Source organism: Streptococcus mitis subsp. hohhotensis (genome assembly GCF_000722775.1).
Classification (GTDB): domain Bacteria; phylum Bacillota; class Bacilli; order Lactobacillales; family Streptococcaceae; genus Streptococcus; species Streptococcus carlssonii.
This window is the reverse complement of the sequence record NZ_JPFZ01000008.1, coordinates 1-115,343: the sequence shown is the minus strand read 5'-3', so window position 1 is coordinate 115,343 and position 115,343 is coordinate 1. Positions and strand designations below refer to the sequence as shown.

General features: G+C 41.2%; 109 protein-coding genes, 11 tRNA genes, 3 rRNA genes and 5 pseudogenes (1 of these 128 running past the window's edge). 23 read left to right on the top strand and 105 right to left on the bottom strand.

Annotated elements, in window-relative coordinates; translation table 11 throughout:
- From grpE to SK608_RS02155, 10 genes and pseudogenes are all read right to left on the bottom strand, one after another.
- Positions 1–115 carry the start of a nucleotide exchange factor GrpE gene (gene grpE, locus SK608_RS02200; protein WP_000046038.1) on the bottom strand. It extends 410 nt beyond the left edge of the window, so the window shows 115 of its 525 coding nt (coding positions 1–115); the start codon lies at positions 113–115; its stop codon lies off the left edge, out of view.
- 26 nt (positions 116–141) lie between these two features.
- Positions 142–1,176, bottom strand: coding sequence for a heat-inducible transcriptional repressor HrcA (gene hrcA / locus SK608_RS02195; RefSeq protein ID WP_004261010.1), 1,035 nt, complete (start codon positions 1,174–1,176; stop codon positions 142–144).
- A gap of 160 nt (positions 1,177–1,336) precedes the next feature.
- A pseudogene (locus tag SK608_RS02190) lies at positions 1,337–1,848 on the bottom strand (DUF2812 domain-containing protein).
- A gap of 34 nt (positions 1,849–1,882) precedes the next feature.
- Positions 1,883–2,458, bottom strand: coding sequence for a DUF2812 domain-containing protein (locus tag SK608_RS02185; RefSeq protein WP_033676363.1), 576 nt, complete (start codon positions 2,456–2,458; stop codon positions 1,883–1,885).
- Positions 2,458–2,778, bottom strand: coding sequence for a PadR family transcriptional regulator (locus SK608_RS02180; protein WP_033676221.1), 321 nt, complete (start codon positions 2,776–2,778; stop codon positions 2,458–2,460). Before SK608_RS02180 ends, SK608_RS02185 begins: the two co-directional genes overlap by 1 nt.
- A 119-nt stretch (positions 2,779–2,897) precedes the next feature.
- On the bottom strand, positions 2,898–4,244 hold the full coding sequence (gene glnA / locus SK608_RS02175; RefSeq protein ID WP_033676218.1) for a type I glutamate--ammonia ligase: 1,347 nt from the start codon (positions 4,242–4,244) through the stop codon (positions 2,898–2,900).
- A gap of 36 nt (positions 4,245–4,280) precedes the next feature.
- Positions 4,281–4,637, bottom strand: a complete 357-nt coding sequence (gene glnR, locus SK608_RS02170; protein WP_000659548.1) for a transcriptional repressor GlnR — start codon at positions 4,635–4,637, stop codon at positions 4,281–4,283.
- A gap of 76 nt (positions 4,638–4,713) precedes the next feature.
- Entirely contained in the window at positions 4,714–5,241 is a 528-nt protein-coding gene (locus SK608_RS02165; RefSeq protein ID WP_000119915.1) for an FUSC family protein, read from the bottom strand.
- Between the two features lie 323 nt (positions 5,242–5,564).
- On the bottom strand, positions 5,565–6,764 hold the full coding sequence (locus SK608_RS02160; RefSeq protein ID WP_001096780.1) for a phosphoglycerate kinase: 1,200 nt from the start codon (positions 6,762–6,764) through the stop codon (positions 5,565–5,567).
- A gap of 333 nt (positions 6,765–7,097) precedes the next feature.
- Positions 7,098–7,832 carry a hypothetical protein gene (locus SK608_RS02155; RefSeq protein ID WP_033676215.1) on the bottom strand — a complete coding sequence of 245 codons (735 nt, stop codon included), beginning with the start codon at positions 7,830–7,832 and terminating at the stop codon, positions 7,098–7,100.
- Between the two features lie 259 nt (positions 7,833–8,091).
- On the opposite strand from SK608_RS02155, the pseudogene SK608_RS11615 reads away from it, so the two are divergent.
- A pseudogene (locus SK608_RS11615) lies at positions 8,092–8,286 on the top strand (IS630 family transposase); the annotation flags it as partial.
- A gap of 89 nt (positions 8,287–8,375) precedes the next feature.
- Positions 8,376–10,007: a Na/Pi cotransporter family protein gene (locus SK608_RS02150; RefSeq protein WP_033676213.1), complete on the top strand. Its 1,632-nt coding sequence runs from the start codon at positions 8,376–8,378 to the stop codon at positions 10,005–10,007.
- A gap of 95 nt (positions 10,008–10,102) precedes the next feature.
- Here SK608_RS02150 and SK608_RS02145 read toward each other — a convergent pair whose 3' ends face one another.
- A complete protein-coding gene (locus SK608_RS02145; RefSeq protein ID WP_033676210.1) occupies positions 10,103–10,399 on the bottom strand; it encodes a bacteriocin immunity family protein in 297 nt (98 codons plus the stop codon).
- Between the two features lie 21 nt (positions 10,400–10,420).
- Positions 10,421–11,485, bottom strand: a complete 1,065-nt coding sequence (gene pepA, locus SK608_RS02140; protein ID WP_033676208.1) for a glutamyl aminopeptidase — start codon at positions 11,483–11,485, stop codon at positions 10,421–10,423.
- Between the two features lie 284 nt (positions 11,486–11,769).
- On the opposite strand from pepA, the gene galE reads away from it, so the two are divergent.
- From galE to SK608_RS02115, 5 genes are all read left to right on the top strand, one after another.
- Positions 11,770–12,768 carry a UDP-glucose 4-epimerase GalE gene (gene galE, locus SK608_RS02135; protein WP_033676206.1) on the top strand — a complete coding sequence of 333 codons (999 nt, stop codon included), beginning with the start codon at positions 11,770–11,772 and terminating at the stop codon, positions 12,766–12,768.
- Positions 12,769–12,911: 143 nt separating this feature from the next.
- Positions 12,912–13,871 carry an ABC transporter permease gene (locus tag SK608_RS02130; RefSeq protein ID WP_033676204.1) on the top strand — a complete coding sequence of 320 codons (960 nt, stop codon included), beginning with the start codon at positions 12,912–12,914 and terminating at the stop codon, positions 13,869–13,871.
- A complete protein-coding gene (locus SK608_RS02125) occupies positions 13,861–14,817 on the top strand; it encodes an iron chelate uptake ABC transporter family permease subunit (protein ID WP_033676201.1) in 957 nt (318 codons plus the stop codon). Before SK608_RS02130 ends, SK608_RS02125 begins: the two co-directional genes overlap by 11 nt.
- Positions 14,814–15,566: an iron ABC transporter ATP-binding protein gene (locus SK608_RS02120; protein WP_033676199.1), complete on the top strand. Its 753-nt coding sequence runs from the start codon at positions 14,814–14,816 to the stop codon at positions 15,564–15,566. The genes SK608_RS02125 and SK608_RS02120 overlap by 4 nt, the downstream gene beginning before the upstream one ends.
- Positions 15,567–15,661: 95 nt before the next feature.
- A complete protein-coding gene (locus SK608_RS02115) occupies positions 15,662–16,627 on the top strand; it encodes a siderophore ABC transporter substrate-binding protein (protein WP_033676197.1) in 966 nt (321 codons plus the stop codon).
- A gap of 31 nt (positions 16,628–16,658) precedes the next feature.
- Here SK608_RS02115 and yidD read toward each other — a convergent pair whose 3' ends face one another.
- The 14 genes from yidD to SK608_RS02045 form a co-directional block, all read right to left on the bottom strand.
- Complete coding sequence (gene yidD, locus SK608_RS02110; RefSeq protein ID WP_033676195.1) at positions 16,659–16,901, bottom strand: membrane protein insertion efficiency factor YidD; 243 nt, start codon at positions 16,899–16,901, stop codon at positions 16,659–16,661.
- Positions 16,901–17,623, bottom strand: a complete 723-nt coding sequence (locus SK608_RS02105; RefSeq protein ID WP_033676193.1) for a pseudouridine synthase — start codon at positions 17,621–17,623, stop codon at positions 16,901–16,903. Before SK608_RS02105 ends, yidD begins: the two co-directional genes overlap by 1 nt.
- Positions 17,610–18,179: an SMC-Scp complex subunit ScpB gene (gene scpB, locus SK608_RS02100; RefSeq protein ID WP_000105302.1), complete on the bottom strand. Its 570-nt coding sequence runs from the start codon at positions 18,177–18,179 to the stop codon at positions 17,610–17,612. Before scpB ends, SK608_RS02105 begins: the two co-directional genes overlap by 14 nt.
- 18 nt (positions 18,180–18,197) lie before the next feature.
- Complete coding sequence (locus SK608_RS02095) at positions 18,198–18,926, bottom strand: segregation/condensation protein A (protein WP_033676190.1); 729 nt, start codon at positions 18,924–18,926, stop codon at positions 18,198–18,200.
- Positions 18,926–19,660, bottom strand: coding sequence for a site-specific tyrosine recombinase XerD (gene xerD, locus SK608_RS02090; protein WP_284697442.1), 735 nt, complete (start codon positions 19,658–19,660; stop codon positions 18,926–18,928). The genes SK608_RS02095 and xerD overlap by 1 nt, the downstream gene beginning before the upstream one ends.
- A complete protein-coding gene (gene cbpB, locus SK608_RS02085) occupies positions 19,657–20,118 on the bottom strand; it encodes a cyclic-di-AMP-binding protein CbpB (protein WP_004260968.1) in 462 nt (153 codons plus the stop codon). Before cbpB ends, xerD begins: the two co-directional genes overlap by 4 nt.
- A complete protein-coding gene (locus SK608_RS02080; RefSeq protein ID WP_033676182.1) occupies positions 20,115–20,636 on the bottom strand; it encodes a metallophosphoesterase in 522 nt (173 codons plus the stop codon). Before SK608_RS02080 ends, cbpB begins: the two co-directional genes overlap by 4 nt.
- Positions 20,612–21,583: a nucleoside-triphosphate diphosphatase gene (locus SK608_RS02075; protein ID WP_033676178.1), complete on the bottom strand. Its 972-nt coding sequence runs from the start codon at positions 21,581–21,583 to the stop codon at positions 20,612–20,614. The genes SK608_RS02080 and SK608_RS02075 overlap by 25 nt, the downstream gene beginning before the upstream one ends.
- Positions 21,580–22,374, bottom strand: coding sequence for a glutamate racemase (racE, locus tag SK608_RS02070; RefSeq protein WP_033676176.1), 795 nt, complete (start codon positions 22,372–22,374; stop codon positions 21,580–21,582). The genes SK608_RS02075 and racE overlap by 4 nt, the downstream gene beginning before the upstream one ends.
- Positions 22,375–22,574: 200 nt before the next feature.
- Entirely contained in the window at positions 22,575–22,823 is a 249-nt protein-coding gene (locus SK608_RS02065) for a YneF family protein (protein ID WP_000364990.1), read from the bottom strand.
- A 325-nt stretch (positions 22,824–23,148) separates the two neighbouring features.
- The gene (locus SK608_RS02060) at positions 23,149–23,952 is read right to left on the bottom strand and encodes an ABC transporter ATP-binding protein (protein ID WP_000157661.1); all 804 of its coding nucleotides are present in this window, start codon (positions 23,950–23,952) and stop codon (positions 23,149–23,151) included.
- A 12-nt stretch (positions 23,953–23,964) separates the two neighbouring features.
- Positions 23,965–24,858 carry an ABC transporter permease gene (locus tag SK608_RS02055; protein ID WP_000011438.1) on the bottom strand — a complete coding sequence of 298 codons (894 nt, stop codon included), beginning with the start codon at positions 24,856–24,858 and terminating at the stop codon, positions 23,965–23,967.
- 10 nt (positions 24,859–24,868) lie between these two features.
- The gene (locus SK608_RS02050; protein ID WP_033676174.1) at positions 24,869–25,846 is read right to left on the bottom strand and encodes an ABC transporter substrate-binding protein; all 978 of its coding nucleotides are present in this window, start codon (positions 25,844–25,846) and stop codon (positions 24,869–24,871) included.
- Between the two features lie 594 nt (positions 25,847–26,440).
- Positions 26,441–27,316: a LysR family transcriptional regulator gene (locus SK608_RS02045; RefSeq protein WP_033676172.1), complete on the bottom strand. Its 876-nt coding sequence runs from the start codon at positions 27,314–27,316 to the stop codon at positions 26,441–26,443.
- Positions 27,317–27,442: 126 nt separating this feature from the next.
- On the opposite strand from SK608_RS02045, the gene SK608_RS02040 reads away from it, so the two are divergent.
- Entirely contained in the window at positions 27,443–27,958 is a 516-nt protein-coding gene (locus SK608_RS02040) for a YbhB/YbcL family Raf kinase inhibitor-like protein (protein WP_023943433.1), read from the top strand.
- A gap of 292 nt (positions 27,959–28,250) precedes the next feature.
- On the opposite strand, the pseudogene SK608_RS11070 reads toward SK608_RS02040, so the two are convergent.
- Both SK608_RS11070 and SK608_RS02035 read right to left on the bottom strand, forming a co-directional pair.
- Positions 28,251–28,370, bottom strand: a pseudogene (locus SK608_RS11070) (IS630 family transposase); the annotation flags it as partial.
- A 202-nt stretch (positions 28,371–28,572) separates the two neighbouring features.
- The gene (locus tag SK608_RS02035; RefSeq protein ID WP_033676169.1) at positions 28,573–30,198 is read right to left on the bottom strand and encodes a malolactic enzyme; all 1,626 of its coding nucleotides are present in this window, start codon (positions 30,196–30,198) and stop codon (positions 28,573–28,575) included.
- A 273-nt stretch (positions 30,199–30,471) separates the two neighbouring features.
- On the opposite strand from SK608_RS02035, the gene SK608_RS02030 reads away from it, so the two are divergent.
- A complete protein-coding gene (locus SK608_RS02030; RefSeq protein WP_033676167.1) occupies positions 30,472–30,822 on the top strand; it encodes a helix-turn-helix domain-containing protein in 351 nt (116 codons plus the stop codon).
- Between the two features lie 127 nt (positions 30,823–30,949).
- Positions 30,950–31,828, top strand: coding sequence for a LysR family transcriptional regulator (locus SK608_RS02025; protein WP_033676165.1), 879 nt, complete (start codon positions 30,950–30,952; stop codon positions 31,826–31,828).
- Positions 31,829–32,242: 414 nt separating this feature from the next.
- Here SK608_RS02025 and SK608_RS02020 read toward each other — a convergent pair whose 3' ends face one another.
- The 5 genes from SK608_RS02020 to SK608_RS02000 all read right to left on the bottom strand — a co-directional run bounded on the left by SK608_RS02020 (position 32,243) and on the right by SK608_RS02000 (position 38,733).
- Complete coding sequence (locus SK608_RS02020; RefSeq protein ID WP_033676163.1) at positions 32,243–33,169, bottom strand: ATP-binding cassette domain-containing protein; 927 nt, start codon at positions 33,167–33,169, stop codon at positions 32,243–32,245.
- A gap of 10 nt (positions 33,170–33,179) precedes the next feature.
- Positions 33,180–34,247: an ABC transporter ATP-binding protein gene (locus SK608_RS02015; RefSeq protein WP_000159550.1), complete on the bottom strand. Its 1,068-nt coding sequence runs from the start codon at positions 34,245–34,247 to the stop codon at positions 33,180–33,182.
- Positions 34,248–34,255: 8 nt separating this feature from the next.
- Entirely contained in the window at positions 34,256–35,182 is a 927-nt protein-coding gene (gene oppC / locus SK608_RS02010; protein ID WP_000103703.1) for an oligopeptide ABC transporter permease OppC, read from the bottom strand.
- Positions 35,182–36,678 (bottom strand): ABC transporter permease, encoded by a 1,497-nt coding sequence (locus SK608_RS02005; protein ID WP_033676161.1) that lies wholly within the window; start codon positions 36,676–36,678, stop codon positions 35,182–35,184. Before SK608_RS02005 ends, oppC begins: the two co-directional genes overlap by 1 nt.
- 66 nt (positions 36,679–36,744) lie before the next feature.
- The gene (locus SK608_RS02000; protein ID WP_033676158.1) at positions 36,745–38,733 is read right to left on the bottom strand and encodes a peptide ABC transporter substrate-binding protein; all 1,989 of its coding nucleotides are present in this window, start codon (positions 38,731–38,733) and stop codon (positions 36,745–36,747) included.
- A gap of 161 nt (positions 38,734–38,894) precedes the next feature.
- On the opposite strand from SK608_RS02000, the gene SK608_RS01995 reads away from it, so the two are divergent.
- Positions 38,895–38,965, top strand: a tRNA-Cys gene (locus tag SK608_RS01995).
- A gap of 195 nt (positions 38,966–39,160) precedes the next feature.
- On the opposite strand, the gene SK608_RS01990 is transcribed toward SK608_RS01995, so the two are convergent.
- The 10 genes and pseudogenes from SK608_RS01990 to SK608_RS01935 all read right to left on the bottom strand — a co-directional run bounded on the left by SK608_RS01990 (position 39,161) and on the right by SK608_RS01935 (position 47,969).
- Positions 39,161–40,492 carry a hemolysin family protein gene (locus SK608_RS01990; RefSeq protein ID WP_033676156.1) on the bottom strand — a complete coding sequence of 444 codons (1,332 nt, stop codon included), beginning with the start codon at positions 40,490–40,492 and terminating at the stop codon, positions 39,161–39,163.
- Between the two features lie 154 nt (positions 40,493–40,646).
- Positions 40,647–41,471: a DNA-entry nuclease EndA gene (gene endA, locus SK608_RS01985; protein WP_033676154.1), complete on the bottom strand. Its 825-nt coding sequence runs from the start codon at positions 41,469–41,471 to the stop codon at positions 40,647–40,649.
- A gap of 38 nt (positions 41,472–41,509) precedes the next feature.
- A complete protein-coding gene (locus SK608_RS01980) occupies positions 41,510–41,698 on the bottom strand; it encodes a DNA-directed RNA polymerase subunit beta (protein WP_033676361.1) in 189 nt (62 codons plus the stop codon).
- Positions 41,691–42,974, bottom strand: a complete 1,284-nt coding sequence (gene murA, locus SK608_RS01975; RefSeq protein ID WP_033676151.1) for a UDP-N-acetylglucosamine 1-carboxyvinyltransferase — start codon at positions 42,972–42,974, stop codon at positions 41,691–41,693. Before murA ends, SK608_RS01980 begins: the two co-directional genes overlap by 8 nt.
- Positions 42,975–42,997: 23 nt before the next feature.
- Positions 42,998–43,228, bottom strand: coding sequence for a DUF1146 family protein (locus tag SK608_RS01970; RefSeq protein WP_000250399.1), 231 nt, complete (start codon positions 43,226–43,228; stop codon positions 42,998–43,000).
- Between the two features lie 57 nt (positions 43,229–43,285).
- A complete protein-coding gene (locus SK608_RS01965) occupies positions 43,286–44,794 on the bottom strand; it encodes a SepM family pheromone-processing serine protease (protein ID WP_082242389.1) in 1,509 nt (502 codons plus the stop codon).
- A complete protein-coding gene (gene rsmD / locus SK608_RS01955) occupies positions 44,784–45,323 on the bottom strand; it encodes a 16S rRNA (guanine(966)-N(2))-methyltransferase RsmD (RefSeq protein ID WP_033676149.1) in 540 nt (179 codons plus the stop codon). The genes SK608_RS01965 and rsmD overlap by 11 nt, the downstream gene beginning before the upstream one ends.
- Positions 45,324–45,387: 64 nt before the next feature.
- On the bottom strand, positions 45,388–46,380 hold the full coding sequence (gene asnA / locus SK608_RS01950) for an aspartate--ammonia ligase (protein WP_033676146.1): 993 nt from the start codon (positions 46,378–46,380) through the stop codon (positions 45,388–45,390).
- A gap of 111 nt (positions 46,381–46,491) precedes the next feature.
- Complete coding sequence (locus SK608_RS01940) at positions 46,492–47,175, bottom strand: Bax inhibitor-1/YccA family protein (RefSeq protein WP_033676142.1); 684 nt, start codon at positions 47,173–47,175, stop codon at positions 46,492–46,494.
- A gap of 54 nt (positions 47,176–47,229) precedes the next feature.
- Positions 47,230–47,969: pseudogene (locus SK608_RS01935) on the bottom strand (TrmH family RNA methyltransferase).
- Between the two features lie 33 nt (positions 47,970–48,002).
- Between SK608_RS01935 and SK608_RS01930 the strand changes: the two are divergent.
- Together SK608_RS01930 and yidC are read left to right on the top strand one after the other, a co-directional pair.
- The gene (locus SK608_RS01930) at positions 48,003–48,281 is read left to right on the top strand and encodes an acylphosphatase (RefSeq protein ID WP_001174612.1); all 279 of its coding nucleotides are present in this window, start codon (positions 48,003–48,005) and stop codon (positions 48,279–48,281) included.
- A 77-nt stretch (positions 48,282–48,358) separates the two neighbouring features.
- On the top strand, positions 48,359–49,285 hold the full coding sequence (yidC, locus tag SK608_RS01925) for a membrane protein insertase YidC (protein WP_033676139.1): 927 nt from the start codon (positions 48,359–48,361) through the stop codon (positions 49,283–49,285).
- Positions 49,286–49,461: 176 nt separating this feature from the next.
- On the opposite strand, the gene SK608_RS01920 is transcribed toward yidC, so the two are convergent.
- From SK608_RS01920 to SK608_RS01820, 21 genes are all read right to left on the bottom strand, one after another.
- Complete coding sequence (locus SK608_RS01920; protein ID WP_033676137.1) at positions 49,462–50,550, bottom strand: sensor histidine kinase; 1,089 nt, start codon at positions 50,548–50,550, stop codon at positions 49,462–49,464.
- Complete coding sequence (locus tag SK608_RS01915; protein WP_033676135.1) at positions 50,520–51,206, bottom strand: response regulator transcription factor; 687 nt, start codon at positions 51,204–51,206, stop codon at positions 50,520–50,522. Before SK608_RS01915 ends, SK608_RS01920 begins: the two co-directional genes overlap by 31 nt.
- 61 nt (positions 51,207–51,267) lie before the next feature.
- The gene (locus tag SK608_RS01910) at positions 51,268–51,987 is read right to left on the bottom strand and encodes an ABC transporter permease (RefSeq protein WP_033676134.1); all 720 of its coding nucleotides are present in this window, start codon (positions 51,985–51,987) and stop codon (positions 51,268–51,270) included.
- A gap of 1 nt (position 51,988) precedes the next feature.
- Entirely contained in the window at positions 51,989–52,774 is a 786-nt protein-coding gene (locus tag SK608_RS01905; RefSeq protein ID WP_033676132.1) for an ABC transporter permease, read from the bottom strand.
- Position 52,775: 1 nt separating this feature from the next.
- Positions 52,776–53,486, bottom strand: a complete 711-nt coding sequence (locus tag SK608_RS01900) for an ABC transporter ATP-binding protein (protein WP_033676130.1) — start codon at positions 53,484–53,486, stop codon at positions 52,776–52,778.
- A gap of 283 nt (positions 53,487–53,769) precedes the next feature.
- Positions 53,770–54,564, bottom strand: coding sequence for a pyruvate formate-lyase-activating protein (gene pflA, locus SK608_RS01895; protein WP_033676128.1), 795 nt, complete (start codon positions 54,562–54,564; stop codon positions 53,770–53,772).
- A gap of 125 nt (positions 54,565–54,689) precedes the next feature.
- Positions 54,690–55,940 carry a diaminopimelate decarboxylase gene (locus tag SK608_RS01890; protein ID WP_033676127.1) on the bottom strand — a complete coding sequence of 417 codons (1,251 nt, stop codon included), beginning with the start codon at positions 55,938–55,940 and terminating at the stop codon, positions 54,690–54,692.
- 66 nt (positions 55,941–56,006) lie between these two features.
- Positions 56,007–56,834: a pur operon repressor gene (gene purR, locus SK608_RS01885; protein WP_023943469.1), complete on the bottom strand. Its 828-nt coding sequence runs from the start codon at positions 56,832–56,834 to the stop codon at positions 56,007–56,009.
- Positions 56,835–57,100: 266 nt separating this feature from the next.
- On the bottom strand, positions 57,101–58,042 hold the full coding sequence (locus SK608_RS01880; RefSeq protein ID WP_033676125.1) for a 3'-5' exoribonuclease YhaM family protein: 942 nt from the start codon (positions 58,040–58,042) through the stop codon (positions 57,101–57,103).
- The gene (locus SK608_RS01875; protein WP_033676122.1) at positions 58,032–59,288 is read right to left on the bottom strand and encodes a DNA recombination protein RmuC; all 1,257 of its coding nucleotides are present in this window, start codon (positions 59,286–59,288) and stop codon (positions 58,032–58,034) included. The genes SK608_RS01880 and SK608_RS01875 overlap by 11 nt, the downstream gene beginning before the upstream one ends.
- A 1-nt stretch (position 59,289) precedes the next feature.
- Positions 59,290–59,952, bottom strand: a complete 663-nt coding sequence (locus SK608_RS01870) for a thiamine diphosphokinase (RefSeq protein ID WP_033676120.1) — start codon at positions 59,950–59,952, stop codon at positions 59,290–59,292.
- Positions 59,915–60,571 (bottom strand): ribulose-phosphate 3-epimerase, encoded by a 657-nt coding sequence (gene rpe, locus SK608_RS01865; RefSeq protein ID WP_023943474.1) that lies wholly within the window; start codon positions 60,569–60,571, stop codon positions 59,915–59,917. Before rpe ends, SK608_RS01870 begins: the two co-directional genes overlap by 38 nt.
- A gap of 10 nt (positions 60,572–60,581) precedes the next feature.
- Positions 60,582–61,460 (bottom strand): ribosome small subunit-dependent GTPase A, encoded by an 879-nt coding sequence (gene rsgA, locus SK608_RS01860; protein ID WP_033676117.1) that lies wholly within the window; start codon positions 61,458–61,460, stop codon positions 60,582–60,584.
- Position 61,461: 1 nt separating this feature from the next.
- The gene (rsmA, locus tag SK608_RS01855) at positions 61,462–62,334 is read right to left on the bottom strand and encodes a 16S rRNA (adenine(1518)-N(6)/adenine(1519)-N(6))-dimethyltransferase RsmA (RefSeq protein ID WP_001216839.1); all 873 of its coding nucleotides are present in this window, start codon (positions 62,332–62,334) and stop codon (positions 61,462–61,464) included.
- Between the two features lie 120 nt (positions 62,335–62,454).
- Positions 62,455–62,763, bottom strand: coding sequence for a hypothetical protein (locus SK608_RS01850; protein ID WP_000333264.1), 309 nt, complete (start codon positions 62,761–62,763; stop codon positions 62,455–62,457).
- A complete protein-coding gene (locus SK608_RS01845; protein WP_033676114.1) occupies positions 62,756–63,397 on the bottom strand; it encodes an ABC transporter ATP-binding protein in 642 nt (213 codons plus the stop codon). Before SK608_RS01845 ends, SK608_RS01850 begins: the two co-directional genes overlap by 8 nt.
- 1 nt (position 63,398) lies before the next feature.
- Positions 63,399–65,429 carry a bacteriocin-associated integral membrane family protein gene (locus SK608_RS01840; protein ID WP_033676112.1) on the bottom strand — a complete coding sequence of 677 codons (2,031 nt, stop codon included), beginning with the start codon at positions 65,427–65,429 and terminating at the stop codon, positions 63,399–63,401.
- A gap of 710 nt (positions 65,430–66,139) precedes the next feature.
- On the bottom strand, positions 66,140–66,619 hold the full coding sequence (locus SK608_RS01835; RefSeq protein WP_033676109.1) for a hypothetical protein: 480 nt from the start codon (positions 66,617–66,619) through the stop codon (positions 66,140–66,142).
- A gap of 319 nt (positions 66,620–66,938) precedes the next feature.
- Positions 66,939–67,838 carry a helix-turn-helix transcriptional regulator gene (locus tag SK608_RS01830; protein WP_033676106.1) on the bottom strand — a complete coding sequence of 300 codons (900 nt, stop codon included), beginning with the start codon at positions 67,836–67,838 and terminating at the stop codon, positions 66,939–66,941.
- A 71-nt stretch (positions 67,839–67,909) separates the two neighbouring features.
- Positions 67,910–68,470: a ribonuclease M5 gene (gene rnmV / locus SK608_RS01825; protein WP_033676104.1), complete on the bottom strand. Its 561-nt coding sequence runs from the start codon at positions 68,468–68,470 to the stop codon at positions 67,910–67,912.
- Complete coding sequence (locus tag SK608_RS01820) at positions 68,470–69,243, bottom strand: TatD family hydrolase (RefSeq protein WP_033676102.1); 774 nt, start codon at positions 69,241–69,243, stop codon at positions 68,470–68,472. Before SK608_RS01820 ends, rnmV begins: the two co-directional genes overlap by 1 nt.
- Before the next feature lie 157 nt (positions 69,244–69,400).
- On the opposite strand from SK608_RS01820, the gene SK608_RS01815 reads away from it, so the two are divergent.
- Complete coding sequence (locus SK608_RS01815; protein ID WP_033676100.1) at positions 69,401–71,245, top strand: APC family permease; 1,845 nt, start codon at positions 69,401–69,403, stop codon at positions 71,243–71,245.
- Positions 71,246–71,536: 291 nt separating this feature from the next.
- On the opposite strand, the gene SK608_RS01810 is transcribed toward SK608_RS01815, so the two are convergent.
- The 4 genes from SK608_RS01810 to SK608_RS01795 form a co-directional block, all read right to left on the bottom strand.
- Entirely contained in the window at positions 71,537–73,501 is a 1,965-nt protein-coding gene (locus tag SK608_RS01810; protein ID WP_033676098.1) for a peptide ABC transporter substrate-binding protein, read from the bottom strand.
- 138 nt (positions 73,502–73,639) lie between these two features.
- The gene (rpmH, locus tag SK608_RS01805) at positions 73,640–73,774 is read right to left on the bottom strand and encodes a 50S ribosomal protein L34 (protein WP_000831905.1); all 135 of its coding nucleotides are present in this window, start codon (positions 73,772–73,774) and stop codon (positions 73,640–73,642) included.
- Between the two features lie 144 nt (positions 73,775–73,918).
- A complete protein-coding gene (locus SK608_RS01800; protein WP_000666457.1) occupies positions 73,919–75,133 on the bottom strand; it encodes a pyridoxal phosphate-dependent aminotransferase in 1,215 nt (404 codons plus the stop codon).
- A gap of 155 nt (positions 75,134–75,288) precedes the next feature.
- Entirely contained in the window at positions 75,289–75,591 is a 303-nt protein-coding gene (locus SK608_RS01795; protein WP_023943486.1) for a hypothetical protein, read from the bottom strand.
- Positions 75,592–75,752: 161 nt separating this feature from the next.
- Between SK608_RS01795 and SK608_RS01790 the strand changes: the two genes are divergently transcribed.
- Positions 75,753–76,205 carry a universal stress protein gene (locus tag SK608_RS01790; RefSeq protein WP_000079148.1) on the top strand — a complete coding sequence of 151 codons (453 nt, stop codon included), beginning with the start codon at positions 75,753–75,755 and terminating at the stop codon, positions 76,203–76,205.
- Between the two features lie 45 nt (positions 76,206–76,250).
- On the opposite strand, the gene SK608_RS01785 is transcribed toward SK608_RS01790, so the two are convergent.
- Positions 76,251–77,639 carry a Cof-type HAD-IIB family hydrolase gene (locus SK608_RS01785; protein WP_023943488.1) on the bottom strand — a complete coding sequence of 463 codons (1,389 nt, stop codon included), beginning with the start codon at positions 77,637–77,639 and terminating at the stop codon, positions 76,251–76,253.
- Between the two features lie 65 nt (positions 77,640–77,704).
- Between SK608_RS01785 and SK608_RS01780 the strand changes: the two genes are divergently transcribed.
- Positions 77,705–78,667 carry an asparaginase gene (locus tag SK608_RS01780; protein ID WP_033676095.1) on the top strand — a complete coding sequence of 321 codons (963 nt, stop codon included), beginning with the start codon at positions 77,705–77,707 and terminating at the stop codon, positions 78,665–78,667.
- Between the two features lie 53 nt (positions 78,668–78,720).
- On the opposite strand, the gene ccpA is transcribed toward SK608_RS01780, so the two are convergent.
- Positions 78,721–79,731 carry a catabolite control protein A gene (gene ccpA / locus SK608_RS01775; protein ID WP_001090627.1) on the bottom strand — a complete coding sequence of 337 codons (1,011 nt, stop codon included), beginning with the start codon at positions 79,729–79,731 and terminating at the stop codon, positions 78,721–78,723.
- Positions 79,732–79,969: 238 nt separating this feature from the next.
- Between ccpA and SK608_RS01770 the strand changes: the two genes are divergently transcribed.
- Positions 79,970–80,287, top strand: a complete 318-nt coding sequence (locus SK608_RS01770) for a DUF960 domain-containing protein (protein WP_000886035.1) — start codon at positions 79,970–79,972, stop codon at positions 80,285–80,287.
- Between the two features lie 45 nt (positions 80,288–80,332).
- Here the strand turns inward: SK608_RS01770 and folK are convergent, their stop codons facing one another.
- The 6 genes from folK to SK608_RS01740 all read right to left on the bottom strand — a co-directional run bounded on the left by folK (position 80,333) and on the right by SK608_RS01740 (position 86,414).
- Positions 80,333–81,145 (bottom strand): 2-amino-4-hydroxy-6-hydroxymethyldihydropteridine diphosphokinase, encoded by an 813-nt coding sequence (gene folK / locus SK608_RS01765; protein WP_033676092.1) that lies wholly within the window; start codon positions 81,143–81,145, stop codon positions 80,333–80,335.
- 158 nt (positions 81,146–81,303) lie between these two features.
- Positions 81,304–81,858 carry a GTP cyclohydrolase I FolE gene (gene folE / locus SK608_RS01760; protein WP_000380917.1) on the bottom strand — a complete coding sequence of 185 codons (555 nt, stop codon included), beginning with the start codon at positions 81,856–81,858 and terminating at the stop codon, positions 81,304–81,306.
- Complete coding sequence (locus SK608_RS01755; RefSeq protein ID WP_033676091.1) at positions 81,839–83,161, bottom strand: bifunctional folylpolyglutamate synthase/dihydrofolate synthase; 1,323 nt, start codon at positions 83,159–83,161, stop codon at positions 81,839–81,841. Before SK608_RS01755 ends, folE begins: the two co-directional genes overlap by 20 nt.
- A 1-nt stretch (position 83,162) precedes the next feature.
- Positions 83,163–84,137, bottom strand: coding sequence for a dihydropteroate synthase (folP, locus tag SK608_RS01750; RefSeq protein WP_033676090.1), 975 nt, complete (start codon positions 84,135–84,137; stop codon positions 83,163–83,165).
- Between the two features lie 93 nt (positions 84,138–84,230).
- Positions 84,231–84,938 carry a CPBP family intramembrane glutamic endopeptidase gene (locus SK608_RS01745; RefSeq protein ID WP_033676088.1) on the bottom strand — a complete coding sequence of 236 codons (708 nt, stop codon included), beginning with the start codon at positions 84,936–84,938 and terminating at the stop codon, positions 84,231–84,233.
- Positions 84,939–84,995: 57 nt separating this feature from the next.
- Entirely contained in the window at positions 84,996–86,414 is a 1,419-nt protein-coding gene (locus SK608_RS01740) for an NCS2 family permease (protein WP_000359257.1), read from the bottom strand.
- 189 nt (positions 86,415–86,603) lie between these two features.
- Here SK608_RS01740 and SK608_RS01735 point away from each other — a divergent pair, with 189 nt between their 5' ends.
- From SK608_RS01735 to SK608_RS01715, 5 genes are all read left to right on the top strand, one after another.
- Complete coding sequence (locus SK608_RS01735; protein WP_033676085.1) at positions 86,604–87,416, top strand: Cof-type HAD-IIB family hydrolase; 813 nt, start codon at positions 86,604–86,606, stop codon at positions 87,414–87,416.
- A gap of 224 nt (positions 87,417–87,640) precedes the next feature.
- Positions 87,641–88,660 (top strand): alcohol dehydrogenase AdhP, encoded by a 1,020-nt coding sequence (gene adhP, locus SK608_RS01730; RefSeq protein ID WP_000649181.1) that lies wholly within the window; start codon positions 87,641–87,643, stop codon positions 88,658–88,660.
- 234 nt (positions 88,661–88,894) lie between these two features.
- Complete coding sequence (locus SK608_RS01725; RefSeq protein WP_000021970.1) at positions 88,895–89,884, top strand: PTS sugar transporter subunit IIB; 990 nt, start codon at positions 88,895–88,897, stop codon at positions 89,882–89,884.
- 25 nt (positions 89,885–89,909) lie between these two features.
- Positions 89,910–90,713 (top strand): PTS mannose/fructose/sorbose transporter subunit IIC, encoded by an 804-nt coding sequence (locus SK608_RS01720; protein WP_000022716.1) that lies wholly within the window; start codon positions 89,910–89,912, stop codon positions 90,711–90,713.
- A 23-nt stretch (positions 90,714–90,736) separates the two neighbouring features.
- On the top strand, positions 90,737–91,648 hold the full coding sequence (locus SK608_RS01715) for a PTS system mannose/fructose/sorbose family transporter subunit IID (protein ID WP_033676082.1): 912 nt from the start codon (positions 90,737–90,739) through the stop codon (positions 91,646–91,648).
- 55 nt (positions 91,649–91,703) lie between these two features.
- Here the strand turns inward: SK608_RS01715 and pepC are convergent, their stop codons facing one another.
- Both pepC and SK608_RS01700 read right to left on the bottom strand, forming a co-directional pair.
- Positions 91,704–93,038 carry an aminopeptidase C gene (gene pepC, locus SK608_RS01710; RefSeq protein WP_033676079.1) on the bottom strand — a complete coding sequence of 445 codons (1,335 nt, stop codon included), beginning with the start codon at positions 93,036–93,038 and terminating at the stop codon, positions 91,704–91,706.
- 111 nt (positions 93,039–93,149) lie between these two features.
- Positions 93,150–93,872, bottom strand: coding sequence for a pseudouridine synthase (locus tag SK608_RS01700; RefSeq protein ID WP_033676076.1), 723 nt, complete (start codon positions 93,870–93,872; stop codon positions 93,150–93,152).
- 14 nt (positions 93,873–93,886) lie between these two features.
- On the opposite strand from SK608_RS01700, the gene SK608_RS01695 reads away from it, so the two are divergent.
- Positions 93,887–94,939: an HNH endonuclease gene (locus SK608_RS01695; RefSeq protein ID WP_235202145.1), complete on the top strand. Its 1,053-nt coding sequence runs from the start codon at positions 93,887–93,889 to the stop codon at positions 94,937–94,939.
- A 53-nt stretch (positions 94,940–94,992) separates the two neighbouring features.
- Here the strand turns inward: SK608_RS01695 and SK608_RS01690 are convergent, their stop codons facing one another.
- The 27 genes and pseudogenes from SK608_RS01690 to SK608_RS01560 form a co-directional block, all read right to left on the bottom strand.
- Entirely contained in the window at positions 94,993–96,234 is a 1,242-nt protein-coding gene (locus tag SK608_RS01690; RefSeq protein WP_033676074.1) for an aminopeptidase, read from the bottom strand.
- Positions 96,235–96,255: 21 nt separating this feature from the next.
- Positions 96,256–96,408, bottom strand: coding sequence for a hypothetical protein (locus SK608_RS01685; RefSeq protein ID WP_033676072.1), 153 nt, complete (start codon positions 96,406–96,408; stop codon positions 96,256–96,258).
- Positions 96,409–96,428: 20 nt separating this feature from the next.
- Positions 96,429–96,707, bottom strand: a pseudogene (locus SK608_RS01680) (type II toxin-antitoxin system RelE/ParE family toxin).
- Positions 96,700–96,963 carry a type II toxin-antitoxin system RelB/DinJ family antitoxin gene (locus tag SK608_RS01675; RefSeq protein WP_000047859.1) on the bottom strand — a complete coding sequence of 88 codons (264 nt, stop codon included), beginning with the start codon at positions 96,961–96,963 and terminating at the stop codon, positions 96,700–96,702. Before SK608_RS01675 ends, SK608_RS01680 begins: the two are co-directional and overlap by 8 nt.
- A gap of 101 nt (positions 96,964–97,064) precedes the next feature.
- Positions 97,065–101,456, bottom strand: a complete 4,392-nt coding sequence (locus SK608_RS01670; RefSeq protein ID WP_033676068.1) for a PolC-type DNA polymerase III — start codon at positions 101,454–101,456, stop codon at positions 97,065–97,067.
- 103 nt (positions 101,457–101,559) lie between these two features.
- Positions 101,560–103,641, bottom strand: a complete 2,082-nt coding sequence (gene fusA, locus SK608_RS01665; protein WP_033676064.1) for an elongation factor G — start codon at positions 103,639–103,641, stop codon at positions 101,560–101,562.
- 394 nt (positions 103,642–104,035) lie between these two features.
- Positions 104,036–104,506 (bottom strand): 30S ribosomal protein S7, encoded by a 471-nt coding sequence (gene rpsG, locus SK608_RS01660; RefSeq protein ID WP_000087873.1) that lies wholly within the window; start codon positions 104,504–104,506, stop codon positions 104,036–104,038.
- Positions 104,507–104,525: 19 nt separating this feature from the next.
- On the bottom strand, positions 104,526–104,939 hold the full coding sequence (gene rpsL / locus SK608_RS01655) for a 30S ribosomal protein S12 (RefSeq protein WP_001142332.1): 414 nt from the start codon (positions 104,937–104,939) through the stop codon (positions 104,526–104,528).
- Between the two features lie 312 nt (positions 104,940–105,251).
- Positions 105,252–105,851, bottom strand: a complete 600-nt coding sequence (locus tag SK608_RS01650; RefSeq protein WP_033676061.1) for a response regulator transcription factor — start codon at positions 105,849–105,851, stop codon at positions 105,252–105,254.
- Positions 105,852–106,949: a sensor histidine kinase gene (locus SK608_RS01645; protein WP_033676058.1), complete on the bottom strand. Its 1,098-nt coding sequence runs from the start codon at positions 106,947–106,949 to the stop codon at positions 105,852–105,854. It lies immediately after the preceding gene.
- A complete protein-coding gene (locus SK608_RS01640; protein WP_033676055.1) occupies positions 106,949–107,686 on the bottom strand; it encodes an ABC transporter permease in 738 nt (245 codons plus the stop codon). Before SK608_RS01640 ends, SK608_RS01645 begins: the two co-directional genes overlap by 1 nt.
- 1 nt (position 107,687) lies before the next feature.
- Positions 107,688–108,572, bottom strand: a complete 885-nt coding sequence (locus tag SK608_RS01635; RefSeq protein WP_023943524.1) for an ABC transporter ATP-binding protein — start codon at positions 108,570–108,572, stop codon at positions 107,688–107,690.
- Entirely contained in the window at positions 108,559–108,753 is a 195-nt protein-coding gene (locus tag SK608_RS01630) for a hypothetical protein (RefSeq protein ID WP_000708868.1), read from the bottom strand. The genes SK608_RS01635 and SK608_RS01630 overlap by 14 nt, the downstream gene beginning before the upstream one ends.
- Positions 108,750–108,956 carry a hypothetical protein gene (locus SK608_RS01625; RefSeq protein ID WP_000390697.1) on the bottom strand — a complete coding sequence of 69 codons (207 nt, stop codon included), beginning with the start codon at positions 108,954–108,956 and terminating at the stop codon, positions 108,750–108,752. The genes SK608_RS01630 and SK608_RS01625 overlap by 4 nt, the downstream gene beginning before the upstream one ends.
- Positions 108,957–109,385: 429 nt before the next feature.
- Positions 109,386–109,459: transfer RNA gene (locus SK608_RS01620), tRNA-Pro, on the bottom strand.
- 15 nt (positions 109,460–109,474) lie between these two features.
- A tRNA-Arg gene (locus tag SK608_RS01615) sits at positions 109,475–109,548 on the bottom strand.
- An 11-nt stretch (positions 109,549–109,559) separates the two neighbouring features.
- Positions 109,560–109,645 (bottom strand) — tRNA-Leu (locus SK608_RS01610).
- A gap of 7 nt (positions 109,646–109,652) precedes the next feature.
- Positions 109,653–109,724: transfer RNA gene (locus SK608_RS01605), tRNA-Gly, on the bottom strand.
- Positions 109,725–109,746: 22 nt separating this feature from the next.
- Positions 109,747–109,819: transfer RNA gene (locus SK608_RS01600), tRNA-Thr, on the bottom strand.
- Between the two features lie 18 nt (positions 109,820–109,837).
- Positions 109,838–109,919: transfer RNA gene (locus tag SK608_RS01595), tRNA-Leu, on the bottom strand.
- Positions 109,920–109,924: 5 nt separating this feature from the next.
- A tRNA-Lys gene (locus SK608_RS01590) sits at positions 109,925–109,997 on the bottom strand.
- A gap of 24 nt (positions 109,998–110,021) precedes the next feature.
- Positions 110,022–110,094: transfer RNA gene (locus SK608_RS01585), tRNA-Asp, on the bottom strand.
- Positions 110,095–110,096: 2 nt separating this feature from the next.
- Positions 110,097–110,169 (bottom strand) — tRNA-Val (locus tag SK608_RS01580).
- A gap of 4 nt (positions 110,170–110,173) precedes the next feature.
- Positions 110,174–110,289: ribosomal RNA gene (gene rrf, locus SK608_RS01575) — 5S ribosomal RNA — on the bottom strand.
- 76 nt (positions 110,290–110,365) lie between these two features.
- Positions 110,366–113,267 (bottom strand): 23S ribosomal RNA (locus SK608_RS01570).
- A gap of 124 nt (positions 113,268–113,391) precedes the next feature.
- Positions 113,392–113,464, bottom strand: a tRNA-Ala gene (locus SK608_RS01565).
- A gap of 51 nt (positions 113,465–113,515) precedes the next feature.
- Positions 113,516–115,061: ribosomal RNA gene (locus SK608_RS01560) — 16S ribosomal RNA — on the bottom strand.
- Together the 16S, 23S and 5S rRNA genes with 10 tRNA genes alongside form the textbook arrangement of a ribosomal RNA operon.
- Between the last annotated feature and the right edge of the window lie 282 nt (positions 115,062–115,343).

Genomic DNA, 115,343 nt, shown 5'->3' with positions numbered 1-115,343 from the left:
CACGTTCATTTGCCAAGTCCAACTCTGACTTCTCAGGAGTTGTTTCTTCTACCGTTTCCACAACTTCCTCTTCTTGAACTTCTTCTACTTCTTCATTTTTTATATCTTGGGCCATTTTCGCCTCCTTTAATGATTTCAATCTTAATGTACTTCGTAATGATTACTGCTGAGGTAGCGGTAAAAATCTGTCAACTTCATGGTCAAAACACGGTTGACCACATTGACTTGGTTGATTAGCTGTTGGTAATCCAGATTGACTGGACCGATAATGGCTAGAATTCCAACTCCCCGATAAGGAATGAGGAACTTGCTACTAATCACCGCTAGGTCAGCTAGACAGGACTCTTGACTGTCTGCAACACGAACGTTTTGCATCTGATCTTCATGCAGCCCCTCACGAATTTCCAGGGCCACCTTTTGCGGTTGGTCAAAGAACTGATAGGCTGCTAGATTAGCAAAATTCAAGAGATTGACCTTGCCTGCCACCACAATGTTTTCGTTGAACATTTCCTTAAAAATGTGTTCAAAGAGATCAATCACATTGTCCGTAGTTGTGAAGTAACGCTGGATAATCTGCGGAATCTCCGTCCGAATCTTGTAGTGAATATCTAGAACGGTGTGGCCGAGGAAACGTTCCTGAATGATGCTCTTCAGTTTCAGCAAATCCTCCTGCAAGAAGTTCCTTGGAATCAGAAACTGACTGGTAACCGTTCGAGACTCGTCTAGGGTGAATACCGCTAAGGCTGTATGTTGCCCCAAAACAACGATATCAAAGGCTGTCAACCGTTGCCTGCTGGGCTCAACATCCAGCGCCACTACCGTACAGCCACTCAAGTCTGTCAGTAGATTGGCAGCCTCTTGCAGAATATCCTCTAGTTTGAAGAATTCCTGATCAAAGGCTTTGACAATCTCATATACCTCATTTTCAGCCAGTCGGTCAAAATCCAGTGAGTGTTTCACATAGTACTGAAAACCAGCAACACTCGGCATCCGACCACTTGAAGTATGAGCCTTCTCAAGTAACCCTTGCTTTTCTAAAGCCGCCATATCATTACGAATGGTAGCACTGCTAGAGTTAATAGACTCTTGCAAGGCTTTGGATCCGACAGGTTCGTGCGTTTTGGTAAAGATGTCAATAATCAGATTTAAAATATCCTGCTGACGCTCTGTAACCATCTCATCACTCCTCTCTGTCTGATCAATTAGCACTCAACACACTTAAGTGCTAACTCATGATTCTATTATACACCCTTAGAAGAGAATGTCAAGACAAAAACTCAAAAAATTAGCACTCTTTTACCAAGAGTGCTAAAAATCAGTCTAAAGACCTAGAGCTTTACCTTCCATCTACTCGGTATTTCTTTTTAGTCTGAAATAACCATAGATTAGATAAGAAATCAGAAAGGCATATAAAAGAAAAATAATGAAGAAAGACATAGAAAGATCTTCTCGAAACAAACTCATGCAAACAACAAGACCACCTGAGAAAGAAACTGTACAGGAACGAAGTCTATATCGCATAACTTCCCATCTGAGCCCCTTACTCATATAAACTTGATCCTCTGGAAGTAAATCAGAAGACGATTTACGAAGAATCGAACAAGAACCTGCTTCTATCAATTCCCAACCTCTATTTCTAAAATCTTGCAGTTCATGCTTATATTTTTTAAGAAATCTAGAATCATAGATACGGTAGATGACATCATCAGGTTGGCATTGGTCAAAATAGAACAAACCAAAACGACTCGTTCTATACCTCCAACCTTTCAAGTGCATCTCATGTAAATATTCTTCTTCCTTGTCCAAATCAACAATGGTGAAAATCCGAAATTCTACTCTGCTATTCATTGCCTTACCCCAAAATTAGAAAACATGCCGGGTGTTATTTATCAGATAATTCTTTCCACTTTTGAAACAATCTCCAAAAAATATAAGAAATCTGAATCGCATGGACTATCAATAAAACACCATCTATTATAACAATCAAAAACATTTCCCAACTGAAAGAACTACCTCCAGTGACAAACTTTGAGAAAACCGGTAGTAGAGCTAAAAAGAGAAGCAAAATAGGAAACATCCGCCTCGTTAAAATCCTTTTGACCATAGCTAACTTCCCGGACGCGTCGTTATAAATTTCAAACTCGGCTTCCGACTCAATTCCAGAATGAAGTTTTCTAAAGTAGGAAAAACCATTAAAGTCTGTAATATGCTCCCAGCCACAGTCTTTAAATAATTGTAAATAGGAGGCTCTATCGGATTTTTTCATGGGATAAAAGTCCAACTGATAAGACACCTGCTCCGGTTGGTACTTTTCAAAAGTATACTTAACCGCAACTACTAAGTTAGAGTAGGTTACTTCCTTGAGTTTCCAGCCCATAGCATGCATTTTTCTAAGATATAAAGCCTCTCTATCATAATCCGCAATGGTAGCAATTCTATAAACAACCTTCTTTTCCATCATCTTCCCTCCAGACTGTTTCTATAGAGCCGTTCAATACGTTTCAATTCAATATCTAAGACTTTTCGTCCCAAGTCTGTAATCTGATAAATTTTCCGTTTGTCCTCTTCTCGGACAAAGGAAATCAAACCATCCTTTTCCATCTTTGACAAGGTTCCATACATAGTCCCAGGACTAATCGAAACTTGCGAATCTGTCATCGCCTTGACCTTTTGCGTAATACTGTACCCATGACCTTCCTTTTGCAGACAGAACAAGATATAAAAACCCGTTTCCGTCATGGGAAGATAAACTCGACGAATCTTATCCGTTAATTCCATTTATAGCCACCTCCTATCCAGTTCGATATATCGCACTTCGTTATATAAAATATATCACACCTCGATATAAAATACAAGAAAAAAGACCACCCTCAGGCAATCTTTCTTCTATATTAGTATTAGTAAAGATCTAAATAATTATCAATTTCCCATTGTGAAACAAAGGTTGCATAACTTGCCCATTCGATTCGCTTGGCTTCAAGGAAACTAGTATAGATATGTTCTCCAAGAGCCGCTCTGACAACTTCATCTTCAGTCAAAGCCTTCAAAGCGTTGTGAAGGGTTGATGGAAGGTCTGTAATACCAGCTTCCTTACGCTCTTCTGCTGTCATGATGTAGATATTTTCTTCGATAGGAGCTGGTGCTTCGATTTTATTTTCAATACCATGCAAACCAACTTCCAAAAGAACAGCCATAGCGATGTAAGGGTTCGCCATTGGATCCACTGAACGCAACTCAAGACGAGTTCCCATACCACGTGAAGCAGGCACGCGCACAAGTGGCGAACGGTTACGACCAGCCCAAGCAATATAAACAGGCGCTTCATAACCTGGAACCAAACGTTTGTATGAGTTAACCGTTGGGTTCATGATAGCAGTATAGTTGTATGCATGTTTGATCAAACCACCAAGGAAATGGTAGGCAGTTTCTGACAACTGCATTCCTTTTGGATCATTTGGATCAAAGAAGGCATTGTTTCCTTCTGCATCAAACAAGGACATATTACAGTGCATACCTGATCCAGCAATACCAAATTTTGGTTTGGCCATAAAGGTTGCGTAAAGACCATGTTTGCGAGCAATGGTTTTAACAACAAGTTTGAAGATTTGAATCTTATCACAAGCACGGAGAACTTCATCGTACTTGAAGTCAATCTCATGCTGTCCAACCGCAACCTCGTGGTGACTGGCTTCTACTTCAAATCCCATTTTGGTCAAGACATTGACAATCTCACGGCGTGTATTGTCCGCAAGGTCAGTAGGCGCCAAATCAAAGTAGCCACCCTTGTCATTCACTTCAAGTGTTGGATCTCCATTTTCATCCAACTTAAATAGGAAGAATTCTGGCTCTGGCCCAAGGTTGAAGGACTTGAATCCTACTTCTTCCATGTGATGAAGAGCACGTTTCAAATTGCCACGAGGGTCACCTGCAAATGGTTCACCTTCTGTTGTATAGACATCACAGATCAAACCTGCAACACTTCCATTTTCATCTCCCCACGGGAAGACTGTCCATGTATCCAAGTCTGGGTACAAGTACATATCCGACTCATTGATACGTACAAAACCTTCGATAGAAGATCCATCAAACATAGCCTTGTTTGACAAGACCTTATCTAACTGTTCATCTGTAGCAGGAATTTCGACGTTTTTCATGGTTCCCAAAATATCTGAAAACATGAGACGAATAAAGGTAACATTTTTTTCCTTGACTTCACGACGAATATCTGCAGCTGTGATTGGCATGAGTTTTCTCCTTAATGTATGACTACTTGCGGTTGCCTAACCGCGACCAAAAGGTGACCGTACTGAAGCAAAGCGACCCTGTTGGAGGAGTTCATTGTGAAGTGCACGACGTACTTCAGTCTGACTAACCGCTTTCTTGGATTTCGCTTCACGTTCAGCATATTTTTTCTTAATGGCAGCGATATTATAACCTTCAGAGATATAATCTTTGATTTCAAGCAGACGATCCATGTCATTCAAGGAATACATGCGACGGTTCCCTTCGTTTCGATCAGGCTTAATCAACTCTTGATCTTCATAATAACGAATCTGACGCGCCGATAGATCGGTCAACTTCATAACACTGCCGATAGGAAAAACAGCCATATTTCGGCGAAATTCTTTTTCCTTCATTTACAATTTCCTTCTTTCTGTCTATTATAGTCTAAAAAAAGACAAACGTCAATTGATAATGTTATAAAATGTAACATTATTTTTCTTTTTTCTCTAAAAAGAGCCGAATACGATCAATATCGTAATTTACGAGAATTGCGACAAAAACTCCCATGAAAGTTTCTGATACACGCGCAAATACGTACAAAATTGTCTCTCCACTCGGAATCGATAGGGTAATGATTAACATGGCTGCTACACCACCAATAACCCCTGCTTTGTTATTCATGGCTACATTTGTCATAATGGTTAACATGGTGCATATTGGAACAACTACTAAGGTTACCCAAAAGGCTTCGTGGAAAAAGGTATTTAATAGGAAGAAGACCAGGGCATAGAGGCCACCGATACTATTTCCTAGAATACGCGAAGTCCCAAAATGGACACTCTTATCAAAACTCTCCCTCAGGCTAAAAACAGCTGTCAAAGCACCGATTTGAAGGCCTTTCCAACCAAAAAAGCCAAAAATCAAGAGAACTAGAAAAACAGCAATACCTGTTTTAAAGGTTCGCATACCAAGTTTGAACTGGGATTTATCGAATTTATATTTTTTAAAATAACTCATAATCTCAACTTTCTATTTCCATTTTATCATAAATCGGTGATTTTTATGAGTAATAGTTGAGAGGAAGCGTTTTTATTTTAAGCAAAAGAAAAGAGGAACTTTCATCCCTCTCTTCTTTGACTTGTTTATAAAATCTTATTTTTCTGTCAAGGCTGCAAGTCCTGGAAGAACTTTACCTTCAAGAAGTTCCATTGATGCTCCACCACCGCGTCACAAATACCTACACTAACACAAAAAGGTGACATAGCCACCTTTTTGTTAACGTTTCAGTTTTGTTCCTTTTTCTACAAAATCAGGATTTTGTAGAGACTAACGGGCTGAAATTATTTTTCTGTAAGTGCAGCCAAACCTGGCAATACTTTACCTTCGAGAAGTTCCATTGATGCTCCACCACCCGTACTAATCCATGAGAATTTGTCTGCGCGACCAAGGTTGATCGCTGCGGCAGCTGAGTCACCACCACCAATGATTGATTTAACTCCTGGTTGTTTCACGATAGCGTCCATCACACCAATTGTACCAGCTTGGAAGTCTGGGTTTTCAAATACACCCATAGGTCCGTTCCATACAACTGTTTTGGCACCAGTCAAAGCTTCGTCAAATTTAGCGATAGATTTTGGACCGATGTCAAGACCAAGGAAGCCTTCAGAAACTGCTTCACCTTCAGTGTCACGCACTTCAGTGTAACCAGCAAATGCGTTAGCTTCTTTTGAGTCAACTGGCAAGATCAATTTACCGTTTGCTTTTTCAAGAAGAGCTTTTGCAACATCCAATTTGTCTTCTTCTACAAGTGAGTTACCAATTTCGATACCTTGTGCTTTGTAGAATGTGTAAGTCATACCACCACCGATAAGGACTTTATCAGCTTTTTCAAGCAAGTTTTCGATAACACCGATCTTGTCTGAAACTTTTGAACCACCAAGGATCGCTACGAATGGACGTTCTGGAGTTTCAACTGCTTCTTGGATATAGGCAATTTCGTTTTCAAGAAGGAAACCAGCAACTGCTTTTTCAACGTTTGCTGAGATACCAACGTTAGATGCGTGTGCACGGTGAGCTGTACCGAATGCATCGTTTACGAAGATACCATCTCCAAGTGATGCCCAGTATTTACCAAGTTCAGGATCGTTTTTAGATTCTTTCTTGCCGTCAACATCTTCATAACGAGTGTTTTCAACCAAGAGAACTTGTCCATCTTCAAGAGCGTTGATTGCTGCTTCCAATTCAGCACCACGAGTGACACCTGGGATAAATTTAACTTCTTGTCCCAACTTAGCAGCCAAGTCAGCAGCTACAGGAGCAAGTGATTTACCAGCTTTGTCTGCTTCTTCTTTTACACGACCAAGGTGAGAGAAGAGGATAGCACGTCCACCTTGTTCAAGGATGTACTTGATAGTTGGAAGAGCTGCAGTGATACGGTTGTCGTTGGTAATCACGCCATCTTTTACAGGTACGTTGAAGTCAACACGAACGAGAACTTTTTTCCCTTTCAATTCAACGTCTTTAACAGTCAATTTTGCCATTAGATATGACTCCTTCTTTTTTTATACGTGTTAATTATATCACAAAATCAGCAAAAGAGATAGAAAAACCCTAAACTTTTCTTGTTCTTTTACCACTGTAAAAATTGACTCATCTACCTGTAGACTTTATCTTAGCAAACTCTATTTCCTTTCCTAAAAATAGTAGAACAAGGTAAAAACTATAATCCCATTTAGGATTGTATAATTCATTTAATCAAATTTAATAACTAGTTTTAAAAACATTGTTTTAGCCATACAAAAAACTAGCATCTAATTCATTTTCAGCCTACTTTCTTGAACTTTTAAAGAGTCGTTCCGTTCAAATTTTATTATCTAATCTTTCTTACTCTCCCACTTTTTTCTCTTCCATCTCTCACATCTCCACTTCATACTCTCCCACTTTTTACTATTACTCCTTAATTTAAAAAGATCAGTTCCTTTCAATTCTATCTTCTTGTTGGCAAGTATAAAATTTTCAATATCCTCTACTTGCTCATCGGTAATTTCTTTACACCTGAACCCACCCCCACCACGTGGTGAATGATTAAACATATCAAGGATACAATTTTTGTTTATTTCTATTAATTTTTTATTTTCAGTTTGTGGTTGGTAACTCTCCTTTGAAGCAACTATAGTATATCGTCTCTTTGGTCTACTACTTGCTTTAGGATGATCATTTTTTGCCCACTGATAATGATCTTCATAAGAAAATTGATCATATTTTACTGTTGAAAGCTTAACATCATTATAGTGTTCAAAAGGGTTATCCGCTACTTTTTCCACTTTATCACTGTTACTTTTTTCCCAATAGATTATCTCATCTACAATAAATACTAAGTCAACAAACCACTTATCATCTGATGGAGTTCCTTGTCTGGTAAACCAAAATAACGTATCTCCCTTTTTAAGTTGAGATGCTTTGATTTGATTGGTTTTACAAAATGTATTCAAAAATCTTTCGCTCCAAACATATGGATCTTGATTCCCTTTAAAATTATCACAGTATACACTAGTATCATCAATTTTTACTTCAATTCTATTTTGATGTAACATAATATAATTTGCCATAATATGCATTCTCCTATGTCATGTTCTATTTTAAAAGAAAAAAATCTCTGTGATTCGTAAATGAAATTATAAAAATGTTATTATATTTAAATAGCGTCCTAGATAGATTATATAATTTACATTATTAATCGTCAATAAATCTTGTGATAAAGTTTTATTAGAATTAATGAATTCAAAGTCTTTCATAACTTTTTCTAAAGCAAGAAAGATACTATTAATACTAGATTAAAATCAAAAAAAACATCTTATAATAGTAGTTATGAAACTTACAAATGAAGAAATACAAAAAATTGAAAAACTCATAAGAGATTCATCGTATACCAAATATCACAAACGTCTACAGATTATTTATTTCCGCTCAAAAGAAAAGAGTTATAAGAAAATCATGAATCTGCTAGATTGCACTAAAACAACTGTTTGGAGGAATTTTAAAAAATGCCAAATTTTCTTTCTAAAATTTCATCTAAACACTTGTTAGATTTACTTTTATCCTTTAAAATAGAATAGGAGAAATTCCGTTATTATTTTTCGGAGGAAAAAGAAATGTCCATTAATTGGCAGGAAATTTTATTTCACTTTTTAGGTGGTCTGGGACTATTCTTATATAGTATCAAGACCATGGGAGACGGTTTGCAACAAGCTGCTGGAGATCGCCTTCGTTTTTACATTGACAAGTACACTAGCAATCCATTTTTAGGTGTTCTAGTCGGAATTGTCGTTACTGCCCTGATTCAGTCAAGTACAGGTGTTACAGTTATCACGGTTGGACTGGTCAGTGCTAGTCTTCTCACTCTTAGACAGGCTATCGGAATTATCATGGGAGCCAACATCGGAACCACAGTTACTTCCTTTATCATCGGTTTCAAGCTTGGTGAGTATGCTTTACCCCTGATTTTCCTTGGAACCATGTTCCTCTTCTTTACCAAAAATAGAACAGCAAACAATATCGGGCGCATCCTGTTTGGTGTAGGGGGAATCTTCTACGCCCTCAACCTCATCAGTGCCGGTATGAGTCCTCTTAAAGATTTACCACAATTCAAGGAATATATGGTAACCTTGGGACAAAATCCTGTATTAGGAGTTTTTGCCGGTGCAGTGATTACCGTTCTCATCCAAGCTTCTTCTGCGACAATCGGGATTTTGCAAGGTCTCTATGCAGGTGGATTCCTTGACCTTAAAGGTTCGCTACCAGTTCTCTTCGGGGATAATATCGGGACAACCCTAACAGTTATCATCGCGGCAGCTGGAGCCAATGTCTCTGCGAAACGCGTTGCTGCAACCCACGTTACCTTTAACGTTTTAGGGACTATTCTTTGCTTAATCTTATTAGGTCCATTTACATCTATGATTGAGTACTTCCAGGCACTCCTTCACCTCTCACCTGAGATGACCATCGCCTTCTCGCACGGTGCCTTTAACGTAAGTAACACCATTGTACAATTTCCATTCATCGGAGCCTTGGCTTACTTTGTAACTAAGCTCATCCCTGGTGAAGATGAAGTTGTCAAGTACGAGCCACTTTATCTTGATGAGCATTTGATTAAACAAGCTCCATCAATCGCTCTCGGAAATGCCAAAAAAGAACTCCTTCACTTGGGAAATTATGCTTCTAAAGCCTTTGACCTTTCATACAACTACATCATTGACCTTAATGAAAAGGTTGCTGAAAAAGGTCACAAGACAGAAGAAGCCATCAATACCATTGATGAAAAATTGACTCGTTACCTTATTACCCTTTCAAGTGAAGCCCTTAGCCAGAAAGAAAGTGAAGTGCTGACCAACATCCTGGATTCATCCCGTGATTTGGAACGGATTGGGGACCATGCAGAAGCGCTAATCAATCTGACCGACTATCTTCAACGTAAAAATGTTGAGTTCTCTGAAGCTGCTTTGCAGGAATTAGCTGATATCTATCAAAAGACCACTGGCTTTATCAAGGATGCCCTTGACAGCGTGGAAAACAATGATATTGAAAAAGCTCAAAGTCTGATTGAACGCCATAAAGAAATCAACAATATGGAACGTGTTCTCAGAAAGACCCACATCAAGCGTCTCAACAAGGGCGAGTGTTCAACGCAAGCTGGGGTCAACTTTATCGATATTGTTTCCCACTACACTCGTGTATCAGACCATGCTATGAATTTAGCTGAAAAGGTCATTGCTGAACAAATCTAAGTACTAAGAAGCTATCCTGAATGGGATGGCTTTTTCTTCTCCTCATCAAGAATTGCTTTTCTACCATATAAAAAATACTTTGATCCACAATGGAATCAAAGCATTTTAAAGAGCTCCCCGTACATAAGTGCAGAAGCTGCGGTTCCTCTGTACTTGGCTTCTTCTCTTTTGATAAAGCGAGCCAAGTTGAGCAACTCAGGTGCCGGATGTCTGGGATTCTTGAGCAATTCACGATTGACCAGGCCTGAGAGACGAACTGCCAGCAATTGCTCATTTGTAGCAGGTAGTTTTTTAGCAGTCTCTAAGAGAGCAGCAACTAAATCTTCACTCAAATCATGTCGAGCATGATTGTAAAGATCTTTTATAAGGCTTTCTAGGTTTGGTTCTACCATCCCTACCACCTCCCTTATGGTTTAATAATGTTTAATCAAATCAACCGTTGAACGATCCAATTTTTTCACCAAGGCTTGCAAGAAAGCTTGCGCTTCTAAGAAGTCATCCATAGCGTAGAGGGTTTGATGAGAATGGATATAACGAGCGCAAACACCGATTGTTGTAGATGGGACACCACCATTTTTCAGATGAGCTGCGCCAGCGTCTGTTCCGCCTTTACCACAGTAATACTGGTACTTGATACCAGCTTCTTCAGCCGTTGTCAAAAGGAAATCCTTCATCCCTGGGAGAAGCAAGTGACCTGGGTCGTAGAAACGAATCAAGGTTCCATCTCCAATCTTGCCTTGACCACCGTAGACATCACCAGCAGGTGAGCAGTCAACTGCTAGGAAAACTTCTGGGTCAAACTTGGTTGTAGATGTATGAGCACCACGCAGACCAACTTCTTCTTGGACGTTAGAGCCAAGATAGAGTTCATTGCCGAGTTTTTGACCTGACAGAGCTTCCGCCAACTCGCTCACCATGAGAACACCGTAGCGATTGTCCCAAGCTTTTGAGATGATATTTTTTTCATTGGCTGTCAAGATTGCAGAACTATCTGGGACAATAGTGTCACCAGGACGGATGCCAAAACTTTCTGCCTCAGCCTTGTCCGCAAAACCACCATCAAAGACGATATCTGCAATGGCTGGCATGGTTGGTCCACCCTTTCCGCGAGTCAAATGTGGCGGAACAGAGCCTGAAATCACTGGAATTTCACGACCATCACGAGTAAAGAGTTTAAAGCGCTGGCTACTAACCACCATAGGATTCCAACCGCCAATCTCAACGACACGGAAGGTACCGTCTGGCTTGATTTCGCTGACCATAAAACCAACTTCATCCATGTGAGAAGCAACCAAGACGCGCGGTGCATCTGCAGCTTCTGAATGTTTAATTCCGAAAATACCACCCAAGCCATCTGTCACCACTTCATCCACGTGCGGTGTTAACTTTTCACGAAGATAAGCACGGACAGGTGCTTCATGACCTGAGATCGCAGCAAGTTCTATTACTTCTTTGATTTTTGAAAATAATGTTGTCATTTCAGTTCCTTCTTTCTTTCATCCATTTTACCACTTTTTATAGGAGAAGGATAGCGGGAAGGTGGATTTCTAAATTAGTATCTTAGTCTTACTGTATCTTAGAAAAAGATTGTATTTTCTTGCATGTGAGGTGAAATCTAAGAACTATTCCAAGACCAACCAAACTATTAATTCACAAACAAAAAACAATCCAATGCTATATTTTTCATGAAATTTCCAGAAAATGGTTGACTTTGCCTTCTTCTTTCTTTAAAATAGTACAAAACTAGGAAAAGGAAAAAATCATGACCAAAACAATTCTTGTCACAGGTGGGGCTGGCTACATTGGCTCCCATACCGTTAAAGCTCTTTTAAATTCTGGCTATCAGGTACATGTCCTCGATAATCTCTCTACAGGAAATCGAGCGGCTGTGGATAGTCGTGCTAGCTTTAAACAACTGGATGTTTATGATGCTAGCGCCTTAAAAACTTATTTGGAAGAAAATCAGATTGATGCTGTTCTTCATTGTGCAGGTGAAATTGTTGTGAGCGAAAGCATTGAAAACCCAAGCAAATACTTCACTGCCAATGTTGCTGGTATGAACCAAGTTCTCAAAGTCTTATCTGAAGTTGGCATTCAAAAAATCATGTTCTCTTCGACTGCTTCCCTCTATGGTAATAACTGTATTGACAAGCCAGCAACTGAAGATACCCTGCTCGACCCTGTCAACCCTTATGCAGAAACAAAACTGATGGGTGAACGAATGATTTACTGGATGGCCAATCGCTACGATTGGAAATATGTCATTTTCCGTTACTTTAATGTTGCTGGGGCTGAAATGGATGCTTCAAACGGTCTGCGCGTGAAAAATCCAACTCATATCATTCCAAATATCAACAAGACCGCATTGGGACAAAATGATAGCCTAAAAATATTTGGAGATGACTACGATACACGTGACGGTTCATGTATTCGAGATTACATTCATGTCTTGGACCTTGCACAGGCTCACGTGAAAGGGATGAATTATCTATTTCAAGAAAATAGTTCTTCTCAAATCTTTAATTTAGGAACTGAAAAAGGCTATACCGTCAAAGAAATCTTTAAAACTGCTGAAGAATTACTGGATCAAAAAATCCCACACGAAATTGTTGCTCGACGCGCTGGTGACCCAGCCAGCGTCCTAGCAGATGCATCAAAAGCTAAACAATATCTTGACTGGCAAGCTAGCTACTCCCTCGAAGATATTATTTTATCAGACTATCGTTGGCGTGTGAAAGAGGGGAAAAATATTTTGGAATAAGAAAACAGAGGAGAAAGTCCTAGTGCTCTCTCCTTGTTTTATTCATTAAATTGTCAGAAAATTTATTGACAGATTAAATAAATCGTGTTACAGTAATATCCGCAGGTATCTTTCGATACCAAATCTACATGAAAGGACAGGGCATGAAACTTTCTCATTATTTAATTGGCTTACTTCTACTCCTGGTCTTTCTCTCCATTAGCATTGGAACCAGTGATTTTTCATGGGGAAAACTCTTTGCTCTGGATCATGAAACTTGGCTTCTCTTTCAAGAGTCCCGTCTTCCAAGAACCATCAGTATTCTCCTGACGGCCTCTAGTATGAGTATGGCAGGACTTCTCATGCAGACTATCACTCAAAATCAGTTTGCTGCTCCGAGTACAGTTGGAACCACTGAAGCCGCCAAACTGGGAATGGTATTGAGTCTCTTTGTCTTTCCGTCGGCTAGTCTGACCCAAAAGATGCTCTTCGCTTTTGTTTCATCCATCGTATTCACCCTCTTCTTCCTAGCCTTTATGACCATTTTTACTGTAAAGGAAAGGTGGATGTTGCCTCTGATTGGGATCATCTATAGCGGGATTATCGGTTCTGTGACAGAAGTTATCGCCTACCGTTTCAATCTGGTTCAGAGTATGACTGCCTGGACCCAGGGCTCCTTCTCCATGATTCAGACCCATCAGTATGAATGGCTCTTCTTAGGCCTCATCATCCTGATAGCCGTTTGGAAATTATCCCAAACCTTTACCATCATGAATCTGGGCAAGGAAGCCAGTGAGAGTTTGGGGGTTTCCTACTCCCTACTTGAAAAACTGGCTCTCTTTCTGGTTGCGCTAACGACTAGTGTCACCATGATTACCGTGGGTGGCTTGCCTTTTCTCGGAGTTATCGTTCCCAATCTTGTTCGCAAGCGCTACGGAGATAATATGAGCCAAACCAAGCTCATCGTCGCACTGGTTGGAGCCAATCTAGTTCTGGCTTGCGATATCCTATCCCGAGTTCTAATTAGGCCCTATGAGCTGTCTGTCAGTCTCTTGCTAGGAATCATCGGCAGCCTCGTCTTTATCCTACTTCTCTGGAGAGGGGGACGAAAAGATGCAGTTTAAAAGTAAACATACTAAGCTCTTCTGGATTCTCATTATTCTTGCCATCGGAGCTTGTCTCCTCTACTTTTGGCCCATTACTCACCTGTCAGCCTTTGCTTGGAAGTTGCGTTCCCAAAAGGTTATCGTTTATCTCTTGGTAGCCATCGCGACAGGGATTTCGACCATTAGTTTTCAAACCCTAACGGAAAATCGCTTCCTGACGCCAAGTATTTTGGGAATCGAATCCTTCTACGTCCTACTACAAACTCTGCTACTGGTTTTTGAAAGCAAGTTTCTTCAACTTGGGAAGTCTCCTATCTTAGAATTCCTAATCTTGCTTCTGCTTCAATCCCTCTTCTTTCTCGCCTTACAAGGCTACTTGAAGACACTGATGAAACAAAATCTGGTCTTCATCCTGCTAATCTGTCTAGCCCTCGGAAGTCTCTTTCGAAATATCAGTACCTTCCTTCAGGTCTTGATGGATCCAAATGAATACGATAAATTGCAGAACAGTCTCTTTGCTTCCTTTCAGCATCTCAATACTTCCATCCTAGCCATCGGCTCTCTGATTATCCTTGCTTTGACCATCTTTTTCTTTCGGAAAGCAGTCATTCTGGATGTCTTGCACCTACAAAGAGAAACGGCTCAAATATTGGGACTCAATGTTGAAAAAGAACAGAAAGAGCTCCTCTGGGGTATCGTGCTTTTGACCTCAACGGCCACTGCCTTGGTAGGACCTATGGCCTTCTTCGGCTTTATGCTGGCTAATCTAACTTACCTGATTGTCAAAGATTATCGGCACAAGTTACTCTTTATCGTAGCCATTCTGGTTGGATTTATTAGCTTAACCTTGGGGCAAGCCTTGATTGAACGAGTCTTTACACTAGAAATTCGCATCAGCATGATCATCGAGAGCGTGGGTGGCTTCTTATTCTTTATTTTACTCTACAGGAGGGCGCGTCGGTGAAACTGAAAAACATTGACAAATCCATTCAAAAACAGGATATTTTGCAAGGCATTTCGCTTGAAGTCAGTCCTCAGAAACTGACAGCCTTCATTGGTCCAAATGGTGCTGGAAAATCGACTCTCCTCTCCATCATGAGCAGACTGACCAAGAAAGATCAGGGAATTCTCAGTATCAAAGGCCGTGAAATTGAGAGTTGGAATTCGCAAGAACTGGCTCAAGAACTGACTATCCTAAAGCAGAAAATCAATTACCAAGCCAAATTGACGGTGGAAGAACTGGTCAGTTTTGGACGTTTTCCCTACAGCCGAGGTCGACTGAGACCAGAAGATTGGGAAAAAATCCGAGAAACTCTGGACTATCTGGAACTAACCAACTTAAAAGACCGCTACATCGACAGCCTGTCTGGGGGACAACTCCAGCGAGTCTTTATCGCTATGGTACTGGCCCAGGATACAGACTTTATCTTGCTGGACGAACCACTCAACAATCTCGACATCAAACAAAGCGTTAGCATGATGCAGATTCTCAAGCGACTGGTGGAAGAACTCGGAAAGACCATTATCATCGTCCTCCACGATATCAACATGGCCAGTCAGTATGCAGATGAAATTGTCGCCTTCAAGGACGGTCAAGTCTTTAGCAAGGGAACAACCAATCAAATCATGCAGTCTGACCTGCTCAGTCAACTCTATGAGATTCCCATCACGCTAGCTGATATCAATGGCAAAAAGATCTGTATCTATAGCTAGTAACATAGAAGCTCAAGTTAGAGAACTTTCAGTCTCTTAGTCAATAAAACCTAGAGACTCCCTACATCGTTATCATATTTTAAAAAGGAGAAATCATGAAAACATCCCTTAAATTTTATCTCACTGCCCTAGCGGCCAGCTTCTTGCTCCTACTTGGTGCATGTAGTACAAACTCAAGCACTAGTAAGACGGAAACAAGCAGCTCTGCTCCAACAGAGGTAACCATTAAAAGTTCACTAGGTGTAGTCACACTTTCAAAAGTCCCTGAAAAGATTGTTACCTTTGACCTTGGTGCTGCGGATACTATTCGTGCTCTAGGACTTGAAAAAAATATCGTTGGAATGCCTACAAAAACTGTTCCGACTTATCTTAAAGACTTAGCTGGAAAAGTTAACAATGTTGGTTCTATGGTTGAGCCAGACCTAGAAGCCCTTGCTGCTCTTGAACCAGACCTAATTATCGCTTCACCACGTACCCAAAAATTCGTAGATAAGTTCAACGAAATCGCTCCGACTGTTCTCTTCCAAGCAGGCAAAGATGACTACTGGACTTCTACCAAGACTAATATCGAATCTTTAGCAAACGCCTTTGGTGAAACTGGTACACAGAAAGCCAAGGAAGAATTGGCCAAGCTAGACAAGAGCATCCAAGAAGTCGCTACTAAAAACGAAAGTTCTGACAAAAAAGCCCTTGCTATCCTCCTCAACGAAGGAAAAATGGCTGCCTTTGGTGCCCAATCTCGTTTCTCTTTCTTATACCAAACCTTGAAATTCAAGCCAACTGATACTCAATTTGAAGAGTCACGCCACGGACAAGAAGTCAGCTTTGAAAGTGTCAAAGAAATCAATCCTGACATCCTCTTTGTCATCAATCGTACCCTTGCCATCGGCGGGGACAACTCAAGCAACGATGGCGTCCTAGAAAATGCCCTTATCGCTGAAACACCTGCCGCTAAAAATGGTAAGATTATCCAACTAACACCAGACCTCTGGTATCTAAGCGGAGGTGGACTTGAATCAACCAAACTTATGATTGAAGACGCACAAAAAGCCTTGAAATAAGCAAGAAAACCCAACATCAGGTGATGCTGGGTTATTTTTCTTCTTGATTCCGTTTAAGGGAAAAGTGGTCTGGGACGGGGTCCTTACCTGTTTTCGCCCAGGGATGGCAACGTAAAATTCGAGCCAAGCCCATCAAAACACCCTTGAAGCCATGTTTTTCAATAGCCTGAATCATATAGTTTGAACAAGTCGGCTCAAAGCGACAAGAGGCTGGAAAGGCTGGTGAGATAAAACGTTGGTAAAAGCGCACAGGTGCTATTAAAATTCGTTTCATTATTTCTTGGTTACAGCCATGGTGTGTAGTTGGCTGATTTCTTTTTTATTAAGACGACGGGATTCTCCTGGACGGAGTCCTGTCAAGTCTAGATGTCCGAAACGAGTCCGAGACAACTTGTCCACTTGGAGACCGACAGCTTCAAACATCTTTTTAACCTGGTGGTTACGCCCTTCATGGATGGTCAACTGCACCACAGAGCGGTTTTTGACTGGATCCACTTTGAGAATCTCATAAACAGCTGGCTTGGTTTTCTTGCCATCAATATCAAGTCCACGGGTCAAGGGGCGGAGATTATCCTTATTGGCCACACCTTTAACACGCGCAACATAAACCTTGTCAATCTCATTACGAGGGTGAATCATTTCATCCGTAAAATCCCCATCATTGGTCAAAATCAAAACTCCTGATGTATCCCAGTCCAAACGACCTACAGGGTAGATGCGTTCCTTCACATTGGGCAAGAGGTCGACAACCGTCTTGCGGCCCTTGTCATCTGTCACACTGGAAATGACACCGCGTGGTTTGTTAAGTAGATAATAGACCTTTTCTTCGTTGTAGATAGGTTGGCCTTCAACTTCAACCTTGTCACCTGACTTGATGGTCGTTGCTAGTTCACGCACCACTTGGTCATTGACCGTCACCAAGCCTTGCTTGATCAGCTCTTCTGCTTTTCTCCTACTGGCCACACCTGCGTGGGCAATATACTTATTGATTCTCATCTTCTTCTATCCTTTCACCAAATAATTGGCTTTCTTGGGCTTGAATCTCAAGCTCATCAATCACTGGTAATTCTTCTAAATGGTTTATCCCCATGTAATCTAGGAAATAATCTGTAGTCACATAGAGGTTGGGGCGCCCCAACACTTCTTTTTTCCCGTCTTCCTTTATCAGGTCAAAGGCCTGCAACTTCGCCAAGGCCCCACTCGAGTTGACCCCACGGATGGCATCAATTTCTATCCGTGTGATAGGCTGCTTGTAGGCAATGATGGACAAGGTCTCAAGGGCAGCCCGGGATAAACTCTGGTTGATAGGCGCCTTAGAGTATTCCTTCAAAATCTCTGCAAATTGAGGCTTGGTCACCAATCTATAAGCACCACCTGTCTCGATCAGAGCCAAGCTGGAATCTGGGTCCTTTTCATACTTCTGGGCTAATTTTTCTAAACTCTGTTGGATGCCTGTCGGTGGCAGAGAGAGGAGTTCAGCTAACTGGCGGACTCTAATCCCATCTTCACCCGCTACAAACAAGAGCGCTTCTATTTTTGCTAAAGTACTCATCTTTCCTCTCTATCAAGTCTAGCTTTGGGCCACTTGACTTTCTTCTTTCTTTTCCATGAGATAGATATCTCCGAAACTCTCCTCTTGCACGAGGATCAGCTCCTGGGTTTTGATTAACTCTAGGGTTGCCAAAAAGAGGGTGATGACCTCTTGGATATTCTGGGTTTCCTTGAACAAATCCTGCAAGCGCAATTGATCTCGTCCAGTCAAGGACTCTTTCACGATAACCATCATATCCTCAATCTTATACTCATCCCGCAAGATAGTCGTGTGATTTTGTGCAAACTCCTCTTTTTTCTTGGCTAGGATATTTGAAAAAGCTAAAAAAAGGTCAATGGTCGTCTTGTCATGCACAAGCTCCGCATCTTCGTAAATCAACTCTGTCGGTACTTTGGAATAGTACTGGGCCCGTTCTTGGTGCTTGGCTTCCAAGCGCTCCCCCAAGAGCTTAAACCTGCGGTATTCTTCGATTTGAGAGAGAAGGTCCTGCTCCAGGTCATCCTCCAAGTCTATCACTTCTGCCACCTTTGGCAAGAGCTTACGGCTCTTGATCAGCATGAGCTGACTGGCCATGACCATGTACTCGCCCGTCACTTCCAGACGCATGGCCTGCAGGGTTGAGACATAGGCTAGATACTGTTCGATGACTTCCGTAATGGGCACATCGTAGATATCCATCTGGTACTTAGAAACCAGGTGCAAGAGCAAGTCCAGGGGCCCTTCAAAATCTTTTAATTTAATATCCATTATCTATATTTTTCTAAAGTCAGGACTGTTTTTAATCCCAATTTTTTTGCAATTTCGTACAAATCGACCTTCTTTTCAATTTGTCGTAGAATGAACTGTTCCCGCAAGGCTTGAGCGGATAAGGTTGAGAAACCTTTCTCCTTGACAAAGGACTCTAGCTGACGGAAGGCCCACTGACGGGAATAGGCTTTCCCTGCCCTTTCAAAGAGATAGGTCTGGCCCATCAAGGGTTCCAACTCTGAAAGCAAGGTTGTAGGAATGGTGACAATCCTCTGTTGGGAAGCCTTCTTGATTCGCAACACTTGAAAGTCCAGATTGATATCCGCAACCTTGAGAGCTAAAATCTCACTCGGCAAGAGTCCCGTTTCTAGGATTAAGAGCGCTAGCAAGCGACCCTCTGAATAGTCACTTTCTTGCCAAAAAGAGTCTAGGTCTAACAGTTCTGGCTTTTCGGTCTTCTTTTCAGCTTGTTTAGCTAATTCTAAGCGGTAAAAGCTGTCCACCTCTCCTTTTTGATAGAGAAAGTAGAGAAATTGGTTACAGGCCGAAATCTTTCGCTTCTGGGCGCTGATTTTTAGATTGGCTAGCTGGGCTTGGTAAATCTTGAGACTAGTCTCAGAAATCCGCTCGCCTACAATGTCTAAAAATTGCTCCAAATCATACTTATAGGACTGCTTGGAATTGGCAGACAGACCCTGCTTTTCTTCTATAAAGGCTGAAATCCTGTCTCTCATTTGCATCGAATCTCATATTCCTTACTAAAGTCATGCAAGAGGGCATTGACTGCCTTGAGGATAGACTTGCGCGTGATAATCCCTTGGAAAATCCCTGACGCATCCACAACCGGCAAGAAAGACTCATCTACCAGCTTGTGCAAGACCTCCGTAATAGTAAAATCAGGCGAGACGACCGCTACGTCCGTTCTCGTCATATGAACGATATCCGTATCTGCCATGATTTCTTGACTCAAGTCATGCTCCATCTGATAAGCCATAATATCTCTGAGCCCAATCGTCCCAACAAACTGTTTTTCATCTGTCACAACAGGAACACGGGTATAGGTCATCTGACTGAGCAAGAGGGTCGCGTGGTCTGCATTGTGGGTATCAATCAACACAGCCAGATTTTCAGCAGGGGTCAAAAAAGTTTCCTCCTGCCCCAACAAGAAAGTCTCAAACTCCTTGGCAATCATCGGCTAAACTCCTTGGACAAGCCCGGATACACTTCATGGTCTCGTGTCAAAAAGTCCACTTTGAAATAACTGTCATCAATCTCCACACGAGCATAGAGACATTCTCTGATGGTCCCACGTGGTTGACTGATAGAACCTGGATTTAGAAAAAGAGTCTTTCCTTCCATCCAAGCGCTTGGCACATGCAAGTGACCATAGAGGCAGATATCAGCCTCTTCCTCCTGAGCCCAGTAGTCCAACTTTTGAAAATTGAAATTGATGTCAAACAAGTGACCATGGGTTTGGATAATCTTGGTCGAACCAAGCTCAGTCACCAAACGTTCTGGGTAACCTGCATAGAAGTCCATATTCCCTTTAACAACACGGATGCCTTCCCAAAGGGGAGAATCAGGACGCAGTTCAGAATCGCCGTTATGAAAAACGGCATCAACTTTGCCTACATAGCGATTACGGATTTCTTCCACAATCAAGCTATCGCCATGGGAATCGCTCATTACAATGATGGTTTGCTTTGCCATGATGGAAATACCTCCAAAAGTTTCTTAACGGCTAAGGCGCGGTGAGATTGGCTATTTTTTTCTTCAAGGGTTAATTCAGCTGAGGACTTGCCTGTCTCTCCCACAAGGAAGAGAGGGTCATAGCCAAAGCCATTTTCACCCTTGGGTTCAAAGTTAATGTAGCCAGGCCATTCAGCTTCAACAACCAAACTTTCCTTGTTTGGACTGGCTACGACTAGGGTTGTATGGAATTGAGCCGAGCGGTCCTTGAGTTCAAAGACCATGGCCAATTCGTGCAAGAGCTTGGCATTGTTTTCACGGTCAGTAGCTCCCACACCTGCGAAACGAGCTGACCAGACACCTGGCAAGCCACCAAGGACATCAACTTTAAGTCCAGAATCATCTGCCAGAACCATCTTGCCTGTTAATTGAGAAATAGTTTCTGCCTTGAGACGGGCATTTTCTTCGAAGGTCATGCCTGTTTCTGCTACTTCAGGCAAGTCAGGATAGTCATTAAGATTTTCCACATCGTAGCCTAGCTTGTCAAAGATAGCTCGGAATTCCTTGGTCTTGCCTTCGTTTCGAGTCGCAATCAATAAGGTTTCTCTGACCTTGTTTGTCTCAAAGAAAGCTTCTACATCAACACCTTCTTTAGGCAATTCTACATGCAAGAGTTGCCCATTTTCAACCAAGAGCAAAGCCCCCTGACGTTGGATAACTTCCACATTTCGTCCAATTTCTTGGTTGAGGATATCTACCACAAAAGACAATAAACGGTAGAGAGAACCATAGCGTAAAACAGTAACAGAAACAGGAAAACCTCGATCCTCATCTCGAAATCTTTGGGCAAACTCCAATAGAGGAAAATCCAAGTCATCATCCGTCAACGTCCGGACGCCACCAAAAATACCATAGGACCCGACATACCAGTCCTGTTCATCCTTGTATTCATAAATTTTATTTGTCATAATTCTACATGCTCCACATGAATCTCTTTTTCCAGCCATTCTTCACCAATTTGTGCAAAACTTTGGCTGCTGGCTGTTGTGTAAAAACGGTGATGGAGTGGTCCGGCATCGCGACCACGATTGATTTCAAAATAATTAAGCAAGACTGAGATGTCCCGTACGCACTCTGCCCCACTATCAATGAGCTGAACCTTTGGCCCCATGACATTTTGGATGATAGGGCGAAGGAGTGGATAATGAGTACAGCCCAAAATCAGGCTATCCACCTTTCCAACCAAGGGACGCAGGGTTTCATAGACCACTTTCTTGGTAACACTGGTTGACAGGGCACCCGACTCCACCAAGGGAGCAAACTTGGGACAGGCCAAGCTCTCCACCTGTAAGTCCGGATCCAGATCGTTGATTTTCTGACGATAAATGTCAGATTGGACCGTCACGGGCGTTCCAATCACTCCGATTTTCCCACCTTGGCTGGACTTGATGGCTGCTGAAGCTCCTGGCAAAATAACACCTAGGACAGGAATATCTAGTTGAGCCTTGATTTCTTCCCAGACGACCGCAGTCGCAGTATTACAAGCAATGACAATCATTTTGACATCCTTGGTCAAAAGAAAGTTGACCAACTGCCAAGTATATTCACGAATTTGCTCAGCAGGACGGGGACCATAGGGCGCCCGCGCTGAATCTCCAATATAGACGATTTCTTCATGGGGAAGCTGGCGCATGAGCTCGCGCACAACGGTCAAGCCCCCGACACCCGAATCCAAAAAACCAATCGGTCGATTATCCATATAGTCTTCTTTCTAGTCTTTTTTCTGATTGATAGTTCATTATGGTTACCGTTCCTTATGAACTGAATGACAGCCTAATCAACAACTATCTCTCTTAATCATAATCAAATATCAATAGAATGCAAGGAAAAAGTCTCATCCCTAAACCCTTAGCCAACATAGTGAGAAGTCTGGAACTTTCATCCCAGACTTTTCCTTATTTATTTTTTCTTTTTATTGTTAGCAAGGGCTGCTTTTTGTTGGCGGATGATTTGGTGGTAAACTTGTTGTACCTTAGCTTCGCTTGGTTTTTGACCATTTGCACTCAAAAGAGTACGAACTGCTTCAGCATTCAAACGTGGGTTGTCAGCGAATTCTTTTTCAATTTGCTTACGAACCAAGTACATTCCTCCAAGAGCTCCTCCTAGAAAAGCTAGCACAATCAATACAATTGCTAAAAGTAAATCCATCATTTTTCTCCTGTTTCTTTTTGAGTCTCTTTCATTATACCACAAACTAGCCACCCTGACTAGTTTGTTTTACGCTTTCATAGATGGAATAGACAGCAAAAAGAACCCTGCTTTTCTGCGAAAGAGGGCTCCTTGCTGAATTTATACTCAATGAAAATCAAAGAGCAAACTAGGAAGCTAGCCGTAGGCTGCTCAAAACACTGTTTTGAGGTTGCAGATAGAGCTGACACGGTTTGAAGAGATCTTCGAAGAGTATTAATTTCATATTTCTGCCTATCCATTTGTACTAATAAAAGACTGAGACACTAGATCTCAGCCTTTTTCTTTATCCCAAAACCAATTCATCACTAACTAGACTTTGGCCACTATTTTTCTGGAAGAGATGCATGAGGTCTTCAACTGTCAGATGCTTTTTCTCTTCTCCCTTGACATCCACCACTATCTTGCCTTGATAGAGCATAATGAGACGATTTCCGTACTCAATCGCATGGTTCATATCGTGGGTAATCATCAAGGTCGTCAACTGATGGTGTTCCACAATCTTTTGCGTCAAGTCCATCACCATTTGACTAGTTTTCGGGTCAAGTGCCGCAGTATGTTCATCCAAAAGCAAAAGTTTAGGTTTCACCAGAGCTGCCATGACTAGGGTCAAGGCCTGTCTTTGTCCTCCTGAGAGGTATTGAGTATCCACTTTCAAGCGGTTTTCAAGACCAATATTCAACTCCTTCAAGGCCTCTTGAAACTGAATTCTATCCTTCTCCTTCACGCCCCAACCAAGCCCTCTCTTCTGACCGCGTCTCAAGGCAATAGCCATATTCTCCTCAATTGTCAAACGAGAAGCTGTTCCCATCTTAGGATCTTGAAAAACACGGGCGATATCCTTGGCTCTCTTTCTTACACTCAGATTTTTAATGGATTTCCCTGCCAGTAGAAGGTCCCCTTCATCCACAGATAAATTGCCAGCCAAGATATTCATCAAAGTGGATTTTCCTGCTCCATTTCCACCAATCACAGAGATAAAATCTCCCTCTTCAACCTCTAAGTCTAATCCTTTGAGGACATGGTTCTCATTGACCGTCCCTGCTTCAAATGTTTTGTGAATATTTTCAAGTGTTAACAAACTTGCCATAACTTTCTCCTCCTATTCATTTCTCAATTTTAGACCACGAATCTTTAATCTCTTTTGCAATTCTGGTGCAAATAAAACTAAAGCGAGCAAGATTGCATTAAAGAGACGAACCAGGTTTTGATCTAGATTTGGAATTTCATAGATATTTAAAATAATCAAACGATAAACAATAGCACCAATTCCGATAGATAACAAGCGGCCTCCAATGGTCAAGTCGTGAATCAAGACTTCCGCAATAATGACTGCACTCAAACCAACAACGATAGTTCCTGTCCCAGAAGTCACATCTGAAAATCCATCATTTTGGGCAAACAAGGAACCACATAAGGCAATCAAGCCGTTTGAAATCATGTAACCAACAATCTTCATGGTGTCTACATTGACCCCATTGGCCTCACTCATCGGAATATTGTCCCCAGTCGAACGCAAGACCAAGCCAATCTCTGTTTTCATCAAAAGAGTCAAGACCAAACAAACAAGTAAGAGACAGGCCAAACTGAATGAGAAAACAGCTTCTTCAGTTGTCAGCCCTAAGCTCGCCAATTGTTTAAAGACGGTTGCAGAATCTCCCAAGGAAAGATTAGGTACGCTGCCCATGATTTTAATATTGATTGAATAAAGCCCTGTCAAGGTCACAATCCCTGTCAAGAGAGCTGGAATTTTCATCTTGGTGTGAAGCATTCCTGATACCAGACCTGCTACCATACCTGCCAGCAAAGCAAGTAAAGTCGCAATCCAAGGATTTGTCCCTGCCTGTATCTGAGATACGACGACAGCCGCCCCCAGTGGAAAGGCCCCTTCAGCAGTCATATCCGCAATATCCAAAATACGGAAAGTCAAGTAAACCCCAATGGCCATAATCGACCACAACAAACCTTCTGATAAACTAGATAATACAAAACTCATCTTAAACCTCCTATTTCTTGCCCTCTAATTTACTAATATCAATTCCTAGTGCATCTGCCATTTCTTTATTGGTATGCAATTCCAGTTTTTCAGGCAACTCAACTGCTATATTTTCTGGCTTCTCACCTTTTAAAACACGAATCAGCATGCGAGCTGTCTGTCTTCCCAATTCTTCATAATTAGTTCCGTAGTTATACAAGCCACCCACAGCAATCATTTCTGTTGAACCACCGAATACTGGAACCTTGTGTTTAATAGAAACCTGCTTAACTGTTTCCATGGTTGACGAAATGATATTATCCGTTGGGACAAAAACCATATCCACCTCTGCCATCAAGCTTTCTGCAGCCGCCTTGACGTTGTTACTGTCCAAGATTGTTTTTTCAACAACGGTAAAGCCTTTTTCTTCCAGAAGGCGCTTAGCTTCATCCTTTTGGACAACTGAGTTTGGCTCGCTCTGAGTATAGAGGATTCCAATCGTTTTAGCCTTTGGTAGAACTTTCTTTATCAAATTGATTTGGGTTGAAATGGCATCTGATGACTGGTCACTTGTCCCAGTTACATTGCCCCCAGGATGCTCTCTTGACTCTACCAACTTGGCACTGACAGGGTCTGTTACCGCTGAAAAAATAACAGGTGTCGTTTGTGTTGTATTGGCCAAGCTCTGAGCAGAAGGCGTTGCGATAGCTAGAACGACATCACTAGATTCTGCTAGTTGCTGGGAAATCGTTTTTAGATTTCGTTGTTCTCCCTGTGCATTTTGCAAATCAATCTCTATATTTTTCCCTTCAATATAGCCTTGCTTGGCCAGTTCATCCACAAATCCTTCTCTAGTAGCATCTAAGGACTGGTGGGTAATAAACTGCGAAATACCGATACGAAACACATCTTTTTTCTTATCTGCCTTCAGCTGATGCAAACTGATCAGAGAGGTCAAGAGGATCCCCACTACCAAGAGGGGTGCTAGTAATTTTCGAACAACTTTCATAATGAAACTCCTTCTCAGAAAAGATAATACTCAATGAAAATCAAAGAGCAAACTAGGAAACTAGCCGCAGGCTGTACTTGAGTACGGCAAGGCGACGTTGACGTGGTTTGAATTTGATTTTCGAAGAGTATAAAACAAAAAACCGCCTAGATAATACCTAAACGGATGCTTGAAATAATCTAACAAGTTACAACTTAGCTAGTCCATTTAGATATTCATCTATATGGACCACAATCAAAAATCTTAGCCACATAGATACAAACAAATTGCTTGAACTGTTTGCATCCATGGTGACATGTCTACAAACACTATCTAAAGTAGCTAAAGTAAAAGTTTTGATTCATCGTTACAGCTTGTTTCTTATTCATTTCTTTTTCTGCTTTCTTTTTTGATGTTTCCTATCTTACCACCTTTTTCATCACCTGTCAAGAATATTTCAGAATTTTTTAAAATTTTTCGAAAATTCTTTCAAAGTTTTTCTATCCCTGTTTCAAACTCATAACCAAGTCAATCTAAACTCAGAAAGGAGGATGCGAAATTTCAATTTTATACATTAACACTAGTTTCTAGATACACAAGTCATCTTTTTAAGAGTCAAAAATTTACTTTATTTTGTTCAAAAACAATAAATTCCTTAAATTTATTTTTGAAAAGTTCAATCGCTTCCGAATTTTTTCTAGTCATTATGTAAGTAAAGGATAGTGGAATAGAAATTTCTTCTGGTATTCGAGTAGCAATATTAGGATTTAAAGTCATTTTAAGGTATAGAGGAAGATAAGATATTCCTTGTCCCATTTCAATCAATTTCTCAGTCACTGCTATATCCTTTATAGAAACAAATTGAGATTCCGGAACAATTTCAGAAATTTCTTGTTTTACTTTATTCCAATAAACAGGATGATTATCTGATAAAATCTTATATTTTTGAAATAACTCCACCTCAGTTAGTTGAGAATCATTTTTGGGATAAAAAAGAGCAATTTTACCCTCACAAATTTTTTCTGAATTAATCTTTGTAGTATAGGGTTCTTCCCTAGCTATCCCAATATCAAATTGATTATTTTCAATTTCTCGAGCGATATCATTTTGTAAAACTGTAATTGAAATACCTACAGATGGTTGTTCTTCAAAAAATTCTGGAAGAAATTTCGGTAACAGATAGGTAGCTATGTAAGGTGAAACTGCAATGTTTAAATGAGTTTCCAACTTTTTATTTTTTAATTGTATTTTTTTAATTCCATCTTCATACGTTGTAATTATTTTTTTTACTATAGGGATAAATTCTCGTCCTGTTGGAGTTAAAGTTAAATTTCTTCCAACTGTTTCAAATAAATTTACTTGTAAGTGTTTTTCGAGTTTTTTTATTTGCTGGTGAAGTGTTGGTTCCGTTAAAAATAATTCTTCGCTTGCTCTATGATAATTGAGGTGTTTAGATAATACTAAGAATGTATAATACCAATCTAAATTCATTATCTCCTCTCCTTCCTAAAATAATATTTAATGAATTATTAACTTTTTCCAAATTTTAAAAAGTTAGTATTTATTATATCATAGAATCAAGAATAATTTATTCGATTATATGAAAGGAGCAATATGATGAAAATTAATATACCTTTTAACCAGAACTTATTGCCTAAACGATTTGGAAAAGAAGCAGATTGTACCGACATTATTAAGGGGAATCCTATACGATCTTTCCCCTTTGAAATTAGCGAATTACCAGAAGGGACAAAATATATAGCTATTACTTTAATTGATTATGATGCGATTCCAGTTTGTTCATTCCCTTGGATTCACTGGCTTGCTACGGATATAGAAGTTAAAAATAATACAGTCATTATTCCTGAAAATTACAGTCTAGATTATAAAGATTCTATTACGCAAGGGAAAAATAGTTTCGCAAGTCCTCTATTGGAAACTGATTTTTCTGAAATTGATTCTATGTTTGTTGGACCAACTCCTCCTGATAAAGATCATCGATATACGCTAGAAGTGTTCGCTCTAGCTACTAAAACAGATTTGAAAAATGGATTCTACTATAATGAACTATTAGATGCTCTCTCTTCAATCTCATTGGAGAAAACTAGTACAGTTGTTATTGGTCAATTTTAAATAAAAAATATGGGATAAACGATTTTATAATACTTTGAAACAAATACAGACTATCAAATTTACTAATTTAACATAGTCTAATTTCTAATATTCTCTATACATACGTTTGAAGCTATACAAAAACTCAATTTTATACTCAATGAAAATCAAAGAGTATTAGGAGAAATTCATCAAATCTTTACATAATAAAAACGCATAATATCAAGCTAACCTACATCTGATATTATGCGTTTTGATCATTTTAAAATTTTTCGAAAATTCTTTCAGTACACTTTCAATTCTTTTAGGATAATTTCAAAGATTTGCCCATTAGACAAAATAGAACGATTTGAAGACTTTTATGGTATTTAGTTGTACTAGATTCTTTTAAAAGTGTTTTGATAACTTGTATTTCTTCTTTGGTTGATTTCATATCACTATTATATAATGCGTTTTGATTTTAGTATAGTATTAAACTGACTCTTGGCAGTCGGACAAAAAATCGACAGTTATTTTATACTTTTTAAAACCAATAGTCAATACGATAATCTCTTTACTTTTCGGTTATCAACTCTGTAGATTGCTAACATATCCAAAATAAGCCAAGTATCCCGAGGATAGGCAGCAGAAATGAATTATTTATACTCTGGATACCACTTAAAATCACGAACTGCTTTGGCCATATCTGTTTCCTTAGCGCGTGCAAGACCTTGCTCTTGTGCTTTTTTAGCGACTGCTTCTGCTACTTTAATAGAAACATCTGCTACATACTTGAATGGTGGCAAGACAGGAGCTCCTGGTTGGCCTGGATTGACAATACCACTCAATGAATGCGCCGCTGCTCCAATCATTTCATCAGTCAAAAGACTTGCTTCAGAAGCCAGCATACCTAGACCAAGACCTGGGTAAATCAGGGCATTATTTGCTTGACCAATCACATAGTCTACACCTTTATAAGAAACCGTATCAGCAGGAATTCCTGTTGCGACAAAAGCTTTGCCATCTGACCATTCAATCAAATCTTTGGCACTAGCTTCTGCCAATTTAGTTGGATTTGACAAAGGGAAGATCATTGGACGTTCTGTGTTTTCACACATAGCTTCTACTATTTCTTTAGTGAAGGTATTAGGCTGAGTTGAAGTTCCTACAAGAATGGTTGGCTTCACAGTCTTCACTACTTCAAGCAGGTCAGTCAACTTATCTGCATTACTAAAGTCAGCACGTTTCTTAGCAAATGGTTTTTGCTCTGGTGTCAAGTCATCCATGTCATCAAAGAGAAGACCTTGCTTATCAACCATAAAGAACCGTTTATAGGCTTCTTCTTCAGAAAGACCTTCACTTACCATTTCACGAAGAATACGAGAGGCAATTCCTGCACCCGCAGTACCACCACCATAGCAGAGATAAACTTGATCTGTTAATTTTTCACCACTAATATCCAGCGAACCGAAGATACCACCCAAGGTAACGATTCCTGTACCTTGAATATCATCATTAAAGGTCGGAATTTGTTTCCGGTATTTTTCAAGAATATTGGCAGCATTCAAGCGACCGAAGTCTTCCCAGTGAAGGTAGAGTTTAGGAAAGAGATGTTCTGCTGTTTGAACAAATTGGTCAATGAAGTCGTAGTAACGATCTCCGCGGACCCGTTCGTGACGATTTCCTAAGTAATTAGGATTGTTACGAAGTTCTTCACGGTTAGTCCCTGCATCAATAACTAAAGGAAGGACCATTGAAGGATCAATTCCAGCAGCACCCGTATAAACCATCAATTTCCCAACAGAAATATCGACACCATTTGTTCCCCAGTCGCCAATTCCAAGGATTCCTTCTGCATCTGTTACAACAATGAGACGAATCTCGCGACCCCCGGCAGCGTTTTTCAAAGTAGCTTCAATATTTTCAGGATGATTAATATCAAGATATCCCGCATATTGGGGATCTACAAAGAGGTCACTATAGCCTTCAATGGTATCTGCAATGGTTGGATCGTATACAATTGGATTGAATTCCTCCAAATGTTGAGAAAAGAGGTAATAGAAAAGAGTCCTGTTGATATTAAAAATTTCCATTAGGAAAAGACGTTTTTCCAAATCATTGGCTTTTGTTTGCATTTGTGCATAAGTTTGCGCCGCTTGTTCTTCAATCGTTTGAACATACGGTGGCAGTAAACCAATAAGGCCTAGTTCCTTTCGCTCCTCTAAGGTAAAGGCAGTACCTTTATTGAGGAAAGGATTGTTTAAAATATCATGTGCAGTCATAGTGCAACCTCCTTTTTATTTATATTATACCACATGAAACGAATTGTTCATGAAACGTTGTTGTTTAAACAATACAATTGTATACGCATATGTTATAAATTTCTGAACTCATCAAACTCTCGATGATCTCTCTTTACTAAAAGTTTCGAGTAAAATAAGCCAATCATACAAATTGACAATCCTAATTAAAATAAATATCATATAGGTATGTTATGTGATACTTTGTATTTTTTAAGGTGTTTTTTTGTCATATAAAACTTGTATTCTATTTATATGACAACTAAAAACTATTTACAACAATATATTTCCCAAAAAGTAAAATATTTTCGAACACAGAATAAAATGAGCCAGGAAGAACTTTCGGAACAAGCAGGACTCGGGCTTAAGTATATCAATCAACTTGAAAACCAAAATGTGAATCTGACCATTCACAGTCTTGAAAAAGTGATTGACGCCCTAGAAATGACCCCAGAGGAATTTTTCAATTTTGATAGCCTTGAATCAACCTCTGATAAGAGTGACAATCTTTCACTCAAAAGAATCAACATGAAGATTAAACAGTTCCCTATTGATAAACGAGAAAAGATGTTGGTCATTTTTGAGAGTATCTTAGATAATCTTTGAGATCCCTGACTCACTTACATTTTAACTGGTGAATACTCGTATAGTCAAATTGTAGGATACGGATAAAAATTATTTATCTGCTGTTTTCCACTTATTTTCCTTCTCCAACTAATGAAAGTGAGCCCATATGAATTTAAAAGATCTACAATATTTTTATGACCTCTGCCAGCTTCAATCCTATACAGAAGTAGCAAAACAACATAAAGTCAGCCAACCATCTATTTCTTATGCTATCAAGCGCTTAGAGGAATCCTTTAACTGCAAATTGATTTACCATGACCCCTCGCATCGTTCCTTCAAGCTAACTCCTCAAGGACAAATCCTTCTAAAGCATACAGAACTGATTTTACCTGAGGTCATTTCTACTCGCAAAGAAATTAATCGCTCCTTGGCACAATACTCTACTGTAGGATTCCCTCCTATTATCATTCAGTATCTCTTTGCTGCCTTAAATGAAAAAGATAAATTCGATTTTTTAAAAAAGATACGCCCTATCCGCGGTGGCTCCGTAGAGTTATTAAACCTTCTCCTTAAGGGAGACCTTAATGCAAGCCTACTCGGTTTGATTGAACCTCTCAATTATCCTTCAATAGAGACACACGAGTTATTTCATAAAGAACTGTATGTCGTTTTATCTAAGAACCATCCTTTTGCCACTGCTCCTTCCCTCGCTTTTGAAGAATTAGTAGACCAATCCTTTATACTCTTAGACGAACACTTTGTTCACCTGAAAGCTTTTGAAACGCTTAATCAAAAGCATCAAAACAAGGCAGAAATATTCTTTAAGACTGATGACATTGTCATTCTTAAAGAACTTTTAAAAAAAGGGATTAGCCTTAGTTTACTGGCTGATATCGCACTTTCTGATGAAGATGATGATTTAATAAAAATTCCTCTTATACCGAAGGACAAGATAACTTTTACAGTTTATTACGCTTACCTTAAATCGGCTACACCGTCATCAGAAATAGAAGCTTTATTTAAACTCCTTAAATCATATGAATAGAAAAAACTCTAACTATCAATGAACTGATAGCTAGAGTTTTTTACATTGTAGATATTAGACTCAATGAAAATCAAAAAGCAAACTAGGAAGCTAGCCGCAGGTTGCTCAAAACACTGTTTTGAGGTGGCAGATAGAGCTGACGTGGTTTGAAGAGATTTTCGAAGAGTATTAGACTATAGTAGATTGAAGCTAGAGTAATACGTCGCGACTTCTAAAACTTTTCTAGAAATTAATTTGACTTTCCTAATCTAGTTGTTCAGATTTTATTTCATCTCACTATAATTCAATGATTTTCTAAGAATTCTATTTCTTTCGAAAATTCTTTCAGGAAGCTTTCAAAGCTTTTCAAATCAGTCCAACAAAAAAAGGTTTATAATTTCCACATCAATTTTTATGGAAATTATAAAACCATTATTAGTTTAATCCTTGTTGGTAACGTACCAGTTCTGCTTGGTTAGCCCAAACATAGTGACCTGGACGGATTTCTACCATGGATGGCTTATCAGTCTCATAGTCGTGTTGACTCGGGTCGTATACCTTCAAGACCTTCTTACGTTCCAAGATTGGATCTGGGATTGGTACCGCTGAAAGCAAGGCTTGAGTATATGGGTGAATTGGATTGTTAAACAGTTCTTCTGTTTCTGCAACCTCTACAATAACACCCTTGTAAATAACTGCGATACGATCTGAAATAAAGCGCACAACCGACAAGTCATGGGCGATAAAGAGATAGGTCAAACCAAGTTCTTTTTGGAATTTTTTGAGCAAGTTCAAGACTTGGGCACGAACAGAAACGTCCAAGGCTGAAATGGGCTCATCCGCAATAACAAAGTCTGGTTGCATGACCAAGGCACGGGCAATACCGATACGTTGACGTTGACCACCTGAAAACTCATGAGGATAACGAGTCAAATGCTCAGCAAGAAGCCCCACTTCACGGATAATATTTTTAACTTTCTCTTTACGTTCTTCTTCATCTTTGAACAGATGATGATTGTAAAGACCTTCAGAAATAATATAATCAACAGTCGCACGTTCATTCAAACTTGCCGCAGGGTCTTGGAAAATCATCTGGATTCGACGAATCAATTCCGCAGCTTGTTCACGCGATTTCTTACCATTAATCTTTTGACCATCAAAAATAATATCACCATTACTTGTGTCATTTAGACCAATGATAGCACGACCAATAGTTGTTTTCCCACTACCTGACTCACCTACAAGTGAGAACGTTTCTCCCTTATTGATAAAGAAGTTAGCATTTTTAACCGCGACAAACTTCTTACTTCCTTCACCGAAGGAAATTTCTAAATCTTTGATTTCTACTAATTTTTCAGACATTTCCTTCCTCCTAGTCAGCTAGATGGGCAAATCCCATTTTTTCACGGATCTTATCATGGAGATTTGCAATCACAGCTGGTTTTTCTACTTTTGGAGCATCCTCATGAAGTAGCCAAGTTTTAGCCCAATGTGTCTCTGATACTGAGAATTGAGGAGCTTTTTGTTCAAAGTCAATCTGCATTGCATAGTCAGAACGCAAGGCAAAAGCATCCCCTTTCAGGTCAGTATAAAGTGACGGAGGTGTTCCTGGGATTGAGTAAAGATCCCCTTTATCATCAGCAAGCTGAGGCAAGCTAGACAAGAGACTCCATGTATATGGATGGCGAGGGTCATAGAAGACTTCCTCAACAGTTCCATACTCAACAATTTCTCCAGCATACATAACCGCTACCTTATCCGCAATACTTGCTACCACACCAAGGTCGTGAGTGATAAAGATTGTTGTAAAATGGTACTCGTTTTGTAAAGATTTTAACAAATCAATAATCTGAGCTTGAATAGTTACATCCAAGGCAGTCGTTGGCTCATCACAGATCAAGACATCAGGTCGGCAGGCAAGGGCAATAGCAATAACGATACGTTGACGCATTCCTCCAGAATATTGGAATGGGTATTCATCAAAACGTCTATCTGCGTCTGGAATCCCAACCTTATTCATGTAGTCAATCGCCAATTCTTTCGCTTCTTTAGCTGTTTTTCCTTGGTGTTTTACAATAACTTCTGTAATCTGACTACCAATTGTTTTAATTGGGTCCAAACTAGTCATTGGGTCCTGGAAGATAGTCGCAATCTTAGCACCACGAATTTGTTCCCAATCCTTGTGAGAAGACAAGGCTGTCAAATCCTGACCACGGTAGTCAATACTTCCTTGGGCAATGCGACCATTTTCTTCAAGCATACCTGTGAAAGTCTTTGTCAAAACAGATTTCCCTGATCCTGACTCACCTACCAAGGCTAATACTTCTCCTTCAACTAGTTCAAGGGAAACGCCGCGAATGGCTGTCAATACTTTGTCACGAACGTCAAATTCCACGACAATATCGCGAGCAGTCAAAATTACATTTTTTTCTTTTGTCATTTCTACTCCTATCTATGTGTACGTGGATCACTAGCATCCGCTAAGTTTTGACCAACTACGAAAAGGGACAAGGATACCAAGACAAGAGTTGTCAATGGAATCCAGAACAAGTAAGCATTAGTTGTTACGTTTTGTGAATAATCTGAAATCAAACGACCCAAACTTGGCACTGTAATTGGTAATCCAAGACCGAAGAATGACAAGAAGGCTTCGTATGAGATAAAGCTTGGAAGCATTTGAGTCATGGTTGTCACAATAACAGATACCAATTGTGGCATGATGTTTTTGGCAACAATCTTCAAGGTTGGTGTTCCCAAAGTACGTGACGCCAAGTTGTATTCCAAATCACGGTAACGCAAGATTTGCACACGGATCATGAAGGCAATTCCAATCCATGTTGTCACACTCATAGCAAAAATCAGATTCCAGAATCCAGCTCCGATTGAGTAAGTCAAGACAATGACAATCAAAAGAGATGGAATGTTTGAGATGACGTTATAAACTTCCATCATCACACGGTCAACTGATTTTGAAATCCCCCAAATACCACCGACAAAAACACCGATAACCAAGTTAATCACTGTCGCAATCACAGAAATGAGGATGGAGTTACGAGCTCCGAACCAGACACCGTCAAAGAGAGATTTACCGTTACTATCTGTACCGAACCAATGCTCAGCATTTGGCTTGATATAACGAGCACTAAAGTCGTTTACTTTGCTGACATCATTAAAATCAAACTTAGAAAACATTGGGTAGATGAAACTCATCAAAATGATAGCTACCAAGATTCCCAACATGACTACAGTTGATTTCTTCTTCATAAATTGTCTAAACACTGATTTCCAGTAAGAATATGCTGGCGCATCAATAGTTTCAGAGGCAAAATCGTCACGTTTTACAAACTGAAATTTTTCTTTATCGATTGTAGACATTATTTGCCTCCTTTCTCAGTCAATTTAATACGTGGGTCAATAATCGTCATCCAAATATCTCCCAAAAGAAGTGAGAAGATAGAAATACATGTAAAGATGAAGACAAGACCAACGACCATAGAGTTATTAGATGCTTTTACAGAGTCAATCAACATTTTACCCATACCTGGGAAGGCGAAGACTGTTTCAGTAAGGGTTGCACCACCGATAACCCCGATAACGGCACCAGGAATTCCTGAAACCAGCGGAACCATGGCATTTTTAAAGATGTGTTTGTTTGAAATTTCTTTTTCAGACAAACCTTTTGCACGAGCAAAACGAACAAAGTCCTGTGATTGCAAGTCAATCATGTAACGACGAATCCAAATAGCTGTACCAGGAGCACCCAATAAACCAAGGATAACTGCTGGTAAAACGTAAGAACGCCAATCTCCCGCACCCAAGATAGGGAATGAATCTGGCAAGCCGATTGAAGAACCAGCTAAACGGATGATATAAACCAAGGCAATTGTTGGAAGAGCCATCAAGAAGGTCAAAGCCCCTGTTGAAAAACTATCAATCCAAGTATTCTTGAAGCGAGCCATAGCTGAACCAAGTGGCACGGCAATCGCATAAGAAATCACCAAACCGATCAATCCAACAACAGCAGAGCTGGCAATCATTGAAGGATATTGGTAGTTACTTTCAGTAGCCGTATACGGATCATCTTTCCCATAGTTAGCTACTTCACGTGAATCAGCCTGACTAGGTGATTTGTAGGTTCTTGAGTAAATATTTACAGAAGAAGTTTTCTTACCTGTTGGGAATTGAACTTGAGATGTTTTTGTTTGCCCTTGTCCTTGAGTAATAACCTGTAAAACAGGGCTATTAGCATAGGTTGGATAAGAGTCACCTAAATTAATGTTCACAAAGTTTTGATGCACAAATGGGAACTGACTGTTGAAGTACAAGAGATATTTATGTTTAGTTCCTGAACCAACCAAGGACCATCCGATCGCTGGATCGTTTTCGAAACGAAGATAACGCTTCAAGTCTGGATTTTCAGGGTCTTGAATTTTATTTGTATGATCAATGTCAATCAAGTTAGCATAGAAGTGAAAAACACGTTCAAAAATTGGGATTTCACGAGTAGCGTAGAATTGGCCACTTTCAGTAAATTCTCCCAAGGTCCAACCATGACCAATTTGTTTGATGTATTTTTCATAGATAGCCTTGTTGGTATCATTGGCTTCAACTGTTACAGAAGCATCCATCTGGCTAGCTTTTTCTTGCAACTCTTTGGTATCGTAGTACTCGATATAGCCCATACGCTCATAAACAGTATTCTCATAGTTATCACGTTTATCAGCAGTTGTCGCAATCTTGTTATAGTTGGTATCCTGTTTGAAAATCAATTTTCGAGGAACCATTGTATAGATAATCGTGTAGGTCAAGGTTGTTACTAAGAAGATAGAAACCAAGGACCGCAAAACACGCATAAAAATATATTTTTTCATATCATTTCCTTTAAAAATCCCAAAAGAACCTTCTCCTCATGGAGAGAAAGTTCTATTGAAAATTATTTACTTCACATGACTTGCCAATTCTTTTTGAGCTTTCTCGTTTGACTCAGTCTTTTCTTTCAACCATTTTTCACGAGCTTTTTCATACTCTTCTTTGGTGATTGCTTTTTCACCAACTTCAGTGTACTTCAAGTATCCTGAATTTTCTCCTTTAAGGCCGGCTACTGAATATGAAGAGCTAAATGGTAGAACTTTTGAAACATATGAAACGGCTGTTTCTTTTGGAGAAGCCATTACTGGAATTGTCAAAGCATTGTCAGTCAACCAAGCTTGTGCTACTGCGTATTTTTCATAACGTTTTTGAACGTCTTGGTTTTCGCTGTTTGCGTCATCAAGTAATTTTCCATAGTCAGCTAAACCAAGTTTGCTTACTACTGATGCATCTGTGTTTTGGTCAATACCAAGGTAAAGACGAGTGCTTCCTCCCTTAAGGACGAATTGATCCAAGAAAGTAGAAGGATCTTGATAGTCAGGGTTCCATCCTAGCAAGGTATGGATATCCCAGTCTTGTTCTTTAGCTGTTGGAGCGCTAAATGAAATTGGTAAAGCTTCTGCTTGAGTCATTTGTTGTAAATCTACAACAACATTATCTGAACCCAATACTTTTTCAATTGATTGTTTCAATGATTGAACACGGTTTACAACCGCTGTTGATTCTTGGATAACCAAGGCATCCAAGTGGATTGGGAATTCAACACCTTCAGCTTGTAGACTTGATTTTGCTTTAGCAAAGACTTCTTTAGCTTTTTCTTCATTGTAAAGGCCATTTTGAGAATCTGCTAGAGACACGTTTGACCAAGTAGAAGAATTTGTCTTAGCCAAGCTATCTTGTACCAATTCACCAAATGTTTTCTTACCAACTTGAAGATTATATGGTGCAAATGTATTACGGATGGCTACTGCAGCTCCATCAGTACCATTTGTTTGAGCTGAATAAGAATTGCGATCGACAGCAAAGTTCAAGGCTTGACGGAATTCCTTGTTTAGCAATGCTTTCTGAGTAGATGTCTTTTGGGCATCACTTGTTTTGGCAGTGTGGTTATAAGTTGTACGGCCATAGTTCAAGCTGACAGTTGCAACACCCGCACCTGGTTCATTAAAGTAAATGTTATCTTTAAAGTCAGCTGCATATTTTTCATATGTAGAACTTGTAGGGAAGATACGAGCCTTGCTATATTGACCATCAGCAAAACCTTTAGCAATCACATCTTGGTCCTTACCATCCCAGAAAGTGAACTTAACGTTCTCAATTTTTACATTTTCTTTGTCCCAATAAGCGTCATTTTTAGCCATCTCGATAGATGATTTAGGAGTTACAGCCTTCAAGACAAATGGACCGTTATAAAGAATAGAGTTAGCATCGGTTGGGGCACCAAAACCTTCCCCTTTTGAAGTTAAGAATTCTTCATTAACCGGCATCAAAACACCACTAGTTGTCTTGTCATTCCAGAAAGTTTCTGGCTGGTTCAAGGTATATTCTAATGTTTGATCATCAAGCGCTTTTACTCCAACGGTTGAAAAATCGCTTGTTTCACCCTTGATATAGGCTTCTAATCCTTTAATAGAAGAGCTAACGATTGAAAGTCCTTTTGATTTTCCATCTACAGCATGTTTCAAACCAGTAACGAAGTCTTTAGCAGTGACAGGAGCGTACTCTTCTCCCTCTGCAGTTACCCATTTAGCATCCTTACGGATTTTATAAGTATAAGTCAAACCATCTTTTGAAACTGTCCATGATTCAGCAATAGAAGGAACCAGATTACCATATTTATCGTTAGCCAACAAACCATCTACAGCATTTGTTGTGACGAAAGATGTTGAATCGATATTGCTGACGATATAATCCAAGGTTTCTGGATCTGTTTGATAAACATATTGGTAATCTTTTGCTAGTTTAGCATTATTTGAACTAGTGTTTGAACACGCAGCTAGAACTCCTGACGCTAATAAGGTAGCTCCCGCTACAGCAAGCACTTGACTTTTTTTCATTTATTTACTCCTCTTATAAATAAAGTATAGGTTATCATCAATTATATCATAGATTTCAAGAAAAGTAAACGAATTTTCAGAATATTTAGGCTTATTGACACAAAAAATCTGAAAAAGCTATTGACTGAAAACCATTTTCAAGGTATAATAATAAACGTTAAGGCGGTATAGCCAAGTGGTAAGGCACGGCTCTGCAAAAGCTTGATCGTCGGTTCAAATCCGTCTACCGCCTTTCAATACCGAATTTATCGGATTTTATCAAGACAGAAAGCCCAATTTAAAGGGCTTTTTTCTTTTTCCTCGAATAAATACGTATAACTTTAAAAAACTTTTGGGGCAAGGTTGGGGCTGAGTTTTTCGAGGATACTATTCCCTTTTAAAACAACTGAAAAAAGCTTTGTCACTCATGATGACAAAAGCCTCTAATTTACTCTGTTTCTTCTTCTATTTCGACTTCTGTAATCTGGACTTTTACCTTGGTAACACGTCCATTTTTCACTTTATCATTGGTTAAGATAAGCTGTTTGTTTTGGCTGACTAATTCATAACTGAGTTTCTCAGTCGTTGGAATGGTCCCAACTCCTGTCAAATAATAACCAGCGATGGTATCAACGTCATCACTTTCCAGCTCAACATCAAAGTAGCTATTAAAATCATTGAGATTCATGGTACCTTGAACGATATAAGTATCTTCTCCGATTTGATGAACTTCGATTTCAGCCTTATCTGTTTCGTCATCGATTTCGCCAACGATTTCCTCTAAGAGGTCTTCTAGGGTCACCAAACCAGCCATCCCACCGTATTCATCTAGCAAGATTGCCATTTGTCTTTGGGTATTGCGCAATTCTTTTAACAAGTCATCCACAAAAATAGTTTCAGGAACAAAAAGTGGATCTTGTAAGATTTTCTTCCAAACAATATTGTCAAAACCCTCCACAAAGCCCGCCTTAAGGAGACTCTTGGTGTGAATGATGCCAATCACGTTATCCTTGTCTCCATCATAGACAGGGATACGAGAATAATTTTGTTTTAAAATACTTTGGATGATGGTTTGACTATCATCCTGAATATCGACCATAAAGGCATCCGTTCGAGGAACCATGACTTCTCTGGCCATCAGTTCATCTAGTGAAAAAATCCCTTGTAACATCTCAATTTCGTCAGCATCTAGTGTTTCTTCACTATTTGTCAGCATGTACTCAATTTCATCACGGGTCATTTTTTCATCAGCATCGTCAAAGGTCATCGGAGTCAAGCGACTCAAGAGATTGGTAGATGCAGATAAGAGCCAAACAAAGGGACTAACTAGTTTTCCCAGTCCAATAATAACTGGCGCTGTACGAATCGCCAAGGCATCCTTTAGATTAAGAGCGATTCTCTTAGGATACAATTCCCCAAAAACGATGGAAATATAAGTCAAAAATGCTAAAGACAGAAAACTTGCAACGGCATAAGCTGTTTCACCATTTCCAAGCCAAGATGCAATTTCTCGTCCCAGAGTGTCTGCCAAACTCGCCCCTGATAAGATCGTAATCAGGGTAATCCCTACTTGAATGGTTGATAAAAAGTGATTAGGATTTTCTAGTACCTTCAGCAGACGGATATAGCGTCTATCTCCTTCTTCTGCCTTTTGTTCAACCCGCGCACGGTTAAGTGAAACCATGGCCATTTCTGTGGCTGAGAAAAAGGCATTTAACACCGTCAAGATAAACAATAAAACTAATTGTAGCAACAAATTCTGACTACTTGGGTCTTCCATAGTTCTTCTCCTAAAATAGTATCTTATCCTTTATTATATCACAAAATATAGTCCAGTACATATTATTTTTTCTCAGTATCTATTCTAGTTCTACTTAAATTGTCCAAAAAATAACCCCTACATCCACAAGTGACATAGGAGTTTATCTTATCTTTTACTGAGTTACAGTTACTTCTCCAGTTCGGTAATCCAGTTGAAGTCCTTTTTGAACATTGGGAACTAGAACATTAAATTCCAATTCTCCGTCTGAAGACTTGGCTTCAATCTGTGAAGCTGAAGGAACTAAATCCTCGTTTGAAGCATAATAAAGAGTTACACGGTAACGGACACGCTTGTTTTTATCCAAGGCCTTACGCACCATGCTTTCATAGTAGTTTTGACCAGTCGAATCCTCGGCTTGAGCCTGATTTGCCCATGCTGTTTGAACAGCAATGTTTTTAGGATTGCTTGTCGAGGCATCAAAACCATCCAAACCACCGATTAAGGCATAGCCTAACAAGTGACCTCTATCGACCGCATGGGTATAAGTACCCTTTAGATTCTTAACCTGATGCCAGCCTGGAGGAGTCCATGAAGTCGAACCATTCCCAGTTTCTTCACGATTCTTGTACTGACGAGTAGCCTTAGACAAGAGGGCATTTGCTACGGTTGGCACTGTTTCCTTGCCCACTGTCTTTGTTTTATTATCAGCGTAGGGCTTACTTGAAACCTTGGCATCTAGATTTGTTTTATTGCCATTGACGATAAAAGCACCTGAGCCATTCCACTCCAGACTCCCTTTTATTTGGCTTTTGACTGCATCTGTTAAGACACTTTCTGCCAATTCTTGACTAGGAGCTTCAGACGCTTGTTTTTTCTGACTAAGCTTGGTTTTGGGACTATTAGCTGTCGGCTGCATCTGCTTGATATAATAGCTTCCCGCAGATAAAAGCAATAACACTAGCAGTCCGATTAGTGTCTGTCTTGTTTTTTTGTTCATATTTCTCCTTATCTTTATAAAAAGGCTGGTCTCCCAGCCTAATTTCCTGTAAATTTATGAATCAATTCCTGCCATTTTGCTGGAGACAGGATAGCCCATGGATCTTGACCCTTGCCCAAGATTCCATAACCTACCATTAAGCCGATTCCTAGGGCTAGGAGGCCTAAAATCAGTACCAGAATGACTAAAAGTAAACGCTTGACTACGTAGCTTGATTTCTTATTCATCTTCATCACTTGCCTCAATCCGCTGAATCTTAGCACCTAGCTGTGCCAACTTCTCATGGAAACGGTAGTAACCTCTATCCAAGTGAACCAATTTACCGACCACAGTTTCTCCTTGTGCTACCAAACCTGTCAAAATCAAGGCTGCGCTGGCACGAAGGTCAGTTGAAAGAACTTCTGCTCCCTGCAGAGGCTGTCCACCAACAATACGTGCCGTATCACGGATAATCTCAGAGTGCAAGCCCATGCGGCGCATTTCTTCTAAATGTTGGAAACGATTTTCGAAAACTGTCTCCACCATAGTTGATTCCCCTTTTGCAACGGTCATCAAGGCTGTAAATTGAGCCTGCATATCTGTTGGAAATCCTGGATGAGGCAAGGTTTTCACATGGACAGCTTTTAGATTTTCTAGTTGAGAGCGAACTCGAATTCCTTCAGTCTCCTCTGTCACTTCCACTCCCATTTCAAGCAATTTGGCAATCAAGGGACGGTTATGCTCCCAAACAGCATCTTTAATCAAGACATCACCACCAGTCATGGCAGCAGCCACCATAAAGGTTCCAGCTTCGATACGGTCTTGGACCACATTGTGATTCGTACCGTGAAGTTTCTCAACACCAGTAATGGTAATGGTCTCTGTACCAGCCCCTTTGACCTTGGCTCCCATTTCATTTAGGAGAATGGCTAGGTCCACAATCTCAGGCTCACGCGCAGCATTTTCAATCACTGTCACCCCATCAGCCAGAGTCGCTGCCATCATCAAGTTCTGCGTTGCACCAACACTTGGGAAGTCCATATAGATATGGGCCCCATGTAAGCGATCAGCCTTGGCTTCGATATACCCAGCTGTCTGACTAATCTTAGCCCCCATAGCTTCTAGACCCTTCAAATGAAGATCAATAGGACGGCTACCAATCGTACAACCACCTGGCATGGATACCTTAGCATGACCTACACGGGCTAGGATTGGCCCCAAGACAACGATAGATGCACGCATCTTGCTGACATACTTGTAAGGAGCTTCCTCTGTGATATCGCCAGTCGCATCCACCTCGACAAGATGAGCTTCCTCATCAAAATCCACCTTGGCATTTAAACCGCGAACCACCTGATTCATAGTGAAAACATCTGACAAGATAGGAACATTCTGCAAGACGGTCTTCCCTTCACTTGCTAGAATAGTCGCTGCCAACAAGGGCAAGACTGCATTCTTTGCTCCTTCAATCGTAACACTTCCTACCAGACGATTATCGCCACCTTGAACCACAATTTTTTCCATACTTACTTCCTTTACATTTGATTTTATAATAATCCTCTAAGCGCTTCTTGCCACAACTGATATAGGCTGATAAAGAAAGAACTCATGATGTAACCCATGACAATACTGAAAAAGGCTACTAGTAAACGAACTTTTCCTGTATTCTCAGCTGTCACTTTTAAAACCTTTTCCCATCTAACAAGATTCTTTAAAAGGTAAAAACTCACATAAATAAAGAGCATGTGACTGCTTAGAGTGAATAATAATTGAACCATTTGACTATTATACCATCTTCTCTGTTTGTGCGCTAGTTTGGAAACTTCCCTTAAAAACTAGGGATTGTTTTTCAAGTAATCAATTGCATCTTGTAGGGTTTTAACAGGCACGATTTTCATATCTGTCTTGATTGTTTTAGCTGCTTCTAGGGCTGTTTGGTAGTTGTTTTTAGCATCAGGATGTGCTTTCTTTTCTTCTTCGCTAACAGGGTTATCAGGAGCAAAGAAAATAGCAGCACCTTCTCTAGCCGAAGCTACAACTTTTTTATCAATACCTCCAATATCCCCCACATTACCATCACGGTCAATGGTTCCTGTACCGGCAACAATGCGGCCATTACGAAGGCCTGGGTCAGCTATTTGGGTATAGATGGCCAGACTAAACATGAGACCTGCACTTGGACCACCGATACCAGCTGTTGAAAAGCGAATTGGGACATCACTGGTTACTTCTGTACGGTCAATCAAGCCGATTCCAATTCCATTTTTGCCATTTTCCAAGGTGATAATCTTACCTTCTGCAGACTTGGTTTGCCCATCCTCTTCATAGGTGACCTTGACGGAGTCCCCTAATTTTTGAGAATTGACATAATCAATCAAATCTTTGGAACTGTCGAAGGTCTGATCATTGACTGCTGTGACCGTATCAGAGATGTTGAGAATCCCTTTAAAGGTCGAATTATCTGTCACAGTCAAAACATAAACCCCAAGATATTTTAGTTCAATATCCTTACCTGCCGTTTTTAGCCCTTGATATTTTGCCATATTTTGCGATGTTTGCATGTAGAATTGATTGATCCGCATAAATTCAACATCAGAAGAGCCACCTGTAGTCTCTTGGGCACTACGAATATCTGTAAAAGGCGTCAACCAAGCATAAATCATATGGGCTAAAGTAGCGTGCTGGACACCAACCGTAACGAATTGATAGGCACCAGCTTCCTTATCTTCTGTGTCATTGACTTTAAGGACTTGGCGAATATCTTCCGAACCACCTGGAACTTCTATATAGTAGGGCAAGGGCACTACAAATGCCAAGAAGGTCACAATCAAGGCCGCAATGACATATAAGGGCCATCTAATCTTTTTTTCATTTCTTATTTCCTCCAAAATACTCTCAGGAACATAGCAGGCAACATCCTGACCAAACTTCAATAGCTCTCTAATACCGGATGAACTGAGATAGAGATGTTCAGGTCGGCTATGTAAATAAATGGTCTCTATATCAGGAGACAGCTGATGGTTGTAGTAATCAAAACTGGCTTCATATTGCAAATCCGCTGCATTCCTCAAACCACGCACTAGACAAGTAGCCCCCAGTCTTTTTGCGACATCAACCACCAATTCATCATGAGAAGACACGACTGCAACATTTTCCAAATGTTTCAAAGCCGTTTCTAGCCCTCGTTTACGATTTTCGATAGGGAGAAATCCTTGTTTGTGGGGATTAAAAAAAATACCGACATAGAGCTTATCAAAGAGTCTGCTTGCCCGTTCAATAATATCCAGATGCCCATTTGTCATCGGATCAAATGAGCCTGTGAATAAGCCAATCTTATCTGACATAGACTGTCACCTTACTAATTCCATAAATCTTTTCCTTCCAGATACCCAGGCAGGCAATTTCTTCTGGAAGTTCAACGGCCTTATCCGTCTCACACACGACCATGACATCTTCAGAAAAAAGCGATCTCTCAGCCATTTTTTCAATATCTGCTACAATTTGTTCCTTGGCATAAGGAGGGTCTAAGAAGATGAGATCAAATTCCCCAGATACCTGTTCCAATGCTCTTTCTGCATCCATCTTGAGGAGTTGAAATTTTCCAACTTCCTTGGTCATCCGAATATTTTCAGCCACGATAGCCTGAGCCTTACGGTCTCGTTCCACCAAAACAGCGCTGGACATGCCACGAGAGACTGCCTCGATAGATAAACCACCACTACCTGCATAAAGGTCCAAGACTCGTCCCCCTTCAAAGTAGGGACCAATCATGTTAAAAATAGCTCCCCTAACCTTATCTGAAGTAGGTCTTGTCGTCTTGCCTTCTAGTGTCTTGAGGGGACGTCCCCCATAGATTCCTGATACGATTTTCATACCGTTTATTATACCAAATTATGGGCGAAAAGAGAAAGAAAACCGAACCTTGCGGTTCGATTCTCTATAAAATATTTTCGTAAGTATCGCGGACTTCTTGAGGCCAAACACTTGTTTGCACTTCTCCGATATGTTTCTTGCGAAGTAAGAACATGGCCATCCGAGATTGTCCAATTCCTCCACCGATTGTCAATGGGAATAGGCCATTCAACAAAGCCTTGTGCCATTCCAATTCCAAGCGTTCCTCATCACCGGTGATTTCTACCTGACGGCGAAGAGTTTCTTCATCTACACGAATCCCCATAGAAGACAACTCAAAGGCTCCACCCAGAGACTCATTCCAAACAAGAATATCGCCATTCAGACCCTTGTAGCCATTCTCAGACTCGCTTGTCCAGTCATCATAGTCTGGTGCACGTCCATCGTGCGGTTTACCGTCTGGTAATTCCCCACCGATACCAATCAAAAAGACGGCTCCAAATTCTTTACAAATAGCATTTTCACGTTCTTTCGGTGTCAAGTCTGGGTAGCGTTCTACCAACTCTTCTGTATGGATGAAAGTGATTTGTTTTGGCAAGATGGATTCGATATCATAGCGGGCTTCAACAGCTAGCTCCGTAAGGCGAATGGCCTTGTAAATTTTCTCAACTGTTTCTTTTAAATAAGCGATGTTACGCTTACCATTTGGAATGACTTTTTCCCAATCCCACTGGTCAACATAAACAGAATGAGTCGCATCCAGCGAATCTTCGTCTGGACGAAGGGCCTTCATGTGGACGAAAAGACCTTCACCCTCACCGAAACCAAAACGAGCCAAGGTATGGCGTTTCCATTTAGCAAGTGAATGTACCACTTCATAAGTAGCATCAGGGATTTGGAGAACCTTAACCGATACGGCGTTCTCCACACCTGATAAGTTGTCCTGCATCCCGTCGCCGACCCTGCTCAAGATAGGACCTTGAACTTCGACAACTTCTAACTTATCTTTCAAATACTGGGTAAAAGTGTTTTTGACAAAGGAAATCTCTTCTTGTTGATGGATAAAACTTTTCTTCATAAACTACTCCTCAAAAAATTAATTAAAAGCATTATACACCTATTTTCAAGAAAAGGAAAGAGAAATTTTAAAAAAATCAGTGTCACTCAAAACACTGATTTCATAGACCTTCTAGTCATTACGACCAAAAATACGTAGAATACTTAGGAAGAGATTGATAAAATCAAGATAGATACTGAGAGCCATTGACACAACCCAACCTGTCGCTACACGGCCTTGTGATTGTTCATAAGCGAGACGAATCCTTTGGTTGTCCCAAGCAATCAACCCTGAGAAAACCAAAACCATGGCTACGCTAATCATATAATCAAAGAAACCGCTAGCCAAGAAAATATTAACTACCATGGCAATCAGCAAACCGATGAGAGCTGCCATCATAGCCCGACCAAGACCACTCAAATCTTTTTTAGTGAACATACCAACTGCCGCCATGACAAAGAAGAGAAGGGCGCTCGACACAAAGGCGGATAAAACTGTACCCGGAGTATAGAAGGCCACCACAAAACTAAGGGTAAAGCCGTTTAATACTGAGTAAAGTAAAAATACTGGAAGAGCCGCTGGACTATTCTTTGAAGCCATACTGCTGGCAACGAAAACCAAGGCCAACTCCGCAAAAGTAGCAATGGTCAACCAGAGACGCCCCTGCATCAAAAAGTAAACCAACTGAGACTGAAAGACCGTCAACATAAGGCCTGATACCAAAGCGGATAGTGCAATCCCCAGACCAACAAAGGCATAAACCTTAGCGTAAAATTGATTGAGACCTGCGCGGTCATGAATAATAGTGTGATTCATCTTTTCTCCTTTTCTATGAACATCTTTCCTTGATTATAACAAAGAAAGTTAAAATTAGCTTAAATGGAAAATCAAGATACCTGCTGCAACGGCAACATTCAGACTCTCTGCCTGCCCCTTCATGCTAATATGGACTAACTGGTCTGCACTTTCAGCCATGAGGGGACTAATTCCTTGACCCTCATTTCCCATAACTAGTACAAAATTTTCTATAGAAGGCAGTTCTCTGTAATCAACAGAATCTTTAGATAGGGTTGTTGCCAGCACTGAGATACCTGCCTCTTTGGTTCCCTTAAGAAGCGCTTGACTCGACATCCGGTAAATAGGCAGATGAAAATGACTGCCTTGCATCGAACGTAAGGTCTTGAGACTGTAGATATCTGCCGACTTATCTGAAACAATCACTCCAGTAAAACCTGCTGCATCCGCAGTCCGAATGATAGTTCCCACATTACCAGGATCTTGCACATCTTCCAAAAACAAGAACTTGCCCTGACTAAAGTCAGCTTGCCCTACTTCTTCTTTTTGAACTACCGCAACAATGCCTTGTGGAGTCTGAGAATCCGCCAAATCTAGCAAAATATCCTCTGACACCCAGACAGTTTGCGGAAACGAGGCTAACTGATCTCGGTAATTTTCTAGAGCAAAGATTTTTTCAATCGTCACTCCAGCTTGAACAGCTTCTTCAAACAAGTGCCAGCCTTCAATCAAGTAGGCTGTCTTTCGGTATTTTTTTGGTGTAATTTCTTGGCATTTTTTACCACAGAATTGGCTTTTGAGGTTATAATAGTCATAGAAATATTATAACACAATCAAAGGGGTTTGGTATGCAAAAGGTTAGAATGATTGCCCAAGGTAGGGTGCAAGGAGTCGGCTTTCGTTGGGGTGTTTACAGCTTGGCACTTGAAATTGGTGGCATCACAGGTCGGGTATGGAATAATGACGATGGCACAGTGGAAATATTAGCCCAAGCAGACTCATCTGCTATCATGGCAAAATTTATCCAAGAAATCCGAAAAGGACCCACACCTTTTTCAAAAGTCAGTTACTTAGATGTCAAACTGAGTAACTTTCCTCCCTACCCTGACTTTAAAATCGCAAATTAGGTCTCTAGAACTATTGTATATTTTGTAAAAAAACAGTAGAATAGAAAGGTATAATTTTTAAAGAAGGAATAAAAACAGTGAAATCTATTAAACGTTTTGCACTCTCGGCTATGGGAGTGGCTATGTTGCTTGTCTTGACTGGCTGTGTTAGCGTCGATAAAGCCACAGGAAAGCCAATAGGATTTATTTGGAATACGATCGGAGCGCCTATGGCTGAAGCTATCAAGTACTTCGCTACTGATAAAGGTCTAGGCTTCGGTGTCGCTATCATCATCGTAACCATTATCGTGCGCTTGATTATCTTGCCACTTGGTATCTACCAATCATGGAAGGCAACGCTTCACTCTGAAAAGATGAATGCCCTCAAGCACGTCCTTGAGCCACACCAAACACGTCTCAAGGAAGCAACAACTCAAGAAGAAAAACTCGAAGCCCAACAAGCTCTCTTTGCCGCTCAAAAAGAACACGGCATCAGCATGTTTGGTGGTGTAGGATGTTTCCCTATCCTCCTTCAAATGCCTTTCTTCTCTGCAATTTACTTTGCTGCCCAACATACTGAAGGTGTTGCTCAAGCAAGCTACCTAGGCATTCCTCTAGGCTCTCCAAGTATGATTTTGGTTGCCTGCGCAGGTGTCCTTTACTATCTTCAATCGCTCCTTTCACTTCACGGAGTAGAAGATGAAACGCAAAGAGAACAAATCAAGAAAATGGCTTACGTGAGCCCAATCACGATTGTTGTCTTCTCCCTCATTTCACCAGCCAGTGTCACACTTTACTGGGTTGTCGGTGGTTTCATGATGATTCTCCAACAGTTTATCGTCAACTATATCGTTCGTCCAAAACTTCGCAAAAAAGTCCGTGAAGAACTGGCGAAGAACCCACCAAAAGCAAGTGCTTTCTCTAAACCAAGTGGACGAAAAGACGTTACCCCTGAACAACCAACTGTTATCACAAGCAAGAAAAAACACAAAAATCGCAACGCTGGAAAACAACGTTCGAGATAAAGCTACGTAAATTATCCAATAATTAAAAAACGAATGAATGATAAATAGTTTTCATCAACTAGATATCATCATTCGTTTTTATTATCTACCGTTACATCTTATACTAGTCAAAAAAGTTAAATAGTTTAAAGGCTCACATATAAAAACTATTCAATCATAAATTAACAAGTAAATCACTATGATTTAATACACTTCACAGTTATTAAAACTTCTGCTCCCGCGTCTCTATTTCTAAGCTCAACTCGGCCTTTGTGTAGTTTTGCAACTCTACATACAAAACTAAGTCCAATACCATAATGTTGCTCTTTATACGATCTAGCTTTATCCATACGATAAAAGAGCTTCCCAAAATGAGTTAAAACTTCCTCTGGAAATTCCGAACCATTATTCCATATACCTATTTTCAATTCCTTCCCCTCTTGCTCTACCCTAATGTTAATTTTAGGATTCTGTTTATCGGCGTATTCCAGAGCATTTGTTAAAATATTTTGTATTGCACGAATCAGAAGAGATGGATTTATATAATAGTTTTCAGTTCCGTTCACATTTTGTTCAAAAGAAAACTTCATCTGATTTTTTATCAAAAAAGAGACTTCTTTCTCTAATTCATTTATAAAATCTGAAGAGGAATACTCCGTCCAACCTGTCTCATCATCATAATAGGTTTTAGAATAGTGAATCAATTGATTGAAATAATCTAGTAACTGTTGACTAGCTCTTTCTATATCTGCTAAGCATTCTTGAGATTGGTCGTTTTCAGTTATCGCCTGCAAGAATTCTACATTTCCCCTAATAATGGTTAAGGGTGTCTTTAAATCATGAGAAGCTGCTGAAACCTGAAACATCAAATCTTCTTTCTGCTGTTTCTCATCAACTATTAATTGTCGAATTCTATCTTGCATCACAATAATCCGATTTCCTGTCTCACGAAATTCTTTAACCGTTAAACTTTCTGTACATTCCCTCTTCACCCACATACTATTTTCATAAATCAAAGTCATTTCATAACTCAGTTTTTTCAACAATTTTCCAATGTGATAACTTATTAGAATAATCAATAAAACACAAATATATATCCATGATGACACATTGAAAAAAATTGATAGAACACCACTATTGTTTAAAGGTTTCCCGTCTTCATTTATTTGTATAGATACTGAAGCTAAGGGAATAAGATAGGCCATTAGTAAGCCAAGACTAAACTGCCAAATAATTCTCCAATAGGTTTCTCGAATTAATTGTCTAAAACTTTTGATTCTACCCATTGATATCCTCCACCGTATAAGGTTTTAATTGGATTTAATTGATAAGGTTTCAGCTTTTGACGAATTTGATAAATGTACTCTGAAACCGAACGTAAAAGCGCTTCTGAACTTTGTGGATATAGATAATTATAAATTTCCTCAATAGAATATATTTTACTTGGGTTGCTTGCCAAAAGATTCACTATGTCAAATTCCCTCCTTGTCAGAGCAATCTTATCATCGTTTACAAATAGTTCCTTACTATCCGTATATAGTATAAGCTTCCCAATCTTTATTTGATGAACATTTCCTTTAGTCCGTTCTTCACGACGCAAGTGCATTTTAACACGTGCTAAAAGTTCTTGCATACTAAAGGGCTTCATAATATAATCATCAGCACCTGCATTGATTCCAGCTACTAAGTCTTCATCCATATCCTTGGCAGTTATAAAACAGATAGGAACAGTTATCTGCTCGCGAATCATCTGACAGATTTCTAAACCACTAACAGGCATCATAATATCTAATAAAATCAAGTCAAATCCTGTAAAATCACAAAGATCAATCTCTTCTACCTTATTTCGTATGACTACTTCATATTTTTCATATTCTAGTACTTTTTTTATTAGGCGAAGAATAGCAAGATCATCATCTACCACCAAAATTTTATAAGCCATAACTCGCCCTCCTAACTATATTATAGCACTAACCGAGAAAAAGACAGGACATCCCCTGTCTTTAGCCTACATTTTTTCCTATAAGTATCAATGTAGCAAATACAAAAACAATTAATAACCAAACTATTTGTATCCCTAAGCCTTGCCACACTGGATAATAAAGAGACAATGGATAGGTATAAAAACAATTCATACTAGTTAGTAATGGTAAATTTCTAAAAAAAGAACTGAATTGTAGTAACATTTGTCCCAACCCCAATAAAAGGGATAAACTGATTCCCAGAATTAAGATAAAAGACTGGGAAATAAATACAAAAATACCATTTAAAAGAGAGAAGGTTAGAATAGAAATACAAGCTGGAAATAGAATTGTTAGAACATGTTTAATATTACTCAAAAGATTGATATTGTAGTATCCTTGCGCGATTAGTATGCATAATGATATTACAGCAACCAATAATACAATTTCCATACATAATACAATAGCTAGTTTACAGATTATAAATTTCAAACGATTTGGACATGTAAGAAAACTGGTACGAAGGCTAGAACCTGTAAATTCTTGACCTATAAATAGAACCGCTAGACTAACGAAACCTGCCTGTCCTAAATAGAGACTTTGCAGTAGCTGTTCCAAAACAAACTGTAGAGTCAACTGGTCTGGCTTACTATTTAAAAAAACAACCATCGCCGGAACACACAGTAATAGAGCACCTATAATCAACCAGTGCCAAGGATTCATAGTAAACTTGAGATACTCACTTTTAAGTTGCTCTTTCAACTTATTCACCTCCTCCAATATCTGACTTAAGTAAGCGGTAAATTGCTAAAGCCAAGAATGAGAAGTTCCAACAAAGTAAAAATAAAATATGTTGTAAACTATTATGTTCTAAAATTTGAGGAGATGTAGCAATCAATCCTTGCCCCAATGCAACTGGAAGAAATTTTGCAACCGATATATAGTTTGCTAAGAATGTTCCTAAATTGTAGACTTGGGGAAGCAAAAATAATAGAGGAACAATGGCTGTTTTAAATGTCAAAGCCATAATATAGGCTAGAAGTCCCAACAAAGTCCAAGCTATACTGGCTAAAAATATATAGAACCAAACTGTTCCATTTAGTGAAAAAAGCAATAAGCCATCTTGTCCTAAAACATAATGTGTCATGTTAATCGTAAGGAATATTGATAGAAAGGAAATGAAAAAAGAAAATACAAGCCAAACTAATGTTTTTGAAACTAGGAAAGTACCTCGATTTGTAATAGAGAGGAGGCTTGTACGAATAGCAGAGCATGTATACTCCTCGGCTCCGTAAATTGAGCCTAGGATAATCATAATAAAAACACCAAATAAAGTGACATCAAAACCTAAAAATTCAATAGGAGGTATAGCTTCTGCTAATTCTGGATTTGTCTCTGTTGTAGCATGAATACCAACTGAAACAATTTGAGAAGCACCAATATTTGCTAAAAACGTTTGAAATACCAGTATCAAGAATAGTACAACATGAGTAGCTCTCCTATAAAGCAATTTCAATATTTCAGAATGAAGAGAGTAAATAAGTGCCATGTCACTTTCCTCCCTCTGTCAAACTAAAGAAAACTTCTTCTAGTGAAGAAAGATTTTTCATCACTTCTTGTAAAGTGCCTTTTATAAGAACTTTTCCTTTATTTATGATAACTACGTCATCTGTTACTGCTTCCACTTCCGATAATATATGAGATGATAGCAAGACTGTCTTTCCTTCTTGAGCTTGTTTTTTTATAAACTCTCTAAACCACCGAATTCCTCTTGGATCCAACCCATTAGTCGGTTCATCCAATATCAGATATTGAGGATTTCCTAATAGAGCTGTTGCAATTCCCAAGCGTTGTCCTTCTCCTAATGATAATTTCCCAATTTTAGATTTTTTCTTATGGCTAATATCCACCATATCCAAGACTTGCTCAATTCGCTGACTGGATATCCCATTACTAGCAGCAACAATTTTCAAATGTTGATAAACAGTCCGATCATCAGGAGCACCTACACTGTCAAATGAAGCTCCTACAGTCTTTAGAGGAAATTTTAATTCCTTATAAGTTTGATCTCCAATTTTGGTAAGACCAGATGTTGCTTTGTCTAATCCTAATAAAATACGTAAGGTTGAACTTTTTCCAGCTCCATTTGGACCCAGAAAAGCAGTCACTCTACCTGCTTTTGCTTCAAAAGAAATATCTTTTAAAATTTGAATTTGTCCATATGACTTACATAAATTTTTAAGGGCAATACTTTGTTCCATGATGTTCTCCCTATTCTATTTAATATTTCTAAAAGTAACTATATCTTACACATTCATTTTCGGATTTTTTTCAGAATTTAGAGAGTAAAAAAGATTTAATACTCAATGAAAATCAAAGAGCAAACTAGGAAGCTAGCCGCAGGTTGTTCAAAGCACTGCTTTGAGGTTGCAGATAAAGCTGACGTGGTTTGAAAAGATTTTCGAAGAGTATAAAATTTTGTTTCATTTAATTATCTAGATTTGTGTAAACTTAAAAGCCCGATGTTTCCATCAGGCTTCTTTTTTATCCATGTACACGTTTCATATAGTCTTGGTAACTTTCGGTATCCATGAGTTTTTTAGCATTCTTGACGCGGTCTGCTGTTGGCGGTTTAACCCCTTCGAGTGAATAAGGAATTCCCAATTCACGCCATTTGAACTCACCCATGGTGTGATAAGGTAGAATTTCAAACTTATCAACATTTTTGAGGGTCTTGACGAACTTACCAAGTTCAATCAAGTCATCATCTCTATCTGTCAATCCTGGAACTAGCACGTGGCGAATCCAGACAGGTTTTCCAATATCTGATAGATACTGGGCACAAGACAAGATATTTTTATTGGTTTGGCTAGTGACAATCTTATGCTGTTCTTCGTTGATTTCCTTGATATCCAAGAGGACCAAGTCAGTGACAGCCATGAGTTTGTCAAACTTCTCAAGGTAACGTGGTTTATTACGGAAAGGAAGGGCACAGGTGTCCAAGGTACAGTGGATTCCTTGTTCCTTGGCCTTGGTAAAGAGGGCAATCAGGAAATCAATCTGCAAGAGGGCTTCTCCTCCACTGACTGTAATACCGCCCTTATTTCCCCAGAAACCACGGTAGCGCAAGGCCTCTGTCAAGACATCATCTACCGTCCGTTCACGTGACTTATTGGACTCCATAGCCCAAGTGTCTGGGTTGTGGCAATACTGGCAACGCATGTGACAGCCCTGCAAAAAGACAATAAAGCGAATACCAGGGCCATCTACCGCCCCAAAACTTTCTGTCGAATGCACCATTCCTGTCACTTGTCCATAATCAATTGTTTCTTCAGACATATCGTTACCTTCCTTGAAAACGTTTTATAGTTTTATTATATCACGACTTGAAGGAAAAACAAGATTTTTGCCTATTTTTTAGAAAGCAATCTGTTTTTCAATTTCATTTTCAATGAATTATCATTTTATTCTTCAAAATCAAAGCCATACAAGGTTGCAAAGTAGTCCTCAGGGCGCTCTTCACGGCGGATTTGGCGGGCTTTACCTTCTTCGGTATAGAGGATTTCCGCAGAACGAAGTTTGGCGTTGTACTGGTAGCCCATTGAAAAACCGTGAGCACCTGTATCATGAATTACCAGCAAATCACCGATTTCTGTATGAGGCAGTTCGCGATTCACTGCAAATTTATCATTGTTTTCACAGAGTGAACCAACCACATCTACCACTTCAGCTGGTCCATCTGGATGGGTCACGTTAGTAATATGATGGTAAGCTCCGTACATAGCTGGACGCATGAGGTTGACTGCTGATGCATCCACACCTAGATAGGTACGGTAGGTTTTCTTCTTATGGGTAACTCTTGTGACCAAAGCACCGTGAGGTGCCAACATAAAGCGACCCAACTCAGTAAAAATCTTAACCTGCCCAAGACCTGCTGGCGTAAGGACCTCTTCATACACCTTACGAACTCCCTCACCAATCAAGGCAATATCATTTGACTCCTGGTCTGGACGATAGTTGACACCAATACCGCCAGAAAGATTGATAAAGTCTAGCGAAATGCCCAACTTTTCCTTGATTTCAACAGCCAATTCAAAAAGCTGACGAGCCAACTCTGGATAATAGAGATGGGTCACGGTATTGGACGCTAGGAAGGAGTGAATCCCAAAAGTCTTAGCTCCTTTTTCCTTCAAGATAGCAAAAGCTTCAAAGAGCTGGTCTTTGGTCATGCCAAACTTGGCTTCTCCAGGATTGTCCATAATATCTGTTCCTAGCTCAAAAACACCTCCAGGATTGTAACGACATGAGATGATTTCTGGAATGCCTGCTGCTCGCTCCAGATGTTCAATATCTTCATAGGCATCCAAGTTAATGGTCGCACCTAATTCATGGGCATAGGCATATTCCTTATCTGGCGTGTTGTTTGAAGAGAACATGATCTCAGAACCAGGGAAATTCAGTTTATGACTCATCAAAAGTTCTACATAACTAGAGCAGTCCACACCGCAACCTTCCTCTTGGAGAATTTTTAAAATAGCTGGTGTTGGAGTAGCCTTAACTGCAAAATATTCCTTAAATCCCTTGTTCCACGAAAAGGCTTGGTTGACGGCTCTTGCCTTCTCACGAATTCCCTTCTCATCATACAAGTGAAAGGGAGTTGGGAACTCAGCAGCAATCTTTTCTAAGTCTTCTTTATTGATAAATGGTGTTTTCATAAGCTTCCTTCTATTCTATTTGCAAAGAAAGGCTGGGACAATCGTTCCAACCTTTAGTTCTATCTCTTATTTATCTTCGTCAAAGATATTGCCAACCTCAACATCGATGGCTTGGTTCTTGACATCAATATTGGTTACCTTCAAGAGTGACTTGTAGTCAAACTGCTTTTCACGTTCTTCTTGAGCATTGTCCGCAAAGACCGCTACACCTGCCAATTCTGAATCAAACTCACGCAAGAGACTGATCATCCCATTGACCGTTCCACCACCTTTCAAGAAGTCATCCACAATCAAGACACGGCTGCCTGCCTTAAGACTACGTTTTGAAAGGAACATTTTCTCAATGCGGTCACCACTTGAACCTGATACATAGTTGACGCTGACAGTTGAACCTTCGGTAATTTTCAGGTCACGGCGCACAATAACAAAAGGAACATTGAGGACATTGGCAACTGCATTTGCAAGTGGAACACCCTTAGTCGCTACGGTCATAACCGCATCAATTTTTTGGTCCATAAAGCTCTTGGCAATAATGCGACCAATATTTTTCAAGATAGCTGGTGTGCTAAGCAAATCAGACAGGTAGATATAACCACCTGGCAAGATACGGTCACTTTCTGACAACTTGGCACGCAAGTCTTCAACCATTTCCTTAGCATCCTGACTCGAAATAGACGGTGTAAAGATCACACCTCCGCCAGCCCCAGTTACAGTCTGAATGTGACCAATTTCGATTTCCTCAAAGGCGCGTTTGATAATCACGATATCTTCTGAGATGGATGATTTAGCAGATTCATACTTTTCAGCAAAAGTATTGAGACTAGTTAGTTTATAAGGATTATTAATCAAATAGTTGGAAATGACAACCATCCGATCACTTCTTCTTAATTTCATTTCTATTTCCTATTCCATTTTTATTCAAAAAATCAAAAAGCAAACTAGAAAGCTGGTCGCTGGCGATTCAAAACACTGTTTTGAGATTGTCGATAGAACTGACAAGGTCTGTAATATAACTACATATATACATACGACAAGGCGATGCTACCCTAGTTTGAAGAGATTTTCGAAGAGTATTAATTTTTATCTTTTACTTATTATACCATATTCACATAAAAAAACGAACATTCTTGTCCTAAAAAATGCTCATTTTTCTTAAATTATTAATCTAAATCTGGTTTATAGAAGGAACGATTGTCCATAGCGAAGATTTTATTGGTCATCTCTCCTTTCTCCACCAAAGCAAGAGCTGTTGACATCATCATCATGCTAGCATCCAGATTGTCAATCATATGGATAATCTCTGCTTCCATAATGCGTGGACGGACTGGACTTCCATACTCAAGTAAGCCGTGGTGACTAAGGATGACGTGACGAAGCAGAACGACTTCTTCCTTGGTATCATCGATGCCGAGTTCCATCACTGTCTTGGTAATTTCGCTATCAATCAGAGCGATATGTCCAAGAAGATTACCTCGCACTGTGTACTCGGTCTGATCTGGTCCCGTCAACTCGATGACCTTAGCCAAGTCATGCAACATAATCCCAGCATAGAGCAGACTCTTATTGAGCTGAGGATAGACCTCGCTAATAGCATCAGCCAAACGCACCATGGTCGCCGTATGATAAGCCAAGCCTGTTTCAAAGGCATGGTGGTTGGTCTTAGCAGCTGGATAAGAGTAGAATTCCTTGTCGTACTTGGTGTAGAGATTTCGGACAATTCGCTGCCAAACAGGATTTTCAATTTTAAAAATCATTTGCGACATGTAATCACGGATTTCCTTAACATCAACTGGTGACTTGACCTTGAAATCAGCTGGGTCATTGGGTTCACCAGGTTGAGGCAGGCGGAGAGTAATTTGGTTAACCTGAGGGGTGTTGTTATAAACTTCTCGGCGCCCTTTCATGTGGACAACCTTACCTGCGGTAAAGGCCTCAATGTTATGAGGTTGGGCATCCCAGAGCTTCCCATCAATCTCGCCACTATCATCTTGGAAGGTAAAGGCTAGGTAGTTTTTCCCAGCTCGAGTTTGCCTCAGGTCAGCTGATTTGATTAGGTAAAATCCTTCAAACAGCTCATCTTTTTTCATGTGACTAATCTTCATATTCTTCCTCATTTTCTTGGAAATGGAGTAGATCAAGCGTAGGCTCACCTTCTGATAACTCAATGTGACGGAGCGTCCGCTCGATAGCTGTGGTGCGACGATTTAATAATTCATCAATATTGCCAGTGGCATGTTGGAGATGTTTTTGTGCCTTAACCAAAATTCCTCCGAACTTGCCAAACTCAGTCTTGACGCTGGCAAGCGTTTTGCTAATATGGTCAGCACTCTTTTGGATATTGAGAGTTTTGAAACCAACTGATAGGGAATTGAGGAGAGCTGACAGGGTACTTGGACCTGCGACAATAATCTGCTCCTCCCGTCTCAAATCATCAAAGAAGACAGGATTGCGGACAATTTCTGAGTAGAGACCTTCTGTCGGAACAAATAAAACTCCAAAATTGGTCGTCCGAGGCGGTGCTATGTACTTGTTCCTAATATCCTTAGCAAAACGCTTGACACTTGCTAGGAGTGACTTACGACAGCGTTCGATTTCGTCCTTGTCACCTGCTTCATAGGCTTCTTCTAAGCGGTAATAATCTGCCAGTGGAAACTTGGAGTCAATTGGTAGGTAGACGTATTCCTGGTCTCTTTGTCCGGGCAACTTGATGGCATACTCCACTCGTTCACTGGAGTTTTCAACCGTTGCAAATTCTCGTTCATACTGGGCAGGGGTCATGATATCCTCGATGATTTGCCCCAGTTGCAATTCTCCCAGAATCCCTCGCGTTTTGGTTCCTGAGAGAACCTTGTTGAGAGCTCCGACATCGCGGGCAACAGTCTGCATTTCTCCAAGGCCACGATTGACCGACTCCAGTTGTTTGGAAACTGTCTCAAAGGAAGCCTGCAAGCGCGTCTGCAAGGTCTTTTCCAACTTTTCCTCGACCGTTTGGCGCATTTGCTCCAAACGTTGCTCATTGGATTCCTGCAGGGCTTGGAGACGTTGGTCGGTCTTGTCTCTGGTTTGGAGGAGATTCTCAGTCATTTCTTGACGAACTTGCGTCAGACCTTGGTGCAACTCGATTCGCACTTCCTGCAAACGGTCACTGACAGCCACTTCCAAATCTTTTTGATCTAGCTGGCTGGCTTGCCTGGCTTGTTCAAAACGATAATCCAACTGGTCTGACAAGTGATCTGCCTGATCCTCCAAGCTCTTACTGAGATGTTTTTCCTGCTTATCCTGTCTTTGCCAAATCAGAAAGAGGCCAGCTAGGTTGGCAATCAATAATAGAACAAGTAAACTTTCCATTCTACCTCCTGTCCTTACTATGTAGCACGACCACATAGCCATCTGGGCAAGTCACCGACACTTCCCTATCTATATATTCGTTAGAAGCGTACACTTTTTTAAAGAAAAAATTTTCCTCTGTCAACTCATACTTGGCTCCGAGAATGGTCAGCTGACTATCCCGAACTGGCATAAAAGCTAGATAGTCATAGTCTAAACGAGGTTCTAGCTGACTGGTTCCTTCTGGACAATAGGCAATCAAATTTTGCCCATCCTCAATCGCTATCTGGCGCATATAGGGTGCTAATTTGGGATTACTAGGTAAAAAGACATTGGCCAGCATGTGGTCAATACGACCACCAAGAGCACCGAAAATAGTGACTTGAGCATGAGGATTTTGTTTAAAGATGGTTAAGAGAGCCAATTCCAAATCTGTATCATCTTTTTCTGGTCGGGCTTGGACAAAATGCTGGGCACGTTTTTGAATCACCTGTCGCTCTTCTGCAGTTACAGAATCAAAATCTCCAACTGCTAGAGCAAGAGGAAGGTTTTCCTCCAAGACCCAGAGCGAGCCCCGATCCACACCAACAAAGCAATCGAAGTCTGTCTGGTAGTGACCGCGGTCTCCACCAGCAAAAACGGCAACCCTAGTCCAGTTGTTTTCTGAGAGTTTGTACTCGCTCATTGACATCTCCCTTAAAGACATAGGAACCTGCTACAAAAACGGTCGCACCAGCTTCTTTGGCTTGGGCAATAGTTTGGGCATCAATCCCGCCATCCACTTCGATTTCAAAGTTCAAGCCTTTTTCATCACGAAGGGCAACCAACTCTCGGACCTTATCCATGGTTTCTGGCAGAAAGGCTTGTCCACCGAAGCCAGGGTTAACTGTCATAACTAAAACTTGGTCAACTAGGTGAAGCACGTGCTTAATAGCTTCAACAGGCGTACCAGGATTGATGACAACTGAAGGCTTGACACCGAGTGAACGAATTTTTTGGAGGGCACCATGAATATGAGGCGTTGCTTCCACATGGATGCTGATGATATCCGCACCTGCACGCGCAAAGTCCTCTAAATGATGCTCTGGATTAGCTACCATCAAGTGGCAGTCAAAGACCATCTTACTATGAGGTCGAAGAGCTTCGACCACACCTGCACCAAAACTGATTTGTGGTACAAAGTGACCATCCATGATATCGATATGGGCATATTCTGCACCAGTTGCTTCTAGGCGTTTGATTTCACGTTCAAAGTTGGCATAATCTGCTGCCAGAATTGACGGAGCAATCTTGTATTGAGACATAGGTTTCTCCTTATTTTGGAATTTTTTTGCTGACTTTTTTATAGGTTTCTCTGCGATTTTCAATCTCACTGAGGAATTGCAGGTAGTTGTCAAAACGGAAGGTGGCAATAATTCCTTCTTCTACTGCTGGCTTGACAGCACAGGACGGTTCATGGGTATGGGTACAAGTACGGAATTTACAATCTCGGCTAACACTAGCAATCTCTGGAAAGGCCTGATTGAGGTCTTCAGCCGTTGATACTTCATAATCCAGTGATGAAAAGCCTGGTGTGTCTGCGATTTTACCCCCATTGAGGTTGTAAAAACTAACAGCTCGAGTGGTGTGACGCCCACGACCCAGACTGTCTGAAATTTCTCCTGTTTCAAGATTGAGGTCTGGTGCGATTTTATTGAGAAGAGTTGATTTCCCAACACCTGTCTGCCCCATAAAGACTGTAACCTTGCCTGTTAACAAGGGCAAAAGTTCTTCTTTACTGGTCACAAAGTTGTAGCCGATATCACCATAAGTCTGTTTATAAAAATCCAGTTCTCCTCTATCTTCCAACAAATCCATTTTAGAAGTATAAACGATGGGATGGATGTCCTTGTGCTCCAAAAGAACCAAGAAGCGATCCAGCAAATTGCTGTTGAAATCAGGTTCTTTGACAGACATGATCACCACAGCTTGGTCAATATTGACAATGGGCGGACGGACCAGACTGTTTTTCCGTTCGTGAATCTTGAGAATATAGCCTTCTGAATTTTCCTCCGCAGAAAAGTCAACCAAATCCCCAACGTAAGGGGTATGGCCTTTTTTACGGAAATTTCCACGCGCTCGTGTCTGATAAACCTGGCCCTCACTCTCTACATAGTAGAACCCAGCCAAGGCTTTAATGATTTGTCCCTGCATCTTAGAGTCCTTGCCCTTTAAGTGCATCTGCTAGGCTGGCAAACTCTTCCAAGCTGAGAGCTTCCCCACGCACACTTGGTGACAAGCCTGCTTGGTCCAAAGCCTTGGTCAGCTTGTCCTTGACTTCCTCAGTCTTGCCAAAGTAACCTGTCAAGTTATTCCACAAGGTCTTGCGGCGATGAGTGAAACTAGCCTTGGAAACCTTAAAGAAGAAGTTCTCGTCTTCCACTGCTACGGCTGGTTCTGGACGACGCACCATTTTCAAAATAGCAGAGTCCACATTTGGCGCTGGCACAAAGACCGTACGAGGCACGATGAAGGCAACCTTGGCAGTCATGTAATACTGCACAGCGATTGACAAACTACCATAAGCCTTGGTATTGGGTTGAGCGGAAATGCGGTCAGCTACCTCTTTTTGCATCATAACCACAAATTCACTAAAAGGAATGCCGCTCTCAATCAAGTGCATGAGAATAGGCGTCGTGATGTAGTAAGGCAAGTTGGCTACTACCTTGATTGGCAGGTCAGGATTTTTAAAATTCTGGATATGTTGCGCCAAATCGACCTTGAGAATATCCTCGTTGACTACGGTCACATTGTCAAAATCACGCAGAGTATCTGCCAAAATTGGCACCAAACGGTGGTCGATCTCAAAGGCCATAACTTCTGCTGCACGCTCAGCCAAAAATTCCGTCAAGGCACCAATCCCTGGGCCAATTTCAATGACATTAACCTGGTCATCAATCTCAGCTGTATCCACGATTTTTTGTAGGATATTGGTATCCGTCAAGAAATTTTGCCCAAAGGACTTTTTAAAGGTAAAACCGTGACGCTCCAGCACTGCCTTGGTCACGCTATAATCTGCAATTCTCATCTATTCTCTTTTCTATTATCTGTTACTACTATTGTAACACATTCCCCTTGTATTTTGGGGGTGAAAATCATACCAAAAAACTATCTTTCCTCATGAAGAAAGATAGTCTTGGAAATGGACTTATCGGTTCTCTCGAAACATCCGTTCGAAAAAATCAGCTTCTTGATAACTTCGATTTTCGGGTAGGGTCAAATCTACATCCTCCTCCACATCATCCACTGTCAGTTCAACCGTTTGAGGTAAATTTTTCAAACGATAATGCTTTTGCCTTTGACCTTCAATACTAGCAAAATCAAGCAAATAGCCATTCACTCGGATTTGAACTAAAAGAAGATGATTGGTCATATTTTCCATGATGAGGATATCTTCTAAACCACCTCTGGCACTAGGATAATCAGATACCCTGCGAATACGGATTTTTTCACACATGAGCAAGCTCCCTCATATCAATGATTTCATCGGCCTTATTCCAGACTAGGGGATTATGGGTCGCAATGATGATAATTCGATTTTCATCTTTCAAGCCCACCAAGAGATTCATAACCTCCTCTGAATTTTCAGGATCAAGAGCTGCTGTTGGTTCATCTGCCAAAATCAAGGGTGGATTTTTCAAAATAGTCTTCGCAAGGGCAACTCGTTGAGCCTCTCCCCCAGATAAAGTATAAATTTTTTGTTCTAGATCCAAATACCCTAGATTAACCTTTTCTAAAGCCTCCACTTGCCTTTCCAAACGTTCTACTTTTGAAATCTTTTGACCAACAAAGCCCAAATCCAAATTCTCTTTGATTGATTGGTTTTCTAAAAGGCCAAAATTTTGAAAGAGATAGCCCATCTGGTCTCGAAAATACTCACGAGTGGAAATGGTTTTTAAATCTTTCCCCTGATAGAGAACCCTTCCTCCATCTATCTTTTCTAGCTTTCCTAAGATATTCAGCAGAGTCGTCTTTCCGCTTCCACTCTTTCCGATTAAGGCATAGACCTTGCCCTTCTCCAGCTTGAGATTTAAACCAGAGAAAATCGCGCGGTCATTAAACTTCTTTTCCAATCCTTGAATATCAATCATCTTATTTTCCTTTCAATACTGCCATGCTACCAGCTTCTTCCTTTTTATCCTGCCTTACTAAAATCAACAGAGCGTTAAGCGTAAACAAAGCTACAACTAGAGCGCTAATCAAGCTATCTCCTGTCAAAACACTAGATAGGATTAGCCCAAGTAAGAGAACTCCTCCTTGCGCCAGTAAATACTTGCCATGAAGCTCATAGATTGTCATACCAGAAAGACGTTTAATCATGATCTCCCGTCTGAACTGCTCAAAATAGAGAAGATTCATGGAATCAAATAACAAGATAGCCGTAGACAGGGTCAAAATCGTCCCAATAAGGAGAGAGTAGAACTCCATCCGTTTGTCATTTAGTACCTTGGCAAAAAACAGCTGGCTTTTTACCAAATAAGAGACCTTGTGATACAGACCTTGCCCTTTTAGAGCTGTGATACTATCTCCATATCGATCTAGTTTCAAGGCACTATTAGCCGTAGTTCCCCATAACATCCCTGCAACAGGTCTTGTTCCAGTCGCTTGCGGCGTTAAAACTACAATAATCGGATCTTTTAGGTACTGGCGTGTCGTCTTGTACCCATCGTTATAGAGGAAGCGTTCCTGTCCTGTTTCTGTAAAAGCTAGCCTTAGCTGTGGGAGGTAGTGTTTCTGACTCGTCACTTCTACACTTTCAGATGAAAAGTTTTGCAGGTAATCTGTAAACAATCCTTGATAGTAGGCAGACTGCTCTCGCAAGCTCTCAGGCAAGATCAGCCCAAACTCTCCCTCAGACAAGTTTTGCATCTTGTACATAAACTCTGAAGAAATGGTAATCTTTTCTTCTATCAGATAGCGCGGTGAGACATAGATAACATTCCCTGAAGGTGTGTAGTCATTGAAACGATTGCCATCTAGGTCCACTTCTGCTCCATCTGAAAAATTGTCAACATTGCTCATGATATAAAAAGAGTCTGTATTGGCTAACCGTTCTTCAGTAAATGTCTGCCACTCACGATTATCCTTACGCATTCCTTCTTCATCGGCAAATGCACTAGACCAACCAAAGGATAGACGGTAACGGTCTGAGGACTGGCTCCATTTATCACTTGCCTTCTCCATCTCCTGCATTTCACGGTAGTGGGGTAGGAGAGCAGTCGCACTCGATCCGACCACCAGTACGGCTAAGAGTTGCCCCACCATCATCAATGTCAGCATCCGTTTGAGAGGGAGTTTTCCTTTCAAGAGATCTACCAGACTATTTTCCTGTAAACCAAGTAGATACACGACACTTAGTAAGGTAGAAATCCCTGCCAAGGTCAATCCATAAAGTAGAAGAGCAATGATGACCAGTTGCACCGTTGCCATAAATAAGGCACCTTGATACCAGAGAATCCCCAATCCCAAAAGACTGGATACTAGCACCGAGAAGATAAGCTGTCTCACATCTTCTAACACTGGTCTGAGAACCACCCCAAACAAGCTCTCACCAGCGATTAAACGAATCCCTGCCTGACGAAGGGACTTGATCCGATAAATCAGGGTCAGACTCATAAAGGTCAGCAGAAAAATGGCTAGACTCAGTAGCCCCATTGGGGTAGCAGCCAAGAGGACGACCATCGAAAATGCCTCTGTTCTATTCGAGACAACACCATTATAACCAAGTTCTTGCAGGGCGGTCTGTAAGCTCACTCCATCCAAACTCCCTGACACAATCAAGTAAGATCCTAATAAATCACTCGTTTCTGCACTCTCCTTGGAGGAAATGGTCAAACCTTCTGGAAGTTCTCCCTGGCCATAAGTGGCATAGGTAAAGCGTGTTTCTCCAGCTTCATTTGGTTCAACAATCCGTCGGGCGATGAGACTATTTTGCTCTACCGCCAAGTGACTCAAAGCCTCTGTCACCTCTTCGCGACTAGCTACTGGCTGGTCTAGCCCAGTACCCATTACGTCAACAGAGGGATAGTTTCCAAATAAAATCTCTTCTCGATGATCAACGGAATTTATCACCATATAAAGCGATACCAATACCATTGAAATCAAAATAAATAAGCGTTTCATCATTTCCTCCAAAAAGTTACTTGGTCACTTAGTGAGAAGATGACCACAATCACTGCGATGTTAAGAAGTTTATTAAGTTCTTTCTACTAGCAACATCTTCAAATATATTATATCCGTTTTTTCAAGAACTATCAAGGACGTCAACGCCCTTAAAATCTAACTATTTCATATTATTTTTGCCTTATATCTAAAAAATAGTTCTAAAGACGAACTTTAGAACTATTTTGATGCAAGAACAAAGACATTTTTGTCATTGTTTCACTATATTTATAAATATTCTTACCCTATTATAAAACGAAGGACACATAAAAAGGTGCCTATTTGATGTACTCTGATTGCAAAATACCACAAAGTAAATTTAACATAATCTCCAATCATTCGTATAAACAATTGTGTGAAACTAATCCGAGAAAAATCAATCACTAGTTGTCAGAGACTTTTTTAGGATTATTGTTTATTACTCGCAAATGGTAAACACGGATTATTCCTACTACTATGAGAACAACTAAATAAGACTGAGTACAGAATTATTTCTTTAAATTATTCGTTTCTTTCTTTATAAAACGGATATGTAACTATTATACCCAAAGTACTAATTATAATTTTAAAGATTGCACCTAAAATATTTAAAGTTGATAAATCAAGTATTCCGTGTATTAGGTATAGTAAACAGAAAAAGAATGGAAGGTATTTTTTTAATTTTTCATAAACTATAGTGCTATCAAGGTCAAAGCTTTAGCTACTGTCCAAGCCATCCAATCTGGCATACCTGCACGCTTACAGGCCTGGTAGATTCCATCTTCAATCCAACCAGTAAAGTGTTCTAGTGTACTCAATATAGAATTCAATCCTATATATTGATTTATCCATCTTTTAACATTCGAAGGGAGTTTACTATAACCTTTTCGAATAGCTGTAACTGAAAAAGACCACTTTCCTCTGTCCATTTTAGCAGCTTGGATATCCTCTTGCGAAACAGTATCTTTATCAAATTCTAATATACGTCCGTTATCTACGTAGATATGTTTTCCTTCACTATTAGTTGCCGTAGAACGTTTTGAAACTTGAGTTGCTTTATCCGAAACTGAATATGTAGAAGCAAAAACAGTTGCAGATGGGAGAGCAACAGTACTTAATGTTAAAAAGCAACTTAAAACAACTACTGTTTTTGTTATAATTTTGTTTTTCATTTTGTTTCCTCCTCTTATTTTGTCGCAAGATTATTGAGTTACTTGCTCCTCTTTCCATTATCAACGTTGATACTATTATATTACCAAATGATATTCTAAAATTATTTGTTTTTCTCTAAATTGTCAAAATAGCACCCTGAAATGAACTTTTATAGTCATTATACTCCATCTTTATCACACTATCAATGACATCAATGTCCTTAAAATACAACCATTTCGTGTCATTTTTAGCTTATATATAAAAAAATAGTCCTAAAGACGAACTTTAGAACTGTTTCCATGCTAAAACAAGGACATTCTTGTCACTACTTCACTATGTTTATAAATATTTTTTTACATCCTCTTGCCATTCCTCTGTCAATTTCTTTACTAGAAATTCATCTCCAATTAGCTGCGCAAATGTTTTAGAAGACTGATAAAATGATTCAGCTAAACTAAAATCTCTTTCTTCTCTTAATGCTTGCTTCCACAAAAACATAAATACAAGAGGTTTCTTTTGATAATCTTGAGTTTTATCCATAATTTCTTGTAAACACGATAGATAATCATTAAAGCAATCAGTTACTCCTACCTTTTCAAGACAACACATTCCTGAAATAAGAGTATCTCTAATTATAAAGAAGTTTTCTAATTGAGTTACCTTCTTCTGTTCTAAAAGAAAGAACATTAGCTTTTCGATTTGATTCACAAATTTGGCAAGATCTTTTCTAATGAGTATTTGATAAAAAAACAAACGAATCAACAACATATCATTTATTGAATAAGCTTCTTTTTCTATAATCTGAGGCATATGTTCCTCAAGTATTAACTCTGCATATTCAGGCCTTCTAGTTCTAGAAGTATCCAAACACGCCTGCAATACTTCACATGCTAATTGTTCCTCTTTAGGAAGATTATCAAAGTATGTTTTATAAATCTCTTCCAAACACGCTTCTTTCTTATCGTACTCCTCTTCTTTACCATAGATTGGTTCACGTAAAATCTGGTATTTCAATTCTAAATAAGCAGGAGGAAGAGCTGAAAAATCCGGCATAAGGCTATAAACTGGAACTCCTAACCGGCGAGCAATATAGTCTAACTTGGGCAAACTCGGTTGCGAAGCTCCACTTTCAATTCGCGACAGTTGACGAACTGTCAGTTCTTGCTCATCTCCACAAAAATCTGGACGACTAATTCCTTTTTCTATCCGAATCTCTTTAATTTTTTGACCAATTAACATCAGACGCCTCCTCTTCTACCTGTTTCGAAAAATACTGTGAAACTTAAAAAATTGTAACGGCTACATCTTTCCTACTCATAAGATTTCATAGATTCTTCCACTTCTGCCAAGGTGACCCCAAACAACTCTAGGCGTTTGAGGAGTTGCTTGCCGTTGGAATAGCCGATTCGGAGAGCCTCTCCCAGATATTCTCGGCGCTTACGGCTGTCTGCCCCTGCTAGAAAACCAAGGCGAATCAAGTCGCTACGACTGATGTCAAACTGACTCTCATGTTCAAATTGTTCTGTCACCTGAGCCAGCGCTATTTTCAAATCTTCATAGCTGGCATGCTCAATTCCCAGAGAACGTCCCTTGGTTTTGGACTTAGGAACAGCTTCATCTCGTTTGAGGAAGGCATGCTGAACTGTCGGAATAGCCGTCATAATCATGCGCCGAATCCGCTCCCCATTAAAATCTGGGTCTGTAAAGACAATGACTCCATGACGTTGGTGCAGGCGTTGAATCCGCTCTAGATCCTGATCATTGATGGCAGAACCTCGGGTCTCATAGGTTTCTACATCGAAGTAACGTTTGAGATTGGCCGTATCATCGCGACCTTCAACCACGATGACTTGAGAAATTTTTTCTTTCATTACTTGCTGTCCAATCCAAAAATACGCTCTGCATTTGCAGTCGTTGCTGCCGCTAGCTCTTCTGTCGTCATACCACGCAAGTCAGCGATAAAGTCCACTACATAGCGAGTGTAGGCTGTTTTATTTTCACGACCACGCTTGGGTACAGGTGCTAAGTAAGGCGCATCTGTTTCCACCAACATCTTGTCCACAGGTAACTTTTTAGCCGCTTCTTGGATATCAGTTGCCTTCTTGAAAGTCACCACTCCTGAGAAGGAAATGGTCATGCCAAGCGCGACAAACTTCTCTGCCCATTCAAGAGTTCCTGAGAAAGAATGCATAATGCCACCCCGAGGACCAACTCCCTCGCTCTTGATAATCTCATAAGTATCTTCCAGCGCATCACGGGTATGGACAACAAAAGGTAAATTCAAGTCCTTAGATAGCTGGATCTGACGACGAAAAACCTGCTCCTGCACCTCTTTCGGCGCTGTCATCCAATGGTAGTCCAAGCCAATCTCCCCCAAGGCAACCACCTTGGGATGCTTGAGCTTATCAAGCAAGTAGGTTTCAATCTCCTCCGTGTAAGTCCCTGCTTCTGTAGGATGCCAACCGATAGTCGCATAGAGTTGGTCGTACTCATCTACCAACTCCAAGGCACGCTCAATCGTCGGTTTATCAAAACCAACAATATTCATCTGTGTCACACCCATCTCAGCAGCCAAGGCAATTTCTTCTGCCTCACGACCTGCAAATTCTTCTACATTTAAGTGTGTATGTGTATCAAAAATCATCTCTTCTAACCTCGTTTTCTATCTTCTATTATAGCAAAAAAACTGACCTCTCTCCTCATCTGTAAAAAATATTCTAAAATCCATCGTCGTCTCTTGACGCTATTTTTCCAAAGCAGTATAATAGCACTTATTGAAATTTTCAGAAAAGGAAAATACCATGTTTACAAAATTAAAACAGACCTTTATAGGCCGTCCTCTTAAGTCCTTAACAGAAGGCGAGGGAGGTCTGCTAGGAAAAATGCAGGCCTTAGCCATGTTATCAAGCGACGCTCTATCTTCCATTGCCTATGGGCCTGAGCAAGTAGTCCTCGTCTTGGCTAGTCTCTCTCCTCTTGCTATATGGTGGAGCCTTCCTATCGGACTTTTTGTCCTCCTACTTCTGGCCAGCCTGACCGTTTCCTACCGTCAAATCATCCATGCCTATCCTCAAGGAGGAGGGGCCTATATGGTTACTCGAGAAAATCTATCGCCCGAGCTAGGGCTGATTGCTGGAGGCAGTCTGCTGGTTGACTACATGCTGACTGTGGCGGTATCGGTGTCATCTGGAGCTGACGCTATCACAGCAGCCCTCCCTGCCCTCCACCCTTACAACCTCCATATCTCCATTTTTCTAGTTTGCTTGCTCATGCTCTTGAACTTACGGGGGTTGAAAGAATCTGCCAGTTCACTGATGATTCCTGTCTATCTCTTTATCATCAGTACTGTCTTTCTCTTGCTCTATGGAATTTTTCAACTAGTGACAGGTTCTCTCAGCTATCAGGCAACTTCTCCTATCGGACATGCTGTACCGAGTCTGTCTATCGTTCTCATTCTAAGAGCCTTTACCAGTGGTTCTGCCTCTCTGACAGGAGTTGAAGCTATTTCAAACGCCGTTCCCTTTTTCAAGGCTCCGAAAGAAAAGAATGCTGCTCAGACCTTGACCATTATGTCACTGATTTTAGGTTTCCTTTTTGCTGGTATCACCTTCCTAAACTACTGGATGGGGATTATGCCTCAACACGGAGAAACTATTCTTTCACAGATGGCTCGAGGCATCCTTGGCAATTCCTTCTTAGGTCACCTTGGCTATTATATCTTCCAATTCTCCACAGCCTTGATTTTAGCCGTAGCTGCAAATACTGGCTTTTCAGCCTTTCCTATGCTGGCTTATAATATGGCTAAAAACAAATACATGCCCCATCTCTTTATGGAAAAAGGAGACCGCCTAGGCTACTCTAATGGAATTTTAACTCTGGCTTTTGGTGCTATGATTCTTCTTCTCATTTTTAATGGCAATACCGAACGTTTGATTCCCCTTTATACTATCGGGGTCTTCGTTCCCTTTGCCCTTTCTCAGACTGGGATGATTCGCCATTGGAAAAAAGAAAAAGGGGCAAATTTCTTAAAACCTGCCCTTGCCAATATCCTTGGGGCAATCATCTGCTACGCTATAGTGCTAATCCTGCTCTTTTTCCGTCTCAGTGATATCTGGCCTTTCTTCCCGATTATTCTCGTACTCACCCTACTCTTCTTGGCGATTCACAGTCATTACCAAAAAGTAGCCCAACAACTGCGTCTCTATGAAGGCATCGAAAAACGTACCTACGATGGAAATCTAGTTCTCGTCCTAGTAGGGAATGTCACCCGCGTCAGCGTTGGAGCCATTAACTATGCCCAAAGTATCGGAGATGAAGTCCTAGCCATGCACATTTCTACTAAGGAAACAGCAGAGAAAGACCAAGAAATTCTCCAAGAATTTGCCGATTACTTCCCAACTATTACTCTGAAGAACATCAAGACCAGCTACCGCGACATCATCACGCCTACTGTCAAGTATGTCAAACAAATTTCCGAGGAAGCTCAGAAAAAGAACTATACAGTCACTGTCCTCGTCCCCCAGTTTATCCCTAATAAACCTTGGCAAAATATTCTACACAATCAAATGAGCCTCAAACTCAAATATGCCCTCCGTTGGCACCAAGATGTCGTTGTCGCTAGCTACTCTTACCACTTAAAAGAATAAAGAAAAGGCCCTACCAGAACCAAGAAGTTCTGGTAAGGCCTTTTTCTGAAACCAGTCACTATGCTTATACTCAATGAAAATCAAAGAGCAAACTAAGAAGCTAGCCGCAGGCTGCTCAAAGCACTGCTTTGAGGTTGGGTTGTAGATGAAACTGACGAAGTCAGCTCAAAACACTGTTTTGAGGTTGCAGATAGAACTGACGAAGTCAGTAACATACCTACCGTAAGGCAACGCTGACGTGGTTTGAAGAGATTTTCGAAGAGTATTAACTGAAAAGCATGACTAGGAATATCATTGAATATGGTTAGCTAAATCTTCCTGAGCTTTTTTATTTGACTCAGCTTTTTCTTTCAGCCATTTTTCATAGAGTTCTTGGTACTGTTTAGCAGTTACTGCCTCTTTTTGCAATTCAACATATTTGTAGTTATCAGCATTTCCTTTATTCCCAACGAATGAGAATGGGCCTGTAAACGGTACAGTCTTACGGAAGATTGGGTTGGCTCCACCACTTTGAACTGGTAGGAAGAGGGCACTATCTGTCAACCAAGCTTGGGCTTCAGCATATTTTTCATAGCGAGCTTGAGTATCTGTGATTTCCGCATCTGCCTGATCCAAGAGTTTCTTATAGTCAGCAAGACCAATCTTGTCCTTGACTTCCTTGTCTTTTCCTTCAGACAAGCCCATGTTTTTCAACTGAGAACCTGTCTCTGGATCAAGGATGGCTAGGTAAGTCTTCGGATCTGAGTAATCTCCACCCCATCCTGAGATGTCGATATCGTAGTCTTTTTGTTCTGCTGTATCTGCAAAGAATGTAGCTTGATCCTTCTCGTCTGGAGAAAGTTGGATAACATCAATGACTACATTCTCCTTACCAAGAGTTTCTTCCACTGTTTGTTTGAAAGATCCAGCCTGTTGCACATCTAATTTAGCAGTCTGGTCAACTGGCATATCCAAATGAATTGGGAAGGTTACTCCTTGAGCTTGCAGACTTTCTTTGGCCTTCGCAAACTTCTCTTTGGCCTTTTCAGGATTCAAGAAGGCTTGCTTACCATCGTTTAGGTTGATATTTGCCCAATCTTTACCATAGTTGACAATTTTCTCATTGACAATGTCACCAAAGTTCTTATCGCCAACTTGGACAAAGTTACTTGGTGTAACTGTGTTACGCAAGATACGGTCTGCTCCATCTTCACCATTTGTCTGTGCTGCATAAGCATGACGGTCAAAGGCAAAGTTGATAGCCTGACGGAAATCTTTATTCTGCATAGCTGCGCGTGAATCTGTCTTTTCCTTATCAGACTGTTTCATAGTTTGCTTGTAGCTTTGACGATTCACGTTGAAAAGATAATAGAAAGTAACTGAGTTTTGTGGTGTGTAGGTAATCTTGTCCTCATTGCCCTTCTTGAGTTCAGCAAAGACTGAACTTGTTGGGAAGATACGACCATCAGTATAGTTACCATCCAAGAAACCTCTAGCAATGCTGTCTTGGTCAGAACCGTCAAAGAAAGAGAGTTTCACTTTCTCGATTTTAACATTATCCTTATCCCAGTAATTAGGGTTTTTATCAAACTCAATCAAAGATTTTGATGAGAAAGATTTAAACAAATACGGACCATTTGACAAGATACTTGATGGTGTTACGCTTCCAAAGTCATCTCCCTTAGACTTCAAGAAGGCTTCATTTACAGGATTAAGGATACTTGCTGTTGTTTTAGAGTTCCAATAAGTCTCAGGTTGGTTGAGGGTGTATTGGAGTGTGTAATCATCCACTGCCTTAACACCAACAGTTCCAAAATCAGATGATTGTCCTTCAACATAGACTGCTAGACCCTTGATAGAGTCTTGTACCAAGTACAAATTTTCAGCCTTTTTATCAGCCGCATACTTGAGTCCTGTCACAAAGTCATGAGCCGTTACATCCGCATACTCTTCTCCTTCAGAAGTGTACCATTTAGCTCCCTGACGGATCTTATAAGTGTAAGTCAAGCCATCTTTTGACACTGTCCATGACTCAGCCATAGATGGGATGAGATTGCCATACTGGTCATTTTCCAACAAACCATCAATCAAATTGGTTGTGATACTAGATGTAGAGTCTCGTGTAGAGGTAATGTAATCCAAGGTATCAGGGTTGCTGACAAAGATATAAGAGTATGTCTTGTCTGCATTGCTTGATTGGGATGACCCGCATGCCGCTAGAGCTAGACCTGCTGTCAAAGCCATAGCTCCAAAAAGCATAACTTTTGATTTCTTCATGATTATTCTCCATTTTTTACAGTATGTGAAATATTATACACCATTTGAGCAAAAATATAAAGCCTTTTTGAACTTTTTTACAAAAATAAAAATCAGTAGACTCGAGTTCCTACTGATTTTTGTTATGGTTCGTTTGGATTATGCAGCCAAAACTTTGCGTCCTTTACGACGACGAGCTGCCAATACGCGACGACCGTTTTTAGTTGACATACGGTTACGGAATCCGTGTTTGCGCGCACGACGAAGTTTACTTGGTTGATAAGTACGTTTCACGATGAATACCTCCTCATAGATTTTGTATTCGTTTAGCCGGCTATAAAGTGATCAGTTACTAAACATACTTTACTATTCTATCTGATTCTTTCACTTTTGTCAATAGCTCAAGGCAAATGTTTCCAGCTTTTTCAAATGTAAGCCCTATCTACGATACTGTTTCAAGAATCGAGTCATCTTTTCTTGGATTTGGGCCAGTTCATCGACACGAGGAAGGTAAACAATACGGAAGTGGTCTGGTTCCTGCCAGTTGAAGCCTCGACCATGAACCAAGAGAACCTTTTCCTGCTTCAAGAAATTAAGGACAAACTGCTCATCATCATCGATACGGTACATATTGCGGTCGATTTTAGGGAAGATATAGAGTCCAGCCTTGGGTTTAACCGCAGACAAACCTGGGATATCTTGAATAGCATTGTAGATGAAGTTTCTTTGCTCGTAGATTCGTCCACCAGGAAGGAGCAATTCATCAACTGATTGGTGGCCACCCAAGGAAGTTTGTACGACTTGTTGGGCCAAAACGTTAGAGCAAAGGCGCATATTGGATAGCATATTGAGCCCTTCGATATAGCCTTTAACATGAGTCTTAGGTCCAGACAAGACCATCCAACCCACACGGAAACCAGCGATACGATGGGATTTTGACAGACCATTCATGCTGACACAGAAGACATCTGGTGCCAAGCTCGCCACAGGCGTATGCACATGTCCATCCATTACCATGCGGTCATAGATTTCATCCGCAAAGATAATCAAATCGTTTTGACGGGCAATCTCAATAATCTCCAACAAGAGTTCCTTAGGATAAAGGGCTCCAGTTGGGTTGTTTGGATTGATAAGGACGATTGCCTTGGTATTGGAAGTGATTTTTGACTTGATATCGTCAATATCTGGGTACCATTCTGCAGCTTCATCACAGATATAGTGAACAGCATTTCCTCCAGCTAGGCTGACAGCTGCTGTCCAGAGAGGATAGTCTGGCATAGGCACCAAGACTTCATCCCCGTTGTCCAAAAGCCCCTGCATGGACATGACAATCAGCTCACTGACACCATTTCCAAGGTAAATATCATCAATATCTACGTTTGGGAATTTTTTCAATTGGCAATACTGCATGATGGCCTTACGGGCTGAGAAAATCCCTTTGGAGTCAGAATAACCTTCACTATCACGCGCATTCATAATCAAGTCATGAATGACCTCGTCTGGCGCTGTAAAGCCAAATTCTGCTGGATTTCCTGTATTCAGACGTAAAATCTTTTCTCCGTTTGCTCGCATCCGCATGGCTTCTTCCAAAACAGGACCACGGATATCATAAGCAACATGCTCTAACTTACTAGACTTGTTATATTCTTTCATCTTGTTTCCTCAATTCATCAGGATAGTAACATTATACCACTAGAAAGAAAATGCGACAAGTTTACTGAAATGTGTTACTAAAATCCTACAGAAGAAAAGCCTCGCTAAAAGCGAGGTCAAACAGGGAAGATAGCAGGTATTTTGCGAAAGTCACATCACATACCAAAAGATAAACCTAGAAAAAGCAAGCCTAAAAAGGAGTCATAGAGAAGATTGAACATGAGGAAAAGTCCCCATATCATCAAGTAATCCCAACGCCCACTTCGTTTAGCGACTAGGAATAATACCAAATGGTAGAGTAGATGAAAGACTAAAAAAACAACAAAACCTGGATAGAGAAGCGGTACCAGACTCTCTAATTGCCAGAGCATGATAACTTCTAGCAAGATTGAAACTAGGATGGTTCCATAATAAAGGAAATTTAAATTTTTTGTTTCTTGAAAAGAGTGCTTCATCATTCTCCCTCCCTTCACTTCTTCCCTGCTATCCTTTCTTTTATTTTATCATATATTTATATAGATTTTAAGTGCTAACATTCTTTTAAAAAATACTTTTTTTGCTTTACTTCTATAGTGAAAAGGTTTACAATTATAGTAAGAAAATTTCAGGAGGTTTCATTATGGCACAACGTTACCAAAATATTATGGTCGCAATCGATGGTTCTAAAGAAGCGGACTTGGCTTTTGTCAAGGGAGTTCATTCTGCTCTACGAAACGACGCTAAACTCACCATCGCACATGTCATTGACACACGCGCTCTCCAAAGCGTATCCACCTTTGATGCTGAAGTTTACGAAGAACTCCAAGTCGACGCTGAAAGTCTGATGAAAGAGTACGAAAAACGTGCTAAAGATGCTGGTGTGGCAGATGTTCATATCGTCATTGAAATGGGAAATCCAAAAACCCTACTGGCACGTACTATTCCCGATGCTGAAGAAGTGGACCTCATCCTCGTTGGCGCAACTGGTCTCAACGCCTTTGAACGCCTCTTGGTTGGCTCTTCATCTGAATACATTCTCCGCCATGCTAAGGTCGATTTGCTGGTTGTGAGAGAACAAGAAAAAACCTTATAATCACAAAGAAAAGGAGCTCAGCGCTCCTTTTTATTTACTTTTTGTTTACTGTTTATTTCTCTCTTTATGGCGTTCATAAGCCTTGAGCTGACGCTGCAGTTCCTTTTTAATAGCAGGTTCTGGAGCATATTTTTCTTCCCAATCATCTGGTTTTAAGATTTTATGGGTCACTGGATCAAAATGAGCCTTGCCATCTGGAAAAATTTTCCCCATATTGGCCTGATGGACAATATCAAAAATACGTTCTGGATCCACCCCCATCAAGACAAAACTACCGTAGGTGAAGTAAAGCGTATCAATCAAGGCATCCACCTGACCTATCAAATCTTGCTGGGCAGGTGTCTTCTTGGCTACTTTATCTGCTGCCTTATCAAGAGCTTGATGAAGTTGCGATACAGCTTGACCAAAGTCCTCTTCAGAAGGACTGGCAGCTCTAACAAACTCCACCAATTCTTCTATTTTAAAGCCAGCCCTGTGAGTTGCACCTTCTAAATCCCAAGCTCGAGGTTCTTCTTGGGTCCGTTCATCCATCATGTGGTGGAAGGTTTTGACCTTATTGAAATGATAATCACGGCTGACAAAGACTTTTTCTGAAGACAAAACACCAAAATGTTCCAAGGCCTTATGGATTCCGTCTTGCTGATTGCTGGTTGTAATGTGCTTTGCAACTTCCTTGACACTGCTACTACCATTTCCCATAGCGACAGACATACCGACACCCGCCAGCATTTCAAGGTCGTTATCTGAGTCACCAAAGGCCATCACTTGATTAAGGTCAAAGCCATATTCTTTCCCGACTCGACGAATGCCTTCTAATTTAGAATTTCCTTGATTGATGACATCTGCTGCAAAAGGATTGCTACGTGTTAATTTCAAGTCTTCAAAATCAGCCGCCGCCTTCTCAGATTCTTCTGGCGTCATCAGCATCAAAACTTGATAGATAGGCTGATTCATCAGGTGAAGCAGGTCTTCTTCCTTTTGGGGAACCACCTTGCTGATCATGCGATTAAAGGAATGACTCACCGTCCGAGTTAAAACAGAGGGAACGAAGCGACTGATTCGTTGGGAAAAAGAACCCAGACCAAAGGACATGATTTTAGAACCCAACATGGCATCCTTGGTCCCTAGGGCAATCTCCTTGCCCTCTTTTTTAGCATAGCTAATTAGATGGCGCAAATGTAACTTGGAAATAGGGCTCGTGAACAAGACTCTTTCTTTATTAAAGATATACTGGCCATTATAGGTTACCGCAAAATCCAAATCCAAATCGTCCATCAATTCCTTAACAAAAAAAGGTCCTCGACCTGTCGCTACGCCGACAAGTACCCCTTGTTCTTTGACAATCTTAATCGCGTCCTTAGTGGATTTCAAAACACTCTTGCGATCGTTAACCAAGGTTCCATCGATATCAAAAAAAACAGCTTTGACTTCCATCCTATCCCAATCTCCCCTTTTGTGATACAATGATTATACCACATTTCAGAAAGAGTGAGTAAATCATGCCTAAGAAAATCCTTGTTTTACATACTGGTGGGACTATTTCCATGCAAGCCGATGCTTCTGGCGCTGTTGTGACGAGTTCAGATAATCCCATGAACCATGTGTCCAACCCACTTGAAGGAATCCAAGTCCACTCCCTAGACTTTTTTAACCTACCAAGCCCCCATATCAAACCCAAGCATATGCTGGCTCTCTACCAGAAAATTAAAGAGGAAGCAGATAACTACGATGGGGTGGTGATCACACACGGGACCGATACTTTAGAGGAAACAGCCTATTTCCTTGACACCATGGAAGTTCCCCATATGCCTATCGTTCTAACAGGAGCCATGCGCAGCTCCAATGAACTCGGTAGTGACGGTGTTTATAATTATCTGAGTGCTTTGCGGGTAGCTAGCGATGACAAGGCTGCTGACAAAGGGGTTTTGGTTGTTATGAACGATGAAATCCATGCTGCCAAGTATGTTACCAAAACGCATACGACCAACGTCGGCACCTTCCAGACCCCAACACATGGGCCACTTGGTCTGATTACGAAGCGGGAAATCCTCTACTTCAAAACAGCTGAACCTCGTGTTCGCTTTGACCTTAATCACATACAAGGCTTAGTCCCTATCATCTCTGCTTATGCTGGTATGACAGATGAGCTGATTGATATGCTGGATTTGGAACAATTGGACGGTTTGATTATCCAAGCCTTCGGAGCTGGTAATATTCCCAAAGAAACGGCTCAAAAATTAGAAAGCCTTCTACAAAAAGGAATCCCAGTCGCCCTGGTTTCACGATGCTTTAACGGTATCGCTGAGCCTGTTTATGCCTACCAAGGTGGGGGCGTGCAGTTGCAAAAGGCCGGTGTTTTCTTTGTCAAAGAACTCAACGCCCAAAAAGCCCGTTTGAAACTCCTCATTGCCCTCAATGCCGGACTAACAGGACAGGCTTTGAAAGACTATATGGAAGGCTAAGTCTCTTCTCCAGAAAGCAAAATCAGGAAATCTTCACGATTCCCTGATTTTTTCTATTTACGTTTTCGTGTTGAACGACGTTCTGTCAAACCATGAGGTAAGAGAACTTCACGTTCTTCCAACTCTTCCTTGTGCATAATCTTAGTCAACATACGCATACTAATAGCACCAAGGTCATAAAGAGGTTGGGCAATAGTTGTCAAGTTTGGACGGGTAAAGCGTGAGATTTGTGAATCATCACTAGTAATGATTTCAAATTCTTCTGGTACTGACACACCCTTATCAGCAAGACCGTTCAAGACACCTGCTGCCAATTCATCACCTGTTACAACTGCTGCAGTTGCGTTTGATGAAATCAAGCGTTCTGCCAAGGCATAACCGTCTTCATAAGTGTATTTGGATTCAAATACCAATCCTTCGCTATAAGAAATACCTGCTTTTTTCAAGGCTTCCTTGTAGCCAACCAAACGAACCTTACCATTGATATCATCCACTAGTGGACCGCTAACGAAAGCAATGCGCTCATTTTCTTTAGCAAGGTAGGTTACTGCATCAATCGTTGCTTGTTTGTAGTCAATATTGACACTTGGAAGCTGATGTTCTACATCCACAGTTCCTGCAAGAACAACTGGTGTTCGAGAACGAGAAAACTCTGAACGAATTTTTTCAGTCAAGTGGTAGCCCATAAAGATGATACCATCCACTTGCTTAGAAAACAGGGTATTGACCACTGAAACTTCCTTGTCATCATCCTCATCACTATTAGCAAGGACGATATTGTACTTGTACATTTCAGCGATATCGTCAATCCCTTTAGCAAGCGTTGAGAAATAGCCATTGGTAATATTGGGGATCACGACACCGACAGTGGTTGTCTTTTTACTTGCAAGACCACGCGCCACTGCATTTGGACGGTAATCCAAACGGTCAATCACCTCAAGCACTTTTTTACGGGTGTTCTCTTTTACATTCTTATTGCCATTGACTACACGGCTAACTGTCGCCATTGAAACTCCTGCTTCACGGGCGACATCATAAATCGTTACTGTATCGTCTGTATTCATTCCATTTCCTTTCTATATCATACCTCACGAGACTCCAAAAAAAGAGACGGTATGAAAATTTCGTTTTCATGATTCCACTTATTCCATTCTATCACTATTTGTAAACACTTTCAAGTATTTTTTGAAGATTGTTTGAAAAAAATTTCATAGGAAGCTATGTTTATGAAGAAAAAATCACCTTTTCTTGATTTTTAATCCTATTTGCTGTATGATAAGGGAAAAGAAAAGGGGCAGAAATATGGCTTTTACCAATACCCATATGCGGTCAGCTAGTTTTGGCATTGTTACCAGCTTGCCTGATGATGTTATTGACTCTTTTTGGTATATCATCGACCACTTCTTAAAAAATGTCTTTGAATTGGAGGAGGAACTCGAGTTTCAATTGCTCAATAACCAAGGAAAAATTACCTTCCACTTCTCAAGTCAACACCTCCCTACAGCCATTGATTTTGATTTTAACCATCCCTTTGACCCTCTTTATCCCCCGAGAGTTCTGGTTTTAGATATGGATGGTAGAGAGACTATCCTCCTCCCAGAAGAAAATGACCTATTTTAAAAACTCTAGCCTTCAGTTACAAACGACTGAAAACTAGAGTTTTTTCTATTTTTTCAAAGCATTATACAAGTTTCGGATCGGTTGCTTTAATGTCGGATGGATAAAATGAGGCGCAATTTCCTGTAAGGACTCAAGGACAAAAAGGCGTTCCGCTATGTAGGGATGAGGCAAGATGAGGTCGTCTGTGTAAAGAATCTGATCCTCCACAAAGAGCAAGTCCAAATCAATCAAACGAGGCCCCCAATGTACTTCTCTCACCCGTCCCATCTCTGACTCAATGGCTAACAAGGTCTCTAATAGAACTGGGGCGGGCAACCAGGTTTCTACTTCAACCACTTGATTAGCAAAGCTATCCTGCTCCACACCACCCCAAGGCTCCGTCGCCAAGACACTGGACTCTTTGAGAATATGGATACCTCGATTTCGCATTTTCTCAATGGCTTGTTTCAAGTTTGCTTGTTTATCTCCCATATTGCTTCCTAGGGCGATAAAGGCTCGTTGCTTGCGGCGATGAATGGTTACCGAGCAAGTATCTAGCGGCAAATGCACTGGCGCCCAAGGTTTTTTCAGTCCCAACTTAATTTCTTGGACAAGAGGATAAGTTTCAAAGGTACGTTCTACCAGTTTGTAGGCTACCGTTTCAATCAAGTCCTCAGTTGTTTCCTGAAACCAAGTCGTCCACTGCTGACACAGTTCTCCATAATGGACAGAGGCTGTTAAATCCAAGTCTGTAGCCGCCTTGGTCATATCATAGGATAGGATTGCGGAAATAACAAACTTCTGCCCCAATTCTTTCTCACTCGGAAAAAGACCATGATAGGCAAAAATTTCCAAATCTTTAATCTGCAGTTGATCCATAATGATTCCTTTCTAGAAAAATCCGCTTCAAGCGGATTCTTTTTATACTCAATGAAAATCAAAGTGCAAACTAGGAAGCTAGCCGCAGGCTGCTCAAAACACTGTTTTGAGGTTGCAGATGGAAGCTGACGTGGTTTGAATTTGATTTTCGAAGAGTATTATAGTCCCATTAAACGATAAGCCTGATCTCGGAGGTCCTTATCTGTTTCAAATAGACCACGAGCTACTGTCGTCAAGGTTGCAGTGCCTGGTTTTCTGACACCACGCATACTCATACACATATGTTCCGCCTCAATGACAACAAAGGCTCCTTTAGCACCTAGATACTCCATCAAGGCATCGGCTACTTCGATATTCAATCGTTCTTGAATTTGTGGTTTTTTCGAATAAACTTCAACTGTACGGGCTAGCTTAGACAAACCTGCCACACGACCATCTGGAATGTAGGCAATATGTGCTCTCCCATAAAATGGTAGAAAGTGGTGTTCACACATGGTATGGAAAAAAATATCCTTTTCTACCACCATATTATCATCAATAATCTCAAAGGATTTTGACAAATGTTCCTCCGCTGTTTGACCAAGCCCTGAAAAAATCTCTTGGTACATACGGGCCACACGAGCAGGCGTTTCCTGCAAGCCCTCACGGTTAGCGTCCTCTCCGACAGCCTCGATAATCATTTTTACAGCTGCTTCAATCTTTTGTGTATCCATTTTCGTTTTTCCTCTCCATCAGATAGGCCCTCACTTGGCTCAAGAAATACAAGGAACCCGTGACAATCCTAACTGTTTGTTTCTCTTCTTTTTTATCTGTCAATTTCTGCTCTAGAAAATCCTGCCAACCTTGGTAGCTGAGATTTCTAGACTTAGCTGCCTCTTCCAGCACGCTTTCATCAGTCGCCCGACTATCGTCAAAATGTGTCAGAGTAAGCTCGGTATCTGGTATTTCCCCCAGCAAGTCCAACATATCCTCCAAGGCCTTGGTTTTGATGCAAGTAAAGAGGATTTCCTTACGATAATCCGCAAAGCGTTCTTGCAAAGTTGCTAATAAAGCCTTGATAGCATGGGGATTGTGGGCCCCATCCAAAATCATCAAGGGTTCTCTTGACACGATTTCCAAACGCCCTGGCCAACTTGTTTCTTCCAGAGCTTGAGCAATCAAGATATTAGCTGGTAGCTCTCGACCATCTTCTTGACAAAAAGTATCAAGTAAAGCTATGGCCATCCCAGCATTCTCTATCTGGTGCAAACCAAGTAAACCTGTCTGGAAGCGCCCTTGTCTGACAACACTTGTATAGTCAAAGACTTCGCCTGTAACCACACTCTTTTGATGGCTGACCTGATAATCTGTCCCATAGGCAAGTCTCAGCACATCTTTCCCCTCCGCAATGCGGTCAATCACAGCCAAAGCTTCTGGAGCGATACGACCTGTTACCAAGGGAATACCTTGTTTGATAATACCAGCTTTCTGCTCTGCTATGGCTTCCAAGGTGTCACCAAGTAGGGCTACATGGTCCAATCCAATAGTCGTAATTCCTGTCAAAATGGGCTGACAGACATTGGTACTATCTAAAAGCCCACCCATGCCGACTTCCATGATAGCCACATCTACTTGCTCTGAGGCAAAGTAATCATAGGCTATAGCTGTAATTATTTCAAACTCAGTTGTCCCCTGCAAATTGGTAGCCGATTCCCCTTCCAGTAAAGACTGATAGACTGCCATGAGAGTTTCGAGTCTAGCCTCGGGAATAGATTCCCCATTGATGCTAATCTGGTCTGTGTAGTGAATGAGATAGGGCGAACTGAAAACACCAACTCTCAGCCCTAGTTTTTCTAGCATATTTTTCAAAAAAGCAATGGTAGAGCCCTTGCCATTGGTTCCTCCGATATGGATAACCTTGAGTTTGAGATGGGGATTGCCACGCAAAGCTAACAGTTCCACCATGCGTTCCAAGCCAAAATGCGGTTGGTCGGTCCGATAGTGGGCAATCCACTGATTATTTTCAATTTCTTTCATCTTATTTATATTGTTTTAAATCTAAATTTTCCGCTTCATCAGCCAGACGAATAGCGGAAGCAATTTCAACTGCCATCTTGTGACTAGCTACGTCATGCACTCGTACCACTTCTACACCCTGTCTCGCAGCGATACTAGTTACATGAGCCGAAGCCGTATCTCGATTACGGAAACCAATTTCTGTCTCAGGATTGACTTCAAAACCACTTTCTTCAAGGATATTGATGACAAATCGCTTGCGCGACACTCCGAGAAAGATTGGATACCCCTTCTGATGTAGTTTATCCAGGTCCCGTAAAAGAAGCAGATTTTCTTTCTTGGTCAAACCAAAGCCAATTCCTGGATCCAACAGGATATTTTCTTGTGCAATTCCAGCTTGATTTGCTCTCGCTAGTGCTCGTTCAAAGAAAGTCTCCATCAACTCTTCGATTGGCAATGTTTCAAAGTCAGATAACTCTTCCACTGTAAAAGCTTGATTAAATCCAAAATGAGGGAAGATGAGCGAGCTAGGATGCTGAGGTCGAGCCATAACTGGATTAAACATGATGACTACTTTCGCTCCAGCCTTAGCTACCATATGGGCCATTTTTTCATCACCCATAAGACCAGTGATATCATTGACTAGATTGGCACCAGCAGCCAAAGCAGCCTCTGCCACCTGACTCTTCCAAGTATCGATAGAAATAAGGACATCACTTTCCTTGCGAATCGCTTTGATCACTGGAACAACACGCTGGATTTCCTCTTCTATCTCAACATAGCTACTTCCCGGCCGAGTTGATTCTCCACCGATATCTAGCATGCTGGCTCCTTCTGCTATCAATTTACGAGACTGCTGGAGTGCTTGCTCAAGAGCAAAAAATTGACCACCGTCCGAAAAGGAGTCTGGGGTTACATTGATAATTCCGCAAATAGCTGTTTTTGCATGATTTGCTTTAGTTGACATATCGGTCACTCCCTCAAGGCTTTTCACCATATTATTTCTCTATTTTACCATAAAAAGAAAAAGATGGACACGATTGAATTCATCTTTTTCCCAGTAGAAACAAGTAAGCAATTGTCAAAAATCTTAAACAGAAATCCCTAATGTCCGACTCAAAATCACCACGAGAGCCAGCAAACAGAAAACAACCCCATTCACAATCATGTGAAGTAAGATAGACATTTCCAAACGTTGGGTCTTGTAAGCCGTCCAAGATAGAACGATCGACATAACTCCATAAATCAATAAAGAAGGTAAATTACTTGGTTGATGCAATAAAGCAAACACAATCGTACCGACTACAAATCCCAAGTTCTCCTTGCCTCGGAAAATCTTTTTAGGAACAATTCCCCGACACAAGATTTCCTCACAAATCGGAGCAAGCAAGGTCAATAAGAAGAAACTGGAAATCAGAGAACTATTCTGAACCATATCGTTAATCTGAGACTGGTTACTTGTTGTCGTCTCATTTGACAGTTGTAACAAGATAGAACCAAGTATATTTGAACAGATAATGACTAAATAACTCAAGCCCAATCGTGCCAAATCCTTAGCTCTAAAAAATGAAAAATTGAAACTTGCTAATTGCGTTTTACGAGCTCCAATAATAAATAGCACCAGAACCACAATCGAAATACCAGCAACTATCAGTCCTGACTGTAATAGCGGTACTTCTCTTAAGGTTAAAATAGCAGTAACCCCTATAGGAATCTGATATAAGATTGTCGCCAGCAAAAAGATTAACAGCCAGCCTGCACGATTCAATAATTCTTTCCACATACTTTTCTCTTCCATCATTCATCTCCTAGACTTTGTATTAAAAAAAGGGGGAAATCCCCCTGGGTTATCCTATTATAAGGCCATGCTGATGTAGTTAAGGATAAACAAAGCATCCAAAATCCAAATCATGACATGAACATCTTTAGCTTGACCTTTGACAAGCTTAGTCAAAGTGTAAGTCAAGAAACCAACTGCAATCCCTTGAGTGATAGAGTAGCTGAATCCCATAAAGATAGATGTGAAGAAGGCAGGAACTGCTTCAGACATATCATCCCAATGGATATTTTTCAAGCTAGCCAGCATCATAATCCCAACGATAATCAAGATTGGAGCTGTAGCGGCTGTTGGTACGATCGCTAGAAGTGGACTAAAGAAGCTTGAGATCGCAAAACAGATAGCTACAACCAAGGCTGTCAAACCAGTACGTCCACCTGCACCAATACCAGCAGCAGATTCAACATAAGTCGTTACGTTCGAAGTACCAGCGATGGCACCAATTGAAGTACCAATCAAGTCTGAATAAAGAGCCTTGTCCAACTTAGCTGATTGGTGATTTTCACCATTTGTCGCTACGATACCAACTTTTTCACCTGTACCAATCAAGGTACCAATTGTGTCAAAAATATCTGTCAATGAGAAGGCAAGAATGGCCATCAGAGTTTCAGGTAAGCGAGCTGTATCTGAAACCAAAGCTCCCAAACCTTCTGAACCAAGAGCTGCACCAAAGACTGTTTTTAAGTCTTCAAAGGCTGCACCAACATGGTTATTAGCAAAATCGATACTAGACAAATCTACCAAACCAACTGCGATAGCAAGAACAGTTGTTGTCAAGATAGAGAGGATAATTCCTCCTTTAATCCCTTTAATGACAAAGAAGATTGTAATAGCAAGTCCTGCAAGAGCCACCAAAACAGCTGGATTATTAAAGCTGACCAATCCTGGAACTGCTGAAGCATTTGCTGTAATCGCTGCTTGAGCCTTGTCAGCTCCTTCTCCTGCAACCGTATAATTTCCTGGATCGATAGAGAATTTCAAAAGTCCAGCATTCTTAATCCCCACGTAGGCAAGGAAGACACCGATACCAGCTGAAATAGCTGAACGAAGGGCGTTTGGAATCGATTCAATGATCATTTTACGAACATTTGTCAAAGTGATAATCAATGAGATAATTCCACAGATGAAGACCATAGCTAGGGCTTCTTGCCAAGAATAACCGAGTCCAAATACAACTGTAAAGGTAAAGAAGGCATTGAGTCCCATACCTGGCGCTTGAGCATATGGCAAGTTGGCGTAGAAGGCCATCATCAAGGTACCCGCTACTGCACCAATGATCGTCGCTAGGAAGACACCTTGAGCAGGCATCCCTGTTTGTGAAAGAATTTGTGGGTTTACAAAGAGAATATAGCTCATTGCAAAGAAAGTTGTTAAACCAGCGAGAACCTCTGTACGAACGTCTGTACCGTTCTCTTTTAGTTTAAATAATTTGTCCATTATCAATCTCCTTTTAATTTTTACGAACAATAATAGAATTATACCATTTATCATTCACTTTTTCAATATCTTTGTTTGATTTATTTAAGAATTTGATGAAATTTCTTTTTTTGTTTCGAATCTGCTTTTCTGCCTGCTTTCTGTTATAATAGTAGACATCTTATCTGAAAAGACACTAGAAAGGTCCCTATGACGAAAAAAATTATTGCAGTTGACCTGGATGGAACCCTGCTCAACTCGGACAGTCAGATTTCTGACTTTACCAAAGAAACTATTAAAAAAGTTGCTGAAAAAGGCCATCAAGTTATTATTACGACAGGGCGCCCTTACCGAATGTCAAAAGATTTCTACCGTGAACTAGGCTTAAACACTCCTATGATTAATTTCAACGGCTCCCTTACTCATTTACCAGACCAAGTTTGGGATTTTGAAAAGTGTTTAACTGTAGACAAAAAATATCTGCTAGATATGGTTCGACGTTCAGAGGACATTCAAGCCGATTTTATCGCTGGAGAATACCGTAAAAAATTCTACATTACAAATCCTAATGAAGAAATTGCCAATCCCAAACTATTTGGCGTAGAAGCTTTCCACCCTGAAGATCAATTTCAACCTGAATTAGTGACCAAAGATCCTAACTGTATCCTATTACAGACCAGAGCCAGTGACAAGTATGCCTTGGCAAAAGAAATGAACGCCTTCTACCAGCATCAACTTTCTATTAATACCTGGGGAGGTCCGCTCAATATCCTTGAGTGTACACCCAAAGGAGTTAATAAGGCCTTTGCTTTGGACTACTTGCTCAAGGTAATGAACCGCGACAAAAAAGATTTGATTGCTTTTGGAGATGAGCACAATGATACCGAAATGCTCGCTTTTGCTGGGAAAGGTTATGCCATGAAAAATGCCAACCCAGAGCTACTCCCCTATGCAGATGAGCAAATTTCCTTGACAAATGACCAAGACGGGGTTGCCAAAACTCTGCAAGATTTATTCTTATAGTTCATTCTGACCAGCTTGCAAGCTGGTCTTTGTGCTCTTTTCACAGTCTCATCAACCAGTTAATCGATTGTTCTACTTTTTGCCTCCAAAACCTTGGAAAAGGCTTTCTTTTGTGATATACTTCACATATAAATACAAGAGAGCTCGTCACACTCGACTCTGTTGACATAAAATCAATCCAGTCCTGTTTCTCCTGCTCTCAGTTAATATCAAGGAGGATAGCTATGAAAGCTGTTGTTGTAAATCCAGAAAGCACTGGTGTTGCTGTTGAAGAAAAAGTACTCCGTCCACTTGAAACTGGGGAAGCACTTGTAGAAATTGAATACTGTGGTGTTTGCCACACTGACCTCCACGTTGCCCATGGCGACTTCGGTCAGGTACCAGGACGTGTCCTAGGTCACGAAGGTGTTGGTATCGTTAAAGAAATTGCCCCAGATGTTAAAAGCCTTAAAGTCGGCGACCGCGTCAGCGTTGCTTGGTTCTTTGAAGGATGTGGCACTTGCGAATACTGTACAACTGGTCGCGAAACCCTTTGCCGTACAGTGAAAAATGCCGGCTACTCAGTAGATGGTGGTATGGCTGAACAATGTATCGTAACTGCAGACTATGCTGTTAAAGTTCCTGACGGACTTGATCCAGCCCAAGCTTCATCTATCACATGTGCTGGTGTAACAACCTATAAAGCTATAAAAGAAGCAAAAGTTGAACCAGGTCAATGGGTTGTTCTTTACGGTGCTGGTGGACTTGGTAACCTAGCTGTTCAATACGCTAAAAAAGTATTCAATGCTCATGTTATCGCAGTTGATATCAACAATGACAAACTTGCCCTTGCAAAAGAAGTAGGTGCTGACATTGTTATTAACGGCCTAGAAGTTGATGATGTACCAGGACTCATCAAGGAAAAAACTGATGGAGGAGCTCATTCAGCTGTCGTAACTGCTGTATCTAAAGTTGCCTTCAATCAGGCTGTTGACTCAGTTCGTGCTGGTGGTCGCGTTGTCGCTGTCGGCCTTCCTTCTGAAATGATGGAACTCAGCATCGTGAAAACAGTTTTAGATGGAATCCAAGTCATCGGTTCTCTTGTAGGAACTCGTAAAGACTTAGAAGAAGCCTTCCAATTCGGTGCAGAAGGTTTAGTAGTTCCAGTTGTTCAAAAACGTCCAATAGAAGATGCCGTAGCCATTTTCGACGAAATGGAAAAAGGTCAAATCCAAGGACGTATGGTACTCGACTTCACCCACTAATCTAATAGAAACCTATTTTAAAAGTTGGAAACTTCTTCCAACTTTTTTATATTAAATTTTTAAATAAGGATTCAAAAAAACTTCTCTAAAACTCAATATATCAATATTTTCAGATGTAATCTTTTTAATTATTTTATGATAAATAGTTGATTTTTAGATGAAAACGGTTTATACTTAAAAAGTCTTAAAGTTTTCTTAAACAAAAACTAAAACAAAAAAGGAGGAATGACAATAATGAGTATCGGAATCATTATTGCGAGCCACGGCGAATTTGCTGCGGGTATTCATCAGTCAGGATCTATGATCTTTGGTGAACAAGAAAAGGTTCAAGTTGTAACCTTTATGCCAAATGAAGGTCCTGATGATTTATACGCTAAGTTTAATAACGCTGTTGCTGCATTTGACGCAGAAGATGAGGTTCTAGTTTTGGCTGACCTTTGGAGTGGATCTCCATTTAACCAAGCTAGCCGCGTGATGGGAGAAAATCCTGAGCGTAAGTTTGCCATCATCACAGGACTTAATTTACCGATGTTGATTCAAGCCTATACAGAGCGCCTCATGGACGCTGCTGCAGGTGTAGAAAAAGTCGCTGCTAATATCATTAAAGAAGCCAAAGATGGCATCAAGGCTCTTCCAGAAGAGCTAAACCCAGTTGAGGAAGTAGCAAGCGCTGCAGCTGCTCCAGTTGCCCAAGCTGCTATTCCAGAAGGAACTGTCATCGGAGACGGTAAACTCAAAATCAACCTTGCCCGTCTAGACACTCGTTTACTTCACGGTCAGGTTGCAACTGCTTGGACTCCAGATTCAAAAGCAGACCGTATCATCGTTGCTTCAGATAACGTAGCTAAAGACGAATTACGTAAAGAATTGATTAAACAAGCAGCTCCAGGTAAAGTGAAAGCAAACGTTGTTCCTATCCAAAAACTAATCGACGTTGCAAAAGATCCTCGCTTCGGAGAAACACATGCCCTTATCTTGTTTGAAACACCTCAAGATGCTCTTCGTGCTATCGAAGGTGGCGTACCAATCAAAACTCTTAATGTTGGATCAATGGCTCACTCAACTGGTAAAACAATGGTTAACAACGTTTTGTCTATGGACAAAGAAGACGTTGCTACATTTGAAAAAATGCGTGACCTTGGTGTTGAATTTGATGTACGTAAAGTACCAAACGACACGAAAAAAGATTTGTTTGACTTGATCAACAAAGCAAACGTGCAATAATCGATTTTATGAAAGGATTTTAAAGATGTCTATTATTTCTATGGTTTTAGTAGTCGTTGTAGCCTTCCTAGCAGGTCTTGAAGGTATCCTCGACCAGTTCCAATTCCATCAACCAATCGTAGCTTGTACCCTTATCGGTCTTGTTACTGGTAACCTTGAAGCAGGGATTATCCTTGGTGGTTCTCTTCAAATGATCGCCCTTGGTTGGGCTAACATCGGAGCTGCCGTAGCTCCTGACGCTGCTCTTGCTTCTGTTGCTGCTGCCATTATCATGGTTCTTGGTGGCGACTTTACTAAGACAGGTATCGGTGTTGCCCAAGCGGTTGCTATCCCTCTTGCAGTTGCTGGTCTATTCTTGACTATGATTGTCCGTACACTCTCTGTCGGATTGGTTCACACTGCTGATGCTTCTGCTAAAAAAGGTGACTTCAAAGCAGTTGAACGTGCTCACTTTGTCGCACTTCTTCTTCAAGGTCTTCGTATTGCAGTCCCTGCAGCACTCCTTCTAATGGTACCAACTGAAACAGTACAAAGCATTCTAAATGCTATGCCTGATTGGCTCAAAGATGGTATGGCTATCGGTGGTGGTATGGTTGTTGCCGTTGGTTACGCTATGGTTATCAACATGATGGCAACTCGTGAAGTATGGCCATTCTTCGCTATCGGTTTCGTGCTTGCTGCCGTGTCAGATATTACTCTAATCGGATTTGGTGCTATCGGTGTTGCTATCGCTCTTATCTACCTTCACCTTTCTAAAACTGGTGGAAATGGTGGCGGAGGAGCCGCAACTTCTAACGACCCAATCGGCGATATCCTAGAAGACTACTAAGATAAGAAAGGACTGAAAACATCATGACTGAAAAACTTCAATTAACTAAATCAGATCGTAAAAAAGTTTGGTGGCGTTCAACTTTCTTACAAGGTTCTTGGAACTATGAACGTATGCAAAACTTGGGTTGGGCTTACTCATTAATTCCAGCTCTTAAAAAACTCTACACTAAAAAAGAAGATCAAATCGCTGCTCTTGAACGCCATCTTGAGTTCTTCAACACTCACCCATACGTAGCCGCTCCAATCATGGGGGTTACTCTTGCACTTGAAGAAGAACGTGCTAACGGTGTTGAGATTGATGATGCTGCTATCCAAGGGGTTAAAATCGGTATGATGGGACCTCTTGCTGGTATCGGTGACCCAGTATTCTGGTTTACAGTACGCCCAATCCTTGGATCACTCGGTGCTTCACTTGCCCTTACTGGTAATATCTTAGGTCCAATCCTCTTCTTCGTTCTTTGGAACTTGATTCGTATGTCATTCTTGTGGTATACACAAGAGATTGGATACAAGGCTGGATCAGAAATCACTAAAGATATGTCTGGCGGTATCCTCCAAGACATCACTAAAGGTGCTTCTATCCTTGGTATGTTCATTCTTGCTGTCCTTGTTCAACGTTGGGTAAATATTAAATTTGCTTTCGATGTTGCCAAAGTTCAACTAGATGAAAAGGCTTATATCCACTGGGATAAATTGCCAGAAGGATCTAAAGGTATACAAGAAGCATTCGCACAAGTAGGACAAGGATTGTCTCAAACACCTGAAAAAGTTACTACTTTCCAACAAAACTTGGATATGTTGATTCCTGGACTATCAGGACTACTCCTTACTTTCCTTTGCATGTACTTGCTTAAGAAAAAAGTATCTCCAATCACTATTATCCTTGCACTCTTTGCAGTAGGTATTGTGGCACATGTTCTTCACATCATGTAATCAAGCAACTTAAAAGGAATCAGGTTCTAAAATCTGATTCCTTTTTTCTATACTTTTATTCGGCCAAGGCACCCATTGGATCCCATGGTGCAAGTACAATTGGTTCTGCTTCATAGGCAGCTTGTTCTTCAGCTGTCAGCAATTCTTTGCGGACAACGATTTGATATGTGTATTCGTCCATCCAAGCATCTGAGGCAACAAAGTAACCATCTGTACCGACCTTGTCTCCCCATGAGTTTTCAACCTTCCACTTAGTTGACTTGCCATTTTCGTCCAAATCAACACCTGTCAAGACCATGGCGTGGGTCATTAAGCTTTCACTATAGTCCAAACGTCCAGCCTTGTCTTGAGTAAGTTGAATGTCCATGCTTGATTCAAAGTCATAAACATCTGTCGCAAGGATTCCAGCTTTACGGTTGCTGAGCTGACCGACATCTGAACCAAACCAAACAGTCTCACCTGCTTGCATTTGGGCAATCGCCAATTCTTTCAAGCGCTCCATTGGAACGTTGATGTAACGAACCGCACGGCTACCAACTACATTTCCTAACATCTCAACTGTGTAAGATTTTCCGTAAGGCTTGTCAGCAGTTGGAGCATTGATAACAGAAACGTAGTCTTCTAGAGGAAGATTGACATATTTCTTGTAAAACTCTTGTGGTGTAATACCCTTTTCGCTTTGGTAGTTGTTATCTTTATCGCGATAAGCAAAGTCAAATTTACGTGGCGGAAGACCCAATGACATAGCAAGGAAGTTAAAGATTTCTTGCAAGAGGTCTTCTTTCTTAGCTTGAACAGTCGCTTGATCAGCACCTGAAGCTAATAGATCACGTAAAATTTGAGCATCTTGACGAAGCAATTTGTTGAGAATGGCATTTAGCTCACGACTACTACTAGATGAAACAGACTCAGGGTAAACTGACTTGGGCACGACACCGTATTTCTCAAAGAGAGACACCACCATATCCCACTGACCACCGTCTTGTTGTGGTGTTTGGAGTAGGAATTTAACCTTACGACTCGTCAAGTCTTGGTCTGCAGTCGCAATGACTTGCTCCAAGAACCAGTTTGATTTCTCATACTTGTCCCAGAAGAAGGTGTGGGCCTGTGACAATTCAAAATTTTCCAATTTATATTGTGAAATGAGTTTGTGGCGGAAGGTATTGAGGGCCGCAAACATCCAGCAACGACCAGACGCTTTCTGGTTGGTTACCTTGTCCTTAGTCAAATCCAATGAGAAAACAGGTGTGTTATCTACATGGCTTTGGCGACGTTCTAGGGCTGCAAAAATTCCGTTGTGGCTAGCAGCATTTTCAATCGCTTGGTATTTGATATTTGCTTCATAATTGGCAAATAGTTTATCAGTAAATGATTCTTGAATCGCGTTCATAGATTCCTCCTTTTATTCTACAGTCTATTATAACTCTTTTCACAAAGGAAGCAACTGAAAAACATAAAAGGCGAGGACATTATCCCTCACCTTTTTCGAATATAAACCAAATTAAGCAATACTAGCACGGAGATCTTCTAATTCTTCCTTGGTCAAGCGACGCCATTCTCCTCGCTGCAAGTTCTTATCTAAAACTAAAGTTCCCATAGTCAAACGTTGCAAGTCTACAACTTCCTTGCCACAGTAGCCCACCATACGCTTGACCTGATGAAACTTCCCTTCTGCAATAGTCACACGGATTTGGCTTTGATTCTTTTCTATATCTATGGACACAAGCTCCAGTCTAGCGGGTTGACAGGTAAAGTCTTTGAGATGAATACCATCAGCAAATATATCCACATCTTCTTGGGTCATGATTCCCTTGACTTGCGCCATATAGGTCTTATCCACATGACGCTTAGGTGAAAGAAGAGCATGGGCCAGCTGGCCGTCATTGGTCAAGAGTAGAAGACCATGTGTATCAATATCCAAGCGTCCTACTGGGAAAACTTCCTTACTCCGAGCAATATCATCCAGCAAGTCCAGAACGGTTCTGTGCCTAGGATCCTCAGTCGCTGAAATAACCCCTTGGGGCTTGTTCATCATGTAGTAGACAAACTCTTCATACTCCAACACTTGCCCATCAAAGCGAATCTCATCTCTTTCTTCATCAATCTGCAATTTAGCTGACTTTTCTTTTTTACCATTTACAGTCACGCGCCCAGCCTTGAGCATGTTTTTGACCTCTGTCCGGCTCCCCACAGCGCAGGCAACTAAAAATTTATCTAATCTCATAGAACTATTATATCATGGAAATTGCTGAACTATTATCAATTTTATGGTATAGTATAAATATACTTCGTTTAAAAGGAAACATCCATATGTGGTTAATCTATTTATTTCTTATTTTTGTAGTAATAGCTTTATTTTTAAAGATTCTTCCATTTATTCTAATTGCACTCTGCTTATTCCTCATTTATGGTATATCTTTACATATTAGAAAAATAAGATATTTTAAAAGTCCAGGTTTTCTAGAACAAAAACAAAAAATTGCAGATACTATTATTGAGTTTAATGAAATTTCAGAATATGTAAAAGATATCCCAAATAAAAATCAATTTATTATAAAGGATATTACAGGGAAACATGCACATTTAGCTCACTTTGAAAATACTAGCCAACATGACTATAAGCGAGATAAACATAAAAAAACTTTAAATCAAAGTAACGTTTATTCAACTTCCCTACAAGTTGTGCGACGTGCATCTGAAGAACCTATACATTATCTCTGTAAGTATTTCGGAATAACTGCAACCGAAGAAAGCTTGAAACAGCTTGAAGAAATCGGAGAGAATATCTCTCGAATGGAAAACACAATTGATAATCTTTATCAACGAGAGGAACAAATAAAAAACGACTTTAATCCTCCAAAATTTATTTTAAAATACTTTTCTAAAGATTTAATGAAAGAGTTAGATATCCACCTACCAGACATAAAGGTTGATTACACTTCTTATATTTTTGAATACGTGAGTGCAGGAGGCAATAGTTCTCAGAAAACGACAATTCTGTTTAACGGTGAAACTGTTGAAGCAACAGCAGAGTATATTGCAAAGAAAATAAAATCAAAACAAACTGCTCAAGCTCAACGATCACTGATGACAAACAAACTTCGAACTCAAATAAAAGAAAGAGATCACTATACTTGTCAAATCTGTGCTGCCTCTACAGCTGAACAATCTCTCCTGTTACTTGAGATAGACCATATTGCCCCTGTATCAAAAGGAGGACTTTCCACACCTGACAATCTTCAAACTCTCTGTTGGAAATGTAATCGTTCAAAATCTAATAAAATCTTATAAATAAATATCCCAAAAGCATACTTACAATTCAATTTGCTTTTGGGATATTTTTGTTAATTTGCCCAATCTCCGTTACGGAAGAGTGGTACACGTGTCCCATCCTCACGGATACCATCGATATCCATTTGGTTAGAACCAATCATAAAGTCTACGTGAACATCTGAACGGTTAAGTCCCGCAGCTTCAAGCTCCTCTTCGCTCATCTCCGCTCCACCAACTACGCTAGTCGCATAGGCTGCACCGATAGCCAAGTGGTTTGATGCATTTTCATCGAAAAGGGTGTTAAAGAAGGTAATGCCTGACTGAGAAATTGGGCTTGGATCTGGTACCAAGGCACATTCACCCAAGGCACGCGCACCCGCATTTTCAAAGACAAGGTCTTTCATGACCTGATCACCCTTCTCAGCTGAAATATCCACGATTTGTCCATCCTTAAAGGTTACCTTAATACCTTCAATAATATTTCCATTATAGCTAAGCGGTTTTGTAGAAGTGACATAACCATCTGCGCGACGGAAGTCAGGCGCTGTGAAGACTTCCTCTGTCGGCATATTTGGCAAGAATCCTTCGCCCTGTGCATTGATAGCACCAGCTGATTCCCAAACGTGGTTCTTCGGCAAACCAAGTGTTAAATCTGTCCCTGGCGCTGTGTAGTGAAGGGCTGAAAATTGTTCTTTATTAAGCATATCTGCCTTACTCTTAAGGATAGCTGCATGCTCTTCCCAAGCCTTAACAGGATCTTCTTCATAGACACGGCAAGTTTTGAAGATTTGGTCCCAAAGGAGATCGACTGCTTCTTCATCGCTCGCAGCATTTGGAAAGACTTTCTTAGCCCACTCAAGTCCAGCAGCGGCTGCTACAGTCCAGCTAACCTTGTTAGATTGAGTTGCGATGCGCATTGGCTTCATAGCAAGTCCCATAGCTTTAGCAGAAGCTGATAGCTTGTCAGCGTCCACACCGTTCAAGGCACCTGGGTCAGAAGAACGAACTCCAAGACGGCTAGCCTTGTTCTCCAAGAGATAGTTCATCTCAGCAATCTTATATTCTGGCACATTGTCCAAACGCTCCATCGGTGCGTGGAGGAATTTCTCACGGTTGATGACATCATCTGTCCACTGAACGATCACCTCATGTGCACCCAAAGCATAAGCTTCTTTGACGATTAAGTGAGCCAACTCACGTTGCTCCACATCGATAGAGAGAGCCAAAGTGTGACCAGGTTGCACATTGATTCCGTTCGCAACCAATAATTTCGCATATTTTTCTAGATTTTCTTTAAAATTTGGTAAAACCATGTTGTTTTCTCTTTTCTATTTTTATTTTTCTTTCAAAGCAGAAAATAATCCTGCTAAAGCAATAGCACCTGACAAGAGTGCTGTTGATAGGATAATTGTCTGATCAGCAAGTTCTAATTGATATTCAAATACCTTCTCAGCTGGCTTATCTTCCGCAAAAATTCTTAGTTTCATGAGAACCCCCTTAAAATTTATTAAAACAAATCACTATGACTTCCTGTCCTCAGCAAATTTAAAATTAATTCCGACTTGTCTACTTTATAAACCAAAAGCCAATCTGGCTGGATATGGCATTCACGAACTCCTTGAAAATGCTTAGATGCCGTTAATTGATGATCACGTTATCTGGCAGGAAGTTCCTTTTCTTGAACCAGAAAATTTAAAACTTCTTCTAATCATTCTGCCTTCAAACCACGCTTCATAGCCAACTTAAAATCTTTTTTAAACTGTTTATGATAACGAATATTAAGCACGCAAATCCTCCATCAAGTCAGAGACTGATTCAAAGGATTGGCTCATATTACGATTTTGGTCTAAATCCGTTAATACCTCAAGCAACTTCCGATTCTCGTCTAGTCTAACATCGAAAGGTAAACCCTGATATTGAATAGCTTGACGAAGGAAAATATTGATGGCAGTCGTCATATCCATTCCCAGATTATTAAACACCTGTTGGGCCTGCTCCTTGACCTCACTATCCAAACGGATACTCATGCTCGTCTTTGACATACTCTCACCTTCTTTCTACAGACTATTTTAACAAAAAAGAAAGCCAATGTAAATCTATTGGATATACATTAGCCTCTTTGGATAGATGATTAAACAATTTTTTAAAACAACTCATCAAACAAACTGAGCTGGTTATCCTCTGGCATATTGCCCAGAATCCCCATTTCATCCATCTTTTCAACCAAAGTTGATGAGAGTCCACCACGTTTGCGTAGTTCTGTTTTTGAGAGGAATTCTCCCTCTTCACGCGCTCGCACCAACTGCTTAGCAACGTTCTCTCCCAGACCATCCATTGCTACAAATGGTGGAATGAGGGTATCCCCATCGATGAGGAACTCTGTCGCCTGACTACGGTAGAGATCGAGTTTTCCAAACTTGAAACCACGCTCCCACATCTCATTGACAATCTCAAGAGTTGTATAGAGATCGATTTCCACATTAGAGGCTTCATTGTTTTTCCGTTTTTCAGCGATTTCTTCCATTTTGTGCTTGATGGCATCCAAGCCCGCACCCATGGTCTTGATATCAAAAGCCTTAGCACGGATGGAGAAGTAAGCACAGTAGTAATAAATGGGATGGTGAACCTTGAAGTAAGCTACACGAAGGGCCATCATAACGTAGGCTGCCGCATGGGCTTTAGGGAACATGTACTTGATTTTCCCACAGGACTCTATATACCACTCTGGCACCTTATTAGCCTTCATGGCTTCGATATAGCCATTCCGCTCCTCTTCTGAAATCTTCAGCCATAAGCCTTTACGCACCCGTTCCATGATGGTAAAGGCCATCTTAGGTTCTAGACCAGCATGCATGAGGTAAACCATGATGTCGTCCCGACAACCGATAACAGTCGATAGGTCTGCTATTCCTTGCTTGATTAAATCCTGAGCATTTCCCAACCAGACATCCGTACCGTGGGACAGACCTGAGAGCTGAAGCAACTCCGCAAAAGTCGTCGGATGCGTCTCATCTACCATCCCACGTACAAAGTTGGTTCCAAATTCTGGAATCCCCAGCATACCTGTCGGAGTTCCGATTTGCTCAGGTGTCACTCCTAGCACATCAGTCCCAGAAAAGAGGGCCATTACGCCTTCGTCATCCATAGGAATTTCATTAGGGTCAATCCCAGACAAGTCCTGGAGTTTTCGAATCATGGTCGGATCATCATGTCCCAGCACATCGAGTTTGAGGACGTTCTCGTCAATATCATGGAAGTTAAAGTGAGTGGTCTGCCATTCAGCGGTCACGTCATCCGCTGGATACTGGACAGGCGTAAAGTCGTAGACATCCATGTAGTTAGGAATAACAACGATTCCCCCCGGGTGTTGACCTGTCGTCCGCTTGACACCAGCTGCACCTTGAGCTAGGCGTTCCACCTCTGCATCACGATAAAACTTGCCATAATCTCTCTCGTAACCCTTGACAAATCCATAGGCAGTCTTGGCAGCCACCGTACCAACCGTTCCTGCACGAAAGGCATATTCCTCACCAAAGATATCACGCACATCCAAGTGGGCGCTAGGCTGGTCTTCTCCCGAGAAGTTCAAGTCAATATCGGGAACCTTGTCCCCATCAAAACCAAGGAAGGTCTCAAACGGAATATCCTGTCCGTTTTTACTGAGTTTGTGACCACATTTAGGACAGTCCTTATTAGGCATATCAAAACCTGAACCATAAGAACCATCGGTGATAAACTCACTGTACTGACACTGACCACAGACATAGTGAGGAGAAAGAGGATTGACCTCCGTAATCCCAATCATGGTCGCAACGAAACTAGAACCGACAGATCCACGAGAACCCACCAAGTAACCCCGTTCATTGGAACGTTGAACCAGCATCTGCGATGCCAGATAAATCACAGCAAATCCATTCCCCAGAATGGAAGTCAATTCTTTTTCAATCCGCAAATCAACGATATCTGGCAGCGGATTTCCATAAATCTCAAAAGCTTTCTTATAGGTCAACTCAGCAACTGTTTCTTCAGCCTTGTCAATGAAAGGCGTGTACAAGTCACCCTTAACAACCTCAACAGGTTCAAAGATTTCTGCCAAGGCATTGGTGTTTTCAATAACCAGTTTACGAGCCAAATCCTCCCCCAAGAAGGCAAATTCATCCAACATCTCATTAGTCGTTCTAAAATGAGCTTTGGGGAGAGGAGCTGGTTGAGCATGTTCACCATGACCAATCGTTCTATTAATCATCGCCCCCTGACCCAAACTACGGACGATAATTTCTCGATAAATCTCTTCTTCTGGTTCGATATAGTGGACGTTTCCCGTAACAAGAACGGGCTTGCAAAGACGGTCTCCAACCTCTATCAAACTCTTGATAATAGTCTGAAGTTCCTCCATATCCTTGATCTGCTCCTTAGCAATCAAGGGAGCATAGATAGCTGGTGGCATGACCTCGATAAAGTCATAATACTTGGCCACCTCAACCGCCGCATCCACACCTTGGGAAACGACTGCATCAAAAACTTCGCCCTCCGAGCAAGCCGACCCCAAAATCAAACCTTCCCGATGGGCATCTAGAACCGTTCTCGGAATCCGTGGAACCCCTTCAAAGTACTTGGTATTGGACAAAGAAACCAGTTTAAAGATATTCTTCAGCCCCACTTGATTCTTGACATAAATGGTTGTATGCTTGATTCGAGCTTTTTTATAAGAATCTGGACTAATCAAATCAATATTAAGTCTAGCCAGATCAGTCACACCATGTTTTTCTGCTACCTCTTTGATAAAGATGAAGAGCAGACGACCAGTAGCTTCCGCGTCGTAGTTAGCCATGTGGTGATGTTCTAAGGCCACACCAAAACGCTTGGTCAACGGTCCCAGACCATGACGTTTAAACTCAGGATATAGATTTCTAGCAAACTCCAGCGTATCAATCACTGGCTGACTAATCTTTGGCAGACCATGACGTTCATAGTTGGCATTCATAAAGCCAACGTCAAAGGTAGCATTATGGGCAACTAAGACTGTATCCTTGCAAAACTCTTGGAATTCTTGCAGAACTTGTTCCAGTGGTTTGGCATTTTTGACATGATCGTCTGTAATTCCAGTCAACTCAGTAGTAAAAGCTGACAAGGGATGCCCAGGATTGATAAATTCATCAAATTCAGCAATGACATTCCCCTTGTACATCTTAGAAGCCGCAACCTGAATCAAATCATTATAGATAGCTGAAAGCCCCGTCGTTTCCACGTCAAAGACCACGTAGGTCGCTTCCGACAAGTCCATCTCCACTTCGTTATAGACGATAGGGACACGGTCCTCAACGATATTGGCTTCCATCCCATAGATTAGCTGGATTCCCACTTTCTTGGCAGCCTTATAGCCGTGTGGGAAAGACTGGACATTCCCGTGGTCGGTGATAGCAACTGCTTTGTGTCCCCACTTAGCAGCTGTCGCAACGATTTCTTCGACTTCTGGCAAAGCATCCATAGTCGACATATTAGTATGAGCATGAAACTCAACCCGGCGCTCACCTTCTGGCATCAAATCCTTCCGCTCATAGTGAACAACTTCCTGCACATCCTGCACGTTCATAGTCAAATCTCGTGTGAAGTTATTCATCTCCACATTCCCACGAACTCGGAGCCAAGAATTTTTCTTAATTAGATCAAATTTCTGAGCCTCTTCCTCGTTCTTAACCCACTTTTGCATAGAAAAACTGGAAGTGTAGTCTGTCATTTTAAAGTTGATCAAAACACGCCCTGTTCTGGTCACTTTTTGCTCCACATCAAACACAACCCCTTCAAAGACCAGACGATTTTCCTCCGTCGTCACTTCGATCATAGGAGTAATCTCCGCCTTGTCCAGCTTGGGTTTGGCTACAGCTTTTTTCGCTTGAAAATCAAAGGCTGGTTTCTCTTCCGCTGGAGGAGGTGCCATCTGTTCCAGTTGCTCCATAGCACGTAGCGCTTCCTCATTGGCAGCTTGAACAATCTGCTCATTTTCCGCATGAAAGGCTTCTTCTTGCTCTTGAGTCAGAACATCATTCTTCTCGACCTGACAGTTAAAAGTTGGAAAACCAAACTTTTCAAGTTGTTTCGCTAAGTTAGGAAGATGATTCTTCTTAAAATGTTCCTTATCAATCGCCTCAGAGCCTTCAATAAAGAGTTGATTGCCCTCCGCACGAACTTGCAGATTCTGGTAAAGGGACTTAAAACCTTGGCTAGAACATGGCCCTTCAGCGAAAGCCTCCCTATAATAGGCCTGCAAGAGCTGATTTGAAAATTCTTGAGACCGAGCCTTGATTTCGAAAACAGCTTTATTTCCTGTCTTAGAAAATTCTTCGCTCAAACCTTTCTTTAATTCTAAAAAGATTTCAATCGGTAAAATATTAGAAAATACGAAATGAAACTCCCATACCTTACTAATTTTATGAACCACAACTCGCTCAATATCAGCCTGTGCTAAAGCAGGAGACTGTCTCATTTCAGCAGGCATCCCCAGTTGATTCATCAAAATTTCAAAACTATTTGACATTCATTTTCCTCACATTATTCTCCTACTATTTTACCATACTTAGAGGTGTTTTCTAAAGACAAAAGGAAGCCACTAAGTGACTTCCTTCTAGAGTGAGGACTGATTAGTCTTCACCTTTGTTTTTCTTAATGATTTCTTCTTGTACTGACTTAGGTACATCTTCATAGTGGTCAAATACCATCATGAATGTACCACGTCCTTGAGATGCAGAACGAAGAACTGTTGCGTAACCGAACATTTCAGCAAGTGGAACGTAAGCACGAACGATTTGGCTGTTACCATGTGCTTCCATACCATCTACACGTCCACGACGAGCAGTTACGTGACCCATAACATCACCAAGGTTTTCTTCTGGAACAGTGATTGTTACAAGCATCATTGGCTCAAGGATAGCTGGTTGTGCTGATTTAGCAGCTTCTTTAAGAGCAAGTGAAGCCGCAATCTTGAAGGCAGTTTCAGATGAGTCGACATCGTGGTATGAACCATCGTAAAGCTTAGCTTTAACGTCAACCATTGGGTAACCTGCAAGAACACCGTTAGCCATAGATTCTACCAAACCTTTTTCAACCGCTGGGATAAATTCACGAGGAACCACACCACCGACGATTGCGTTTTCGAATTCGAATCCTTTACCTTCTTCGTTTGGACTAAACTCAATCCATACATCACCGAATTGACCTTTACCACCAGACTGACGTTTGAAGAATCCACGTGCTTGAGTAGAAGCGCGGAATGTTTCACGGTAAGATACTTGAGGAGCACCTACGTTTGCTTCAACTTTGAACTCACGACGCATACGGTCAACAAGGACGTCAAGGTGAAGTTCACCCATACCAGAGATAACTGTTTCACCAGTTTCAACGTTTGTTTCAACGCGGAATGTTGGATCTTCTTCAGCCAATTTTTGAAGGGCAATACCCATCTTGTCTTGGTCTGCTTTAGATTTTGGCTCAACCATCAACTGGATAACTGGTTCTGGAACGTGGATTGACTCAAGGATGATTTTAGCTTTTTCATCTGTCAATGAATCACCAGTAGTTGTATCCTTCAAACCAATAGCAGCTGCAATATCACCAGCATAAACGGTTTCGATTTCTTGACGACTATTGGCATGCAATTGCACAAGACGTCCGATACGTTCACGTTTACCTTTAGAAGTGTTCATTACGTAAGAACCAGATTGAAGAACACCTGAGTATACACGGAAGAATGTCAAACGACCTACAAATGGGTCTGTTGCAATCTTGAAGGCAAGAGCTGCAAATGGCTCTTCGTCAGATGCTGGACGAGTTTCTTCTTCGTCTGTATCTGGGTTAACACCTTTGATCGCTGGGATATCAAGTGGGCTTGGAAGGTAGTCGATAACCGCATCAAGCATCAATTGAACACCTTTGTTCTTGAAGGCAGAACCACACAATACTGGGAAGAATTCAACGTTGATAGTTGCTTTACGGATAGCAACTTTCAATTCTTCATTAGTGATTTCTTCACCTTCAAGGTATTTCATCATCAAATCTTCATCAGTTTCAGCAACTGCTTCAACCAATTTTTCACGGTATTCTTGAGCTTGGTCAAGGTATTCAGCTGGAATATCTTCTTCAAGGATATCTGTACCAAGGTCGTTAGTATAGATTTCAGCTTTCATCTTAATCAAGTCGATGATACCACGGAAGTCATCTTCAGAACCGATTGGCAATTGAATTGGGTGTGCATTTGCTTGAAGACGATCGTGAAGTGTGCTTACTGAGTAAAGGAAGTCAGCACCGATTTTGTCCATTTTGTTAGCAAATACGATACGTGGAACTCCATACTCAGTTGCTTGACGCCAAACTGTTTCAGTTTGAGGCTCAACACCTGATTGTGAGTCAAGAACGGTAACCGCACCATCCAATACACGAAGAGAACGTTGTACTTCGATTGTGAAGTCCACGTGTCCTGGTGTGTCGATGATGTTTACGCGGTGGTTGTTCCATTGAGCTGTTGTCGCAGCAGATGTGATAGTGATACCACGCTCTTGCTCTTGCTCCATCCAGTCCATTTGTGACGCACCTTCGTGAGTTTCACCGATTTTGTGGATTTTACCAGTGTAGTAAAGAATACGCTCAGTAGTTGTTGTTTTACCAGCATCGACGTGAGCCATGATACCGATATTACGAGTTTTTTCAAGTGAAAATTCGCGTGCCATGAGGTTTGTTTCTCCTATTTATTTTTGATTTCTATTCTATTATAACACGATTTTAATAAAAACGGATAGGCAGGACCTACCCGTTCTCAATGTTTTCATGCTATTGTTGGTTTCAACTTGTAGATTTACAAATTGAATCGAACTCGGGCTAAAGTTAATTAGCCGATTTGAGCCGGAACGGGATGCTGTGTGAAAAAGATAAACTTCCTTGTATTCGTCGAATACTGCGTCAGTTTCCTATTTTCACCTTGCATCCTTACTGTTCCTAGCATCATGATTTAGTTGAGCTCAAGCTAAAAGTCTGGAGAAAAAGATGAAGCTCATTGGTTGCAATCGCAACCTGCTTTGATTCCCTATTTTCTCTGGGACTTTCTTAACGCTTTCGCATCCTATATTACCAACGGAAGTGTGCGAATGCACGGTTAGCTTCAGCCATACGGTGAGTGTCTTCACGTTTCTTAACAGCTGCACCAGTGTTGTTAGCAGCATCCAAGATTTCTTTTGCAAGACGGTCTTGCATTGTGTGTTCACCACGAAGACGAGCGATTGTTACCAACCAACGAAGTCCAAGTGTTGTACGACGTTCTGGACGAACTTCAACTGGGACTTGGTAGTTAGAACCACCAACACGACGTGCACGTACTTCAAGTACAGGCATGATGTTTTCCATAGCTGTTTCAAATACTTCAAGTGCATCGTTTCCAGTAGCTTCTTTGATTTGCTCAAAGGCACCGTAAACGATTGAAGCAGCTGTACCACGTTTACCATCAAGCATAACGCGGTTGATAAGACGAGTAACTAGTTGTGAATTGTAAAGCGGATCTGGCAATACGTCACGTTTTGGAGCTCTATTTTTACGACTCATTTCTCTTTATCCCCTTTCCTTATGCTTTTGGACGTTTAGTACCGTATTTAGAACGGCCTTGTTTACGATCGTTAACACCTGCAGTATCAAGTGCACCACGGACGATATGGTAACGTACCCCTGGAAGGTCTTTTACACGTCCACCACGAAGAAGCACCACGCTGTGCTCTTGCAAGTTGTGTCCGATACCTGGGATGTAGGCAGTAACTTCGATAAGGTTGCTCAAACGTACACGAGCGAATTTACGAAGGGCTGAGTTAGGTTTTTTAGGTGTCATTGTTCCAACACGAGTTGCAACACCACGTTTTTGTGGTGAAGAAACGTTTGTTTGAACTTTTTTATGACTGTTGTAACCAACGTTCAAAGCTGGTGATTTAGATTTTTCTACTTTTGATTTACGCGGTTTGCGAACCAATTGGTTAATTGTAGGCATCTACATTCTCCTGTGTTTTTTATTTTTGGTGATGATACACTTGGTGACAGCTATCATCTGTGTGTACTTTTGCAACATTTGTCAGCACGTCCCTGTACACTCTTGAGAGACCAAAAGTAAAAAGTACCGTCTATTATTGTAACAAAATTTTCCCTTGGTTGTCAAGATATTTTTCTTTTTTATTCTTAATTTTAGCTCTTTTGTGGTACTCCCCCAAAAAAGAAAAAGGAGGAATCTCACCCTCCTAAAGTTAGTATTGTTCCATTCAATCCCATCAATTTTAACACATAATGTTTAAAAAATATTATATCATCACAACCAACCAGATTCTTTCGCGATATTAGCTGCCTCTGTTCGATTACCAGCATCTAATTTAGAAAGAATATTGGTGACATAGTTTCGGACTGTTCCGTTGGATAGATAAAGTTTGTCTGCAATTTCTTGATTGGATAATCCCTTAGCAATTCCCTCTAAAACAGCAATCTCTTGTTCTGTCAACGGATTGGGATGCGTCATCACCACTTCCATCAATTCAGGCGAATACTCCTTGCGCCCTTCAAGGACAGTGTGCAAGGTATGCATGAGGTCTGCAATGTTTCTTTCTTTTAATACATAAGCATCTACTCCAGCCTTGACCGCACGTTCAAAATACCCAGGACGCTTGAAGGTCGTCACCACAACCACCTTTGTTTCAAGCTTTTCAGCTCGTATCCACTCCAAGACTTCAAGACCTGTCTTAACAGGCATTTCTACGTCAAGGATGGCGATATCTACAGACTCCTTTTCTAATAGTTGGATTGCTTCTTGCCCATTCTTGGCTTGAAAGACAGACTCTACATCTGGTTGAAGCATGAGCAACTGGCACATGGCATCTCGCAACATACTTTGATCTTCTGCGACTAATACTTTCATCTATTTTCTCTCCTTATAAGGCAGTCGAACCTGAACTTCTGTCGGTTGTTTCCAACTAATTACCTTTACTTCTCCCGAAAATGGAAGAACACGATCTCGAACTGTATGGAGGTCATCCCCCTTTATAGAAGTAAAGCCACAGCCATCATCTCTCACTGTTAGAATGAGTTCTTTCTCTGTCCGTTCTAATTTTAAGTAGACTTTAGACGCTTTAGCATGTTTGATGATATTGGTCACTAATTCAAGCAAAATCATGGAAGCCGTTGACTCCAATTCCTGAGTTAGGCTAGCAGTATCTAGTTGGTTATCCGTTTCCACCTCAATTCCAGAAATTTCTAACATCTTTTTCACAGTCTCTAGTTCGGATGTCAAAGTTCTACACTTAAGATTTTCCACAATGGTTCTCACTTCACGCATTGATTCTTTGCTAATTTGCTGTATTTCTCTTAATTCCTTTTCCACCTGTGGATAAGCCTCCATCTGAAATAACTGCAAGGCTAAATCTGTCTTGACACTCAGCATAGCAAAAGTGTGTCCCAGACTATCATGCAAATCCTGACCGATACGACTACGTTCATTTTCAGCAAGCAATAGATTTATCTGGGCATTTTGCTTAGCCTGAGCTTCTTTCAAATCCTCCACAATACGAATCCGAACCAAGCCAAAAGTCATTAAATCGATAAAAGTGATAATTCCGAGCAGATAGACTAGAAACTCAACTTCAACTTCCTGAAAAATCAACAGTTGCCCCACAACAAGGACTTGAGCAAGGAGAAAAGTCCGGACATGTAAAGAATTAAAACTACGTACGCCGAAATGATAAATTAAGAGATTGGCAAGGAAAAAGAAGAACCAGATATAATTTACACCAACAAAGGCGGTATTCCCAACTACATAGACCAGCATGATAACCCAACAGAGCCAGGATAAGCGCTGACTCTTGGTGGTTAAAACGCCTAAGTAAGCCACCACAAATAGAATATCAATCAACAAATGCCAGCTAGGTAGCTCCCCAGTCACTACAGGAACGATGGGAAAAACCATAAAAATCAAACTAGCCCAATACATATAGTCTATGCTTTTCAGTCTTTCAAGCATTAAGCATTCTCCTTATGACCTTGAAGGTAAATAGTCAAACCAAATAAAACTGCTGAAAAAACAAGTAAATAAACTGTGGCTGATAGATTGATGCCACCCTCGTTTAAGAAGGTCTTGAGCAACTCCATCAACTGATAGGTCGGGAGACACTTACCGATCGCTTGCATCCAGTCTGGAAATAAAGAGATAGGCATCCAGAGTCCGCCTAAAACAGCCAATCCTAGATAAAGAAGATTGCCCACGACAGACATCAGCTGACTAGTTGGTAAGAGAGTCAAGGTCAAGCCAATCGCTACAAAAGCAATACTTCCCAAAATCAGCAAAATCGCAGCCCCAACCCAGCTTCCTAGAGGCATCTCTACACCTCTTACAAAATGCCCAACTGAGAAAACCACCAAGATTGAAACCAAATAATCAACCAGCATACTTGTTATCTTTGATAGATAATATTCTACCATATTTACAGGGCTATGACGTAATGTTTTCTGCCAATTGTTGATCTTGTCGGTATGTAAAACAACTGGGAATGAAAAGATAGCTGTCGACATCATGGAAAAGGCCGTCATGGAGATAAGATAATCACGCATAAAATTCGCGGGTCCACCAGGTGTTTCCTGGTACATGCCTGAAAAGAATAAATAGAAGGCTGTCGGCATCCCTACGGATAATAGATAATAGACTAATTGCCGTTTGGTCAATAGAAATTCTATCTTATTTAGTGCGATCCATCGTTTCATCTTAGTCATCTCCCTTTTGTGTTTCTTCAAAGATTGTATCCAACAAGCTACGATTATTGACTTCAATTTCTTGTATTCTACATCCTGCTTGGGCTAATAGCTCCCAGAAAGCATTTGCCTCTCGTGTGACTACTTGCAGAGCATCTTGTTTTTGAGTCCATTTTTCAATCAAGTTAGACTGCTCAACGACTTCCTTGTAAGCTAGAGGAAGGATAAAATGCTTTTCAATTCCCTCACTACGCATAGCTAGAGGCGTCGTATCACGAATCAACTCTCCCTTATTCAAGACCAAAATCCGGTCAGCTGTATGCTCTACCTCTTCGATGTAATGAGACGAATAGAGAATCGTGACTCCTTGCGCTTTTAGGTCCCGAACAATTTCCCAAAAGCGTTGACGAGTTGAAGTATCCATGGCAGCAGTTGGTTCATCTAAAAAGACAAGCTTTGGTCGCCCAATCAAGGTCAAGACAAAAGAGAAGAGACGCTTTTGCCCGCCTGACAATTTTTCTGCAAATTGCTCTTTCTGCTGTTGGTCAAACTGCAATAGTTGATCGATTTCCTGCTCGCTCAAGGGATTTGGATAGATACGTTGAAAGAAAGCAATCAACTCTTTAACCTTTAGTTTTTGAACAATTACATTTTCTTGAGGGAGATAGGATCTCGTATAGTCTAACTTAGAGCTCGTCACTGGCAAACCTTGGATAGATACTTGCCCACTGGCGACCAATTTATCTCCAAGCAGACAGTCCAAGAGTGTGGTCTTCCCAGCACCATTGGGCCCAATCAAGGCGACGCATTCACCTTCAGCTACCTCAAAGGAAATATCCTTCAAAATAGCCTTGCCCTTGATATTTTTATGTAAGCCTTGAACCTTAATCATGTTCATGATATTCTCCTTTCAGCAACTCCTTTCCCATCGGAAAGGCGATTAAAATCATAAATCCTAGACCCCAGGCACCGCGAATGGCTTGGTGCAGGAAGGCTTGATCAAACCAACCTGTAAACATTTCTACCAACCATACCACTAGTGATAGTCCAATAAAAAGATAGAGAAACGCTTTTTTCATTTTTCAAACTCCTTTTTCACATCTGAGACTAATTTCAAACCTTCTCGGATAAGCCAGGACATCATTCCAAATCCTGCAAATAGCTCCCAAGGAAAATGATAGAAATCTTCATCCAATCCTGAGAACATGAGATAAGTCATGACTCCTGCTGCTACTAGACTCACTGCGACAATCATTTTATTTTTCATCTCTTCTTCCTCCATTTCATACTTCAATTATAGCCCTTTGAAGTTAGCGGAGCTAGATGCTTCTGTCACTAGAAAATATGACAAATGTCATAAAAGATTCTGTTCAAAACAAGCAAGATACACTATGCAATAAAAGATAAGTAGAAAAATCTAAGGCAGCTTCCTCAAAAGAAATATCAAACACAATTCACACTATAATGTAAACTAATACTTATCTAAACTCGTAATAACAGCAATTTTTATAACATTGAAACATATATTATAGGTTCAGCAAAAACTCTTCTATTGCTTTATTAAGAATTAATAAGAGTTATAAAATCTATTAAATTTCAATGTGTATACCTAAAATACTGAAATTCAAAAAAGAGAGAACCAAACTGATTCTCTCTTAATGTATATAATATCTAGTTTAAAAAAGATACACTCACGCATCTCTGAAACGAATCGGGAAGACAGGATTCGAACCTGCGACACCTTGGTCCCAAACCAAGTACTCTACCAAGCTGAGCTACTTCCCGAGTTAAATAGAAAAATGCACCCTAGAGGAGTCGAACCTCTAACCGCCTGATTCGTAGTCAGGTACTCTATCCAGTTGAGCTAAGGGTGCTCATTATATTATGCCGAGGACCGGAATCGAACCGGTACGATCGTTACCAATCGCAGGATTTTAAGTCCTGTGCGTCTGCCAGTTCCGCCACCCCGGCCTCTCTAAGCGAACGACGGGATTCGAACCCGCGACCCCCACCTTGGCAAGGTGGTGTTCTACCACTGAACTACGTTCGCACTGTTTTCTTCTATCTAAAAATGCCGGCTACATGACTTGAACACGCGACCCTCTGATTACAAATCAGATGCTCTACCAACTGAGCTAAGCCGGCTCATTTATTATATCTTAATGCGGGTTAAGGGACTTGAACCCCCACGCCGTTAAGCGCCAGATCCTAAATCTGGTGCGTCTGCCAATTCCGCCAAACCCGCAGATATGACCCGTACTGGGCTCGAACCAGTGACCCATTGATTAAAAGTCAATTGCTCTACCAACTGAGCTAACGAGTCTAAAATAACTTTCGTTATTTCAAACGGTCCCGACGGGAATCGAACCCGCGATCTTCGCCGTGACAGGGCGACGTGATAACCGCTACACTACGGGACCTTTGGGAGTTAACGGGATCGAACCGCTGACCCTCTGCTTGTAAGGCAGATGCTCTCCCAGCTGAGCTAAACTCCCTAGAGCTAAGCGACTTCCATATCTCACAGGGGGCAACCCCCAACTACTTCCGGCGTTCTAGGGCTTAACTTCTGTGTTCGGCATGGGTACAGGTGTATCTCCTAGGCTATCGTCACTTAACTCTGAGTAATACCTACTCAAAATTGAATATCTATTCAAATCAAGAAAACCTCTCGCTTTCATATTCTCAGTTACTTTGGATAAGTCCTCGAGCTATTAGTATTAGTCCGCTACATGTGTCGCCACACTTCCACTTCTAACCTATCTACCTGATCATCTCTCAGGGCTCTTACTGATATAAAATCATGGGAAATCTCATCTTGAGGTGGGTTTCACACTTAGATGCTTTCAGCGTTTATCCCTTCCCTACATAGCTACCCAGCGATGCCTTTGGCAAGACAACTGGTACACCAGCGGTAAGTCCACTCTGGTCCTCTCGTACTAGGAGCAGATCCTCTCAAATTTCCTACGCCCGCGACGGATAGGGACCGAACTGTCTCACGACGTTCTGAACCCAGCTCGCGTGCCGCTTTAATGGGCGAACAGCCCAACCCTTGGGACCGACTACAGCCCCAGGATGCGACGAGCCGACATCGAGGTGCCAAACCTCCCCGTCGATGTGAACTCTTGGGGGAGATAAGCCTGTTATCCCCAGGGTAGCTTTTATCCGTTGAGCGATGGCCCTTCCATACGGAACCACCGGATCACTAAGCCCGACTTTCGTCCCTGCTCGAGTTGTAGCTCTCGCAGTCAAGCTCCCTTATACCTTTACACTCTGCGAATGATTTCCAACCATTCTGAGGGAACCTTTGGGCGCCTCCGTTACCTTTTAGGAGGCGACCGCCCCAGTCAAACTGCCCGTCAGACACTGTCTCCGATAGGGATCACCTATCCGGGTTAGAGTGGCCATAACACAAGGGTAGTATCCCAACAACGTCTCCTTCGAAACTGGCGTCCCGATCTCTTAGACTCCTACCTATCCTGTACATGTGGTACAGACACTCAATATCAAACTGCAGTAAAGCTCCATGGGGTCTTTCCGTCCTGTCGCGGGTAACCTGCATCTTCACAGGTACTAAAATTTCACCGAGTCTCTCGTTGAGACAGTGCCCAAATCATTACGCCTTTCGTGCGGGTCGGAACTTACCCGACAAGGAATTTCGCTACCTTAGGACCGTTATAGTTACGGCCGCCGTTTACTGGGGCTTCAATTCATACCTTCGCTTGCGCTAAGCACTCCTCTTAACCTTCCAGCACCGGGCAGGCGTCACCCCCTATACATCATCTTACGATTTAGCAGAGAGCTGTGTTTTTGATAAACAGTTGCTTGGGCCTATTCACTGCGGCTGACTTAAAGTCAGCACCCCTTCTCCCGAAGTTACGGGGTCATTTTGCCGAGTTCCTTAACGAGAGTTCTCTCGCTCACCTGAGGCTACTCGCCTCGACTACCTGTGTCGGTTTGCGGTACGGGTAGAGTATGTTTAAACGCTAGAAGCTTTTCTTGGCAGTGTGACGTCACTAACTTCGCTACTAAACTTCGCTCCCCATCACAGCTCAATGTTATAGATATAAGCATTTGACTCATATCACACCTCACTGCTTAGACAGACTCTTCCAATCGTCTGCTTTAGTTAGCCTACTGCGTCCCTCCATCACTACATACTCTAGTACAGGAATATCAACCTGTTGTCCATCGGATACACCTTTCGGTCTCTCCTTAGGTCCCGACTAACCCAGGGCGGACGAGCCTTCCCCTGGAAACCTTAGTCTTACGGTGGACAGGATTCTCACCTGTCTTTCGCTACTCATACCGGCATTCTCACTTCTATGCGTTCCAGCACTCCTCACGGTACACCTTCTTCACACATAGAACGCTCTCCTACCATACCTATAAAGGTATCCACAGCTTCGGTAAATTGTTTTAGCCCCGGTACATTTTCGGCGCAGGGTCACTCGACTAGTGAGCTATTACGCACTCTTTGAATGAATAGCTGCTTCTAAGCTAACATCCTAGTTGTCTGTGCAACCCCACATCCTTTTCCACTTAACAATTATTTTGGGACCTTAGCTGGTGGTCTGGGCTGTTTCCCTTTCGACTACGGATCTTAGCACTCGCAGTCTGACTGCCGACCATAATTCATTGGCATTCGGAGTTTATCTGAGATTGGTAATCCGGGATGGACCCCTCACCCAAACAGTGCTCTACCTCCAAGAATCCTAATGTCGACGCTAGCCCTAAAGCTATTTCGGAGAGAACCAGCTATCTCCAAGTTCGTTTGGAATTTCTCCGCTACCCACAAGTCATCCAAGCACTTTTCAACGTGCCCTGGTTCGGTCCTCCAGTGCGTCTTACCGCACCTTCAACCTGCTCATGGGTAGGTCACATGGTTTCGGGTCTACGTCATGATACTAATTCGCCCTATTCAGACTCGGTTTCCCTACGGCTCCGTCTCTTCAACTTAACCTCGCATCATAACGTAACTCGCCGGTTCATTCTACAAAAGGCACGCTCTCACCCATTAACGGGCTCGAACTTGTTGTAGGCACACGGTTTCAGGTTCTATTTCACTCCCCTCCCGGGGTGCTTTTCACCTTTCCCTCACGGTACTGGTTCACTATCGGTCACTAGGGAGTATTTAGGGTTGGGAGATGGTCCTCCCAGATTCCGACGGGATTTCTCGTGTCCCGCCGTACTCAGGATACTGCTAGGTACAAAGACTATTTTAAATACGAGGCTATTACTCTCTTTGGCTGATCTTCCCAAATCATTCTTCTATAATCTTTTGAGTCCACATTGCAGTCCTACAACCCCGAAGAGTAAACTCTTCGGTTTGCCCTTCTGCCGTTTCGCTCGCCGCTACTAAGGCAATCGCTTTTGCTTTCTCTTCCTGCAGCTACTTAGATGTTTCAGTTCACTGCGTCTTCCTCCTCACATCCTTAACAGATGTGGGTAACAGGTAGTACCTGTTGGGTTCCCCCATTCGGAAATCCCTGGATCATCGCTTACTTACAGCTACCCAAGGCATATCGTCGTTTGTCACGTCCTTCTTCGGCTCCTAGTGCCAAGGCATCCACCGTGCGCCCTTATTAACTTAACCTTATTCTTTGACCTTTCAGTCATAAACTCTTATTAATACTACAGCGTTTTCGGTTTATTTTCTTGTTACTATTTGATATAGATATTCAATTTTCAATGTGCATTACTTGGTGATCTCTCACCAATGGAGCCTAGCGGGATCGAACCGCTGACCTCCTGCGTGCAAAGCAGGCGCTCTCCCAGCTGAGCTAAGGCCCCACAAGACCTCTCAAGACTAAACAAGACCAATGCGCAGTTCCTTATCCTTAGAAAGGAGGTGATCCAGCCGCACCTTCCGATACGGCTACCTTGTTACGACTTCACCCCAATCATCTATCCCACCTTAGGCGGCTGGCTCCTTACGGTTACCTCACCGACTTCGGGTGTTACAAACTCTCGTGGTGTGACGGGCGGTGTGTACAAGGCCCGGGAACGTATTCACCGCGGCGTGCTGATCCGCGATTACTAGCGATTCCGACTTCATGTAGGCGAGTTGCAGCCTACAATCCGAACTGAGACTGGCTTTAAGAGATTAGCTTGCCGTCACCGGCTTGCGACTCGTTGTACCAGCCATTGTAGCACGTGTGTAGCCCAGGTCATAAGGGGCATGATGATTTGACGTCATCCCCACCTTCCTCCGGTTTATTACCGGCAGTCTCGCTAGAGTGCCCAACTGAATGATGGCAACTAACAATAGGGGTTGCGCTCGTTGCGGGACTTAACCCAACATCTCACGACACGAGCTGACGACAACCATGCACCACCTGTCACCTCTGTCCCGAAGGAAAACTCTATCTCTAGAGCGGTCAGAGGGATGTCAAGACCTGGTAAGGTTCTTCGCGTTGCTTCGAATTAAACCACATGCTCCACCGCTTGTGCGGGCCCCCGTCAATTCCTTTGAGTTTCAACCTTGCGGTCGTACTCCCCAGGCGGAGTGCTTAATGCGTTAGCTGCGGCACTAAACCCCGGAAAGGGTCTAACACCTAGCACTCATCGTTTACGGCGTGGACTACCAGGGTATCTAATCCTGTTTGCTCCCCACGCTTTCGAGCCTCAGCGTCAGTTACAAGCCAGAGAGCCGCTTTCGCCACCGGTGTTCCTCCATATATCTACGCATTTCACCGCTACACATGGAATTCCACTCTCCCCTCTTGCACTCAAGTTAAACAGTTTCCAAAGCGTACTATGGTTAAGCCACAGCCTTTAACTTCAGACTTATCTAACCGCCTGCGCTCGCTTTACGCCCAATAAATCCGGACAACGCTCGGGACCTACGTATTACCGCGGCTGCTGGCACGTAGTTAGCCGTCCCTTTCTGGTAAGATACCGTCACAGTGTGAACTTTCCACTCTCACACTCGTTCTTCTCTTACAACAGAGCTTTACGATCCGAAAACCTTCTTCACTCACGCGGCGTTGCTCGGTCAGACTTCCGTCCATTGCCGAAGATTCCCTACTGCTGCCTCCCGTAGGAGTCTGGGCCGTGTCTCAGTCCCAGTGTGGCCGATCACCCTCTCAGGTCGGCTATGTATCGTCGCCTTGGTGAGCCGTTACCCCACCAACTAGCTAATACAACGCAGGTCCATCTGGTAGTGATGCAATTGCACCTTTTAAGCAAATGTCATGCAACATCTACTATTATGCGGTATTAGCTATCGTTTCCAATAGTTATCCCCCGCTACCAGGCAGGTTACCTACGCGTTACTCACCCGTTCGCAACTCATCCAGAAGAGCAAGCTCCTCCTTCAGCGTTCTACTTGCATGTATTAGGCACGCCGCCAGCGTTCGTCCTGAGCCAGGATCAAACTCTCATTAAAAGTTTGAGTTCTCACTCATTTCTGTCACTGACAGATTTATTGTTTTTCATTGTTCAGTACTACAACCTTAGTTGTAGTGCCCTGCACATTGGTTCGTCTTGTTCAGTTTTCAAAGGTCTTTGTCACTCACTTCTCTCAAGCGACAACTATATTAGTATATCACAGTTGCTTTCGCTTGTCAACACTTTTTTGAAACTTTTTTAAAACTTTTTTCATCAAGTGCCTCAACCGCAACATACCATAGTCCGTACGGGATTCGAACCCGTGTTACCGCCGTGAAAA

Coding starts and splice junctions, on each gene's coding strand:
- SK608_RS02145 (WP_033676210.1), bottom strand. CDS start 10,399: ATGGTAGAACCAAACCTAGAAAGCCTTATAAAAGATCTTTACAATCAT.
- SK608_RS01990 (WP_033676156.1), bottom strand. CDS start 40,492: ATGGAAGACCCAAGTAGTCAGAATTTGTTGCTACAATTAGTTTTATTG.
- SK608_RS02155 (WP_033676215.1), bottom strand. CDS start 7,832: ATGGCAAATTATATTATGTTACATCAAAATAGAATTGAAGTAAAAATT.
- SK608_RS01785 (WP_023943488.1), bottom strand. CDS start 77,639: ATGGAAGTCAAAGCTGTTTTTTTTGATATCGATGGAACCTTGGTTAAC.
- SK608_RS02160 (WP_001096780.1), bottom strand. CDS start 6,764: ATGGCAAAATTGACTGTTAAAGACGTTGAATTGAAAGGGAAAAAAGTT.
- pepA (WP_033676208.1), bottom strand. CDS start 11,485: ATGACAACATTATTTTCAAAAATCAAAGAAGTAATAGAACTTGCTGCG.
- pflA (WP_033676128.1), bottom strand. CDS start 54,564: ATGTCTGAAGAAACAATTGATTATGGACAAGTGACAGGAATGGTGCAT.
- SK608_RS01940 (WP_033676142.1), bottom strand. CDS start 47,175: ATGAATCACACTATTATTCATGACCGCGCAGGTCTCAATCAATTTTAC.
- SK608_RS02005 (WP_033676161.1), bottom strand. CDS start 36,678: ATGAAAAAATATATTTTTATGCGTGTTTTGCGGTCCTTGGTTTCTATC.
- SK608_RS01880 (WP_033676125.1), bottom strand. CDS start 58,042: ATGAAGATTAGTCACATGAAAAAAGATGAGCTGTTTGAAGGATTTTAC.
- SK608_RS01725 (WP_000021970.1), top strand. CDS start 88,895: ATGAGTATCGGAATCATTATTGCGAGCCACGGCGAATTTGCTGCGGGT.
- SK608_RS01780 (WP_033676095.1), top strand. CDS start 77,705: ATGCCTAAGAAAATCCTTGTTTTACATACTGGTGGGACTATTTCCATG.
- SK608_RS01915 (WP_033676135.1), bottom strand. CDS start 51,206: ATGGCTTATAAAATTTTGGTGGTAGATGATGATCTTGCTATTCTTCGC.
- SK608_RS01850 (WP_000333264.1), bottom strand. CDS start 62,763: ATGTGTGAAAAAATCCGTATTCGCAGGGTATCTGATTATCCTAGTGCC.
- SK608_RS02115 (WP_033676197.1), top strand. CDS start 15,662: ATGAAAACATCCCTTAAATTTTATCTCACTGCCCTAGCGGCCAGCTTC.
- rpsG (WP_000087873.1), bottom strand. CDS start 104,506: ATGAGTCGTAAAAATAGAGCTCCAAAACGTGACGTATTGCCAGATCCG.
- SK608_RS02030 (WP_033676167.1), top strand. CDS start 30,472: ATGACAACTAAAAACTATTTACAACAATATATTTCCCAAAAAGTAAAA.
- SK608_RS01790 (WP_000079148.1), top strand. CDS start 75,753: ATGGCACAACGTTACCAAAATATTATGGTCGCAATCGATGGTTCTAAA.
- SK608_RS02055 (WP_000011438.1), bottom strand. CDS start 24,858: ATGAGTTTTGTATTATCTAGTTTATCAGAAGGTTTGTTGTGGTCGATT.
- rnmV (WP_033676104.1), bottom strand. CDS start 68,470: ATGAAAGAAAAAATTTCTCAAGTCATCGTGGTTGAAGGTCGCGATGAT.
- SK608_RS02095 (WP_033676190.1), bottom strand. CDS start 18,926: ATGGATATTAAATTAAAAGATTTTGAAGGGCCCCTGGACTTGCTCTTG.
- endA (WP_033676154.1), bottom strand. CDS start 41,471: ATGAACAAAAAAACAAGACAGACACTAATCGGACTGCTAGTGTTATTG.
- SK608_RS01625 (WP_000390697.1), bottom strand. CDS start 108,956: ATGGAGGAAGAAGAGATGAAAAATAAAATGATTGTCGCAGTGAGTCTA.
- SK608_RS01875 (WP_033676122.1), bottom strand. CDS start 59,288: ATGGAAAGTTTACTTGTTCTATTATTGATTGCCAACCTAGCTGGCCTC.
- SK608_RS02035 (WP_033676169.1), bottom strand. CDS start 30,198: ATGACTGCACATGATATTTTAAACAATCCTTTCCTCAATAAAGGTACT.
- folE (WP_000380917.1), bottom strand. CDS start 81,858: ATGGATACACAAAAGATTGAAGCAGCTGTAAAAATGATTATCGAGGCT.
- SK608_RS01695 (WP_235202145.1), top strand. CDS start 93,887: ATGGAAATTGCTGAACTATTATCAATTTTATGGTATAGTATAAATATA.
- SK608_RS01690 (WP_033676074.1), bottom strand. CDS start 96,234: ATGGTTTTACCAAATTTTAAAGAAAATCTAGAAAAATATGCGAAATTA.
- SK608_RS01890 (WP_033676127.1), bottom strand. CDS start 55,940: ATGAAAACACCATTTATCAATAAAGAAGACTTAGAAAAGATTGCTGCT.
- SK608_RS01815 (WP_033676100.1), top strand. CDS start 69,401: ATGTTTACAAAATTAAAACAGACCTTTATAGGCCGTCCTCTTAAGTCC.
- SK608_RS01840 (WP_033676112.1), bottom strand. CDS start 65,429: ATGAAACGCTTATTTATTTTGATTTCAATGGTATTGGTATCGCTTTAT.
- SK608_RS01670 (WP_033676068.1), bottom strand. CDS start 101,456: ATGTCAAATAGTTTTGAAATTTTGATGAATCAACTGGGGATGCCTGCT.
- SK608_RS01755 (WP_033676091.1), bottom strand. CDS start 83,161: ATGAAAGAAATTGAAAATAATCAGTGGATTGCCCACTATCGGACCGAC.
- glnA (WP_033676218.1), bottom strand. CDS start 4,244: ATGCCAATCACAGCTGCAGATATTCGTCGTGAAGTCAAGGAAAAAAAT.
- SK608_RS01870 (WP_033676120.1), bottom strand. CDS start 59,952: ATGAGCGAGTACAAACTCTCAGAAAACAACTGGACTAGGGTTGCCGTT.
- SK608_RS01700 (WP_033676076.1), bottom strand. CDS start 93,872: ATGAGATTAGATAAATTTTTAGTTGCCTGCGCTGTGGGGAGCCGGACA.
- SK608_RS02025 (WP_033676165.1), top strand. CDS start 30,950: ATGAATTTAAAAGATCTACAATATTTTTATGACCTCTGCCAGCTTCAA.
- glnR (WP_000659548.1), bottom strand. CDS start 4,637: ATGAAGGAAAAAGAATTTCGCCGAAATATGGCTGTTTTTCCTATCGGC.
- SK608_RS01630 (WP_000708868.1), bottom strand. CDS start 108,753: ATGAAAAAAGCGTTTCTCTATCTTTTTATTGGACTATCACTAGTGGTA.
- rsgA (WP_033676117.1), bottom strand. CDS start 61,460: ATGCAGGGACAAATCATTAAAGCCTTGGCTGGGTTCTACTATGTAGAG.
- adhP (WP_000649181.1), top strand. CDS start 87,641: ATGAAAGCTGTTGTTGTAAATCCAGAAAGCACTGGTGTTGCTGTTGAA.
- SK608_RS02125 (WP_033676201.1), top strand. CDS start 13,861: ATGCAGTTTAAAAGTAAACATACTAAGCTCTTCTGGATTCTCATTATT.
- SK608_RS01640 (WP_033676055.1), bottom strand. CDS start 107,686: ATGAAACGATGGATCGCACTAAATAAGATAGAATTTCTATTGACCAAA.
- SK608_RS01635 (WP_023943524.1), bottom strand. CDS start 108,572: ATGAACATGATTAAGGTTCAAGGCTTACATAAAAATATCAAGGGCAAG.
- SK608_RS02165 (WP_000119915.1), bottom strand. CDS start 5,241: ATGAGTTATTTTAAAAAATATAAATTCGATAAATCCCAGTTCAAACTT.
- xerD (WP_284697442.1), bottom strand. CDS start 19,660: ATGAGAGACAGGATTTCAGCCTTTATAGAAGAAAAGCAGGGTCTGTCT.
- SK608_RS01965 (WP_082242389.1), bottom strand. CDS start 44,794: ATGTCAGATAAGATTGGCTTATTCACAGGCTCATTTGATCCGATGACA.
- murA (WP_033676151.1), bottom strand. CDS start 42,974: ATGGAAAAAATTGTGGTTCAAGGTGGCGATAATCGTCTGGTAGGAAGT.
- yidD (WP_033676195.1), bottom strand. CDS start 16,901: ATGAAACGAATTTTAATAGCACCTGTGCGCTTTTACCAACGTTTTATC.
- SK608_RS01905 (WP_033676132.1), bottom strand. CDS start 52,774: ATGGCACTTATTTACTCTCTTCATTCTGAAATATTGAAATTGCTTTAT.
- SK608_RS02000 (WP_033676158.1), bottom strand. CDS start 38,733: ATGAAAAAAAGTCAAGTGCTTGCTGTAGCGGGAGCTACCTTATTAGCG.
- SK608_RS02065 (WP_000364990.1), bottom strand. CDS start 22,823: ATGGATTTACTTTTAGCAATTGTATTGATTGTGCTAGCTTTTCTAGGA.
- SK608_RS02045 (WP_033676172.1), bottom strand. CDS start 27,316: ATGAATTTAGATTGGTATTATACATTCTTAGTATTATCTAAACACCTC.
- SK608_RS01720 (WP_000022716.1), top strand. CDS start 89,910: ATGTCTATTATTTCTATGGTTTTAGTAGTCGTTGTAGCCTTCCTAGCA.
- SK608_RS02060 (WP_000157661.1), bottom strand. CDS start 23,952: ATGGCAAGTTTGTTAACACTTGAAAATATTCACAAAACATTTGAAGCA.
- rsmD (WP_033676149.1), bottom strand. CDS start 45,323: ATGAAAATCGTATCAGGAATCTATGGGGGACGTCCCCTCAAGACACTA.
- fusA (WP_033676064.1), bottom strand. CDS start 103,641: ATGGCACGCGAATTTTCACTTGAAAAAACTCGTAATATCGGTATCATG.
- SK608_RS02020 (WP_033676163.1), bottom strand. CDS start 33,169: ATGTCTGAAAAATTAGTAGAAATCAAAGATTTAGAAATTTCCTTCGGT.
- rpsL (WP_001142332.1), bottom strand. CDS start 104,939: ATGCCTACAATTAACCAATTGGTTCGCAAACCGCGTAAATCAAAAGTA.
- SK608_RS01830 (WP_033676106.1), bottom strand. CDS start 67,838: ATGTTAATTGGTCAAAAAATTAAAGAGATTCGGATAGAAAAAGGAATT.
- SK608_RS01740 (WP_000359257.1), bottom strand. CDS start 86,414: ATGGACAAATTATTTAAACTAAAAGAGAACGGTACAGACGTTCGTACA.
- SK608_RS02080 (WP_033676182.1), bottom strand. CDS start 20,636: ATGGCAAAGCAAACCATCATTGTAATGAGCGATTCCCATGGCGATAGC.
- SK608_RS01900 (WP_033676130.1), bottom strand. CDS start 53,486: ATGGAACAAAGTATTGCCCTTAAAAATTTATGTAAGTCATATGGACAA.
- pepC (WP_033676079.1), bottom strand. CDS start 93,038: ATGAACGCGATTCAAGAATCATTTACTGATAAACTATTTGCCAATTAT.
- rsmA (WP_001216839.1), bottom strand. CDS start 62,334: ATGAGAATTGCAGATTATAGCGTGACCAAGGCAGTGCTGGAGCGTCAC.
- folP (WP_033676090.1), bottom strand. CDS start 84,137: ATGGTGAAAAGCCTTGAGGGAGTGACCGATATGTCAACTAAAGCAAAT.
- SK608_RS01645 (WP_033676058.1), bottom strand. CDS start 106,949: ATGCTTGAAAGACTGAAAAGCATAGACTATATGTATTGGGCTAGTTTG.
- SK608_RS01735 (WP_033676085.1), top strand. CDS start 86,604: ATGACGAAAAAAATTATTGCAGTTGACCTGGATGGAACCCTGCTCAAC.
- SK608_RS01745 (WP_033676088.1), bottom strand. CDS start 84,938: ATGGAAGAGAAAAGTATGTGGAAAGAATTATTGAATCGTGCAGGCTGG.
- asnA (WP_033676146.1), bottom strand. CDS start 46,380: ATGAAGAAAAGTTTTATCCATCAACAAGAAGAGATTTCCTTTGTCAAA.
- SK608_RS01715 (WP_033676082.1), top strand. CDS start 90,737: ATGACTGAAAAACTTCAATTAACTAAATCAGATCGTAAAAAAGTTTGG.
- SK608_RS02130 (WP_033676204.1), top strand. CDS start 12,912: ATGAAACTTTCTCATTATTTAATTGGCTTACTTCTACTCCTGGTCTTT.
- SK608_RS01675 (WP_000047859.1), bottom strand. CDS start 96,963: ATGTCAAAGACGAGCATGAGTATCCGTTTGGATAGTGAGGTCAAGGAG.
- SK608_RS01770 (WP_000886035.1), top strand. CDS start 79,970: ATGGCTTTTACCAATACCCATATGCGGTCAGCTAGTTTTGGCATTGTT.
- SK608_RS02105 (WP_033676193.1), bottom strand. CDS start 17,623: ATGAGAATCAATAAGTATATTGCCCACGCAGGTGTGGCCAGTAGGAGA.
- SK608_RS02185 (WP_033676363.1), bottom strand. CDS start 2,458: ATGGAAAAGAAGGTTGTTTATAGAATTGCTACCATTGCGGATTATGAT.
- SK608_RS01845 (WP_033676114.1), bottom strand. CDS start 63,397: ATGATTGATATTCAAGGATTGGAAAAGAAGTTTAATGACCGCGCGATT.
- oppC (WP_000103703.1), bottom strand. CDS start 35,182: ATGTCTACAATCGATAAAGAAAAATTTCAGTTTGTAAAACGTGACGAT.
- SK608_RS02150 (WP_033676213.1), top strand. CDS start 8,376: ATGTCCATTAATTGGCAGGAAATTTTATTTCACTTTTTAGGTGGTCTG.
- galE (WP_033676206.1), top strand. CDS start 11,770: ATGACCAAAACAATTCTTGTCACAGGTGGGGCTGGCTACATTGGCTCC.
- SK608_RS01820 (WP_033676102.1), bottom strand. CDS start 69,243: ATGATTTTTGATACACATACACACTTAAATGTAGAAGAATTTGCAGGT.
- SK608_RS01795 (WP_023943486.1), bottom strand. CDS start 75,591: ATGATGAAGCACTCTTTTCAAGAAACAAAAAATTTAAATTTCCTTTAT.
- SK608_RS01810 (WP_033676098.1), bottom strand. CDS start 73,501: ATGAAGAAATCAAAAGTTATGCTTTTTGGAGCTATGGCTTTGACAGCA.
- folK (WP_033676092.1), bottom strand. CDS start 81,145: ATGGATCAACTGCAGATTAAAGATTTGGAAATTTTTGCCTATCATGGT.
- SK608_RS02050 (WP_033676174.1), bottom strand. CDS start 25,846: ATGAAAGTTGTTCGAAAATTACTAGCACCCCTCTTGGTAGTGGGGATC.
- SK608_RS01800 (WP_000666457.1), bottom strand. CDS start 75,133: ATGAAAGAATATAACAAGTCTAGTAAGTTAGAGCATGTTGCTTATGAT.
- SK608_RS01685 (WP_033676072.1), bottom strand. CDS start 96,408: ATGAAACTAAGAATTTTTGCGGAAGATAAGCCAGCTGAGAAGGTATTT.
- SK608_RS01980 (WP_033676361.1), bottom strand. CDS start 41,698: ATGAATAAGAAATCAAGCTACGTAGTCAAGCGTTTACTTTTAGTCATT.
- SK608_RS02015 (WP_000159550.1), bottom strand. CDS start 34,247: ATGACAAAAGAAAAAAATGTAATTTTGACTGCTCGCGATATTGTCGTG.
- rpe (WP_023943474.1), bottom strand. CDS start 60,571: ATGTCTCAATACAAGATTGCTCCGTCAATTCTGGCAGCAGATTATGCC.
- ccpA (WP_001090627.1), bottom strand. CDS start 79,731: ATGAATACAGACGATACAGTAACGATTTATGATGTCGCCCGTGAAGCA.
- hrcA (WP_004261010.1), bottom strand. CDS start 1,176: ATGGTTACAGAGCGTCAGCAGGATATTTTAAATCTGATTATTGACATC.
- racE (WP_033676176.1), bottom strand. CDS start 22,374: ATGGATAATCGACCGATTGGTTTTTTGGATTCGGGTGTCGGGGGCTTG.
- scpB (WP_000105302.1), bottom strand. CDS start 18,179: ATGAGTACTTTAGCAAAAATAGAAGCGCTCTTGTTTGTAGCGGGTGAA.
- SK608_RS02075 (WP_033676178.1), bottom strand. CDS start 21,583: ATGACAAATAAAATTTATGAATACAAGGATGAACAGGACTGGTATGTC.
- SK608_RS02040 (WP_023943433.1), top strand. CDS start 27,443: ATGAAAATTAATATACCTTTTAACCAGAACTTATTGCCTAAACGATTT.
- SK608_RS01835 (WP_033676109.1), bottom strand. CDS start 66,619: ATGAAAAACAAAATTATAACAAAAACAGTAGTTGTTTTAAGTTGCTTT.
- purR (WP_023943469.1), bottom strand. CDS start 56,834: ATGAAATTAAGAAGAAGTGATCGGATGGTTGTCATTTCCAACTATTTG.
- SK608_RS01970 (WP_000250399.1), bottom strand. CDS start 43,228: ATGGTTCAATTATTATTCACTCTAAGCAGTCACATGCTCTTTATTTAT.
- SK608_RS01920 (WP_033676137.1), bottom strand. CDS start 50,550: ATGGGTAGAATCAAAAGTTTTAGACAATTAATTCGAGAAACCTATTGG.
- SK608_RS02180 (WP_033676221.1), bottom strand. CDS start 2,778: ATGGAATTAACGGATAAGATTCGTCGAGTTTATCTTCCCATGACGGAA.
- cbpB (WP_004260968.1), bottom strand. CDS start 20,118: ATGATTGCCAAGGAGTTTGAGACTTTCTTGTTGGGGCAGGAGGAAACT.
- SK608_RS01650 (WP_033676061.1), bottom strand. CDS start 105,851: ATGAAAGTATTAGTCGCAGAAGATCAAAGTATGTTGCGAGATGCCATG.
- SK608_RS01930 (WP_001174612.1), top strand. CDS start 48,003: ATGCAAAAGGTTAGAATGATTGCCCAAGGTAGGGTGCAAGGAGTCGGC.